This window comes from Streptomyces sp. NPDC050145 (assembly GCF_044460245.1).
Lineage (GTDB): Bacteria > Actinomycetota > Actinomycetes > Streptomycetales > Streptomycetaceae > Streptomyces.
Window position 1 is genome coordinate 1 of sequence record NZ_JBITJS010000018.1, and the last position, 113,892, is coordinate 113,892.

General features: G+C 72.4%; 98 protein-coding genes, 1 tRNA gene and 1 pseudogene. 51 read left to right on the forward strand and 49 right to left on the reverse strand.

Annotated features, from left to right (window positions below):
• Positions 1-1,988, reverse strand: a 1,988-nt coding sequence (locus tag ACIBTU_RS30620) for a homocysteine S-methyltransferase family protein (RefSeq protein ID WP_399129826.1), incomplete at its 3' end; no start/stop codon positions are given.
• Between the two features lie 265 nt (positions 1,989-2,253).
• Here ACIBTU_RS30620 and ACIBTU_RS30625 point away from each other — a divergent pair.
• The 5 genes from ACIBTU_RS30625 to ACIBTU_RS30645 all read left to right on the forward strand — a co-directional run bounded on the left by ACIBTU_RS30625 (position 2,254) and on the right by ACIBTU_RS30645 (position 8,698).
• The gene (locus tag ACIBTU_RS30625; RefSeq protein WP_399129827.1) at positions 2,254-3,027 is read left to right on the forward strand and encodes an IclR family transcriptional regulator; all 774 of its coding nucleotides are present in this window, start codon (positions 2,254-2,256) and stop codon (positions 3,025-3,027) included.
• Between the two features lie 477 nt (positions 3,028-3,504).
• Complete coding sequence (locus ACIBTU_RS30630; protein WP_399129829.1) at positions 3,505-4,296, forward strand: MIP/aquaporin family protein; 792 nt, start codon at positions 3,505-3,507, stop codon at positions 4,294-4,296.
• Between the two features lie 76 nt (positions 4,297-4,372).
• Entirely contained in the window at positions 4,373-5,920 is a 1,548-nt protein-coding gene (gene glpK, locus ACIBTU_RS30635) for a glycerol kinase GlpK (protein ID WP_399129831.1), read from the forward strand.
• 9 nt (positions 5,921-5,929) lie between these two features.
• Positions 5,930-7,546, forward strand: coding sequence for an FAD-dependent oxidoreductase (locus ACIBTU_RS30640; RefSeq protein ID WP_399129832.1), 1,617 nt, complete (start codon positions 5,930-5,932; stop codon positions 7,544-7,546).
• Between the two features lie 75 nt (positions 7,547-7,621).
• Complete coding sequence (locus ACIBTU_RS30645) at positions 7,622-8,698, forward strand: LLM class flavin-dependent oxidoreductase (protein ID WP_399129833.1); 1,077 nt, start codon at positions 7,622-7,624, stop codon at positions 8,696-8,698.
• Here ACIBTU_RS30645 and ACIBTU_RS30650 read toward each other — a convergent pair.
• The gene (locus ACIBTU_RS30650) at positions 8,695-9,222 is read right to left on the reverse strand and encodes a MarR family winged helix-turn-helix transcriptional regulator (protein WP_399129835.1); all 528 of its coding nucleotides are present in this window, start codon (positions 9,220-9,222) and stop codon (positions 8,695-8,697) included. The two genes, ACIBTU_RS30645 and ACIBTU_RS30650, sit on opposite strands and share 4 nt — an antisense overlap.
• Positions 9,223-9,401: 179 nt before the next feature.
• Positions 9,402-10,766: an MFS transporter gene (locus ACIBTU_RS30655; RefSeq protein ID WP_399129836.1), complete on the reverse strand. Its 1,365-nt coding sequence runs from the start codon at positions 10,764-10,766 to the stop codon at positions 9,402-9,404.
• 287 nt (positions 10,767-11,053) lie between these two features.
• Between ACIBTU_RS30655 and ACIBTU_RS30660 the strand changes: the two genes are divergently transcribed.
• From ACIBTU_RS30660 to ACIBTU_RS30725, 14 genes are all read left to right on the forward strand, one after another.
• Complete coding sequence (locus ACIBTU_RS30660; RefSeq protein WP_399129838.1) at positions 11,054-12,538, forward strand: aldehyde dehydrogenase; 1,485 nt, start codon at positions 11,054-11,056, stop codon at positions 12,536-12,538.
• A 23-nt stretch (positions 12,539-12,561) separates the two neighbouring features.
• Positions 12,562-13,467, forward strand: a complete 906-nt coding sequence (locus tag ACIBTU_RS30665) for a VOC family protein (protein ID WP_399129839.1) — start codon at positions 12,562-12,564, stop codon at positions 13,465-13,467.
• On the forward strand, positions 13,464-14,297 hold the full coding sequence (locus tag ACIBTU_RS30670; RefSeq protein WP_399129841.1) for an aspartate dehydrogenase domain-containing protein: 834 nt from the start codon (positions 13,464-13,466) through the stop codon (positions 14,295-14,297). Before ACIBTU_RS30665 ends, ACIBTU_RS30670 begins: the two co-directional genes overlap by 4 nt.
• Positions 14,294-15,064 carry an alpha/beta fold hydrolase gene (locus ACIBTU_RS30675; protein WP_399129842.1) on the forward strand — a complete coding sequence of 257 codons (771 nt, stop codon included), beginning with the start codon at positions 14,294-14,296 and terminating at the stop codon, positions 15,062-15,064. The genes ACIBTU_RS30670 and ACIBTU_RS30675 overlap by 4 nt, the downstream gene beginning before the upstream one ends.
• A gap of 13 nt (positions 15,065-15,077) precedes the next feature.
• Positions 15,078-15,599: a cupin domain-containing protein gene (locus tag ACIBTU_RS30680; protein ID WP_399129844.1), complete on the forward strand. Its 522-nt coding sequence runs from the start codon at positions 15,078-15,080 to the stop codon at positions 15,597-15,599.
• Positions 15,592-16,350: an SDR family oxidoreductase gene (locus tag ACIBTU_RS30685; protein ID WP_399129846.1), complete on the forward strand. Its 759-nt coding sequence runs from the start codon at positions 15,592-15,594 to the stop codon at positions 16,348-16,350. The genes ACIBTU_RS30680 and ACIBTU_RS30685 overlap by 8 nt, the downstream gene beginning before the upstream one ends.
• A 24-nt stretch (positions 16,351-16,374) precedes the next feature.
• A complete protein-coding gene (locus tag ACIBTU_RS30690; protein ID WP_399129847.1) occupies positions 16,375-17,151 on the forward strand; it encodes an SDR family oxidoreductase in 777 nt (258 codons plus the stop codon).
• A 9-nt stretch (positions 17,152-17,160) separates the two neighbouring features.
• The gene (locus tag ACIBTU_RS30695; protein ID WP_399129848.1) at positions 17,161-18,792 is read left to right on the forward strand and encodes a thiamine pyrophosphate-binding protein; all 1,632 of its coding nucleotides are present in this window, start codon (positions 17,161-17,163) and stop codon (positions 18,790-18,792) included.
• Between the two features lie 10 nt (positions 18,793-18,802).
• Positions 18,803-19,756, forward strand: a complete 954-nt coding sequence (locus tag ACIBTU_RS30700) for a PDR/VanB family oxidoreductase (RefSeq protein ID WP_399129850.1) — start codon at positions 18,803-18,805, stop codon at positions 19,754-19,756.
• A 20-nt stretch (positions 19,757-19,776) separates the two neighbouring features.
• Complete coding sequence (locus ACIBTU_RS30705; RefSeq protein WP_399129851.1) at positions 19,777-20,025, forward strand: recombinase-like helix-turn-helix domain-containing protein; 249 nt, start codon at positions 19,777-19,779, stop codon at positions 20,023-20,025.
• Positions 20,026-20,030: 5 nt separating this feature from the next.
• Positions 20,031-21,029 carry a Rieske 2Fe-2S domain-containing protein gene (locus tag ACIBTU_RS30710; RefSeq protein WP_399129853.1) on the forward strand — a complete coding sequence of 333 codons (999 nt, stop codon included), beginning with the start codon at positions 20,031-20,033 and terminating at the stop codon, positions 21,027-21,029.
• Positions 21,026-22,294, forward strand: coding sequence for an MFS transporter (locus ACIBTU_RS30715; protein WP_399129854.1), 1,269 nt, complete (start codon positions 21,026-21,028; stop codon positions 22,292-22,294). The genes ACIBTU_RS30710 and ACIBTU_RS30715 overlap by 4 nt, the downstream gene beginning before the upstream one ends.
• A gap of 94 nt (positions 22,295-22,388) precedes the next feature.
• Complete coding sequence (locus ACIBTU_RS30720) at positions 22,389-23,060, forward strand: FadR/GntR family transcriptional regulator (protein ID WP_399129856.1); 672 nt, start codon at positions 22,389-22,391, stop codon at positions 23,058-23,060.
• Positions 23,061-23,205: 145 nt separating this feature from the next.
• Positions 23,206-24,117, forward strand: coding sequence for a PAC2 family protein (locus ACIBTU_RS30725; RefSeq protein WP_399129859.1), 912 nt, complete (start codon positions 23,206-23,208; stop codon positions 24,115-24,117).
• Positions 24,118-24,346: 229 nt separating this feature from the next.
• On the opposite strand, the gene ACIBTU_RS30730 is transcribed toward ACIBTU_RS30725, so the two are convergent.
• The 6 genes from ACIBTU_RS30730 to ACIBTU_RS30755 all read right to left on the reverse strand — a co-directional run bounded on the left by ACIBTU_RS30730 (position 24,347) and on the right by ACIBTU_RS30755 (position 31,775).
• Positions 24,347-27,424, reverse strand: a complete 3,078-nt coding sequence (locus ACIBTU_RS30730) for an NPCBM/NEW2 domain-containing protein (protein WP_399129860.1) — start codon at positions 27,422-27,424, stop codon at positions 24,347-24,349.
• Positions 27,425-27,548: 124 nt separating this feature from the next.
• Positions 27,549-28,778 carry a cysteine--1-D-myo-inosityl 2-amino-2-deoxy-alpha-D-glucopyranoside ligase gene (mshC, locus tag ACIBTU_RS30735; protein ID WP_399129862.1) on the reverse strand — a complete coding sequence of 410 codons (1,230 nt, stop codon included), beginning with the start codon at positions 28,776-28,778 and terminating at the stop codon, positions 27,549-27,551.
• A gap of 99 nt (positions 28,779-28,877) precedes the next feature.
• Positions 28,878-29,309 carry an SRPBCC domain-containing protein gene (locus ACIBTU_RS30740; RefSeq protein ID WP_399129863.1) on the reverse strand — a complete coding sequence of 144 codons (432 nt, stop codon included), beginning with the start codon at positions 29,307-29,309 and terminating at the stop codon, positions 28,878-28,880.
• A gap of 298 nt (positions 29,310-29,607) precedes the next feature.
• Positions 29,608-30,456, reverse strand: a complete 849-nt coding sequence (locus ACIBTU_RS30745; protein ID WP_399129864.1) for an SCO1664 family protein — start codon at positions 30,454-30,456, stop codon at positions 29,608-29,610.
• Positions 30,420-31,010 carry a DUF3090 domain-containing protein gene (locus ACIBTU_RS30750; protein ID WP_399129866.1) on the reverse strand — a complete coding sequence of 197 codons (591 nt, stop codon included), beginning with the start codon at positions 31,008-31,010 and terminating at the stop codon, positions 30,420-30,422. The genes ACIBTU_RS30745 and ACIBTU_RS30750 overlap by 37 nt, the downstream gene beginning before the upstream one ends.
• Before the next feature lie 78 nt (positions 31,011-31,088).
• On the reverse strand, positions 31,089-31,775 hold the full coding sequence (locus ACIBTU_RS30755) for a histidine phosphatase family protein (RefSeq protein WP_399129867.1): 687 nt from the start codon (positions 31,773-31,775) through the stop codon (positions 31,089-31,091).
• Between the two features lie 61 nt (positions 31,776-31,836).
• Here ACIBTU_RS30755 and corA point away from each other — a divergent pair, with 61 nt between their 5' ends.
• On the forward strand, positions 31,837-32,838 hold the full coding sequence (gene corA / locus ACIBTU_RS30760; RefSeq protein ID WP_399129869.1) for a magnesium/cobalt transporter CorA: 1,002 nt from the start codon (positions 31,837-31,839) through the stop codon (positions 32,836-32,838).
• 21 nt (positions 32,839-32,859) lie between these two features.
• Here corA and ACIBTU_RS30765 read toward each other — a convergent pair whose 3' ends face one another.
• Together ACIBTU_RS30765 and ACIBTU_RS30770 are read right to left on the reverse strand one after the other, a co-directional pair.
• The gene (locus ACIBTU_RS30765; protein ID WP_399129871.1) at positions 32,860-33,648 is read right to left on the reverse strand and encodes a ferritin-like domain-containing protein; all 789 of its coding nucleotides are present in this window, start codon (positions 33,646-33,648) and stop codon (positions 32,860-32,862) included.
• A 195-nt stretch (positions 33,649-33,843) separates the two neighbouring features.
• Positions 33,844-34,899, reverse strand: coding sequence for an LLM class F420-dependent oxidoreductase (locus tag ACIBTU_RS30770; protein WP_399129872.1), 1,056 nt, complete (start codon positions 34,897-34,899; stop codon positions 33,844-33,846).
• A 166-nt stretch (positions 34,900-35,065) separates the two neighbouring features.
• Here ACIBTU_RS30770 and ACIBTU_RS30775 point away from each other — a divergent pair, with 166 nt between their 5' ends.
• Complete coding sequence (locus ACIBTU_RS30775; protein WP_399129873.1) at positions 35,066-36,049, forward strand: aldo/keto reductase; 984 nt, start codon at positions 35,066-35,068, stop codon at positions 36,047-36,049.
• A gap of 392 nt (positions 36,050-36,441) precedes the next feature.
• A complete protein-coding gene (locus tag ACIBTU_RS30780; RefSeq protein WP_399130047.1) occupies positions 36,442-38,790 on the forward strand; it encodes a helix-hairpin-helix domain-containing protein in 2,349 nt (782 codons plus the stop codon).
• A 94-nt stretch (positions 38,791-38,884) separates the two neighbouring features.
• Here ACIBTU_RS30780 and ACIBTU_RS30785 read toward each other — a convergent pair whose 3' ends face one another.
• Complete coding sequence (locus tag ACIBTU_RS30785) at positions 38,885-39,586, reverse strand: hypothetical protein (RefSeq protein ID WP_399129875.1); 702 nt, start codon at positions 39,584-39,586, stop codon at positions 38,885-38,887.
• A 47-nt stretch (positions 39,587-39,633) separates the two neighbouring features.
• Between ACIBTU_RS30785 and ACIBTU_RS30790 the strand changes: the two genes are divergently transcribed.
• A complete protein-coding gene (locus ACIBTU_RS30790; protein WP_399129877.1) occupies positions 39,634-39,822 on the forward strand; it encodes a DUF5703 family protein in 189 nt (62 codons plus the stop codon).
• A gap of 104 nt (positions 39,823-39,926) precedes the next feature.
• On the opposite strand, the gene ACIBTU_RS30795 is transcribed toward ACIBTU_RS30790, so the two are convergent.
• The 3 genes from ACIBTU_RS30795 to ACIBTU_RS30805 form a co-directional block, all read right to left on the reverse strand.
• Positions 39,927-40,655, reverse strand: coding sequence for a chaplin (locus tag ACIBTU_RS30795; protein WP_399129878.1), 729 nt, complete (start codon positions 40,653-40,655; stop codon positions 39,927-39,929).
• Between the two features lie 164 nt (positions 40,656-40,819).
• The gene (gene chpH / locus ACIBTU_RS30800) at positions 40,820-41,053 is read right to left on the reverse strand and encodes a chaplin ChpH (RefSeq protein ID WP_188339845.1); all 234 of its coding nucleotides are present in this window, start codon (positions 41,051-41,053) and stop codon (positions 40,820-40,822) included.
• A 130-nt stretch (positions 41,054-41,183) separates the two neighbouring features.
• Positions 41,184-42,509, reverse strand: a complete 1,326-nt coding sequence (locus ACIBTU_RS30805) for a M20/M25/M40 family metallo-hydrolase (protein ID WP_399129879.1) — start codon at positions 42,507-42,509, stop codon at positions 41,184-41,186.
• A 194-nt stretch (positions 42,510-42,703) separates the two neighbouring features.
• On the opposite strand from ACIBTU_RS30805, the gene ACIBTU_RS30810 reads away from it, so the two are divergent.
• A tRNA-Leu gene (locus ACIBTU_RS30810) sits at positions 42,704-42,791 on the forward strand.
• A gap of 214 nt (positions 42,792-43,005) precedes the next feature.
• Here the strand turns inward: ACIBTU_RS30810 and ACIBTU_RS30815 are convergent.
• The 7 genes and pseudogenes from ACIBTU_RS30815 to tkt form a co-directional block, all read right to left on the reverse strand.
• Positions 43,006-44,019 (reverse strand): annotated as a pseudogene (locus tag ACIBTU_RS30815) (cytosine permease); the annotation flags it as partial.
• Between the two features lie 311 nt (positions 44,020-44,330).
• Positions 44,331-45,206 (reverse strand): phosphogluconate dehydrogenase (NAD(+)-dependent, decarboxylating), encoded by an 876-nt coding sequence (gnd, locus tag ACIBTU_RS30820; protein ID WP_399129881.1) that lies wholly within the window; start codon positions 45,204-45,206, stop codon positions 44,331-44,333.
• Positions 45,207-45,212: 6 nt separating this feature from the next.
• Positions 45,213-46,874 (reverse strand): glucose-6-phosphate isomerase, encoded by a 1,662-nt coding sequence (gene pgi, locus ACIBTU_RS30825; RefSeq protein WP_399129883.1) that lies wholly within the window; start codon positions 46,872-46,874, stop codon positions 45,213-45,215.
• Complete coding sequence (gene opcA / locus ACIBTU_RS30830; protein WP_399129884.1) at positions 46,867-47,814, reverse strand: glucose-6-phosphate dehydrogenase assembly protein OpcA; 948 nt, start codon at positions 47,812-47,814, stop codon at positions 46,867-46,869. The genes pgi and opcA overlap by 8 nt, the downstream gene beginning before the upstream one ends.
• On the reverse strand, positions 47,811-49,343 hold the full coding sequence (zwf, locus tag ACIBTU_RS30835; protein ID WP_399129885.1) for a glucose-6-phosphate dehydrogenase: 1,533 nt from the start codon (positions 49,341-49,343) through the stop codon (positions 47,811-47,813). Before zwf ends, opcA begins: the two co-directional genes overlap by 4 nt.
• Positions 49,340-50,467: a transaldolase gene (tal, locus tag ACIBTU_RS30840; protein ID WP_399129887.1), complete on the reverse strand. Its 1,128-nt coding sequence runs from the start codon at positions 50,465-50,467 to the stop codon at positions 49,340-49,342. Before tal ends, zwf begins: the two co-directional genes overlap by 4 nt.
• A gap of 41 nt (positions 50,468-50,508) precedes the next feature.
• On the reverse strand, positions 50,509-52,605 hold the full coding sequence (tkt, locus tag ACIBTU_RS30845; RefSeq protein ID WP_399129889.1) for a transketolase: 2,097 nt from the start codon (positions 52,603-52,605) through the stop codon (positions 50,509-50,511).
• Between the two features lie 184 nt (positions 52,606-52,789).
• Here tkt and ACIBTU_RS30850 point away from each other — a divergent pair, with 184 nt between their 5' ends.
• A complete protein-coding gene (locus tag ACIBTU_RS30850) occupies positions 52,790-53,716 on the forward strand; it encodes an AraC family transcriptional regulator (protein ID WP_399129890.1) in 927 nt (308 codons plus the stop codon).
• A 38-nt stretch (positions 53,717-53,754) separates the two neighbouring features.
• The gene (locus ACIBTU_RS30855) at positions 53,755-54,150 is read left to right on the forward strand and encodes a YchJ family protein (RefSeq protein ID WP_399129892.1); all 396 of its coding nucleotides are present in this window, start codon (positions 53,755-53,757) and stop codon (positions 54,148-54,150) included.
• Between the two features lie 71 nt (positions 54,151-54,221).
• Here ACIBTU_RS30855 and ACIBTU_RS30860 read toward each other — a convergent pair whose 3' ends face one another.
• A complete protein-coding gene (locus ACIBTU_RS30860; protein ID WP_399129894.1) occupies positions 54,222-54,923 on the reverse strand; it encodes a FadR/GntR family transcriptional regulator in 702 nt (233 codons plus the stop codon).
• Positions 54,924-55,091: 168 nt separating this feature from the next.
• On the opposite strand from ACIBTU_RS30860, the gene ACIBTU_RS30865 reads away from it, so the two are divergent.
• Together ACIBTU_RS30865 and ACIBTU_RS30870 are read left to right on the forward strand one after the other, a co-directional pair.
• Complete coding sequence (locus ACIBTU_RS30865) at positions 55,092-55,610, forward strand: gluconokinase (protein ID WP_399129895.1); 519 nt, start codon at positions 55,092-55,094, stop codon at positions 55,608-55,610.
• A 64-nt stretch (positions 55,611-55,674) separates the two neighbouring features.
• The gene (locus ACIBTU_RS30870) at positions 55,675-57,081 is read left to right on the forward strand and encodes a gluconate:H+ symporter (protein ID WP_399129896.1); all 1,407 of its coding nucleotides are present in this window, start codon (positions 55,675-55,677) and stop codon (positions 57,079-57,081) included.
• 81 nt (positions 57,082-57,162) lie between these two features.
• Here ACIBTU_RS30870 and ACIBTU_RS30875 read toward each other — a convergent pair whose 3' ends face one another.
• Entirely contained in the window at positions 57,163-58,695 is a 1,533-nt protein-coding gene (locus ACIBTU_RS30875; protein ID WP_399129897.1) for an APC family permease, read from the reverse strand.
• Positions 58,696-58,732: 37 nt separating this feature from the next.
• Entirely contained in the window at positions 58,733-59,695 is a 963-nt protein-coding gene (locus ACIBTU_RS30880; protein WP_399129899.1) for a hypothetical protein, read from the reverse strand.
• 283 nt (positions 59,696-59,978) lie between these two features.
• Here ACIBTU_RS30880 and ACIBTU_RS30885 point away from each other — a divergent pair, with 283 nt between their 5' ends.
• The 6 genes from ACIBTU_RS30885 (at position 59,979) to ACIBTU_RS30910 (ending at position 64,695) form a co-directional block, all read left to right on the forward strand.
• Positions 59,979-60,869, forward strand: coding sequence for a DMT family transporter (locus ACIBTU_RS30885; RefSeq protein ID WP_399129901.1), 891 nt, complete (start codon positions 59,979-59,981; stop codon positions 60,867-60,869).
• A gap of 34 nt (positions 60,870-60,903) precedes the next feature.
• A complete protein-coding gene (locus ACIBTU_RS30890; RefSeq protein ID WP_399129902.1) occupies positions 60,904-61,503 on the forward strand; it encodes an NUDIX hydrolase in 600 nt (199 codons plus the stop codon).
• Between the two features lie 24 nt (positions 61,504-61,527).
• Positions 61,528-61,920, forward strand: coding sequence for a YidH family protein (locus ACIBTU_RS30895; protein ID WP_399129904.1), 393 nt, complete (start codon positions 61,528-61,530; stop codon positions 61,918-61,920).
• A gap of 6 nt (positions 61,921-61,926) precedes the next feature.
• Positions 61,927-62,244 carry a DUF202 domain-containing protein gene (locus tag ACIBTU_RS30900; protein WP_399129906.1) on the forward strand — a complete coding sequence of 106 codons (318 nt, stop codon included), beginning with the start codon at positions 61,927-61,929 and terminating at the stop codon, positions 62,242-62,244.
• Between the two features lie 191 nt (positions 62,245-62,435).
• The gene (locus ACIBTU_RS30905) at positions 62,436-63,473 is read left to right on the forward strand and encodes a phosphotransferase family protein (RefSeq protein ID WP_399129908.1); all 1,038 of its coding nucleotides are present in this window, start codon (positions 62,436-62,438) and stop codon (positions 63,471-63,473) included.
• A 7-nt stretch (positions 63,474-63,480) separates the two neighbouring features.
• Positions 63,481-64,695: an acyl-CoA dehydrogenase family protein gene (locus ACIBTU_RS30910; RefSeq protein ID WP_399129909.1), complete on the forward strand. Its 1,215-nt coding sequence runs from the start codon at positions 63,481-63,483 to the stop codon at positions 64,693-64,695.
• A gap of 279 nt (positions 64,696-64,974) precedes the next feature.
• On the opposite strand, the gene ACIBTU_RS30915 is transcribed toward ACIBTU_RS30910, so the two are convergent.
• Genes ACIBTU_RS30915 through ACIBTU_RS30925 form a run of 3 tightly spaced genes read right to left on the reverse strand, consistent with a single transcriptional unit; the run spans position 64,975 to position 68,053 of the window.
• Positions 64,975-65,580, reverse strand: coding sequence for a TetR/AcrR family transcriptional regulator (locus ACIBTU_RS30915; protein ID WP_399129911.1), 606 nt, complete (start codon positions 65,578-65,580; stop codon positions 64,975-64,977).
• A 50-nt stretch (positions 65,581-65,630) separates the two neighbouring features.
• Positions 65,631-67,292, reverse strand: coding sequence for a class I adenylate-forming enzyme family protein (locus tag ACIBTU_RS30920; protein ID WP_399129912.1), 1,662 nt, complete (start codon positions 67,290-67,292; stop codon positions 65,631-65,633).
• Positions 67,289-68,053: an SDR family NAD(P)-dependent oxidoreductase gene (locus ACIBTU_RS30925; RefSeq protein ID WP_399129913.1), complete on the reverse strand. Its 765-nt coding sequence runs from the start codon at positions 68,051-68,053 to the stop codon at positions 67,289-67,291. The genes ACIBTU_RS30920 and ACIBTU_RS30925 overlap by 4 nt, the downstream gene beginning before the upstream one ends.
• Positions 68,054-68,230: 177 nt before the next feature.
• Here ACIBTU_RS30925 and ACIBTU_RS30930 point away from each other — a divergent pair, with 177 nt between their 5' ends.
• From ACIBTU_RS30930 to ACIBTU_RS30940, 3 genes are all read left to right on the forward strand, one after another.
• A complete protein-coding gene (locus ACIBTU_RS30930; RefSeq protein WP_399129914.1) occupies positions 68,231-69,490 on the forward strand; it encodes an exo-beta-N-acetylmuramidase NamZ domain-containing protein in 1,260 nt (419 codons plus the stop codon).
• A 190-nt stretch (positions 69,491-69,680) separates the two neighbouring features.
• Complete coding sequence (locus tag ACIBTU_RS30935) at positions 69,681-70,925, forward strand: MFS transporter (RefSeq protein ID WP_399130048.1); 1,245 nt, start codon at positions 69,681-69,683, stop codon at positions 70,923-70,925.
• A 450-nt stretch (positions 70,926-71,375) separates the two neighbouring features.
• Entirely contained in the window at positions 71,376-71,981 is a 606-nt protein-coding gene (locus tag ACIBTU_RS30940; RefSeq protein WP_399129916.1) for a hypothetical protein, read from the forward strand.
• 76 nt (positions 71,982-72,057) lie between these two features.
• On the opposite strand, the gene ACIBTU_RS30945 is transcribed toward ACIBTU_RS30940, so the two are convergent.
• The 4 genes from ACIBTU_RS30945 to soxR form a co-directional block, all read right to left on the reverse strand.
• Positions 72,058-73,782, reverse strand: coding sequence for an immunity 49 family protein (locus ACIBTU_RS30945; protein WP_399129917.1), 1,725 nt, complete (start codon positions 73,780-73,782; stop codon positions 72,058-72,060).
• Entirely contained in the window at positions 73,760-74,056 is a 297-nt protein-coding gene (locus ACIBTU_RS30950; protein ID WP_399129918.1) for a DUF4180 domain-containing protein, read from the reverse strand. The genes ACIBTU_RS30945 and ACIBTU_RS30950 overlap by 23 nt, the downstream gene beginning before the upstream one ends.
• The gene (locus ACIBTU_RS30955; protein WP_399129919.1) at positions 74,040-74,543 is read right to left on the reverse strand and encodes a hypothetical protein; all 504 of its coding nucleotides are present in this window, start codon (positions 74,541-74,543) and stop codon (positions 74,040-74,042) included. Before ACIBTU_RS30955 ends, ACIBTU_RS30950 begins: the two co-directional genes overlap by 17 nt.
• 109 nt (positions 74,544-74,652) lie before the next feature.
• Entirely contained in the window at positions 74,653-75,117 is a 465-nt protein-coding gene (gene soxR, locus ACIBTU_RS30960) for a redox-sensitive transcriptional activator SoxR (protein WP_399129920.1), read from the reverse strand.
• Positions 75,118-75,209: 92 nt separating this feature from the next.
• Between soxR and ACIBTU_RS30965 the strand changes: the two genes are divergently transcribed.
• A complete protein-coding gene (locus ACIBTU_RS30965; protein ID WP_399129922.1) occupies positions 75,210-75,671 on the forward strand; it encodes a MaoC family dehydratase in 462 nt (153 codons plus the stop codon).
• Positions 75,672-75,725: 54 nt separating this feature from the next.
• On the opposite strand, the gene ACIBTU_RS30970 is transcribed toward ACIBTU_RS30965, so the two are convergent.
• The 3 genes from ACIBTU_RS30970 to ACIBTU_RS30980 all read right to left on the reverse strand — a co-directional run bounded on the left by ACIBTU_RS30970 (position 75,726) and on the right by ACIBTU_RS30980 (position 77,959).
• A complete protein-coding gene (locus tag ACIBTU_RS30970; RefSeq protein WP_399129924.1) occupies positions 75,726-76,361 on the reverse strand; it encodes a TetR/AcrR family transcriptional regulator in 636 nt (211 codons plus the stop codon).
• An 84-nt stretch (positions 76,362-76,445) separates the two neighbouring features.
• Complete coding sequence (locus ACIBTU_RS30975) at positions 76,446-76,736, reverse strand: YiaA/YiaB family inner membrane protein (RefSeq protein ID WP_399129925.1); 291 nt, start codon at positions 76,734-76,736, stop codon at positions 76,446-76,448.
• 71 nt (positions 76,737-76,807) lie between these two features.
• Entirely contained in the window at positions 76,808-77,959 is a 1,152-nt protein-coding gene (locus ACIBTU_RS30980; protein ID WP_399129927.1) for an acyl-CoA dehydrogenase family protein, read from the reverse strand.
• Between the two features lie 78 nt (positions 77,960-78,037).
• Between ACIBTU_RS30980 and ACIBTU_RS30985 the strand changes: the two genes are divergently transcribed.
• The 4 genes from ACIBTU_RS30985 (at position 78,038) to ACIBTU_RS31000 (ending at position 81,672) form a co-directional block, all read left to right on the forward strand.
• Positions 78,038-78,688, forward strand: coding sequence for a TetR/AcrR family transcriptional regulator (locus tag ACIBTU_RS30985; protein WP_399129928.1), 651 nt, complete (start codon positions 78,038-78,040; stop codon positions 78,686-78,688).
• Positions 78,689-78,731: 43 nt separating this feature from the next.
• Entirely contained in the window at positions 78,732-79,445 is a 714-nt protein-coding gene (locus ACIBTU_RS30990; RefSeq protein ID WP_399129930.1) for an ArsR/SmtB family transcription factor, read from the forward strand.
• A gap of 236 nt (positions 79,446-79,681) precedes the next feature.
• A complete protein-coding gene (locus ACIBTU_RS30995) occupies positions 79,682-80,590 on the forward strand; it encodes a DMT family transporter (protein WP_399129932.1) in 909 nt (302 codons plus the stop codon).
• 119 nt (positions 80,591-80,709) lie between these two features.
• Positions 80,710-81,672, forward strand: a complete 963-nt coding sequence (locus tag ACIBTU_RS31000) for an urea transporter (RefSeq protein WP_399129934.1) — start codon at positions 80,710-80,712, stop codon at positions 81,670-81,672.
• Positions 81,673-81,684: 12 nt separating this feature from the next.
• Here ACIBTU_RS31000 and ACIBTU_RS31005 read toward each other — a convergent pair whose 3' ends face one another.
• The 3 genes from ACIBTU_RS31005 to ACIBTU_RS31015 all read right to left on the reverse strand — a co-directional run bounded on the left by ACIBTU_RS31005 (position 81,685) and on the right by ACIBTU_RS31015 (position 85,670).
• Positions 81,685-83,031, reverse strand: a complete 1,347-nt coding sequence (locus ACIBTU_RS31005; protein WP_399129935.1) for an MFS transporter — start codon at positions 83,029-83,031, stop codon at positions 81,685-81,687.
• 147 nt (positions 83,032-83,178) lie between these two features.
• Positions 83,179-84,261 (reverse strand): Zn-dependent alcohol dehydrogenase, encoded by a 1,083-nt coding sequence (locus ACIBTU_RS31010; protein WP_399129936.1) that lies wholly within the window; start codon positions 84,259-84,261, stop codon positions 83,179-83,181.
• Between the two features lie 20 nt (positions 84,262-84,281).
• Positions 84,282-85,670 carry an aldehyde dehydrogenase family protein gene (locus tag ACIBTU_RS31015; protein ID WP_399129938.1) on the reverse strand — a complete coding sequence of 463 codons (1,389 nt, stop codon included), beginning with the start codon at positions 85,668-85,670 and terminating at the stop codon, positions 84,282-84,284.
• Between the two features lie 200 nt (positions 85,671-85,870).
• On the opposite strand from ACIBTU_RS31015, the gene ACIBTU_RS31020 reads away from it, so the two are divergent.
• The 3 genes from ACIBTU_RS31020 to ACIBTU_RS31030 all read left to right on the forward strand — a co-directional run bounded on the left by ACIBTU_RS31020 (position 85,871) and on the right by ACIBTU_RS31030 (position 94,696).
• Positions 85,871-88,432 (forward strand): S8 family serine peptidase, encoded by a 2,562-nt coding sequence (locus tag ACIBTU_RS31020; protein WP_399129939.1) that lies wholly within the window; start codon positions 85,871-85,873, stop codon positions 88,430-88,432.
• Positions 88,433-88,434: 2 nt separating this feature from the next.
• Complete coding sequence (locus tag ACIBTU_RS31025; RefSeq protein ID WP_399129941.1) at positions 88,435-91,335, forward strand: FG-GAP repeat domain-containing protein; 2,901 nt, start codon at positions 88,435-88,437, stop codon at positions 91,333-91,335.
• 82 nt (positions 91,336-91,417) lie between these two features.
• Complete coding sequence (locus tag ACIBTU_RS31030) at positions 91,418-94,696, forward strand: ATP-binding protein (RefSeq protein ID WP_399129942.1); 3,279 nt, start codon at positions 91,418-91,420, stop codon at positions 94,694-94,696.
• A gap of 52 nt (positions 94,697-94,748) precedes the next feature.
• On the opposite strand, the gene ACIBTU_RS31035 is transcribed toward ACIBTU_RS31030, so the two are convergent.
• From ACIBTU_RS31035 to ACIBTU_RS31070, 8 genes are all read right to left on the reverse strand, one after another.
• Positions 94,749-95,432, reverse strand: coding sequence for a class F sortase (locus ACIBTU_RS31035; protein ID WP_399129943.1), 684 nt, complete (start codon positions 95,430-95,432; stop codon positions 94,749-94,751).
• Positions 95,433-95,550: 118 nt separating this feature from the next.
• On the reverse strand, positions 95,551-96,225 hold the full coding sequence (locus ACIBTU_RS31040) for a hypothetical protein (RefSeq protein WP_399129944.1): 675 nt from the start codon (positions 96,223-96,225) through the stop codon (positions 95,551-95,553).
• 273 nt (positions 96,226-96,498) lie between these two features.
• Positions 96,499-97,785, reverse strand: coding sequence for an MFS transporter (locus ACIBTU_RS31045; protein WP_399129945.1), 1,287 nt, complete (start codon positions 97,783-97,785; stop codon positions 96,499-96,501).
• Between the two features lie 4 nt (positions 97,786-97,789).
• Positions 97,790-99,196: a CitMHS family transporter gene (locus ACIBTU_RS31050; RefSeq protein ID WP_399129947.1), complete on the reverse strand. Its 1,407-nt coding sequence runs from the start codon at positions 99,194-99,196 to the stop codon at positions 97,790-97,792.
• A gap of 148 nt (positions 99,197-99,344) precedes the next feature.
• Positions 99,345-100,028, reverse strand: a complete 684-nt coding sequence (locus ACIBTU_RS31055) for a TetR family transcriptional regulator (protein WP_399130049.1) — start codon at positions 100,026-100,028, stop codon at positions 99,345-99,347.
• A 63-nt stretch (positions 100,029-100,091) separates the two neighbouring features.
• Entirely contained in the window at positions 100,092-101,360 is a 1,269-nt protein-coding gene (locus tag ACIBTU_RS31060; RefSeq protein WP_399129948.1) for a hypothetical protein, read from the reverse strand.
• A gap of 6 nt (positions 101,361-101,366) precedes the next feature.
• Positions 101,367-102,182, reverse strand: a complete 816-nt coding sequence (locus tag ACIBTU_RS31065; RefSeq protein WP_399129950.1) for a hypothetical protein — start codon at positions 102,180-102,182, stop codon at positions 101,367-101,369.
• 32 nt (positions 102,183-102,214) lie between these two features.
• Positions 102,215-104,254, reverse strand: a complete 2,040-nt coding sequence (locus tag ACIBTU_RS31070) for a hypothetical protein (RefSeq protein WP_399129952.1) — start codon at positions 104,252-104,254, stop codon at positions 102,215-102,217.
• Positions 104,255-104,402: 148 nt separating this feature from the next.
• On the opposite strand from ACIBTU_RS31070, the gene hmgA reads away from it, so the two are divergent.
• The 3 genes from hmgA to ACIBTU_RS31085 all read left to right on the forward strand — a co-directional run bounded on the left by hmgA (position 104,403) and on the right by ACIBTU_RS31085 (position 107,796).
• Positions 104,403-105,722: a homogentisate 1,2-dioxygenase gene (hmgA, locus tag ACIBTU_RS31075; RefSeq protein WP_399129953.1), complete on the forward strand. Its 1,320-nt coding sequence runs from the start codon at positions 104,403-104,405 to the stop codon at positions 105,720-105,722.
• Positions 105,723-105,806: 84 nt separating this feature from the next.
• Complete coding sequence (locus ACIBTU_RS31080; protein ID WP_399129955.1) at positions 105,807-106,559, forward strand: GntR family transcriptional regulator; 753 nt, start codon at positions 105,807-105,809, stop codon at positions 106,557-106,559.
• A 22-nt stretch (positions 106,560-106,581) separates the two neighbouring features.
• Positions 106,582-107,796, forward strand: coding sequence for a type ISP restriction/modification enzyme (locus tag ACIBTU_RS31085; RefSeq protein WP_399129957.1), 1,215 nt, complete (start codon positions 106,582-106,584; stop codon positions 107,794-107,796).
• A 7-nt stretch (positions 107,797-107,803) separates the two neighbouring features.
• Here the strand turns inward: ACIBTU_RS31085 and ACIBTU_RS31090 are convergent, their stop codons facing one another.
• Positions 107,804-108,520: a TetR/AcrR family transcriptional regulator gene (locus ACIBTU_RS31090; protein ID WP_399129958.1), complete on the reverse strand. Its 717-nt coding sequence runs from the start codon at positions 108,518-108,520 to the stop codon at positions 107,804-107,806.
• A gap of 73 nt (positions 108,521-108,593) precedes the next feature.
• Between ACIBTU_RS31090 and ACIBTU_RS31095 the strand changes: the two genes are divergently transcribed.
• Together ACIBTU_RS31095 and ACIBTU_RS31100 are read left to right on the forward strand one after the other, a co-directional pair.
• Positions 108,594-109,565 (forward strand): ATP-binding cassette domain-containing protein, encoded by a 972-nt coding sequence (locus ACIBTU_RS31095; protein WP_399129959.1) that lies wholly within the window; start codon positions 108,594-108,596, stop codon positions 109,563-109,565.
• Positions 109,562-110,338 (forward strand): ABC transporter permease, encoded by a 777-nt coding sequence (locus tag ACIBTU_RS31100; RefSeq protein ID WP_399129961.1) that lies wholly within the window; start codon positions 109,562-109,564, stop codon positions 110,336-110,338. The genes ACIBTU_RS31095 and ACIBTU_RS31100 overlap by 4 nt, the downstream gene beginning before the upstream one ends.
• A gap of 187 nt (positions 110,339-110,525) precedes the next feature.
• On the opposite strand, the gene ACIBTU_RS31105 is transcribed toward ACIBTU_RS31100, so the two are convergent.
• Positions 110,526-110,795 (reverse strand): hypothetical protein, encoded by a 270-nt coding sequence (locus tag ACIBTU_RS31105; protein ID WP_399129963.1) that lies wholly within the window; start codon positions 110,793-110,795, stop codon positions 110,526-110,528.
• 418 nt (positions 110,796-111,213) lie between these two features.
• On the opposite strand from ACIBTU_RS31105, the gene ACIBTU_RS31110 reads away from it, so the two are divergent.
• Positions 111,214-112,842 (forward strand): serine/threonine-protein kinase, encoded by a 1,629-nt coding sequence (locus ACIBTU_RS31110; protein ID WP_399129964.1) that lies wholly within the window; start codon positions 111,214-111,216, stop codon positions 112,840-112,842.
• Between the two features lie 36 nt (positions 112,843-112,878).
• Here ACIBTU_RS31110 and ACIBTU_RS31115 read toward each other — a convergent pair whose 3' ends face one another.
• Positions 112,879-113,676 carry an SGNH/GDSL hydrolase family protein gene (locus tag ACIBTU_RS31115; protein ID WP_399129966.1) on the reverse strand — a complete coding sequence of 266 codons (798 nt, stop codon included), beginning with the start codon at positions 113,674-113,676 and terminating at the stop codon, positions 112,879-112,881.
• Positions 113,677-113,892: the final 216 nt, after the last annotated feature.

Below are 113,892 nucleotides of genomic sequence, written 5' to 3' on the forward strand. Positions count from 1 at the left end.
TTCTCACCGTCGATGATGCGGGCCTTGAGCCGCTCCTCCAGCGGCAGCGCCGCCAGCTCCTCCGCCTTGCCCGCCTTCAGCGACTTCGCGGTGGCTCCCTCGAACAGCTCCATCAGGCGCTGCAGCGGGTCATAGCCCTCGCGGCGACGGTCATGGATCAGGTCACGGGCGACCTGCACCTGCTCCTCGTCGAAGCGGGCGATCGGCAGGATCTTCGAGGCGTGCACGATCGCCGAGTCCAGACCCGCCTTCACGCACTCGTCCAGGAACACCGAGTTCAGGACAATGCGCGCGGCCGGGTTCAGACCGAAGGAGATGTTCGACAGACCCAGCGTGGTCTGCACCTCCGGGTGACGCTTCTTCAGCTCCCGGATCGCCTCGATCGTCGCGACACCGTCACCCCGCGACTCCTCCTGACCCGTGCAGATCGTGAAGGTCAGCGTGTCGATGAGGATGTCCGACTCACGGATCCCCCAGTTCCCGGTCAGGTCGGCGATCAGCCGCTCGGCGATCTCCACCTTCTTCTCCGGGGTGCGGGCCTGGCCCTCCTCGTCGATGGTCAGCGCGATCAGCGCCGCACCGTGCTCCTTCGCGAGCTGGGTGACCTTCGCGAACCGCGATTCCGGCCCGTCACCGTCCTCGTAGTTCACCGAGTTGATGACCGCACGCCCGCCCAGCTTCTCCAGGCCCGCCTGGATGACATCGACCTCGGTCGAGTCGAGCACGATCGGGAGGGTGGAGGCGGTGGCGAAGCGCCCGGCCAGCTCCTCCATGTCGGCGACACCGTCACGACCCACGTAGTCCACACACAGGTCCAGCATGTGCGCGCCCTCACGGATCTGATCCCGCGCCATCTCGACACAGTCGTCCCAGCGGCCCTCCAGCATGGCCTCACGGAACTTCTTCGACCCGTTCGCGTTCGTCCGCTCACCGATCGCCATGTACGCCGTGTCCTGCCGGAACGGCACCGTCTGATACAGCGACGAAGCACCCGGCTCGGGCCGCGGAGCACGCTCGGCCGGAGCGAGATCACGGACCCGCTCGACGACCTGGCGCAGGTGCTCGGGCGTGGAGCCGCAGCAGCCGCCGATCAGGGAGAGGCCGAAGCTGTTGACGAAGTTCTCCTGCGCGTCCGCCATCTCCACCGGAGTCAGCGGGAAGTGCGCGCCGTCCTTCGTCAGGATCGGCAGACCCGCGTTCGGCATGCACATCAGCGGCGTCGTCGAGTGCTGCGCCAGATAACGCAGGTGCTCGCTCATCTCCGCCGGGCCCGTCGAACAGTTCAGGCCGATCAGGTCGATACCCAGCGGCTCCAGGGACGTCAGCGCCGCGCCGATCTCCGAGCCCAGCAGCATCACACCGGTCGTCTCGAAGGCCAGCGAGCAGATCAGCGGCACCGACACGCCCAGCGCGTCCATCGCGCGGCGGGCACCGATCAGGCTCGACTTCGTCTGGAGGAGGTCCTGCGTCGTCTCCACGATCAGCGCGTCCGCGCCGCCCGCGAGCAGCCCCTCCGCGTTCTGCTGATAACCGTCACGGATCGTCGCGTAGTCGATGTGACCCAGCGACGGCAGCTTCGTGCCCGGACCGATCGAGCCCAGCACCCACCGCTGACGCCCGTCCTTCGCCGCGAACTCGTCCGCCACCTCACGCGCGATCCGCGCGCCCGCCTCGGACAGCTCCACGATCCGGTCGGCGATCTCGTACTCGCCCGACGCCGTGTGATTCGAACCGAACGTGTTCGTCTCCACACAGTCCACACCGACCGCGAAATACTCCTCGTGCACCGAACGCACGATGTCGGGCCGCGTGACGTTCAGGATCTCGTTGCAGCCCTCGAGGTTCTGGAAGTCCTCCAGGGTGGGATCCTGCGCCTGCAGCATGGTGCCCATGGCGCCGTCCGCCACCACGACACGGGTGGCGAGGGCGTCCCTGAGGGCGGCCACGCGGGCTCGGGGATCGGATGCGGGCGTCGGCAACGAGGCCATGAAAGTGCTCCCTGGGGTGCGACGGCTGTCGGCTTTGCGCGTCCACTGCTGGATGCGCACCCGGTCAGGGTAGCCGGGACCCCCCGGGTGGCGCCCAGGCGTCCACGTGCCGAAACGGCACGCCACACTGGCCGGATGACGACCCCGGTCGGTCGTGGGGTGAAATATCGGCGCACGCCGTAATGGCATGAGGTCGGCAACGGCCGATACTGTTCAGCATTGTCGAACGATGGTCCCGTGCGAGGATCCAGGAGGAAGGACTGAGATGGCACGCAACATCCAGTCGCTCGAACGGGCCGCGGCGATGCTCCGGCTCCTCGCGGGCGGCGAGCGGCGGCTCGGTCTCTCCGACATCGCCTCCGCGACGGGCCTGGCCAAGGGCACGGCCCACGGGATCCTGCGCACCCTGCAGGCCGAGGGGTTCGTCGAGCAGGACGCGGCGTCGGGGCGCTACCAGCTGGGTGCCGAGCTGCTGCGCCTGGGCAACAGCTACCTGGACGTGCACGAGCTGCGGGCCCGCGCCCTCGTCTGGACGGACGACCTGGCCCGCTCCAGCGGCGAGGCCGTGTACCTGGGCGTGCTGCACCAGCAGGGCGTGCTGATCGTGCACCACGTCTTCCGGCCCGACGACAGCCGGCAGGTCCTGGAGGTCGGGGCGATGCAGCCGCTGCACTCGACGGCCCTCGGCAAGGTCCTCTCGGCGTACGACCCGGTCGCGCACAGCGAGGTCGTGGAGGCCGAGCGCAAGGAGTTCACGGCCCGCACGGTGGCCGGCCTGGGCGCGTTCGAGACAGTCCTCGACCTGACGCGGGCGCGCGGGTACGCGGCGGACGTGGAGGAGACCTGGGAGGGCGTGGCCTCGGTCGCGGCGCCGATCCACGACCGGCACCGGATGCCCGTGGGCGCGGTCGGCATCACCGGGGCGGTGGAGCGCGTGTGCCGGACCGACGCCAAGGACGAGCTGCGGCCCGAGCTGATCGCGGCCGTGCGGGACTGCGCCCGCGCCGTCTCCCGGGACCTGGGCGCCAGCCGCTTCTGAGCCCGCCCCGCCCCGCGAGCCCCGCCTTCCGGCGGGGCTTTCGTCGTTTCAGGGTGCAGCGTGCACGCATCCGCGCGACCATCGATGGACGCCCGGACCGCACCTCGACCGACCACCGAGACCGCCACCGAGACCGACCGAGACCGACTGATACCCCACAGCGACCGCAATCAGCGACCGTCGCAGCCGCCCGTCGGCGACCCACCGTGACCGCCGGAGACCGGCGGGCGACTGATCAGTCCGGACGATCAATAACGATCGCGCTTTCGATAACAGAACCCTTGACGAGCGAGTAACCCCGGAGCAAGACTCGCGTCCATCGGTCGGCATTGTCGAACACCTACCGGCAATAGACGTTAGAGTGTGGACAGGCCAGGCCGGACCCGCCCCCCGCAATCGGGGGCTCGGACCACCGGAAACGGACCCGGGGGTTCGTCACTCGGGTATTCCCCTGGACGAAGGACAAAGGAGTCGCGGGTGTCCAGCCACGACATCTTCCTCGGCGAGACCATCGGTACCGCCGTACTCATCCTGCTCGGCGGTGGCGTGTGCGCCGCCGTCACGCTCAAGCGCTCCAAGGCGCTGAACGCCGGCTGGGTCGCCATCACCTTCGGGTGGGGCTTCGCGGTCCTGACCGGCGCCTACCTGGCGGGCGGCGTCTCCGGCGCCCACCTGAACCCGGCCGTCACCATCGGCCTCGCCATCGAGGGCGGGACCAAGTGGAGCGACGTGCCGCTGTACCTGGCCTCGGAGCTGCTGGGCGCCATGATCGGCGCGGTGCTGGTCTGGCTGGTCTACTACGGCCAGTTCCAGGCGCACCTGACCGACCCGGAGGTCCTCGCCGCGCACCGCACCGACGGTGACGAGGGCATGGTCGACCCGAAGGCGGCGCCCAAGGCCGGCCCGGTGCTCGGCATCTTCTCCACGGGCCCGGAGATCCGGAACCCGATCCAGAACCTGATGACGGAGATCATCGCCACGGTCGTGCTCGTCCTGGCGATCCTGACCCAGGGCCTGAACGACGGGGGCAACGGTCTGGGCGTCCTCGGCGCGCTGATCACCTCTCTGGTCGTCGTCGGCATCGGTCTCTCGCTCGGTGGTCCCACCGGCTACGCGATCAACCCGGTCCGCGACCTGGGCCCGCGCATCGTCCACTCCCTGCTGCCGCTCCCCAACAAGGGTGGTTCGGACTGGTCGTACGCGTGGATCCCGGTGGTGGGTCCGCTGATCGGCGGCGCGCTCGCCGCATTCATCTACAAGCTGTTCTGACAGCCACGAGCTGATCCGGCAGCCGCACGGGCGACGCCACCGACACCGACCACCGACGCACCACCAGGAGCACACCGTGACCGACGCACACACCGCAGGTCCGTTCATCGCGGCCATCGACCAGGGCACCACCTCCAGCCGCTGCATCGTCTTCGACAAGGACGGCCGGATCGTCTCGGTCGACCAGAAGGAGCACGAGCAGATCTTCCCGAAGCCGGGCTGGGTCGAGCACGACGCGACCGAGATCTGGACCAACGTCCAGGAAGTGGTCGCCGGGGCCGTCACGAAGGCCGGCATCACGCGCGACGACATCAAGGCCATCGGCATCACCAACCAGCGCGAGACCACGCTGCTCTGGGACAAGAACACCGGTGAGCCCGTCCACAACGCGCTCGTCTGGCAGGACACCCGCACCGACGCCCTGTGCAAGGAGCTCGGCCGCAACGTCGGGCAGGACCGGTTCCGCCGCGAGACCGGTCTGCCGCTCGCGTCCTACTTCGCCGGCCCGAAGGCCCGCTGGCTGCTCGACAACGTCGAGGGGCTGCGCGAGCGCGCCGAGCGCGGCGACATCCTCTTCGGCACGATGGACACCTGGGTCATCTGGAACCTGACGGGCGGGGTGAACGGCGGCCGGCACGTCACGGACGTCACCAACGCCTCCCGCACCCTGCTGATGAACCTGCACGAGATGCAGTGGGACGAGCGCATCTGCGCCTCCATCGGCGTGCCGATGGAGATGCTCCCGGAGATCCGCTCCTCCGCCGAGGTCTACGGCGAGGTCACGGGCGGCCCGCTGGGCGAGCTGCTCGGCGGCATCCCGGTCGCCTCGGCGCTCGGCGACCAGCAGGCGGCCCTGTTCGGCCAGACCTGTTTCGCCGAGGGCGAGGCCAAGTCCACGTACGGCACCGGCACCTTCATGCTGATGAACACCGGCGACAAGATCATCAACTCGTACTCGGGGCTGCTGACCACGGTCGGCTACCAGATCGGCGACCAGAAGCCGGTCTTCGCCCTGGAGGGCTCGATCGCCGTCACCGGTTCGCTGGTGCAGTGGATGCGCGACCAGATGGGTCTGATCAAGTCGGCCGCCGAGATCGAGACGCTCGCGTCCTCGGTCGAGGACAACGGCGGCGCGTACTTCGTGCCGGCCTTCTCCGGCCTGTTCGCCCCGTACTGGCGCTCGGACGCGCGCGGTGTCATCGCGGGTCTGACCCGCTACGTCACCAAGGCGCACATCGCCCGCGCCGTGCTCGAGGCCACCGCCTGGCAGACCCGCGAGATCACCGACGCCATGACGAAGGACTCCGGCGTCGAGCTGACCGCGCTCAAGGTCGACGGCGGCATGACCTCCAACAACCTGCTGATGCAGACCCTCTCGGACTTCCTGGACGTGCCCGTGGTGCGTCCGATGGTCGCCGAGACGACCTGCCTCGGCGCCGCCTACGCCGCCGGTCTCGCCGTCGGCTTCTGGTCCAACACCGACGACCTGCGTGCCAACTGGCGCCGGGCCGCCGAGTGGACGCCCCACATGGACGCGGAGATCCGTGACCGTGAGTACAAGAGCTGGCTCAAGGCCGTCGAACGGTCCATGGGCTGGCTCGAAGACAGCTCTGTCGAGGAGTAAGACCCCACCATGAGTACCCAGTCCACCCTGCAGACCGTGCCTGCCCTCGGAACGCACCCGGCAGCCGGCTCCACCCCGAGCCGCGCCGAGACCCGCGAGCAGCTTTCCAAGGCGACGTACGACCTCCTGGTCATCGGCGGCGGCATCCTCGGCATCTCCGCGGCCTGGCACGCGGCGCAGTCCGGTCTCAGGGTGGCTCTGGTCGACGCCGGCGACTTCGCCGGCGCCACCTCCTCCGCGTCCTCGAAGCTGCTCCACGGCGGTCTGCGCTACCTGCAGACCGGCGCCGTGAAGCTCGTCGCGGAGAACCACTTCGAGCGGCGTGCGGTGTCCCGGAACGTGGCCCCGCACCTCGCCAACCCCCTCACCTTCTACCTGCCCGTCTACAAGGGCGGCCCGCACGGCGCCGCCAAGCTGGGCGCCGGTGTCTTCGCGTACAGCGCGCTGTCCGGCTTCGGCGACGGGGTCGGCCACCTGCTGTCCCCCGCGAAGGCGCAGCAGGACGTGCCCGAGCTGCGCACCGAGAACCTGAAGGCCGTCGCGGTGTACGGCGACGACCAGATGAACGACGCGCGCATGGCCCTGATGACCGTGCGGGCGGCTGTCGACGCCGGGGCCGTGGTGCTGAACCACGCCGAGGTCACGGGGCTGCGCTTCACCCGGGGCCGGGTCACCGGTGCCGAGCTGCGCGACCGGCTCGACGGCGAGGAGTTCGGCGTCGGCGCCCGGCTCGTGCTCAACGCGACCGGTCCCTGGGTCGACCACCTGCGCAAGATGGAGGACCCGAACGCGGCGCCCTCCATACGCCTGTCCAAGGGCGCGCACCTCGTCATGAAGCGCACCTCCCCGTGGAAGGCCGCGCTCGCCACCCCGATCGACAAGTACCGCATCACCTTCGCCCTCCCCTGGGAGGACATGCTGCTGCTCGGCACGACCGACGAGGAGTACGAGGGCGATCCCGCGGACGTCTCCGTCACCGAGAAGGACATCGAGCAGATCCTCGACGAGGCCGCGTTCTCCGTGCGGGACCAGCAGCTCAAGCGGGAGCTGATGACGTACGCCTTCGCCGGTCTTCGGGTGCTGCCGGGCGGGCCCGGTGACACGTCGAAGGCCAAGCGGGAGACCGTCGTCACCGAGGGCCGCGGCGGGATGCTGTCCGTCGCCGGCGGCAAGTGGACGACGTTCCGGCACATCGGCCGCACCGTCATGCAGAAGCTGGAGGCGCTGCCCGGGCATCCGCTCGGTGAGGACTTCGAGCCGATCAAGGAGCTGCCGAAGCGGCTGCCGCTGCCCGGTGTCGCCAATCCGCGCGCCGTCGCGCACCGTCTCCTTGTCGACAATCCGGCGCCCGGTCCGCGCATGGGCGCCGACACGGCCAAGCACCTCGCCACGCACTACGGTTCGCTCGCGTTCGACATCGCGCGCCTCGCGAACGAGAACCCGGAGCTCGGCGAGCGGGTCCACCCGGACGCGCCGGAGATCATGGCGCAGGTCGTGTACGCGCGCGATCACGAGTGGGCCGAGACGCCCGACGACGTGCTGCGCCGTCGTACGACGCTGACCATTCGCGGGCTCGACTCGGACGAGGTTCGCGGCAAGGTCCAGAAGGTCCTCGACGACAAGTAGGACTAGCGAGGCTGGGCCGGGCTGTTGCCATGCTGCGTACACAGGTGCGCAACAGCCCGGCGCAACAGTGGACGCATGAAGTTTCAGGTTCTGTCCATCGTCGGGCACGCGCCGCATCCGCTGTCCGGTGAACTTCCCTCCGCCGCCGACCGGTTGGCGCAGGTCGTCGACGTCGGGGTCGCCGCCGAGCGGCTCGGGTACGACGGGTACGCGGTCGGTGAGCGGCACGCCGGGGCCTTCCTGTCGTCGAGCCCGACCGTCGTGCTCGGCGCCCTCGCGGCCCGCACCAGCCGGATCCGGCTGCTCACCGGCGTCACCGTCGTGGCGATCCTCGACCCGGTCCGGGTCGCCGAGGACTACGCCACCCTCGACCAGCTCTCGCGCGGCCGCGTCGAGCTGGTGATCGGCAAGGGCGCCGAGGCCGGGCACTTCGATCTGTTCGGGCTCGACGAGGCGCGGCAGTGGGATCTGCAGCGGGAGAAGTACGAGCTGCTGCGCCGGCTGTGGACGGAGGAGGGCGTCGACTGGGAGGGCGAGTTCCGGCCCGCGCTGAAGGGTGTGACCACTGTGCCGCGCCCGTACGCGGGACTCCCCCGGATCTGGCACGGCTCGGCGACCTCCCTCAACTCCCCCGAGCTGGCGGCCCGGCACGGCGATCCGCTGTTCACGGCGAACGCGATCCAGCCGCGGGTCGCGTACGCGCGGCTCATCGAGCACTACCGGGAACGGTTCGCGGCGTACGGGCACGATCCGGCGCGGGCGCATGTGGCGGCCGGCTCGGGCGGGCTGCTGATCGCGGACACGCACGAGCAGGCGGTGGCCCGGTACAAGAAGCTGTACGAGGCGAAGGTGGCGCAGACCTTCAAGCCGCATCTGGCGGGGAAGGCGGGCTACAACACACCGTTCCGCACGATCGAGGACGCGATCGCGGACGGGCCGCAGTTGATCGGTTCGCCGCAGCAGATCATCGACAAGATCCTCGGCTATCACGCGGTGTACCGCCACGATCTGCAGTCCGTGACCGTGGACACGTTCGGCCAGGGCACGGGCGAGCAGATCGAGACGCTCCAGCGGTTCGCCGAGGAGATCGCGCCGGTGGTCCGCCGGGAGGCACCGAGCACGCTGTGGGAGCCGGCGGACCGGCCCTCCTAGTCCTCGATGCCGTCCGAGTCGACGATGGAGCGTTCCAGTTTGCCGAGGAGGCGGGCGAGCTGGCGGCGCTCGGACGGGGAGAGGCCGGCGAGCATCCGGCGTTCGTTGTCGAGGTGGTCGGCGAAGACCGTGTCGACCTTGGCGAGGCCCTCGTCGGTGAGCCGGGAGTAGACGACGCGCCGGTCGTCGGCGTCGCGCTCGCGCACGATGAGGCCGTCCTTCTCCAGGCGGTCCATGCGCAGGGTGACCCCGGCGGAGGAGACGAGCCCGGAGTCGGCGAGCTGGCCGGCGGTGAGGCGGTAGGGCTTTCCGGCCCGGCGCAGCGCGGTCAGCACGTCGAATCCGGCGACGGACAGTCCGTGCCGCTCGATGGAGGAGCTGAGCCGGGTGTTGTAGTGCAGAAACGAGCGGTGCAGCCGGGCCAGCACCTCCAGGGGCGCGGTGTCCAGCTCGGGGCGCTCCCGCGCCCAGTCCGCCACGATCTGCGTCACGGCGTCCTGCCGCGTCACCTTCCGCTCGGCCATCCCCGCACCCCGTCCCCTCGTCCGTCTCTCCGGCACCTGTCCGGAGGGGCGTGAGATCGTACGCCCCTGAAAATTCTACCCCTGAAGCAATGCCCCTCGCAGGGGTTCTCCCGGGGAAAACGGCCGGCGCCGGGCCCCTCGCACAGGGGCCCGGCGCCGTGGCAGGCGTACCGAGGAGACTAGGCGTTCAGCTCCTCCAGGGTGCGGCCCTTGGTCTCGACGGCGAAGAGGGCGATCACCGCGCCGACGACCGCGACGCAGGCCAGCTGGGCGAAGACCAGGCCGAGGCCGCCGCCCGCCCCGAGGATCGCGCCGACGGTGACGGGGCCGAGGATGACGCCGAGACGGTTCCACACACCGCCGAAGGCGGCGCCCCGGGCACGGTTCGCGGTCGGGTACAGCTCGGGCGAGTAGAGGTACAGGCCCGCGTTGACCGCGTACACGAAGAGGGTCGTGAAGGAGGCGAAGAGTGCGACCTTCAGTCCGGAGGTGGCGCCGGTCAGGGCCAGGACGCCCAGGGCGAGCGCGGTGCCGGACAGGGCGGCGACCAGGGCGGGGCGGCGGCCGATCCGGTCGATGACCAGGGCGACGGCGAAGGTGCCGACCAGGCCGGTGATGTTGCTCAGCAGGGTGTACTGGAGCGCGGTGGTCAGGTCGAGGCCGAACTCCTTGGTGTAGAGCGAGGGCAGCCAGGCCGAGACGCCGTGGTTGACGTAGTACGCGACGAACCACAGGCCGGACAGGACCACGGTGCGGCGCAGGTAGCGCCCGGTGAACAGGTCGCGCAGGCGGCCGCGCCCGGTCTCCGCCCCGGGATCGGCGCCGGGCTCGGGCAGCGGAGCGCCGACGGAGCGCTCGACCTCGGCCTCGATCCGGGCGATGACCCGCTCGGCCTCGTCGACGCGGCCCTGCGAGAGCAGCCAGCGCGGGGACTCGGCGACCTTGCGGGGCAGCAGGGCGCCGATGATCACGGGGAGGGCGCCGAGCACGAACATGGCACGCCAGCCGAGGTTCGGCACGACCCAGACCGCGACCAGGCTGGCGGCGGCGAGACCCGCAGGGAAGACCATCTCGTACAGGAGGACGAAGCGGCCGCGCTTGTCGCAGCGGGCGATCTCGTTGATGTACGTGGCGGCGACGGGTACGACGCCGCCGATGCCGAGACCCTGGACGAAGCGGAAGAGCGAGAAGAGCTCGATGCCGGGCGCGAAGGCGACGGCGAGGCTGGCGGCGCCGGTGACGATGACGCCCAGGGCGACGGTGCGCACCCGGCCGATCCGGTCTCCCAGCCAGCCGGCCACGAGGGCGCCGAGCAGCATGCCGATGGAGGCCGAGGTCACCGCGAAGGTCGCCTGGCCGGTGCTGAGGTGCCAGTCCCGGATCAGCACGGGCAGGGCGGAGGCGGAGAGCAGCTGGTCGAAGGCCTCGAAGAACGTCACGGCGCCGATGAGACACCGGACCTTGACGTGCCAGCGGGATTGGGGCAGCCGTTCCAGTCTGGCTGCGATCGAGCCGAGACCCTGCTTGCCGGCCAAAGTCGTCATGAGGGGGGGGTCCTTCCGCGAACACGGAACAGGGGAGTTCCGCCGACAGTAGGAGCCGATTTCTAAGCGGTCAATGGTTAGGGGCTAAGAGGTTTTATTGGTCGCGCCATCCGCACTTGCCGGCAAGTTCACCTACTCAATGGTAGGTCCGCCGGGTCGAAACAGACCCGCCAGAGGGTCTTGCGCGGAGATATTTAAGGACTTAGATTTCTAGCACTTCGGCGATTCGGGCCCTTGCCCAAGGCCGCCGGATCCCCCTCTGCCCCCGCTCCCCCGGAGGTCCGGCCGTGTCCGACCACTCCACCGAGATCCTCGTCGCGGGCCAGTGGCGTCGCGGTGCCGGCGCCCCCGTCGACACCGTCGACCCGGCCACCGGCAAGGTCATCGCGACCGTCCACTCGGCCTCCGCCGAGGAGGTCGACGAGGCGGCCCGCGCGGCGGCCGAGGCCGTCGCCGACCCCGCCTGGCGCGATCTGCTCCCCCACCAGCGGGCCCGACTCCTGCACCGCATCGCGGAGTTGACGGAGGAGGCGGCCGACGAGCTCGCCGCCACCCAGACCGCCGACACCGGCAAGACCCTCACGGAGACGAAGGCGCTCGCGCTCAGCGCGGCCGGCACGTTCCGCTACATGGCGGCCGCGCTGGAGACCGCCGAGGACGCGCTCACCCCGGCGCGCGGCCCGTACGTGACGATGAGCGTGCACGAGCCGATCGGCGTCGTCGGCGCGATCAACCCGTGGAACTCGCCGGTCGCGAGCGACGCGCAGAAGATCGCCCCGGCGCTCGCCGCGGGCAACGCGATCCTCCTCAAGCCCGCCGCGTGGACCCCGCTGGTCTCCCTGAAGCTGGGCCGCCTCATCACCCGCGCACTGGACGAACTCGGCCTGCCCACCGCCCTGTTGTCCGTCCTGCCCGGCAGCGGCCGGATCGTCGGCGACGCGGTCGTGCGGCACCCGCTAGTGGGCCGGATCGGCTTCACCGGCGGCACCGAGACCGGCCGGGGCATCGCGGCGATCGCCGCACAGAAGCTCATCCCGGCCTCGCTGGAGCTCGGCGGCAAGTCGCCGACGATCGTGCGCGCCGACGCCGATGTCGAACAGGCCCTGGCGGGCGTGATGTTCGGAATCTTCTCGTCCAGCGGGCAGTCCTGCATCGCCGGCTCGCGCCTGTTCGTGGCCCGCGAGATCCACGACACCTTCGTGGCCGAACTCGTCGAGCGCGTACGCAAGCTGCGCGTCGGCCCCGGCACCGACCCGGACACCCAGGTCGGCCCGCTCGTGCACCACAGCCACCGGGACTCCGTCGCCGCGTACGTGGACCTGGCCCGCTCCGAGGGCGCCGAGGTGCTGTGCGGCGGCGCCGCCCCCGAGGGCCCCGAGTACGCGGACGGGGCGTACTACCTGCCCACCGTCCTCGCCGGACTCGACAACTCCTCGCGTACCTGCCAGGAGGAGATCTTCGGCCCGGTCCTGGTGGTGCTCCCCTACGACGACGAGGACGACCTCGTGCGCCGGGCGAACGACTCCGTGTACGGCCTGGCCTGCGGGATCTGGACCCGCGACCACCGCGCCGCCTGGCGCCTGGCCCGCCGGATCGACGCGGGCACCGTCTGGATCAACACGTACAAGCAGTTCAGCGCCTCCACCCCGTTCAGCGGGATGAAGGACAGCGGGCTCGGCACGGAGAAGGGCCGCGACGCCATCCGTGCCTACCAGCGCCAGAAGTCCCTGTACTGGGGCACCTCCGAGGCGCCGCTGCCCTGGGCCAACTGACCGTTCCTGCCATGGAGTTCCGTATGACCCACCCCCCGATCGCCCGGTTGCGCGCGCTGCGCTCGGTCGAGCTGCTCACCCCCTCCTTCGCGGAGGCCACCGACTTCTACGAGGACGCGTGGGGCCTGGAGGTCGTCGAGTCCGAGCACAGCGCCAGCTGGCTGCGCGGCACCGGCGAGGAGCACCACGCGCTGCAGCTGACCCGCTCGGACCGCACCGGCCTCGGCCGGCTCGTGTTCGCCGTCGCCACGCCCGCCGAGATCGACGAGGCGGCCCGCCGCCTGGAGGCCCGCGGCATCGTCCCGGTCGCCGGGCCGGGCCCGCTCGACCAGGTGGGCGGCGGCTACGGGCTGCGCTTCCACGACCACGAGGGCCGGCTCGTCGAGCTGTCCGCCGACACCTGGGCGGTCGCCCCGCGCGGCCGCGACGGAGCGGTCCCGGTCGGCGTCACCCACGCCGTCCTCAACACCCCCGACATCGACGCCGCCGTCGCCTTCTACCGCGATGTCCTCGGCCTGCGCGTGTCCGACTGGTCCGAGCACCAGATGGCGTTCCTGCGCTGCAACGCCGACCACCACTGCATCGCGTTCAACCAGGCCGAGTGGGTCTCCCTCAACCACGTGGCCTACGAGATGAGCTCGGTCGACCACTTCATGCGCGGGCTCGGCCGGCTGCGCCACCACGGGATCGTCCCGAAGTGGGGCCCGGGGCGGCACGGCCCCGGCAACAACACCTTCTCGTACTTCACCGACCCGACCGGGCTGGTGTGCGAGTACACGTCCGAGGTCGCGCAGGTCGTCGAGGACCGCTGGATCGCCAAGGTCTGGCGCCGGGTCCCCGAGCTGTCGGACCTGTGGGGGACGGCGGGACCGCCGTCGAAGGAGATCCGCTGCCACATGGCCGGCGCGCCGGAAGGAGAGCACAAGTGAGCACGAGCCCGAAGCACGCGAAGACCCCGACCACTCCGAAGAACCTGAAGGTGGGACTCGTCGGCTGGGGCGCCATCGGCCGCGTCGTCGGCACCGCCCTCGCCCGTGGCGAGGTGCAGGGCGCCGAGCTGACCTGCATCGTCGACAACCGCCCGCTCGGCGAGGCCGCCCCCGCCGCGCAGGTCCCCTTCGAGGACGCGATCGAGCGCTGCGACCTGATCGTGGAGGCGGCGGGCCAGGGCGTCGTACGGGAGTGGGGCGAGCGCGTCCTCACCTCCGGCACCGACCTGCTGATCGCCTCGACCGGGGCTCTCACCGACGAGGAGCTGTCCAAGCGGCTGCTCTCCGCCGGGCCCGGCCGGGTGTCCTTCACGGGCGGCGCCGTCGGCGGCCTCGACCTGCTGCAGGCCGTGCGCTCCTTCGCCCCGCTGGACGAGGTGCGCCTCACCACGACGAAGCTGCCGTCCACCCTCGAACAGCCCTGGATGGACGAGGAGCTGCTGGAGCGGCTGCGCACGGCGACCGGCCCCGTCGAGGTCATGTCGGGCACGGCGCGCGACGTGCCGGTGAAGTTCCCCAAGTCGACGAACGTCGCGGCCTCGGTCGCCCTCGCCGTCGGCGACCTGGACGCTGTGCGGGTCCGGGTCGTCGCCGATCCGGGGGCCGAGCTGACCCGGCACGTCGTCGAGGCGTCGGGCCCGCACGGCGAGTACCGCTTCGAGGTCGCGCACCGCCCCGACCCGGGCAACCCGGCCACCAGCCAGGTCGTGCCCTACGCGGTGCTGCGCTCGCTGGCCGCCCTCGCCGGGCGCTCGGGGCAGATCCTGTGACCGCGCTGCACGTGGAGGAGGCCGGTGCGAGCGGCCCCCTGCTGCTGTGCCTGCACGGGATCGGCTCCTCCTCGGCGGCCTTCGCCCCGCAGCTCGAAGGGCTCGCGGAGCACGCCCGGGTCATCGCCTGGGACGCCCCCGGCTACGGCAAGTCCCCCGACCCGGAGGTCCCGCTGGACCTGGACGGGTTCGCGGACGCCGCGGCCGAGGTGATCCGGGCGTACGGCTCCCCGGCGCACGTGCTGGGCGTCTCGTGGGGCGGCGTCATCGCCCTGCGGCTCGCCACGCGTCACCCGGAGCTCGTGGCCTCGCTGATCGTCGCCGACTCCAGCGCCGGTTCCGGCACGGACCCGGCGAAGGCGGCGGGCATGCGGGCCCGCGCCACGGAGCTGGCCGAGGTCGGGCCGCGGGTCTTCGCCGCGCAGCGCGGGCCCCGGCTGGTCTCGGACCTGGCCGACGCCGCGCTCGTCGAGCGGGTCGTCGAGACCATGGCCGGCTCGATCCGGCTGCCCGGCTACGGGTACGCCGCCGAGTCCATGGCGGGCGCCGACCTGCGCGAGGAGCTCGCCGCGGTGACCGCGCCGGCGCTCGTCGTGTGCGGCGACCGCGACACGGTCACCGGGATCGAGGCCTCCCAGGTCCTCGCCGGTGCCCTGCACAAGACCGCCTACGTGATCGTCAAGGACGCCGGTCACCTGGCCAACCAGGAACAGCCCGAGCGGTTCAACGCCTGGGTCCTGTCCCATCTGCACATCGTCACTGCCTGAAAGGACGGCCACCATGCCTCTGACCACCACCGAGTACGACAACGGCGGCGACCTCGGCAAGTACACCGACTCGCTGATCGCCTCGAAGGAATCCCGCGTCGCAGACTTCGACACCCTCTCCTTCCAGGAGAAGGCCGGCGCGCAGTTCCGCCGCGGCCAGATCCGCTACGTGGGCTCCGGCGCGACCGGCAACCACGAGGGCGACAGCCGCATCATCCCCTCGGGCGGCTTCACCTTCTCCAACATGCTGCTGCCGCCCGGCGCCGAGGGCCCGGCCCACACCCACCACGACGTGGAAGAGGCCTTCTTCGTCCTGGAGGGCAACGTCAAGGTCGGCATCCACCGCGGCCCCGACGAGGTCGAGTACCGCACCCTCGGCTACCGCGACATGATCGTGGTGCCGGCCGGCGTGACCCGCTCGCTGAAGAACGAGGGCGACACCGACGCGCTGTTCTGCGTCGTCATCGGCACGCAGAAGCCGCAGGTGCCCTCGTACCCCGAGTACTCGCCGATGCACGGCGTCACCCGTGACTGAGCAGTCGCCCGCAGACGCCCGTACGGTCGTCGTGACCGGCGCGGGCCGTGGCCTCGGACTGGCCATGGCCCGCCGGGCCGGCGAGGACGGCTTCCGGGTCGTCGTCGCCGAGCTCGACGCCGAGCGCGGCGAGCAGGCCGCCGCGGAGCTGCGGGCGGAGGGGCTCGACGCCCGCTTCGTGCGCTGCGACGTGGCGGACCCCGCCTCCGTCGAGGCACTCGCCTGCGCGGTGCGGGAGCTGCCCGGCGAGCTGTACGGCGTGGTGAACAACGCGGCGCTCGCCAACGGCGTGGGCGGCAAGGAGTTCCAGGACATCGACATCGAGGTGTGGGACCGCCTGATGACGGTGAACGCCCGTGGTCCCTGGCTGGTCGCGAAGGCGCTGCACCCGCTGTTCGGCCCGACCGGACGCATCGTGAACATCGCCTCGGACGCCGCGCTCTACGGCTCCCCGCGGCTCGCCCACTACATCGCATCGAAGGGCGCCGTCATCGCGCTGACCCGGGCCATGGCGCGGGAACTGGGCGAGCGGGGCATCACGGTGAACGCGCTCGCGCCCGGCCTGACCGAGGGCGAGGCCACGCAGGCCGTCCCCGCCGAGCGGCACGACCTGTACCGGGCGAACCGGGCCATCGAGCGCCCGCAGCAGCCCGGCGACCTGACCGGTGTCGCCTCCTTCCTCCTCTCCGAGGAGTCCCGCTACCTGACCGGACAGGTGATCGCCGTCAACGGCGGCTTCACCATGAACTGACCTGACACACCGAGGAGTTCTGCCATGGATCTGGGCCTCGCCGACCGGACCTACGTGGTCACCGGAGGCAGCTCGGGCGTCGGCCTGGCCACGGTCCGCGCCCTGCTCGAAGAAGGCGCGAACGTCGCCACGTGCGGCCGCGACGCCGAACGGCTGAAGCGGATCGCCGACCACGACCGCCTGTTCACCGCCACCTGCGACGTGCGCGACGCCGACGCCGTGCGCGACTTCGTGCGGACCGCCGCCGACGCGTTCGGCGGCCGGCTCGACGGCCTCGTCAACAACGCCGGACAGTCCCGCATGAAGCGGCTCGACGACACGACGTGGGACGACTGGCGCGACGAGCTGGACCTGAAGTTCCAGGGCGTCCTCAACCCGCTGCAGGCCGCCCGCGACCTGCTGCGCTCCTCGGACGCGGCGTCGGTCGTGAACGTGAACGCGGTCCTGGCCAAGCAGCCGGAGACGCGTCTCATCACGACCAGCGCCGCCCGCGCCGGCATCCTCAACCTCTCCAAGTCCCTCGCCACGGAGCTCGCGGCGGACGGCATCCGGGTCAACTCCGTGTGCCTGGGCCTGATCGACACGGGCCAGTGGACCCGCCGGCACGCCGCCGCGGACTCCGGCCTCTCCTACGAGGACTGGCAGGCGGAGCTCGCCGCCGACCGCGGCGTCGCCCTCGGCCGGCTCGGCCGCGCCGAGGAGGTCGCCTACGCGATCCTCGCGCTGCTCGCGCCGCGCGCCTCGTACATCACCGGAACCAGTATCGACGTCTGCGGCGGAGTCGGCCGCGGCATCCTCTGAGGAGTACGCATGCGTTACGACAACGGAGGCGCCCTCCTCGTCGCCGTCCTGAAGGAACTGGGCATCGACACGGTCTTCGGCATCGTGTCCGTGCACAACCTGCCGCTGGTCGAGGCCGTCGACCGCGAGCTGCGGTTCGTGCCGGTGCGCCACGAGGCGAGCGCCGTGAACGCGGCGGACGCCTACGGGCGGGCCCGCGGCGGCCTCGGCTGCGCGCTCACCTCGACCGGCACCGGCGCGGGCAACGCGGCGGGCTCGCTGATCGAGGCGCTCGCCTCCGGCACGTCCGTGCTGCACGTCACCGGTCAGGTCGAGAGTGAGTTCCTGGGCAGCGGGCGCGGGTTCATCCACGAGACCAAGGACCAGCTCGGCATGCTGACCGCGGTCTCCAAGCACGCCGTCTCGGTGAGCTCCACCGACGAGGCCGGCCGGCTCCTGCGCGAGGCCGCCCGCGCCGCGCTCACCGCCCCCGGCGGCCCGGCCAGCGTCGAATGGCCCATCGACCTCCAGTACGCGGCCCAGACCGACGACGGTGACACGCCGCGGGAGCCGGTGCGCCCCGCGCTCGACCCGGTGGCCCTGGCCGCCGCGGGCACGCTCCTGTCGACCGCCCGCCGCCCGCTGATCTGGGCCGGCGGCGGGGCGAACGCAGCCCGCGCCGAGCTGGCCGCGCTCGTCGAGGCGACCGGCGCGGGCCTGCTGACGTCCAACTCGGGGCGCGGCGCGGTCCCCGAGGACCACCCGCAGGTGATCGGCAACTTCGCGACGACCCCGGACGGCCGGGCTCTGCTCGCCGACGCGGACGTCCTGCTCACGATCGGCACGCACTTCCGGTCCAACGAGACCGCCGACTACGGGCTCGCGCTGCCCGGCGCCGACCGGCACATCCACATCGACGTCGACGCGGCCGCTCTCGGCCGGGTCTACCCGGCGGCGCACGCCCTGCACGCCGACGCCGCCGACGCGCTCGCCGCCCTGCTCCCCCACGCCCGGACCGCCGAGCCGGACTGGACGCTGCGCGTGGCTCGGGTCAGGGAGGACGTGCGGGCCACCCTGCACGACAACATCGGCCCGCAGGCCGCGATCTGCGACGCGCTGCGCGCGGTCCTGCCGCGCGACGCGGTGATCGCCCGGGACGTCACCATCCCGTCCAGCAGCTGGGGCAACCGACTCCTGGAGATGTACGCCCCGGAGTCGAACGTGTTCCCGCGCGGCGGCGGCATCGGCCAGGGTCTCGGCATGGGCATCGGCGCCGCGCTCGCCGCCCCCGAGCGGCCCACCGTGGTCATCGTCGGCGACGGCGGCCTCGCCGTGCACCTCGGCGAACTGCTCACCGTCGCCCAGGAGCGGCCCCGGCTGACGGTGCTGGTCTTCAACGACGGCGGCTACGGCGTCCTGCGCAACATGCAGGACCGCTACAGCCAGGGCCGCAGCGGCGTCGACCTGGCCACCCCCGACTTCGACCTCCTGGCCCGCGCCTGCGGCCTGCCGTACCTGCGGATCGGCGACGCCGAGCACGCGCGGCCCGTCCTCGAGGAGGCCGTCGGCTCGGCCGGACCCGTCCTCGTCGAGGTCGACCTGGCCGCGCTCGGCCCCATGAAGAACCCCTTCACCCCGCCCGTCAAGATCCCCACCGCGTAGGGAGGCCCCCATGTCCACCACCACGACTCCCGCCGAAGGCCGGCTGTCCCTGCTGGTCCGGCGGATGACCTGGGAGGCCGACGGCGTGCTGTCCGTCGAGCTGACCCACCCCGACGGCAAGCCGCTGCCCTCCTGGACGCCCGGCGCGCACATCGACGTGCACGTGGGCGGTCAGGTCCGCCAGTACAGCCTGTGCGGCGACCCCGCCGACACCGGCGGCTACCGGATCGGCGTCCTCAACGAGCCGTCCTCGCGCGGCGGTTCGCGCCACGTCCACACGAAGCTGCGCCCCGGCCAGCCGGTCACGGTGTCCGAGCCGCGCAACCACTTCGTCCTGGAGGACGCGCCCGCGTACGTGTTCGTGGCCGGCGGCATCGGTGTCACTCCGATCCTCGCGATGGCCCGCGAGGCCGCCCGGCGCGGCGCCGCGTGGCGCATGGTCTACGGCGGGCGCAGCCGGGCCTCGATGGCCTTCACCGACGAGCTGTCCGCGCTCGGCGGCGACCTGACGCTCGTGCCGCAGGACGAGCTGGGCCACATCGACCTGGCGTCGGAGCTGGCGGAGCTGCCCGAGGGCGCGCTCGTGTACTGCTGCGGGCCCGAGCCGCTGCTCGCCGCGATCGAGGAGCGCTGCTCCGCCGAGCGGCTGCGTCTTGAGCGGTTCGCGGCGCCGGTGGTGGAGCGGTCCGGGGACGACGCGACGTTCGAGGTCGAGTGCCGCACCTCGGGCCTGACCCTGTCGGTGGACGCCGGCACCTCGATCCTGGAGGCCGCGGAGCAGGCGGGCCTGAGCGTCAACAGCTCCTGCCGCGACGGCATCTGCGGCTCCTGCGAGACCCGGGTGCTCGACGGCACCCCCGACCACCGCGACTTCCTGCTCTCGGACGCCGAGCACGCCGCGAGCGCCTCGATGATGATCTGCGTCTCGCGCTGCGCGTCGGGCCGCCTCGTCCTCGACCTGTGACCCCCGACGGGAGACTTTCCATGAGCGACAACCCGAGCAAGAACACCGGGCAGGACTGGCCCTACCTGGAGATCCACCAGTCCCGCACGCACGAGCCGACGCCGTACGAGTACAAGCTGGCCGCCACCCTGGAGGACGTCTTCTCCAAGGACGGCCACGAGATCGAGGACGTCGTGCGCGGGCTGAACGCCCGCAGGGTCCACGCCCCCGACGGGGCCGCCTGGACCGAGGAGTCCTTCGCCGCCGAGATGCACCGACTGGGAGCGTGAACGCCGTGAACCTGACCGCAGAGCACATCTTCGCGACCGGTCTGCGCGACCAGTGGCACCCGGTCGTCCCGTCCTCCTTCGTCGCGCCGGGCGCGATGCGCAAGGTCACCGTCCTGGGCGAGCAGTGGCTGCTGTTCCGCCGCTCCGACGGCACCCTGAGCATGCTCGCGGACCGCTGCCCGCACCGCGGCGCCCCGCTGTCCCTGGGCAAGCACCTGGGTGACCGGGTGGCCTGCTGGTACCACGGGGTGGAGGTCGAGTCCGACGGCACGGTCGCCTCCGTGCCCGGTCTGCCCGGCTGCAACCTGGAGGGCAAGAAGCTCGTCCGTTCGCTGCCCGTGCGCGAGGTGGCCGGCGCCGTCCTCGCCTATTTCGGCACCGAACAGCAGCCGCAGCCCGCCGAGTTGACGCTGCCCGACCCGCTCGTCGACCCCGACGTCGACGCGTTCCTGTGCTACGCGGAGTGGGAGGTGCCCTGGCGTTACGCGGTCGAGAACCTGCTCGACCCGATGCACGGAGCGTTCCTGCACCACGACTCGCACACGATGTTCGACGGTGACACCACCGCGAAGTTCCGCATCCGGGAGACCGGGCGCGGCTACTTCTTCGAGAAGACCGACCAGCGGGGCGTGAACTTCGACTGGGTCGAGCTGTGCCGCACGGGCGTCGACTGGGTGGACCTGTCCATCCCGTACCCGCCCTCGGCCGGCCCCGGCGGCGCGTTCGGCATCGTCGGCATGGTCCGGCCGGTCGACGAGGAGCGCTGCGCGGTCTTCTTCTGGCGCTATCGCAAGGTGCAGGGCTGGCAGCGCGACACCTGGCGCTTCCTCTACAAGACGCTCATCGAGCAGCGCCACTGGGACGTCCTGGAGCAGGACCGCGTGATGCTGGAGGCCATGCCGTCCGACGCGGACCAGCAGGAGAACCTCTACCAGCACGACCTGGGCGTGGTCCGGCTGCGCCGCATGTACAAGTCCGCGGCGGAGGAGCAGGCGACCGCATGAGCGACCGGCTGAGCGGCAGAGCACGCTGGGCGGGGGTCCTGACGCTCCTGGTCGTCGTCCTGATCAGCTATGTGGACCGCGTGAACATCTCCGTCCTGGTCACCGACCGGGCGTTCACCGACCACTTCGGGATCACCGGCGACCGGGTGGCGCAGGGCGCGCTGAGCACCGCCTTCCTCGTGGGGTACGGCATCGCGGCGTTCGTCCTCACCCCGCTGTACGAGACGCTGCTCGGCGTACGGCGGGGGCTGTTCCTGAGCGTGGCCCTGTGGTCGGTGATGACGCTGCTGTCGCCGTACGCGCTCGGCGCGCTGACGCTGACCGCCCTGCGGACGCTGCTCGGCGCGGCCGAGGGGCCGCTGTTCTCGCTCAAGACGATGTACGTGCGCGAGCACTTCGCGCCGCACGAGGCGGGCAAGCCGAACGCGGTCAGCTCGATGGGCGTGTCCCTGGGCACGGCCGTGGGGCTGCCGCTGATCACGTACCTCGTGTACCGGTTCGACTGGCACACGTCGTTCCTCGCGCTGGCCGCGTTGAACGCGGTGGTGGGGCTGCCGCTGATCGCGCTGTTCGTGCGCGGCCGGGGCCTGCGGGCCGCGGCGGGCCGTGACAGTGCCGTGGGGACACTGCGGGAGGCGCTGCGGATGCCGCGTCTCGTGCCGATCCTGCTCGTGGAGATCGCCACGCTCGGCTATCTGTGGGGCTCGACGGCGTGGCTGCCCTCGTACCTCCTCCAGGAGCGGCACTTCTCGCTCGCGGCGATGGGCGCGGTGTCGGCGCTGCCGTTCCTGATGCCGCTGGCCTCGGGCTTCCTCGGCGGGTTCCTGCTCGACCGGCTGCCGGCGCGGCTGCTTCCGGTGCTGTTCGTGGTCGGCTCGGCGGGCACCGCGGCGAGCGTGCTCGTGGTGATGGGCGCGGACAGCGACGGCCTGGCCGCGGCCGGGCTGATCGCGGCCGGCGGCTTCTGGGGGCTCCAGGGCCCGGCCATCCCGACGCTGGTGCAGCGCTGCGCCCCGGCGCACGCGGTGGGCAGCGCCTACGGCGTGGTGAACGGGGTGGGCAATCTCGTCTCGGCGTTCATGCCGACGGCGATGGGCGTGGCGATCGCCGCGAGCGGCGGGCACGGCTTCGGCGCGGGTTTCGCGCTGCTGGCCGGGGCGCAGGCGGTGACGCTGGTGTGCGGCGGCTGGCTGCTGCTGCGTCCGGCGCCGCAGGCCCCGGTGGAGTCTCCGGCGGGGACGGCGCAGGCGCCCGCCCGTACCTGATCGCGGACACCCCCTGGCCCTGCGGGCCTCTGCGCACATAATGGTGCGAGACATCGGAGGTATTCGCCCTCCGGCCTGAGCAGAGGGGGGTGTCGTGGCCGTCACCGACGAGGCCATCGAGAAGATCAAGGGGATGATCGTCTCGGGTGCGCTGCGCCCGGGCGACCGCCTCCCCAAGGAGAGCGAACTCGCCGCGGAGCTGGGCCTGTCGCGCAATTCGCTGCGCGAGGCCGTACGCGCCCTGTCGCTGATCCGGATCCTGGACGTGCGGCAGGGCGACGGCACGTACGTGACGAGTCTGGATCCTCAACTCCTCCTCGAGGCGCTGAGTTTCGTCGTCGACTTCCACCGGGACGACACGGTCCTGGAGTTCCTCGCGGTGCGCCGCATCCTGGAGCCCGCCGCGACGGCCCTCGCGGCGGGCTCGATCACGTCCGGGGAGCTGGACCGGCTGTCGGCGCAGCTCGACGCGCTCGGCCCGCAGCCCTCGGTCGAGGAACTGGTGGCCGCGGACCTCGACTTCCACCGCGGCATCGTGAAGGCGTCCGGCAACTCGGTCCTGTGCTCACTGCTCGACGGTCTGTCCGGGCCGACCACCCGGGCCCGCGTCTGGCGCGGTCTGACCCAGGAGGACGCGGTGAGCCGCACCCTGCACGAGCACCGGGCGATCCTGGCGGCGCTGCGCGACGGGGACGGGGAGGCGGCCCGGTCCTGGGCGACGGTGCACATCGCGTCCGTGGAGCAGTGGCTGCGCTCGACCCTGTGACGCCCCGGCCCCTTCCGGTGGAGTGCGGGCCCGCGACTCGGGGCATGGTTCCCGGCAGCCGCCGGGTTCCAGGGGGCTGCGGAGGTCCCCCGCGGACGCCGTAAGGTGGGCGGGTACGCGAGGGCACGTCGGAAGGAGGCGCTGAGTGATCGAGCTCGAGGGGGTTCCCGAGCTGGTCGACCCGGTCATGGTGGCCGCGTTCGAGGGCTGGAACGACGCCGGCGACGCCGCCTCCGCCGCGGTCGCGCATCTCGACAAGGAGTTCAAGGGAGAGGTGTTCGCGGCGCTCGACGCCGAGGACTACTACGACTTCCAGGTGAACCGGCCGACGGTCTTCATGGAAGACGGCGTGCGCAAGATCACCTGGCCGACGACCCGGCTCTCGGTGGTGCGGATCGGCGGCGACAAGCCGCGTGACCTCGTCCTCGTGCGGGGCATCGAGCCGTCCATGCGCTGGCGCTCGTTCTGCAACGAACTGCTGGGCTTCGCCCACGAGTTGGGCGTGGAGATGGTGGTCGTCCTGGGCGCGCTCCTGGGCGACACCCCGCACACCCGGCCGGTCCCGGTCAGCGGGGTCACGTCGGATCCCGACCTGGCGACGCGGATGGACCTGGAGGAGACGAAGTACGAGGGTCCGACGGGCATCGTCGGCATCCTCCAGGAGGCCTGCACGCACGCCGGTGTCCCGGCGGTCTCGCTGTGGGCGGCGGTCCCGCACTACGTGTCGCAGCCGCCGAACCCGAAGGCGACGCTGGCGCTCCTGAACCGGCTCGAGGACCTGATCGACCTGCGTATCCCGCTGGGCGAGCTGCCCGAGGACTCGCGGGCGTGGCAGCTGGGCGTGGACCAGCTGGCGGCCGAGGACAGCGAGGTCGCGGAGTACGTGCAGTCGCTGGAGGAGGCCCGCGACACGGCGGAGCTGCCGGAGGCCTCGGGCGATGCGATCGCCCGCGAGTTCGAGCGGTATCTGCGGCGCCGCGACCCGGGCACGCCCCCGGGCGACCGGACCCGTCCGCCGAAGCCGCCGCGCCCGGACGGCGAGGACCCGGAGGCGTAGGACAGGTGCGGTGGGGGGGGGGGGGGGGGGGGGGGGGGGGGGGGGCCGCCCGGCGCGGGGGGGGGGGGCGGGGCGCCCGGGCCCCCCCCCCCCCCCGGCCCCCCCCCCCGGGCCCCCCCCCCCCGCCCCCCCCCGGCCCGCCCGGGGGGGGGGGGGGGGGGGGGGGGGGGGGTGGGGGGGGGGGGGGGGGGGGGGGGGCCCCCCCCCCCCCCCACTGCCGTTTCCTGGGTCAACTCCCGGAGCCGCAGGAGAACTTGGCGGCGGCCCAGTCCCCGTGGTCCCCGGTCTTGGAGCCGTTGGTGTCCGTCACCTTCAGGTGCAGGTGCCGGGCTCCGCTCACGTCGACGTCCACCGGTACGGTCGCCGAGGCGCCGGTCACCTTCGGCGAGGTCCACAGCACCTTGCCGTCGGCCTCGACGGAGAAGGCGACCTCCCCGTAGCCGTTGATCTCGTCGTCGATGCCGACGTCGGCGGTCAGCTTCGCGCACTGTCCGCCGAGGTAGACCTCGATGTCGGAGTTGGCGTGCACGCCGATCCCCTTGGGGTACGTCTTGCCCGCGAGGGTGAGGGTGTGGCCGTCGGTGGCGCCCGACTCGCCGTTGCTGCGGTCGCGTTCGGCGGGGCCGTAGCCGTTGGTCGACGTCAGCCACTCCATGTCGCTCGCCCAGGTGTCACCGGCGGGCGGCTTCGGCATCACGGACACCGCGAAGTGCCCCTGCCCGGTGCGTCCTTGGCCGGCGGCGTCGTAGCGGGCCGTCGCGGTGAGGGCCTGCTCCCCCGCCTTGGCGCCGGCGGCCGGGGTGAGCGGGACCTCGACGCGTCGGGTGGTGCCCGCCGCGATCCGGTCGACGGTGACGGGGTCCCCGGCGCTCCAGCCGTCGGGGGCGGTCAGTGCGACGGAGACGCCGGTGGCGTCGCGGGTGCCGGCGGTGACGTCGACGGCGACCTCGCCCTCGGCGCCCGCGCCCAGCTCCTGCCCTGCGGGGGCGGTGACGACGGCGTCGGCGCCGGGCACGGCCCCGCCGACGGCCGCGGTGTCCTTGAGGTCGAGCGTGAAGGCGCGGGAGGTGGACAGCGTGCCGGTCTTCACGCGGACGACGCCGCCGCGGTCGTCACGGTCGTAGAACCAGCCGCTCGCGGCCTTCCCGTAGGCCTCCGCGTCGGTGTACTGGCGCAGCGGCTGTCCGTCGAGCGCGACCTGGCGCGGGGCGTCCCCGGTGTGCACGGTGAACGCGTAGGGGCGGGCGCTCTGCTTGCCCTCGAAGGAGCCCTTGCTCGCCCCGATCCGCACCCGTACGTCACCGGCGCCGGACTTCGGGGCGTCGACCTCGGCGCGCTGGGTGGCGAAGGCGCCGCCGCGGTGGGCCCGGGTCACGCCGTCGTCCTCGTACAGGTCGAAGGACGAGGAGCCCTGCGGGTAGACGTCCCAGGCGAGCGGCGAGTCGGCGGTGCGGTCGGCGTAGGAGCGGATGCCGGGCCACATCGGGACGGCGGCGCCGCCCTTGACGAACATCGGGAGCGTGTCGAGGGGCGCGCTGTAGCCGTCGATGGTGGTCGGGCCCTGGTACACGCGCCCGGTCCAGTAGTCGGTCCAGGTGCCCTCGGGCAGGTAGATCCCGTCGCGGACCGTGCTGTCCTTGTAGACCGGTGCGACGAGGAGGTCCTCGCCGGTCAGGAACTCGTACTTGGCGGCGTCGGTCGCGGCCTTCGGGTCGCCGGGGTACTCGAGCGCGAGCGGCCGCACGGCGCCGACGCCGGTCTTCGTCGCCTCGTGCGCGTACGAGTACAGGTAGGGCAGCAGCGACTCGTGGAGCTTCAGGTACTTCCGGTTGATCGCGGTGTACGGCGCGCCCTGCCGGAAGGGCTGCTTGTCGGCGGCGGCCCAGCCGTCCATCGTCATGGTGACGGGCAGCAGGGACTTCCACTGCAGGTCGCGTACGTACGTCTTGGGGCTGCCGCCGAAGATGCCGTCGACGTCACCGGTCGTGTAGGCGAGTCCGGACAGGGTGGCGCCCGCGTAGGTGGGGATCTGCCAGCGGATGTAGTCCCAGGATCCCGACTGGTCGCCGGACCACTGGACGCCGCAGCGCTGGGCGCCGGACCAGCTCTCGGGGGCCCAGGTGAAGCCGCGGGCGTCGGAGTTGTCCTCGATGCCCTTGTAGGCGGCCTTGCAGCCGTCGAGGGCGAACTTGTAGCCGGCGCCGACCCAGGCGACGTCGAGCTTGGCGACGCGCTGGCCGGCCTTCACCTGGTCGGCGATCTTGTCGATGCCGTCCTCGGTCCACAGGCCGAGCTGCGTCTTGTTCTTCTGCAGGCCCTGGGCGGTCTCGGCGAGGTTCTCGTAGCCGCAGCCGTAGCCGTCGTTGACCAGCATCCAGCCGAGCGGCATGTCGTTCGCGACGTACTGGTCGGAGATCTTCAGGGCGTCGAGGGTGCGGCGCTCGCCGCGGTTGGCGTTGTGCAGGTAGCAGTCGGCGTCGCCGATCTCCAGGCCGTAGACCGGCGGCATGAAGGGCTTTCCGGTGAGCTGCGTGTACTGGCCGATGACGTCCTTGGCGCTGTCCTTGCCGCTGCCCGCGAAGTAGTAGGCGTCGAAGCGGTGTTCCTTGGCTGCGGCGGTGACGGGGGCGTCGAAGGTGTACGTGTTCGGCGCGAAGGTGTTCCGGAAGACGCCGTAGCCGGCGGAGGAGAGGTAGAACGGGACGGAGTTGGGGTGGCCGCCGTCGTTCCAGTTGTAGTTCACCTCGGCCTTGGCGGTCTGGCCGCGCAGCGAGGTGTTGCCCCGGCCGTTCTGCATGCCGACGCCGTAGAACTGCTCGTCGGCGCCGCGCTCCAGGGTCTGCGTCGTGGTGTCGGCGGTCCACTTCAACGGGGCGCTCTCGGACCAGAGTTCGGTGCCGTCGTTGCGGAACAGGGCGAAGCGCAGCGGGGACTTGTAGGCGCGCAGGGTGACCTTGGCGCTGCTGAGCTCGTAGCGGTCGCCCTGGTCCTTCCAGCGGGTCGCCGGCGGCGCGCCCTGCGGTACGACGATGTCGTCGCCGGCCGGGTCGGTGAAGGTCCCGTCCGGGGCGAGCTCGATCCGGAAGGTCTCCTCGGACACGAAGCTGACCCGGGCCTTCGCCTCGCCGGCATCGAGCGTGTACCGGGGGCCGTCGGTGTGGAACCCGGTGACGGCGCCGACCGCGCCGGCGGTGTCCTCGGCCTGGGCGAGGCCCGGCCCGGCGAAGGTGGCGGCTACGCCGAGGGTGGCGACGGCCACGACGGATCTGAGCCGTCTGCCGAGATGCGTGCTCAATAGTGTTCGCATGGCGGTTGTTTAGCGCAGAAACGCGCATGCGCCTAGAGGGTGGGCCGGAGATCAGCCACAAAAAACAGCCCCTCCGGCGCTGCCGGAGGGGCTGTTCATGGAGTGCTGTTCGTGGAGTGCGTGACTACAGGGCGACCCCGAGCAGGGCGTCGACGGCGCGCGAGACGACGCCGGGCGCCCCCTCGTCCGTACCGCCGTCGGCGACCTGCCGCTCGACCCAGCGGTCGACCGCGGCGAGCGCCGCGGGCGCGTCCAGGTCGTTCGACAGCGCCTCGCGGATCTCGTCGACCAGCGCCTCGGCGGCGGGACCGTCGGGACGGGACACGGCGGCGCGCCACCGGTCGAGCCGCTCCAGCGCGTCGGTCAGGACCTTGTCGGTCCACTCCCAGTCGGCCCGGTAGTGGTGGGCCAGGAGCGCCAGCCGGATCGCGGCCGGGTCGACGCCCTCGCGCCGCAGCGTGGAGACGAAGACCAGATTGCCCCGGGACTTGGACATCTTCTCGCCGTCGAGCGCGACCATGCCGGCGTGCACGTACGCCTTGGCCATCGGGAACTCGCCGGTGAGCACCTGGGCGTGCGAGGCGCCCATCTCGTGGTGCGGGAAGGCCAGGTCGGATCCGCCGCCCTGGACATCGAAGCCCATGCCGAGGTGGTCGAGGGCGATGGCCACGCACTCGATGTGCCAGCCGGGGCGCCCGGCGCCGAGCGAGCCGCCGTCCCAGCTGGGCTCGCCCTCACGGGCGGCCATCCACAGCATCGGGTCGAGCGGGTTCTTCTTGCCCGGACGGTCCGGGTCGCCGCCCCGCTCGGCGGACAGCAGTCGCATGGCGGCCGCGTCCAGGTTCGAGACCGATCCGAAGTGCGGGTCGGCCTCGACGGAGAAGTAGATGTCGCCGTCGAGCTCGTAGGCGGCGCCCGCGTCACGGAGCCGCTCGACGAGCGGCACGATGCCGGGTATCGCCTCGACGGCGCCTATGTAGTGCTGCGGGGGGAGCATCCGCAGGGCGGTCATGTCCTCGCGGAACAGGGCGGTCTCGCGCTCGGCGAGGCCCTCCCAGTCGATGCCGTCGCGCACGGCCCGCTCCAGCAGGGGGTCGTCCACGTCCGTGACGTTCTGGACGTAGTGGACCTGCCGCTTGGTGTCGAGCCACACGCGCTGAACAAGGTCGAACGCGTTGTAGGTCGCCGCGTGACCCATGTGGGTCGCGTCGTACGGCGTGATGCCGCAGACGTAGATACGGGCGACGGGACCGGGGTCAAGGGTGACGAGCCCACCGGTCGCGGTGTCGTGGATCCTCAGGTCGCGGCCCTTGCCAGGCAGGGCGGGGACCTCAGAAGCGGGCCAGGCATGCATGTCTTGAAGCCTAACCGGACGGTGCTTCCGCATACGAACCGGATCGGTGTGATGGCCGACAAGGCCCTCTTGCGCGTATCCCGTCCCTCGGCTATCGGTTCAGACGAGAGCGGCGCGGATCGCGTCGCTCAGCCCGAAATGACGGATCCCGTGAACCAGCCAGGCCCGCAGGGCGCACACGAAGTACGTCCAGCCCTGGGTCTGCCCGACGGCGCGCGCGGCGCCCTCGGAGCCGTCGCCCATCTGGTCCTCGGTGATGGTGATTCTTGTCGCTCCGTCCTCCTGCGCGAGCCGGATCGTCACCTCGGCCGGCCAGCGCCAGGTGATGAGGCGGTCCGCCTCGATCTCGCCGATCTCGACGTCGAACGTCGCGTCGACATGGCCGAAACGCCAGGTCACGGTGGTGCCGGGCACCATCGCGGCGGACGCCTCGGCGGTGAAGAAGCTCGACAGGCTCTCCGGGCTGACGATCGCCTCGAAGACGTCCTTCGCCGGACGGTCGATCCGGTCCTCGACAATCAGCTTGGTCATGCCCCGAACGTAGCCCGCACCGCCGCCGCCCGCCCCCGGACGACCGCCGCTACAGCTCAGGCGGGCGGCCAGGGGATCGCGGGCAGGGGGCCCCGCCAGGTCCCTTGTGCCACCCCACCCGGCTTTGGGGTGCCACCCGCTCGACCCCACGACGTCCTCGGCCCCACCGAGCCGAACGCACGGCCCTCGGGCCGGAACTGTGGCGAGGGAGGCCCCGGCACCAGCCGGCTCCGCGCCGCACGGCGGCGAGCCCGGCGGACGGAGGGGGCCCGCCCACCGGAACAACACGCCCCGCACCTCAGACGGGCGGCCAGGGGATCGCGGGCCAGTCGCCGCCCGGCTCACGGTGCCGGCCGGTCCTGAGCAGCTCCGCCACCCGTTCCCGTACGGCGTCGAGCTCGGTGGCCGTGATCAGGGCGCCGAGCCGGGCAGCCAGCGGCTCTGTCGCGCCCAGGCGGTCCCGGAGGGTCTCCAGGGCGGCCGTCGCCTCCTCGGTGAGCGGCTCGCCCGCCCAGCCCCACAGCAGGGTGCGCAGCTTGTCCTCGGCGTTGAAGGTGACGCCGTGGTCGATGCCGTAGAGCCGGCCCGTGGTGTCGAGCAGCAGGTGGCCGCCCTTGCGGTCGCCGTTGTTGATCACCGCGTCGAGCACGGAGAGGCGGCGCAGGCGCGGGTCGTCGGCGTGCACGAGCAGCGCGGTGCGGCCCTCGCCTACCTCGGCGAAGCCGATGGCCTTCCAGCCCTCGCCCGGCTCCTCTCCGTCGACGAGCGCGAGCAGCCGGTCGCCCTCCGCGGGCTCCTCGGGGCCGTCGATCCACAGCTGGCACATGCCCTCGCCGTACGGTCCGTCGCGCAGCACGGTCGGCGGCACGAGGCCCCAGCCGAGCGCCTCGGAGACCTCGTAGGCGGCGACCTCGCGCTGGGCGAGCGTGCCGTCGGGGAAGTCCCACAGGGGGCGCTCGCCGCGCACCGGCTTGTAGACGCAGGTGGCCTCGCGGCCCTCGTGCGTGACGGTGCACAGCAGCACCGCGTTCGACGCCTCGCGGATCTGGCCGCGGACCTCCAGCTCGCCGCGGGTCAGGAGGTCGAGGGCGGCGAGATCGGTGGGGGCGCTCACGCTCCGCGCCGGTATCCGTTCTGGCGCGGACATACGTGTCCCTCCGGGTCGAGCGGCAGGCTGCACAGGGGGCAGGGCGGCCGGCCCGCGTTCACGACGTCCAGGGCGCGCTTGGCGAACGCGCGGGCCTGTGCGCCGGTCAGCCGGACGCGGAGCATCGGCGGGCCGTTCTCCTCGTCCTGGAGAAGCCTTTCCTCGGCCTCGGCGAGGTCCTCCTCGGACTCGGCGTCCAGCTCCACGAGCGCCTGCGCCTCGACGATCATGCGCTGCTCGTCACCGTCCCAGGCGAGCGCCATCGTGCCGACGCGGAACTCCTCCTCCACCGGGGCGTCGAGCGGCGCGGTGTCCGCGATCTCGGTGGGCACGGCGGCGGGCACCGGCGCGTTGCCCCCGGTGCGCCGCACGACCTCGTCGAGGAGCTCGTCCATGCGCTCGGCGAGCGCGGCCACCTGGGTCTTCTCCAGCGCCACGCTCGTGACGCGCGTTCCTGCCGAGGCCTGCAAGAAGAAGGTGCGGCGCCCGGGGAGTCCGACCGTGCCGGCCACGAAACGCTCCGGAGGGTCGTAGAGGAACACCTGACGGGACACGTCCTGCTCTCCATGGGGATCGGGGGATCTGGGAACCGACTTGTGCCGGTGGCTGCTTCACCCTACTGCGGGCGACGATCACGGTGCGCCCGCGCCACCGCCCACGGTCGCATCCGGCCCCTGCGGCTGCTCGCGCGGGGCCAGCGACGCGAAGTCCCCGGTGTCTCCGAGGCGTACGAGGAAGGGGCGCAGCCGGGTGTAGCGGATCGCCGTGACGGAGCAGGGCTCCACGGAGATGCGCTGGAAGAGGTCGAGGTGCAGCCCGAGGGCGTCGGCGACGAGGGACTTGATGATGTCGCCGTGCGAGCACATCAGGTACACGGCGTCGGGGCCGTGCTCCGCCTCCACGCGCGCGTTCCACTCGCGCACGGCCTCGGCGGCGCGGTGCTGCATCTGGCGCATGGACTCGCCGCCGGGGAACGCGGCGGCGGTCGGGTGCTGCTGCACGACCTTCATGAGGGGCTCGTCGGCGAGTTCGGCGAGCTTGCGGCCCGACCAGTCGCCGTAGTCGCACTCGCCGATCCGGTCGTCGGTGTGCAGGCTCAGCCCGGGACGGGCGGCGAGCAGCGGCGCGACGGTCTCCCGGCAGCGCTGCAGCGGACTGCTGACGACCTCCGCGAGGGGCAGCTCGGAGAGGCGCGCGGGCAGCGCGGCGGCCTGCGCGGCGCCGCGCTCGTCGAGGGCCACACCGGGGGTCCACCCGGCGAGCAGACCCGCGGTGTTGGCGGTCGAGCGTCCGTGCCGGACGAGAATCAGCGTGGGCATACGCGCCAGCCTAGGGCGTGTGGAAGTGCGGGCCCGCGTGGGTCTGGGAAGAATTCTCGGCATGATCGTCGACTGCGCCATCTACCGGGACGGGCGCCGTATCGAGCGGCCCGCGGACTTCGCCGTCGCGCTGGACGAGGCGCGGGCCTCGGGCCACGCGTTCGTCTGGATCGGACTGCACGAGGCCTCCCCGGCGGAGTTCGACCGGGTCAGCCAGGAGTTCGGGCTGCATCCGCTGGCGGTCGAGGACGCCCTCAAGGCGCATCAGCGGCCGAAGCTGGAGGTGTACGACGACTCGCTGTTCGTCGTCCTCAAGCCGGTCGTCTACGAGGCGCGCAGCGACAAGGTGTCCACGGGCGAGCTGATGATCTTCCTCGGGGACTCGTTCGTGGTGACGGTGCGGCACGGCGAGGGCGCGCCCCTGAAGGCCGTGCGCAAGCGTCTGGAGGACGATCCGGAGTTCCTGGCGCACGGTCCGACGGCGGTCCTGTACTCGATCGCGGACGCGACGGTGGACCACTACCTGGAGGTCGCGGCCGAGCTGCAGACGGACCTGGAGGAGCTGGAGGCGGAGGTCTTCTCGCCGGACGGCGGCGGCTCCCGGGACACGGCGGCGCGGATCTACACCTTCAAGCGGCAGATCCTGGAGTTCCGGCGCGCGACCGGGCCGCTCGCGATGCCGATGGCCCGGCTGTCCGGCGTGGGGCCGTGGGGCACCGCCGGCGTCCCGTTCGTGAGCGCGGACGCGCAGCCCTTCTTCCGGGACGTGAACGACCACCTGACCCGGGTCAACGAGTCGGTGGACGGCCTGGACCGGCTGGTGTCCGACATCCTGTCGGCCCACCTGGCGCAGATGAGCGTCCGGCAGAACGACGACATGCGCAAGATCTCGGCGTGGGCGGCGATGGCCGCCGTGCCCACGATGATCGCCGGGATCTACGGCATGAACTTCGACCACATGCCCGAGCTGCACTGGGTGTGGACGTACCCGGCGGTCATCCTGGTGATGGCGGTCCTGGAAGTGCTCCTGTACCGGCAGTTCAAGCGGCGCGGCTGGCTGTGAGGCGCCGCCCCGGGCCCGGGATCAGGCGAACTCGACGGAGGTGGTCGCGGGACCGCCCAGCGCGTCCCGCCGCTCGGGCATCTCCAGGGAGACCATCCGCCGCCAGCCGCCGAGGCGTTCGTACGCGTACACGGCGTGGATGCCGGCGGCGAGCACGGCCGACTTGGCCCTCGACCAGCCCAGGATGCGGCCCATGTGGTCCATGACGGCGAGGCTGACGTCCCGGTAGACGGCGATCTCCGCGAGGGCGCACTCGCGGAGGATGCGCTGGATGGTGTGGCCGTGCCCCGCGTAGGCGAAGCGCAGCAGTTCCTCGTGGCAGTAGGCGAGGTGGTTGTCCTCGTCGTGGGAGATCATCTTCACCGCGCGGCCGATGTCCGGGTGGTCGGAGAAGTGCTTGCGCAGCAGCTCCATCTGTTCGGAGGCGCGCTGTTCGGTGACGCGGCTGTGCGCCAGGTACGTGACGATGTCCTGCACGGACAGCGGCTCGTCGCGCTGGAGCTGCTCATGGGCGAGCCCGATGCCGTGCCGCTCCAGGAGCATCGTGTAGTCGGCCTCCTCCGGTACGGGGACCGGTTGCAGGCCGCGCTTCTTCATGAGGGCGTTGAAGATGCGCCCGTGCTTGTCCTCGTCCGCGCCGTGCCGGGCGACCTTGGGGGCGAGGGCGCGCTCGCTCGCCGGGACGAGGGCGGCGATCCGGCCGTTCTCCCAGCCGCCCTGGGACTCCCCGCTGGCCGCGATGGAACAGAACAACCGGAACGACTCGTCGTCGTCGAGGATCTCCTGGAACAGACTCTTGGCCGACAGCATCCTGGTACCTCCCTGCCGCTCCCTGCCTGTGCACAGGATTTCGCGCCTCGGCGCGTCCCGCGACTCGGAGTCCGCCCGGCGCGTGACCGAACCGGCTCCGGCGCGTTGTTCCCCGTGACGGCCGTGGCGGGGAAGACACCCCGAGCCCCCACCACGGCCGCAGACCTCTCCCCCTCCAGACCGCTCCCCCGGCGGCTACGCCAGACCGGCGCGCTCCAGCGCCTCCGTGCCCGCGCGCAGCGAGGCCAGGCGCTCGTCCAGCGAGAAGCCGGCCGGGGACAGCGTGAGCGTGGTGACCCCGGCGGCCGCGTAGGCGCGCATCCGGTCGGCGATCCGGTCCACGGAGCCGAGCAGGGTCGTGGAGTCGATGAGCTGCTGCGGGATCGCCGCGGCCGCGCCCTCCTTGTCGCCGGACAGGTACTTGTCCTGGACCTCCGCGGCCTCCTTCTCGTAGCCCATGCGGCCCGCGAGCTGGTTGTAGAAGTTCTGCTTGCGGCTGCCCATGCCGCCCACGTAGAGCGCGGTGTAGGGGCGCAGCAGGTCGGCGAGCGCGGGGACGCCCTTGTCGTCGCCGACGGCGATCGGCACGGTCGGGCAGACGTCGAAGCCCTCCATGGTCTTGCCGGCCTTCTCGCGGCCCGCGCGCAGGTGGCGGATCGCGGTGTCCTCGATGTGCTCGGCGGCCGGGAAGATCAGCAGGGCGCCGTCGGCGATCTCGCCGGTCTGCTCCAGGTTCTTCGGGCCGATCGCGGCGATGTAGAGCGGGATGTGCTCGCGCTGCGGGTGCACGGTCAGCTTGAGGGACTTGCCCGGGCCCTCGGGCAGCGGCAGGGTCCAGTGCTCGCCCTCGTAGGAGACGCGCTCGCGGCTCATCGCCTTGCGGACGATGTCGACGTACTCGCGCGTGCGGGCCAGCGGCTTGTCGAACTTGACGCCGTACCAGCCCTCGGAGACCTGCGGGCCGGAGACGCCGAGGCCGAGGCGGAAGCGGCCGCCGGACAGCGAGTCGAGGGTGGCGGCCGTCATCGCGGTCATCGTGGGCTGGCGGGCCGGGATCTGCATGATCGCGGAGCCGACGTCGATCCGCTCGGTCTGCGCGGCCACGTACGACAGCACGGTCACGGTGTCGGAGCCGTACGCCTCGGCCGCCCAGCAGACCGCGTAGCCGAGCTTGTCGGCCTCCTTCGCGACGGTGAGATTGTCGGAGTCCATGCCCAGGCCCCAGTAGCCGAGGTTGATGCCGAGCTTCATTGACCACATCTCCTTAACGCCGTGCCAACAGTCGTGCCAACGCCCTACGGTCCAGGGGGCTTACCCATCGGTAACGCCCCTGGTCGGGCACCCTAGCGCGCCCGGCCGCTCCGCAGTCGTCCACAGGGTCCCCGATCCTGAGCCGGGGCCAGTAATCTCAGCGCCCATGGAGCAGAGGCATCTCGGCCGCACCGGCCTGCGCGTGTCCCGGATCGGTCTCGGCACGCTCACCTGGGGGAGGGACACCGACGAGCACGACGCCGCCGACCTGTTGAAGACCTTCTGGGAGGCGGGCGGCAGCCTGGTCGACACGGCCGACGTGTACGGGGACGGGGAGGCGGAGTACCTGCTCGGGCGGCTCGTCGAGGGTCTCGTGCCGCGCCAGGACCTGGTGATCTCCACGAAGGCGGGCAGCGTGCCCGATCCCGATCGCCGCTTCGACGGCTCGCGCGGCCATCTGCTCGCCGCGCTCGACGCCTCGCTGGCCCGGCTCGGCACGGGCTACGTGGACCTGTGGCAGGTCCACGCCTACGACCCGGGCACGCCGCTCGACGAGACGCTCCAGGCGCTCGACATCGCCGTCGCCAGCGGGCGGGCCCGGTACGCGGGGGTCTCCAACTTCTGCGGCTGGCAGCTCGCCAAGGCCGCCACCTGGCAGCTCGCGGCGCCGGGGACGCGTACCCGGATCGCCAGTACGCAGATGGAGTACTCGCTGCTGCAGCGCGGCGTGGAGCGCGAGGTGCTGCCGGCCGCGCTCGACCTCGGCATCGGGCTGCTGCCGTCCTCGCCGCTGGGGCGCGGGGTCCTCACCGGCAAGTACCGCACGGGCACGCCCGTGGACTCGCGCGGCGGCTCGGACCACATGGCGCCGTTCGTCGCACCGTATCTCGACGAGACGGCCCGGCACATCGTGGACGCGGTGTCCATAGCCGCCGACGGACTCGCCACGACGCCGCTGCAGGTGGCGCTCGCCTGGATCAGGGACCGCCCCGGCGTGACCGCCCCGATCGTCGGCGCGCGCAACGCGCAGCAGCTCACGGCCGCGTTGTCAGTGGAGGCGCTTAGTCTTCCTGACGAGATCTGCCAGGCGCTCGACGACGTGTCGGCGCCCGTGCACCGCTATCCCGATCAGGACTGGAGCACGTTGTGAGTACGGAGTCCGCCGCCGAGGAGACCGGCCCGGCGCCGACCCCCGACACCGCGCGGGAGAGCGCGGCGGGAGAGGCCCCCGCCCCCGACGAAGCCGCGCAGACGCCCGAGGGCCAGGTCGGCGGCGAGGACACCCACTTCCCGGAGCCCGACAACCGGGCCGGTGAGGTCACGGATGCGGACCCGCAGGCGCCGCAGGACACGACCGCGGACGAGGACGCCGAGAGCGACCCCGCTGCGAGCGGTGCGGCCGACGACCGGGCCGACGAGGGCGCTCGGACGACCGGGGAGCAGGCGGCGGAGCCGGGGGACGGTGCGCAGGAGCAGCGGGGCGGCGCCGAATCCGAGAACACGGACGACGAGCAGACCGACCCGCGCGCCGAGACGGCCGAGATGCAGGCGGCGGAGCGCCAGGACGATGCGCAGGAGCAGCAGGGCGACGCCGAATCCGAGAACACGGACGACGAGCAGACCGACCCGCGCGCCGAGACGGCCGAGGCGCAGGCGGCGGAGCGCCAGGACGATGCGCAGGAGCAGCAGGGCGACGCCGAATCCGAGAACACGGACGACGAGCAGGGCGACGCGCGCGCCGAGGCGGCCGAGGTGCAGGCGGCGGAGCCGGGCGGTGTCTCTGCCGGGGGCGCGGACGGTGGGCCCGGGGCCGAGGGCGTCGGGCAGGCTCAGGGTGAGGCGGCGGCTCAGGTCTCCGAGGCCGAGGCCGAGCTGGCCGCTCAGCGGGAGTTCCGGGAGCGGATCGCTCAGCGGAAGGCCTCCAAGGAGGGGCCCATCGACGCGGGGGCCAAGCTGAGCGGCACCGCGGCCGATCTGCTCGCCGCGGTGCGGGCCGTGGAGGGCGGCGGCAAGCCGGCCTCCTCCGTGTTCACCGCGCCGGACCCGGCACCGGTGCCCGAGCCCGCGCGTACGCCCCGAGCGCGCCCAGCGGCCACCCCCGCGCCGGAGCGCGGGCCGCAGCCCGGCGTGCCCGGCCCGGTCCACGCGGAGGCCGTCGCCGCCGTACGGGCCGTGCTCGGCGAGGGCGGCGCGCCCGAGTCGCTCGCCGCGGCCGCCGCCGCAGCGCTGGGCGAGGGCGCCGAGGAGCGGCTGCGCGAGGACCCCTGGCAGCTGCTGCGGGTCCCCGGCGTGCGGCCCGAGCAGGCCGACGGATTCGCGCGGGCGCTGCTCGGCGCGGAATGCGGCCCGGACGACGAGCGGCGCGGCTGCGCGGTCGCGGTCTGGCTGCTGGAGCAGGCGGCCGTCGCCGGACACACCGCCCTGGACCTGCCCGTGCTCGCCGAGGCGCTCGGCAAGTACGCGGTGCCCGATCCCGAGGCGGCGGTGCAGAGCGCGGTCGCGGAGGGCGACGCGCTCGTCCTCCAGGACCCGCTGGACGAGCCGGCGGCACAGGCGGCCGCGCCCGAGCCGGCCGAGGAGGAGAGCGAGGAGCCCGAGCGCCCGGTCCGGGTCCTGGTCGGCCTGGAGCGCTACGCGATGGCGGAGGAGAGCCTCGCGGACGGCCTGGCCCGCCTGGTCAACGCGGGCGCGAAGGACACCGCTCCCCCGGCCGGCTGGGAGGAGGCCGCGGCACGGGCCAAGGGCTCGACGGCAGAGCTGCTCCGCGCGGTCGGCACCCACCGCCTGGTGCTGCACACGGGCGGCGAGGCGGCCCGCGCCGAGCCGGTCGCCGTGGCGCAGGCCGCGGCCGGGCTCGGTCTGCGGGTCTGCGTCGCGGCGCACAGTTCGGACGGCCGCCGCAGGGCCGCGGAGCTGCTCGGCCCGGACGTCCCGCGCGAGGTGACCGCGACGGTCGCCGGGCTCGTCGCGCACGCGGAGGGCCCCGGCCGGGACGCGGACGGCGCGCTGGCCCTGGACCTGCTGGTGGTGCTCGACGCCCCTCAGCTGGACGTGGACGGCGCGGCGCTGCTCGTGGAGCAGCTGCCCGACGGGGCGGGGCTGCTGCTCAGCGGCGACCCCGGCACGCTGTGGTCGGCGGGCCCGGGCCGGGTCTTCGCGGACCTGCTCGCCGCCGACGTCTGCCCGCGCATCGCCTCCCGCACCCCGGACTTCGGCCCGGTCGGCGAACTGGTCTCGGGCATCGGCATCGGCGAGCTGAACGCGGTGGAGGCGCCCGGCAAGGAGGTCGTGATCGTCCCGGTGCGGGACGCGGCGGAGGCGATCCACCGCACCGTACAGCTCGTCGCGGACTCGGTGCCGCGCGCGATCGGGGTGCCTCCCGAGCAGACGCAGGTGATCACGGTCGGCCACGGCGGCGCGGCGGGGACGCGCGTGTTGAACGCGGCGCTGAAGGAGCGGCTGAACCCGGGCCCCGGCCGCTTCGGCGGCTTCGACCCCGGGGACCGCGTGGTGCACGTGCCCGCGCCGGGCCGGATCCGTCCGGGCCGCGTGCTCGGGGCGGACGCACAGGGCCTGCGTCTGGACTGCGACGGCGAGCCCGTGCTCGTACCGAAGGACCGCGTGGAGCAGGCCGTGCGGCACGGCTGGGCGGTCACCGGGCACCAGGCCGTGGGCCTGCGCTGGCCGGCGGCCGTGGTGGTGCTGCCCGGGGACGCGACGCAGGGCCTGACCCGCCCGTGGGTCTACACGGCGTTCGGCCGCGGTGAGCGGCACCTGTCCGTGGTGCACGGGGCGGACGCGGCGCTGCCGCGCGCCGTCGCGGAGCTCCCGGCGAAGCCCCGCACCACTCGCCTGCAGACCCTGGTCCGGGGCCAGATCCCCGCGTCCTGAGCCCGGCCGCGGCCGGACAGGACTCCGCCCCCGCACCCGGTCGTCCGGGGCGGGGGCGGCGTGCTGTGCGGGTCCGTCAGCGCTGTCGGGTCCGTCAGCGGCCGGCGTCCTCCAGAGGGCCGTCCGCGGCCGGGCGGGGGCGCGGGGGCCGCTCCCCGGCGATCTCGTCGTCGTCGAGCTCGTCGTCGAACACCGAGCTCACGTCGAAGCGGCAGACGACCCGCTGCGGATCGGCGGCCTCGAACGGCGCCTCCAGCCACTCCCCCGGCTCGGCCGGCTCGTCCGCGGCCGTGACCCAGAGCGTGGCGTCGCCCTCGTCGAGCCCGAACTCCTTGTGCCGGGAGGCGATCTCGTCGGGTTCGAACTCGCCGAAGAGCACGCCGAGCGCGGCGTGCACACTGCTGCCCGCCCCGTCCGCGGCCCCCTCGTCCGCGTCGGGTCCGGCGTCGAGGTCGGCGATCCGGCCCGCCTGGGCGAGCAGCCGCTGCGGCTCCACCACGGCGTAGTCGCGGCGGATCAGCACGCTCAGCGCGTTCGGTTCCTCGGGTCCGGAGTACGGCGGGAGCGAGTCGTCGCCGCCGGGGATCTCGAAGGGGGTGACCTCGTCGTAGCGGTCGTAGAGGAGTTCGTCGTACTCCTCGGCCGCGGCGGCGAGTTCGTTGAACGCTTCGTAGACGGCCGGGTCGTCCTCGCCCGACCGGCGCTCGACAGCCGCCAGGTGGCGGTCGAGCGCAGCCTTGACCGCCTCGGCGGCGGCGCGTACCTCGGCAGCGGTGGGCTGCGCAGCATCAGACATAGTGCAGACGCTATCCGTACCGGGCCGCTGCCCGCACAATAGATGCGATGCCGGAATACGAATTTGTCGACGTGTACGTGCCGCGCGGGGTGACCCGTAAGGAGGCGACGCGTCTGCTGACGGACCATGCAGAGTACGGACACTGGGAGTTGGACCGACTGATCCTGCGCCACGACGGGAGCCGCCGCGTGCGGCTGCGCCGTCGGATCATCCGCCAGGTGCGGGCCACGTGGTGACCTTCGCGACGCCTTCGTGATGACCTGAACCTGACCAGTGCGGAGACAAAAACGGAGCGGGCCCGTTCTGCGGAGCCCGCTCCGTGGTCACCCGGTGGGCGGCGTCACACGCCGGCCTTGGCCCTCCGGTAGAGCACCGCGCCCGCGAGCAGCGCACCCGCGCTCGCCGCGCCCGCCGCGCCGATCGGCAGCGAGCTGCCCGTCTCGGCGAGCTGGGACGGACCCTTGGGCGGGGTGACGGTCTGCGTCCCCGGCTTGTTGGGCTTGTCCGGGGTGCGCGGGGTGACCGGCGGCTTCTCCGGCGTGCCGGGGTGGTGCGGCGTGACCGGCGGCTCGGTCGGCGGCGTGACCGGCGGCGGGGTGGACTCCCCGTTCGCGCAGTCGTTGCCCCCGGCCGGGTTGCCGATGCCGATCACGTCGACGGTGTTGCCGCACGCGTTGACCGGGAGGTCGATCGGCAGCTGCACGTTGTTGCCCGAGCCGACACCCGGCGAGTCACTGGTGTGCCCGCCCGCGTGGGAACCACCGCCGGACGACGAGGAGCCGCCGCCGTACGAGTCGTCGCCGCTCCCGTCGTCGTCGGAGGTGTCGGAGGTGTTGGCGCAGCTGTTGCCGGCCGCCGGATTGAGCAGCCCGATGACGTCGATGGTGTTCCCGCACACGTTCACCGGGACGTGCACCGGAGCCTGGACGGAGTTGCCGGACGCCACACCGGGCGAGTCGGACGCGGTGCCGGTGGCACCGGCGTCGGCGTACGCGATCCCGCCCGTCATTGCGAGCGCGCCGGACGCGGCCGCCACGGTGATCAGGCCTTTGCGCATGACCTGTCGCATAGCTTTCCCTGCCTTAGAACTCTGCTGAACGCCTCATGGAAGGCGCTGGAGAGGCACGGGGGCGGTCGTGCGTCCCGTGCCGAATGCCCAATCGGCCCCGGAGCGCATGGCGCGCACTCCGGGGCCGACGGACTCAGACCCTCAAGGGGTGGGGCACAACAACGTCAGTTGTTGACGCAGGTGTTGCCGAAGGCGGGGTTGAGCAGCCCGATCACGTTCACGGTGTTGCCACAGAGGTTCACCGGGACGTGGACCGGCACCTGGATGACGTTGCCCGAGAGCACACCGGGGGACTTCACGGCGGCACCCTGAGCACCGGCGTCGGCAGCGGCGATGCCCGCGCCCGCGAGCACGAGGCCACCAGTGGCAGCCGCAGCAGCGACGACCTTCTTGATCATTGTTCCTCCTTGTTGGCAAAGACAGTCCCAGCCGCGGACTGCACTCCCTGTAACGAGGAGGGGCCATTGGGGCTACGAGCCACCGGTGCCATTCACTCGTTCCGGTCAGGCACGCACACCTGGACGAATGTCAGGAGGCGTCGATGAACCGGTCGAGGACCCGGACGCCGAACTTCAGCCCGTCGACCGGAACGCGCTCGTCCACGCCGTGGAACATGCCGGCGAAGTCCAGCTCGGGAGGCAGCTGCAGCGGTGCGAAACCGAAGTTGCGGATGCCGAGCTCGACGAAGGACTTGGCGTCGGTGCCGCCGGAGAGCGTGTACGGGATCGCCTTGCCGATCGGGTCCTCGGCGGCGATCGAGGACTTCATGGCCTCGACGAGCGCCCCGTCGAAGTCGGTCTCGACGGCCTTGTCCGCGTGCACGTCCTCGCGCCTGACGTTCGGGCCGAGGATGCGGTCGAGGTCGGCGAGGAACTCGTCCTCGTAGCCGGGCAGGAAGCGTCCGTCGACGTGGGCGGTGGCCTCGCCGGGGATCACGTTCACCTTGTAACCGGCGCCCAGCTGCGTGGGGTTGGCGGTGTTGCTGAAGGTGGCGCCGATCAGCTTGGCGATGCCGCCGAGCTTGGCGACGGTCGTCTCCATGTCCTCGGGGTCGAGCTCCACCCCGTACGCGTCGCCGAGCTCGTCGAGGAAGTGGCGCAGGGTCTTGGTGACCCGGATCGGGAACTGGTGGCGGCCGAGCCGGGCGACCGCCTCGGACAGCTCGGTGATCGCGTTGTCCCGGTGGATCATGGAGCCGTGCCCGGCGGTGCCGGCCACGGTCAGCTTCATCCAGTGCATGCCCTTCTCGGCGGTCTGCACCAGGTAGAGGCGCCGCTGCTCGCTCACCGTGAACGAGAAGCCGCCGACCTCGCTGATCGCCTCGGTGACCCCGTCGAAGAGGTCCCGGTGGTTGTCGACGAGGTGCCGGGCGCCCCAGGTGCCGCCGGCCTCCTCGTCGGCGAGGAAGGCGAGGACGATGTCGCGCGGGGGCTTGCGGCCGGTGCGCAGCCGGTCGCGGACGACCGCGAGGGTCATCGCGTCCATGTCCTTCATGTCGACGGCGCCGCGGCCCCAGACGCAGCCGTCGGCGACCTCGCCGGAGAACGGGTGGTGCGTCCAGTCCGCCGCGTTGGCGGGGACGACGTCGGTGTGGCCGTGGATGAGGAGCGCGGGCCGCGACGGGTCCTCGCCCTCGATCCGGGCCACGGTGGAGGCACGGCCGGGGTGGGACTCGAAGATCTTCGGTTCGAGGCCGACCTCGGCGAGCTTCTCGGCGACGTACTCGGCGGCCTTGCGTTCACCCGGGCCCGAGTGGTCGCCGTAGTTGCTGGTGTCGATCTGGATCAGTTCGCGGCAGAGGTCCACGACCTCGTCCTGTCCGGAGACGGCCCTGCCCGCGCTCGACTCGCTCACGCTTGTTCCTCTCTCCCTGTGGTCCCCCTCATCCTCTCTCCCCCGCTCCCCGGACCCAAGGGCGGGCGGCCGTCGTCACGTGCCGTTCACACGGCCCACCTGCGGAAAGGGGGTGTGATCGAAGCACTCGGAAACCCTGGTAATGTTCTCTGTGTCGCCGCGGGAAACACCCCGCAGAAAGCGGCAGACACCTTGTCCGGGTGGCGGAATGGCAGACGCGCTAGCTTGAGGTGCTAGTGCCCTTTATCGGGCGTGGGGGTTCAAGTCCCCCCTCGGACACCACGGAAGGACCAGACTCAGTCTGGTCCTTCTTGCGTTGTGCCTTCTCCCGCCGGGCCGCGCGCAGTTGGGGCAGCGAGAGCAGCACGTAGAGCAGGGCGCCGGTGAGCGGCAGGGCGTGCCACAGGTCGTCGTCGAGGGCGAGGCCGAGGATCAGGTTGACGCCGAGTCCGCCCGCGAAGGCGCCGAGCGCGCGGCGGTTGACGGCGGCGACGGCGGCCTCGGAGAGGTCGTAACGGCCGCGCCGCAGCAGGAAGTAGTCGGCGACCAGGATGCCCGGGATGAGGGGAATCGCGTAGCCGAGGTAGCCGAGGTACGTGAGGAAGGCGTCGAGGATGCCGGCGGTCAGGCCGTAGTAGGCGAGGCCGCAGGCCAGGACGCCGCAGATCACGTTGACGGTGATGCGCGGGAGGTCGACTGCGGTGCGTCCGGCGAGGCTGGCGGCGTACATGTTGTTGACCTCGTGCGGGAAGCCCTGCACGAAGATCGCGAAGGTGGCGAGGGCGCCGACGCCGACCGCGCCGAAGGCGGCGCCCATGTCGGCCTGTCCGACGCCGAGTCCGAGCATGATGCCGAGCAGGTTGAAGCCGAAGTTGCCGACCATGAACTCGGCGACGGTGGTGGTGAGGACGGTGGCGCGGGACCTGCCGAAGCGGGTGATGTCGGGGGTGACGGTCGCGCCGGTCATCCACTTGTTGACCCCGAGGGCGAACATGGCGAGCGCGGTGGCCTCTCCGGCGCGGGCCGGTTCGGCGTTCACGATGGCGTCGAGGCCGCCCGCGTGCCGGACGGCGGCGACGACGGCGACGATCACGGTGGCCAGCATGAGGGGCACGCTGATGCGGCCGACCCAGGTCAGGCCCTTGCCGAAGCCGACGATGGACAGGGCGGTGTAGACGGCGCTGAGCACGACGCAGTAGAGGAGGCCGAGCCAGGGGTCCTTGCCGCCGGGCAGGACGCCGGCGGTGATGCCGGTGCTGTAGCCGACGAAGCCGGCCGACAGGAGGGCGATCACCAGGGAGGGCAGCCGGCTGCCGCCGCGACCGAACGCGGCCTTCAGGCCGAGGGCGGTGGTGATGCGTTCGCGCTGGCCGATCAGGCCGCACAGGATCGAGACGGCGCTGACCACGACGGAGGAGCCGACGGCGATCGCGAGGCCGGTCCAGAACGGGAAGAAGAGGCCGAGCGACATGCCGTACAGGAGGTCGGTCGCCGACACGGTGAAGCCCATGCGGACGAGGGTGATCGACAGGGTGGACCGGGTCTGGTCCGCGGGCAGCCGGTCGGCGGCGAAGTCCTCGGTGGCCTCGGCGGCGCGGCGGGCGCGGGCCCGCGCGTCGGGGGCGGGGTCGTCGGTGTGCGTCACGGACACCTCTCGGGGGATCGGCGTACGGGTGTCCCGTGATGCTCGCCGTCCGGCCCCGGCCGGACACTGGCAGCGGCTGCCAGCGCTGGGGCGCCGCACTGGCACCCCGCACCAACCCGACAGCCGTGCGCCCCGCCGGCCTGGGGCCGACGGGGCGCACGGAGCGGGCGGGAGAGTTACTTCTTCTCGACCGCGTGGCCGCCGAACTGGTTGCGCAGGGCGGCGATCATCTTCATCTGCGGGGAGTCCTCCTGGCGGGAGGAGAAGCGGGCGAAGAGGGAGGCCGTGATCGCGGGCAGCGGCACCGCGTGGTCGATGGCCGCCTCGACGGTCCAGCGGCCCTCGCCGGAGTCGGCCGCGAAGCCGCGCAGCTTGTCCAGGTGCTCGTCGTCCTCCAGGGCGTTGACCGCGAGGTCGAGCAGCCAGGAGCGGATGACGGTGCCTTCCTGCCAGGAGCGGAAGACCTCGCGCACGTCGGTCACCGAGTCGGCGGCCTCGAGCAGCTCCCAGCCCTCGGCGTAGGCCTGCATCATGGCGTACTCGATGCCGTTGTGGACCATCTTGGAGAAGTGGCCCGCGCCGACCTTGCCGGCGTGGACGTAGCCGAAGTCGCCTTCGGGCTTGAGGGCGTCGAAGACCGGCTTGACCTTGGCGACGTTCTCGTCGGAGCCGCCGACCATGAGGGCGTAGCCGTTCTCCAGGCCCCAGACGCCGCCGGAGACACCGGCGTCGACGAAGCCGATGCCGCGCTCGGCGAGCTCGGACGCGTGCTTCTCGTCGTCGGTCCAGCGGGAGTTGCCGCCGTCGACGACGAGGTCGCCCTCGGACAGGAGGTCCTTCAGCTCGTCGACGGTGGACTGGGTGGCGGCGCCCGCGGGGACCATCACCCAGACGACGCGCGGGGCTTCGAGCTTGTCGACGAGTTCGGCGAGGGAGGCGACGTCGGAGATCTCCGGGTTGCGGTCGTAGCCGACGACGTCGTGGCCGGCGCGGCGGATGCGCTCGCGCATGTTGCCGCCCATCTTGCCGAGACCGATGAGACCGAGCTGCATATCAGTTCACTTACCTTCAGAACGGCCGCGCAGGGCGCGGTAGGTGTCGACGAGGGACTGGGTGGAGGCGTCGAGGCCGGGGACCTGCGCGCCTTCGGTGAGGGCGGGTTCGACGCGCTTGGCGAGGACCTTGCCGAGTTCGACGCCCCACTGGTCGAAGGAGTCGATGTTCCAGACCGCGCCCTGGACGAACACCTTCTGCTCGTAGAGGGCGATGAGCTGGCCGAGGACCGACGGGGTCAGCTCGGTCGCGAGGATCGTGGTCGTCGGGTGGTCGCCCTGGAACGTCTTGTGCGGGACCAGCTCCTCGGGCACGCCCTCGGCGCGCACCTCTTCGGGCGTCTTGCCGAAGGCCAGCGCCTGCGTCTGCGCGAAGAAGTTGGCCATGAGCAGGTCGTGCTGGGCCGCCAGGCCGGACTCCAGCTCCTCGACCGGCTTCGCGAAGCCGATGAAGTCCGCCGGGATCAGCTTCGTGCCCTGGTGGATCAGCTGGTAGTAGGCGTGCTGGCCGTTGGTGCCGGGCGTGCCCCAGACCACCGGGCCGGTCTCCCAGTTCACGGCCTCGCCGTCGCGCTGCACCGACTTGCCGTTCGACTCCATGTCGAGCTGCTGGAGGTACGCGGTGAACTTGGAGAGGTAGTGGCTGTACGGGAGGACGGCGTGCGACTGGGCGCCGTGGAAGTTGCCGTACCAGATGCCGAGGAGGCCCAGGATCAGCGGGGCGTTGGCCTCGGCGGGGGCGGTGCGGAAGTGCTCGTCGACGAGGTGGAAGCCGTCGAGCATCTCGCGGAAGCGCTCCGGACCGATCGCGATCATCAGGGAGAGGCCGATGGCGGAGTCGTACGAGTAGCGGCCGCCGACCCAGTCCCAGAACTCGAACATGTGGGACGTGTCGATGCCGAACTCGGCGACCTTCTCCGCGTTCGTCGACAAGGCGACGAAGTGCTTCGCGACGGCTTCCTGGCCGGCGCCGAGGCCCTTCAGGAGCCAGTCGCGGGCCGAGGTGGCGTTCGTGATCGTCTCGATGGTGGTGAAGGTCTTCGAGGCGACGACGAAGAGGGTCTCGGCCGGGTCGAGGTCGCGGACGGCCTCGTGGAGGTCGGCGCCGTCCACGTTCGAGACGAAACGGAACGTCAGGTCGCGGGCGGTGTAGGGGCGCAGCGCCTCGTAGGCCATGGCGGGGCCGAGGTCGGAGCCGCCGATACCGATGTTGACGACGTTCCTGATGCGCCGGCCGGTGTGGCCGGTCCAGGCGCCGGAGCGGACCTGGTCGGCGAAGGCGGCCATCTTGTCGAGGACGGCGTGCACCTGCGGCACGACGTTCTCGCCGTCGACCTCGATCACGGCGCCCGCGGGGGCGCGCAGGGCCGTGTGCAGGACGGCGCGGTCCTCGGTGGTGTTGATCTTCTCGCCGCGGAACATGGCGTCGCGCTGTCCGAAGACGTCGGTGGCGGCGGCCAGGTCGCGCAGGAGGGCGAGGGTCTCGTCCGTGATCAGGTGCTTGGAGTAGTCGATGTGCAGGTCGCCGACGCGCAGCGTGTAGCGGTCGGCGCGCTCGGGGTCGGCGGCGAACAGCTCGCGCAGATGGGTGCCGTCGGTCTTGGCGCGGTGGTCCTCCAGGGCGGTCCACTGCGGGCGGCGCGTCAACGGGGTGCTCGGGTCAGGCATGTTGAACGGACTCCTTGGAGCCGGAGGTGCCGGTGCCGGCCTGGAGCGCGACGGCGTACATCTCGTCGGCGTCGAGGCGGCGGAGCTCTTCGGCGATCAGCTCGGCGGTGGTGCGGACCTTCAGGGCGAGGGTGCGCTCGGGCTGGCCGGGCAGGGTGAGGGTGGCGAGTGGGCCGTCGGGGCGGTCGATGCGGATGTCGCCGCCGGCGGTGCCGAGGCGGACCGCGGTGACGACGGGTCCGGCGGTGACGACGCGCTCGACCGGGACGCCGAGCCGGGCGCCGAGCCAGCGGGCGAGGAGCTCGGCGCTGGGGTTGCCGGCCTCCGACTCGACGGCGGCCGAGATCACCTCGACGCGGGCCTGGTCGAGGGCGGCGGCCAGCATGGAGCGCCACGGGGTGAGCCGGGTCCAGGCCAGGTCGGTGTCGCCGGGCGTGTAGGACACGGCGCGGCGGTCGAGGGCGTCGAGGGCGTCCTCGTCGGCGTACAGGTCGGTGATGCGGCGGGCGGCGAGGGCGCCGAGCGGGTCCTTGGCGGGCTCGTCGGGGGCGTCGACCGGCCACCAGACGACCACCGGGGCGTCGGGCAGCAGGAGCGGCAGGACGACGGAGGCGGCGTGGTGGCTCACCTCGCCGTACAGGCGCAGGACCACGGTCTCGCCGGTGCCTGCGTCGGAGCCGACCCGCACCTCGGCGTCGAGCCGGGTGCCCTGCCGGTCCCGCGGGGTGCGGGCCGTGCGCTTGATGACGACGAGGGTCCGCGAGGGGTGCTCGCGGGAGGCCTCCTCGGCGGCCTTGACCGCGTCGTAGGCGTTCTCCTCGTCGGTGACGATGACCATCGTGAGCACCATGCCCACGGCGGGGGTGCCGATGGCGCGGCGCCCCTCTACGAGCGCCTTGTTGATCTTGCTTGCCGTGGTGTCGGTCAGGTCGATCTTCATGGCCTGCGCCAGCTCCGTCCGTCTCGTGCGAGCATCTCGTCGGCTTCCACCGGGCCCCAGCTGCCGGAGGCGTACCGGGCCGGGCGGCCGTGGGTGTCCCAGTGCTCCTCGACGGGGTCGAGGATCCGCCAGGACTCCTCCACCTCCTCCGTGCGCGGGAAGAGGTTGGCGTCGCCCAGCAGTACGTCCAGGATCAGCCGCTCGTACGCTTCCGGGCTGGACTCGGTGAACGACTCGCCGTAGGCGAAGTCCATCGAGACGTCGCGGATCTCCATGGAGGTGCCCGGGACCTTGGATCCGAAGCGTACGGTCATGCCCTCGTCGGGCTGGACGCGGATGACGATCGCGTTCTGGCCGAGCTCCTCGGTGGCGGTGGAGTCGAACGGGGAGTGCGGGGCGCGCTGGAAGACGACGGCGATCTCGGTGACGCGGCGGCCCAGGCGCTTGCCGGTGCGCAGGTAGAACGGGACGCCCGCCCAGCGGCGGTTGTCGATCTCCAGCTTCACGGCGGCGTAGGTGTCGGTCTTCGACTTCGGGTCGATGCCGTCTTCCTGGAGGTAGCCCCTGACCTGCTCGCCGCCCTGCCAGCCGCCGGCGTACTGGGCGCGCACGGTGGAGCGCTCCAGGTCGGCGGGGACGCGGACGGACTTGAGGACCTTGAGCTTCTCGTTGACGAGCGACTCGGCGTCGAAGGACGCGGGCTCCTCCATGGCGGTGAGGGCCATGAGCTGGAGGAGGTGGTTCTGGATGACGTCGCGGGCGGCGCCGATGCCGTCGTAGTAGCCGGCGCGGCCGCCGATGCCGATGTCCTCGGCCATCGTGATCTGCACGTGGTCGACGTAACTCCGGTTCCAGACGGGCTCGTACATCTGGTTGGCGAAGCGGAGCGCCAGGATGTTCTGGACGGTCTCCTTGCCGAGGTAGTGGTCGATGCGGAAGACCTGCTCGGGCGCGAAGACGTCGTGGACGATCGCGTTCAGCTCGCGGGCCGAGGCGGTGTCGTGGCCGAACGGCTTCTCGATGACGGCGCGGCGCCAGGATCCCTCGGGGGCGTCGGCGAGGCCGTGCTTCTTGAGCTGCTGGACGACCTTGGGGAAGAACTTCGGCGGGACCGACAGGTAGAAGGCGTAGTTGCCGCTGGTGCCGCGCTTCTCGTCGAGCTCGTCGACGGCCTCGCGCAGCTGCTTGAACGCGGTGTCGTCGTCGAAGTCGCCGGGGATGAAGCGCATGCCCTCGGCGAGCTGGGCCCAGACCTCCTCGCGGAAGGGGGTGCGGGCGTGCTCGCGCACGGAGTCGTGGACGACCTGGGCGAAGTCCTGGTCCTCCCACTCGCGGCGGGCGAAGCCGAGGAGCGAGAAGCCCGGGGGCAGCAGACCTCGGTTGGCGAGGTCGTAGACGGCCGGCATCAGCTTCTTGCGGGAGAGGTCGCCGGTGACGCCGAAGATGACGAGCCCGGAGGGGCCCGCGACGCGCGGCAGACGGCGGTCGCGGGGGTCCCTCAGGGGGTTCTGCCAGGCGGAGGCGCTCACTTGGCCTGCGCCTCCTCGCCGGCGAGGCGGGCGGAGACGGTGCCGAGCAGGTCGGTCCAGGCGATCTCGAACTTGGCGACGCCCTCGTCCTCGAGCTGCTGGACGACCTCGTCGTAGGAGATGCCGAGCGCCTCGACGGCGGCGAGGTCGGCGCGGGCCTGCTCGTAGCCGCCGGTGACGGTGTCGCCGGTGATCTCGCCGTGGTCGGCGGTGGCGTTGAGCGTGCCCTCGGGCATGGTGTTGACGGTGCCGGGGGCGACGAGCTCGTCGACGTACAGGGTGTCCTTGTACGCGGGGTCCTTGACGCCGGTGGAGGCCCACAGGGGGCGCTGCTTGTTGGCGCCGGCGGCCTCGAGCTCGGTGGCGCGACCGGAGGCGAAGACCTGCTCGTAGGCCTCGTAGGCGAGACGGGCGTTGGCCAGGGCGGCCTTGCCCTTCAGGGACGTGGCCTCGTCGGTGCCGACCTTGTCGAGGCGCTTGTCGATCTCGGCGTCGACGCGCGAGACGAAGAAGGAGGCGACGGAGTGGATCGTGGAGAGGTCGACGCCGCGGGCGCGGGCCTTCTCCAGACCGGCCAGGTAGGCGTCCATGACGGCCTTGTAGCGGTCCAGGGAGAAGATCAGCGTGACGTTGACGCTGATGCCGAGGCCGATGACCTCGGTGATGGCCGGCAGGCCCGCCTCGGTGGCCGGGATCTTGATCATGACGTTCGGGCGGTCGACGAGCCAGGAGAGCTGCTTGGCCTCGGCGATCGTGGCCTCGGTCTCGTGGGCCAGGCGCGGGTCGACCTCGATGGAGACGCGGCCGTCGCGGCCCTGGGTCGTCTCGTAGACGGGGCGCAGGATGTCGGCGGCGGCGCGGACGTCGGCCGTGGTCATCATGCGGACGGCCTCGTCGACGGTGACCTTGCGGACGGCGAGGTCGGCGAGCTGCTCCTCGTAGCCCTCGCCGGAGCCGATGGCGCCCTGGAAGATCGAGGGGTTCGTGGTGACGCCGACGACGTGGCTGTTCTCGACGAGCTCGGCGAGGTTGCCGGACTCGATGCGCTTGCGGGAGAGGTCGTCCAGCCAGATGGAGACGCCCGCGTCGGAGAGGGACTTGAGGGGGGCCACGGTGCTGCTCATGTTCTTCTTCATCTTCTTTCGAGTGCTATGACGCGTACGGGTCAACGACGGGCGGCGGCGAGAGATTCCCGGGCCTGAGCTGCGACGTTCTCGGCGGTGAAGCCGAACTCGCGGAACAGGATCCCGGCGTCGGCGGAGGCGCCGAAGTGCTCCAGGGAGACGATCCGTCCGGCGTCCCCGACATAGCGGTACCAGGTCAGGCCGATGCCCGCCTCGACAGCCACGCGGGCCTTCACGGACGGCGGAAGGACGGCGTCCTTGTAGGCCTGGTCCTGCTCCTCGAACCACTCGACGGACGGCATCGACACGACGCGGGTCGCGACGCCCTCGGCCTCCAGCGTCTCGCGGGCGGCGACGGCGAGCTGCACCTCGGAGCCGGTGGCGATCAGGACGACGTCCGGGGTCTCCTCGGAGGCCTCGGCGAGGACGTAACCGCCCTTCGCCGCATCCTCGTTGAGCGCGTACGTGGGCACGCCCTGCCGGGTGAGCGCCAGGCCGTGCGGGGCCGGCTTCGCGGAGCCGCGGCGCAGGATCTCGCGCCAGGCGACGGTCGTCTCGTTGGCGTCGGCCGGGCGGACGATGTTCAGGCCCGGGATGGCACGCAGCGAGGCGAGGTGCTCGACGGGCTGGTGGGTGGGGCCGTCCTCGCCGAGTCCGATGGAGTCGTGCGTCCACACGTACGTGACGGGGAGCTGCATCAGCGCGGACATGCGGACCGCGTTGCGCATGTAGTCGGAGAAGACCAGGAACGTGCCCCCGTAGATGCGGGTGTTGCCGTGCAGCGCGATGCCGTTCATCTCGGCGGCCATCGAGAACTCGCGGATGCCGAAGTGGACGGTGCGGCCGTACGGGTCGGCCTCGGGCAGCGGGTTGCCCTTCGGGAGGAAGGAACTGGTCTTGTCGATCGTGGTGTTGTTGGAGCCGGCGAGGTCGGCGGAGCCGCCCCACAGCTCGGGCAGGACCGGGCCGAGGGCCTGGAGGACCTTGCCGGAGGCGGCGCGGGTGGCGACCTTGGTGCCGGCCTCGAAGGCGGGGAGCGCGTCCTCCCAGCCCTCGGGCAGGCGGCCCGCGACGATCCGGTCGAGCAGCTTCGCGCGCTCGGGGTTGTCGGTGCGCCAGGCGCCGAGCTGCTTGTCCCAGGCGGCGTGCGCCTCGGCGCCGCGGTCCAGGGCGGTGCGGGCGTGGGCGAGGACCTCGTCCTCGACGATGAAGCTCTGCTCGGGGTCGAAGCCGAGGACGCGCTTGGTGGCGGCGATCTCGTCGGCGCCGAGCGCGGAGCCGTGGGAGGCCTCGGTGTTCTGCGCGGTCGGGGCGGGCCAGGCGATGATCGTGCGCATCGCGATGATGGACGGGCGCCCGGTCTCGGCCTTGGCGGCGGCGAGGGCCTCGTACAGGGCCTTGACGTCGGTGTTGCCGTCGACGAGCGGCTCGATGCGCTGGACGTGCCAGCCGTAGGCCTCGTAGCGCTTCAGGACGTCCTCGGAGAACGCGGTCTCGGTGTCGCCCTCGATGGAGATGTGGTTGTCGTCGTAGACGAAGACGAGGTTGCCGAGCTTCTGGTGGCCGGCGAGGGAGCTGGCCTCGGCGGAGACGCCCTCCTCCAGGTCGCCGTCGGAGACGATCGCCCAGATGGTGTGGTCGAAGGGGCTGGCGCCCTCGGGGGCCTCGGGGTCGAAGAGGCCGCGCTCGTAACGGGCGGCCATCGCCATGCCGACCGCGTTGGCGACGCCCTGGCCGAGCGGGCCGGTGGTGGTCTCGACGCCGGCGGTGTGGCCGTACTCGGGGTGGCCGGGGGTCTTGGAGCCCTGGGTGCGGAAGGCCTTCAGGTCGTCGAGCTCCAGCTCGTAGCCGGACAGGAAGAGCTGGGTGTACAGGGTGAGGCTGGTGTGGCCGGGCGAGAGGACGAAGCGGTCGCGGCCGGTCCACTCCGGGTCGGCGGGGTCGTGCCGCATGACCTTCTGGAAGAGGGTGTAGGCGGCGGGGGCCAGGCTCATGGCCGTGCCGGGGTGTCCGTTGCCGACCTTCTGGACGGCGTCGGCCGCCAGCAGACGGGCGGTGTCGACGGCCCGCTGGTCGAGCGCGGTCCACTCGAAGGGACGCTCGAAGGGGTCGAGACCGTGCGGTGTCTGCGTGCTCATCTGTGGGACTTCCTTCGCATCCGTTGTCCTGTCCTTGTGCCCGAAGGCACCGCCCGGCTGGGACCAAAGTCCCAGGTCGAACCGGTACCCAACTTAAAGGTCATACTTTTGAAACGGCAGGTGCCCCCGTGCCGTTGTTCGGTGAAAATGGGACACCCACAGGCCCCGAAGCCGAGGAAGGTCGATGACGGAGCAGGACCCCGCGCAGACGAGCGCACATCTGGGAGCGAGCCCGGAAGAACGAGCGCGCATCCGCACGTATCCCTTCGACCCGAGCACCAGCGTGTCCGGGGTCGGGATCCAGGTCGGCCCGATGGGGACCGAGGGTCCGTGGGCCGGCCGGGCCGACCTGTCGCGGCGCGTGCACCGCATCGACTTCCACGTCCTGCTGCTCTTCCGCGCGGGCCCGGTGCACCACATGATCGACTTCGCCGAGTACGAGGTCGGCGCGGGCGACCTGCTGTGGATCCGGCCGGGCCAGGTGCACGGCTTCTCCGCGACCGAGCCGTACGAAGGCACGGTGCTGACGATGCAGCCGGGCTTCCTGCCCCGCTCGATCGTCGAGGCGACCGGCCTGTACCGCTACGACCGGCCGCCGCTGCTGCACCCCGGGCCGGACCAACTCGCCGCCCTGGAAGCCTCGCTGGCGCAGTTGCAGCGCGAGTACCTGGACACGGAGACGCTGCCGCTGAGCCTGCACACGAACGTGCTGCGGCACGCGCTGACGGCGTTCATGCTGCGGGTCGCGCACGTGTCGGCGCAGGCCGCGGCGGACGAGTGCCGGCCGCAGCCGGACACCACGTTCACCCGGTTCCGCACGGCGGTCGAGCGCAGCTTCACCACGAACCACAGCGTGAGCGCGTACGCCGACGAACTGGGCTACTCACGGCGGACGTTGGTGCGCGCCGTGCGGGCGGCGACCGGGCAGACGCCGAAGGCGTTCATCGACCGGCGGGTGGTCCTGGAGGCGAAGCGGCTGCTCGCCCACACGGATCTGCCGGTGGGCCGGATCGGGGTCGCGGTCGGCTTCCCCGACTCGGCGAACTTCTCGAAGTACTTCCAGCAGCACGCGGGAACGACCCCGGCGGCGTTCCGCGCGGAGCAGGTCTGAGGGGACGGCGTCGAGAGGCGCTCGGTAGAGTCGGCGGCATGGCACGCCCCACTCCGACCACCTGCCCCTGCGGTCTTTCCGCCGCGTACGAGGACTGCTGCGGCCGCTACCACTCGGGCCGGGCCGCCGCGCCCACGGCCGAGGCGCTGATGCGGTCCCGGTACGCGGCGTTCACCCGTAAGGACGCGGCGTATCTGCTGCGCACCTGGCACCCGGACACCCGGCCGCCCGCGGTGGAGTTCGACCCGGGGCTCACCTGGGTGGGCCTGGAGGTCCTGGAGACGGCCGACGGCTCGGCGTTCCACCAGCGCGGCACCGTCACCTACCGGGCCCGCTACAAGGACGACGGGCGGGCGGGGTCGCTGCACGAGCGCAGCCGGTTCGTCCGGGTGGACGGCGCGTGGGTGTACGTGGACGGCGACTTCATCGAATAGTCCCGGCCCCGCGACCGGCCCCACGAACGGTCCCGCGCCCGGCCCCGCGACCGGGCGCGTTCAGGGCACCTTCAGGGCGCGAGGATGTCCAGCTCCTGGAGCGCGCCCACCGCGATCTCCCGCGTGAGCGCCTCGGCGCGCTCCGCGTCCTTCTCCCGGACCGCCTCCGCGACGCGCACGTGCAGCGTGACGGCGGCCGGGTCGGGGTCCTCGAACATGACCTGGTGGTGGGTACGGCCCGCCAGGACCTCGGCGACCAGGTCGCCCAGGTGCGCGAACATCTCGTTGCCCGACGCGTTGAGCACGATCCGGTGGAAGTCGATGTCGTGCACGAGGTACTTCTCCAGCTGCTGGCCGCGCGAGGTGGCGACCATGCCGAGGGCGCACTCGGTGAGCGCGGCGCACTGCTCGGGTGTGGCATGGCGGGCGGCGAGGCCCGCGGCGACCGGCTCGACCGCCGAACGCAGCACCGTGAGCGAGCGCAGCTGGCGCGCCCGGTCGGCGCCGGCCAGGCGCCAGCGGATGACCTGCGGGTCGTAGACGTTCCACTCCGCCGCGGGCCGCACGGTGACGCCGACCCGGCGCCGTGACGCCACGAGATGCATCGACTCCAGGACGCGCACGGCCTCCCGCATCACCGAGCGCGAGACCTCGAACTGCTGCGCGAGCTCGTCGGTGCGCAGCACGCTGCCCGGGGGGTACTCCCCCGCGGCGATGGCGGGACCGAGGCTTTCGAGTACGCGGGCGTGCAGGCCCCGGCCCTGTGTGGTCATGTCGAAAGAGTACGAGGCAGGACGTGACGCGCACGACGCGGCACCGGAACCCGGAATAAATAGTCTGACTTTTATGTCACAGCCTCTTGAATTAGTCAGACCTATTGGGTTTCAGTGACGTGACACAGCGATGTCGACGAAGACAGCGATGAAGACAGCGAGGCAGCGATGAGCACCCCCCACGTCGTCGTGGTCATGGGCGTGGCAGGAACCGGCAAGACGACGATCGGTCCCCTGCTCGCCGAGCGCCTCGGCGTTCCGTACGCCGAAGGCGACGACTTCCACCCGCAGGCCAACATCGACAAGATGTCGGCCGGGACGCCCCTGGACGACGAGGACCGCCGCCCCTGGCTCGAGGCCATCGGCCGGTGGGCGCACAGCCGCGCCGGACTCGGCGGCGTCGTCTCCAGCTCCGCCCTCAAGCGGAGCTACCGGGACCTGCTGCGCTCCGAGGCCCCGGACGCCGTCTTCCTGCACCTCACCGGCAGCCGTGAGCTCATCCTCGACCGGATGAGCCACCGCGAGGGCCACTTCATGCCGACGAGCCTGCTGGACTCGCAGTTCGCCACGCTCCAGCCGCTCCAGGCGGACGAGTCGGGCGTCGACGTCGACGTGTCGGGCTCCCCGGAGGAGATCACGGACCGGGCCGTCAAGGCTCTGGCCGCGCTCGACTCCGAGCAGCCCTAGCTCTCCCCCGCACTCCCCCAGTAGTCCTTCCGTCCCCTCCCCTCCTCGTACAAGGGATCAGACCGTGACCAGTCTCAGTGTCGAGACCCTGGCAGCGGACGCCGTCGAGCCGATCACGTCCGCGGGCCATGCCCAGCTCGGGATCGCCGTGCTCGTCGGTATCGCCGTCATCGTCCTGCTCATCACGAAGTTCAAGCTCCACGCCTTCCTGGCGCTGACGATCGGTTCGCTCACCCTGGGCGCGGTCGCCGGAGCCCCGCTCGACAAGGTGATCACCAGCTTCAGCGCCGGTCTCGGTTCGACCGTCGCCGGTGTCGGTGTGCTGATCGCGCTCGGCGCGATCCTCGGCAAGCTGCTCGCCGACTCCGGCGGCGCCGACCAGATCGTGGACACGATCCTCGCCAAGGCCGGCAAGTCCGGTGGCAAGGCGATGCCGTGGGCGATGGTCCTCATCGCCTCGATCATCGGCCTGCCGCTGTTCTTCGAGGTCGGCATCGTGCTGCTGATCCCGGTCGTCCTGATGGTCGCCAAGCGCGGCAACTACTCGCTGATGCGGATCGGCATCCCGGCCCTCGCCGGTCTGTCCGTGATGCACGGCCTGATCCCGCCGCACCCCGGCCCGCTCGTCGCGATCGACGCGGTCGGCGCCAACCTCGGCATCACCCTGGCGCTCGGCGTCCTCGTCGCGATCCCGACCGTGATCATCGCCGGTCCGGTGTTCTCGAAGTTCGCCGCGAAGTGGGTCGACGTGCCCGCCCCGGAGAAGATGATCCCGGCGCGCGCCTCGGACGAGCTGAAGGGCCGTCCCAGCTTCGGCGCCTCGGTCGCCACGATCCTGCTGCCCGTCGCGATGATGCTGTCGAAGGCGCTCGTCGACATCATCGTGGACAACCCCGAGCACACCGTGCAGCGCGTGTTCGACGTCGTCGGCTCGCCGCTGATCGCCCTGCTCGCGGCCGTCATCGTGGCCATGTTCACCCTGGGCCGCCCGGCGGGCTTCACCAAGGGCAAGCTGGCGTCCACGACCGAGAAGTCGCTCGCCCCGATCGCGGGCGTGCTGCTCATCGTCGGCGCGGGCGGCGGCTTCAAGCAGACCCTGATCGACTCCGGCGTCGGCCAGATGGTCCTGGACATCTCCAAGGACTGGTCGATCCCGACGCTGCTGCTCGCCTGGCTGATCGCGGTCGTGATCCGGCTCGCGACGGGTTCGGCGACGGTCGCGACCGTCTCGGCGGCCGGTCTGGTCGCCCCGCTGGCGGCCGGCATGACCGACACGCACACGGCGCTGCTGGTGCTGGCGATCGGCGCGGGCTCGCTGTTCTTCAGCCACGTCAACGACGCGGGCTTCTGGCTGGTCAAGGAGTACTTCGGACTCAGCGTCGGCCAGACGGTGAAGACCTGGTCGGTGATGGAGACGATCATCTCGGTCGTCGCCGGTGGCCTGGTCCTGCTGTTGTCCGTACTGATCTAGCGGCGCGGACACCGAAGAACGGCGGCGGCCCCCACTCGACCTCTGAGGTCGGGTGGGGGCCGCCGCCGTTTCCGCTGCGGGCTAGCCCGCGCGCTTCTCCAGCTGGAACGCCTCGTTGCCGAGGCCGATCCGGGCGTGCGCCTGCGGGTTGCGGGCGCGCAGCACCAGGCTGTACGCCACCCCGGCGAGGGCCGCGAGCACGATGACGCCGGGCAGGATCCAGGTCAGCGCGGAACCCGGCGAGGAGGCCAGGAGGACGTCGAAGTCCTTGACCGTGTAGCCGGCGATGACGAGCAGTGCGAGGCCGGCGAGGCCGGAGGCGATCAGCCGCCAGATCTGCGCGCCTGCCGCGCCGCGCCGCACGAAGAAGACGATCACGGCGAGGGAGGCGGTGGCCATCAGCAGGATGACACCGAGCGCGCCCACGTTGCCGCCCCAGGTGAACAGGCGCAGGACCGGCGCGGTCGGGTCGCCGGCGGGGGCCGAGTCGGTGACGGCGAAGACGAGGACGACGACGAGGGAGATGACGGACTGCAGCACGGAGCCGGTGCCGGGCGCGCCGCTCGCGCTGTTGGTGCGGCCGAAGCGGGCGGGCAGCAGGCCCTCGCGGCCCATCGCGAACGCGTACCGGGCGACCACGTTGTGGAAGCTGAGCAGCGCCGCGAACATGCCGGTCACGAACAGCACGTGCACGATGTCGGTGAAGGTGCCGCCGAGCCGGTCCTCGGTGAGGCCGAACAGCAGGCCCGCGGACTGCTTGCGGGCCTCGCCGACGATCGCCGCCGGGCCGGTGGCCACGGTCAGGGCCCAGGCGCTGAAGGCGAAGAACAGGGCGACGCCGCCGACGGCCAGGAACATGACGCGGGGCACGAGGATGTGCGGGCGGCTGGTCTCCTCGGCGTAGACGGGCGCCTGCTCGAAGCCGGTGAACGCGGCGATGCAGAAGCACAGGGCGGTGCCGAGGCCGACGCCGGTGAGGGTCCCGGGGTCGAAGGCGTCCAGGGAGAGGCCCTGGCTGCCCGGGTCACCGATGGCGGCGATGTCGAAGACGACCACGACGGCCACCTCGACGAGCAGCAGCACGCCGAGCACCTTGGCGTTCACGTCGATCTTCAGCAGACCGAGCACGGCGACCGCGACGACCGCGAGGACCGCCGGGATCCACCAGGCGATCTCCAGGTCGAGGAACTGCTGGGCGAGCCCGGAGACCTCGAAGCCGAACATGCCGTAGATGCCGACCTGGAGCGCGCTGTAGGCGACGAGCGCGACCAGGGCCGCGGCGGCGCCGGCCGTCGGGCCGAGCCCGCGCGCGATGTACGCGTAGAAGGCGCCCGCGTTGTGCACGTGCCGGCTCATCTCCGCGTAGCCGACGCTGAACAGGGTCAGGACGACGCCGAGGATCAGGAAGAGCAGCGGCATGCCGACGACGCCCATCACCGCGAACGTCGTGGGCATGACACCTGCGACGACCATCAGGGGGCCGGTCGCGGCGAGCACGGAGAGCAGCAGCCCCGCCGTGCCGAGCCGCCCGGCCCGCAGGGCGCTCTCCTCGCCTTTGAACGTGCTGATGCCCGGCTCCGCCGTGCTCTCGGCCGTTCTGTCGCTCGTGGTCATCGGGGGGTGTCCCTTCACGGTGGGTCGTGGTCGACGGCTATGCCGTGCCGAGCGCGGCACTGCGCGCGGCACGGAACGCTTCGTACGGATTCCGGTCGGGGTAGGACCAGGGCTCCGGTGTGACGTGCGGTCCGATGCGGTGGAACAGGGCGGCCGCCTCGGCGGGGCGGCCCTCGCAGTACTTGGCGTGGGCGAGGAAGTTGAGGTCGACGCGGTCGCGCGGACGGCCGGCGCCGGTGCGGGTCTCGCCCCACTCCAGCCACCAGTCGAAGGCGGTCTTCATGACGACGCGGGCCCGGCGGCCGGTCCAGTGGCCCGAGGCCTTGGGGTCGGCGGGCTCGGTGCCCGCCTTCGCCAGGACCCGGTAGCGCTCCGCGTGGGCGACGACGGGCAGGACGGCGAGCGCGGAGGAGGGCGGGGCCTGCTCGGCGGCCCAGGCGGCGAAGTCGTAGACCTCGTGCAGCGGGTCCTGGCCCGCGGCGGCGCGGCGCTCGGCGAGCCGGGCGACCATGAGGTGGTGCGCGTGATGGTGGTCGGGGTGCCGGTGGCGGACCTCGTCGAAGAGCCGGACGACGTCCTCCTCGCGGCCCAACTCGCGCTCCAGGAGAAGCAGTCCGAGCCAGGGCGTGGGATCGGTCGGGACCAGGGCCGCGGCGTCGAGGCAGCCGTCGCGGATCTTGTCCGGGCGGGCCTTGCCGGCGAGCGCCCGGTGGACACCGGCGCAGGCGAGCAGGACGGCGGCGTCCGTCGACTCCGGTTCGACCAGGAGCCAGTCGCGGACCCAGGCGGTGGCGGTGGACTCCTGGGCGAGGACCATGATCCGGTGGCCGCGCCGGTCCCAGTCGTCGCCGGTGCCCTCGAGCAGCGCCCTGGCCTCGGTCCACCGGCCCTGGGCGAGCGCGGTGCGGGCGGCGACGAGGTCCGGGTCGTCGAGCGCGGGGTCGAAGGTGTGCGTGGCCTTCTTGCGAGGGCGGCCGAGCGGGGGCGGGGGTGGAGACACCGCGACGGTTCCTCTACGACTCTTCAGTAACGCCGACGGCGGCGCGCGCGAGGCTGCGCGGTCGGGGCGGCCAAGGGGCGGATGATCACGCACAGCAAACCGGTACGGAGGGCTCCACGTCAAGGGTGATCGGGAGACGGGCTTCACCAACTCGTCGCGCGTTCCGACGAGTTCACTTGCATGACATTTCAACCACCCCGCGGCCCCGGGCGAGGGCGGCCCCGGAGCGCTATCGTCAGCCGCATAGCGATGTGTTTTCCGAGCACAGTCCGAGGTGCACAGCGTGCCGGTACTCGTCCTCGTCCTCGCCGTGAGCGCGGCCTTCTGTCTGGGCATCGGCTTCGTGCTCCAGCAGAACGCGGCCCGGCGCGCCCCGCTCGGCGACTTCCTGCGGCCCCGGCTCCTGCTCGACCTGATGCGGATGCCGCGCTGGCTGGCGGGCATCGGCTTCATGGTGTGCGGCATGGCGCTCGGCGCGGTGGCGCTGGGCAACGGCGAGGTGTCGCTGGTCGAGCCCCTCCTCGCGACGAACCTCCTCTTCGCCCTGCTGCTCTCCCGGCTCCAGACGTACGTGCCGCTGGGCCGGCAGGGCTGGCTCGGGCTGCTGCTGCTCGCGGGCGGGGTGACGGCGTTCATCGTCGCGGGGCAGCCCAGCGGGGGCGGCGAGAAGGCGGGGCCGCTGCGGCACTGGCTGATCATCGGGCTGATGGTGGGCGGGGCCCTGCTCCTCGCGGCGCTCGCCAAGCGGTCCCGGCTGAGCAAGGCGCCGGTGCTCCTGGCGGTGGCGGCCGGGATGCTCTACGGGGTGCAGGACGCGCTGACCCGGGTCAGCGGTCAGCGGTTCCAGTCGGGCGGTCTGGCGCATCTGTTCCTGGGCTGGCAGCCGTACGCGGTGCTGCTGCTCGGGGTGACGGGGCTCGTGCTGGTGCAGAGCGCGTTCGAGACGGCGCCGCTGCGGATGTCGCTGCCCGCGCTGACGGCCGCGCAGCCGCTGGCCGGGATCGCGTGCGGGGTGGGGTTCCTCGGGGACCAGCTGCGCACCGACGCGGGGGCGCTCGCCTGGGAGGTGGTGGGGCTGGCCGGGGTCGTGGTGGGGGTCGTGCTGCTGGGACTGCATCCGGCGATGCCGGGGGCGGCGGCGCCGGACCGGAACGCGGAGTCGAGCCCGGTGTAGGGGCGGGCCCGGGGGCACGGCTTAGCCTCGGGGCATGAGTGCTGCGAGTTCTGCGAGTCCCTCCGAGGGTTCCGAGACGTCTGAGGCATCTGGAGCTTCTGAGGCATCTGGGGCTTCTGAGGCCGCGGCGCGGTCGGCCGGGGAGATCCTGGATATCGTCGACGCGGACGACCGGGTCGTGGCGCAGGTGGCGCGCGGCGAGGCGTACGCGCGCGGGCTGCGGCACCGCTGCGCGTTCGTCCTGGTCCGCGACCCGGAGGGCCGGGTGTTCGTGCACCGGCGCACCGACACCAAGCTCGTCTTCCCCGGGATGTACGACATGTTCGTGGGCGGGGTGGTCGGCGCGGGCGAGACGTACGACGAGGCCGCGCTGCGGGAGGCGGAGGAGGAGCTCGGCGTCTCGGGGCTGCCGCGGCCGACGCCGCTGTTCCGCTTCCTGTACGAGGACGGGGCGGGGCGCTCCTGGTGGTCCGCGGTGTACGAGGTGGTCTGCGACCGACCGGTGGACCCGCAGGCCGAGGAGGTCGCCTGGCACACGTTCCTGCCCCAGGAGGAGCTGGACCGGCGCATCGGCGACTGGCCCTTCACCCCGGACTCGCTCGCGGCCTACGCCCGCCTGCGGGCCGGTGACTGACGGACAGGCCCTAAGGTCCACATCGTGATCGAATTCGCACGCAACGTACGGCTCTGGTTCGCCCCGGAGCGGGTCAGGGACGAGGGTGAGACGCCCGACTACCGGTTCTCGCTGGCCAACGAGCGGACCTTCCTGGCCTGGCTGCGCACCGCGCTCGCGCTGATCGGCGGCGGTTTCGCGGTCGACCAGTTCCTGCCGGACCTGCCCTGGGGCTGGCGGGTCGGGCTCGCGCTCGCGCTGCTCGCCTCGGGCGCGCTGTGCTCACTGCGGGCGGTCAGTCACTGGGTGCGGTGCGAGCGGGCGATGCGCCGGGGCGAGGACCTGCCGGTGTCGCGGTTCCCCGCGCTGCTGAGCGTGGTGATCGCCCTGGTCGCCGTCGCCATGGTGGTCGTGGTGTTCGCCGGCTGGGCGGGGTGAGCGGGCGTGGAGGAACCCGTACGCGATCCCGGGCTGCAGCCGGCCCGGACCCGTCTCGCGTGGCGGCGCACGACGCTGTCCTGCACGGTGGCCGCGATCCTGGCCGGCCGGACGGCACTGAGCGGTTCCGGCGGGGCGCTCGGCTGGGTGGCGGCCGCGCTGTGCCTGCTGGTGTGGCTGGGTTTCCTGGCGGTCGCGCACCGGCGCATCACGGGCCTTGCGCTGCACGAGGTCGCGCCGCCGGTGATGACGCGGCGCGGGGCCGTCGCGGCGGCGCTGTGCACGGTGGCGCTGGCGGTGTTCGCGTCGCTGCTCGTGACGTGAGCGGCACGGGTGCGGTTGGAGCGGGCCTGACCTGGGCGGTCCCGGGTGCGGTCGGTGAGGCCCTCTTCCGTGGAGGCGCGGGACGGGGCAGCGTAAGAACGATCACGTTCGTGTGCATCACTGGACGACATACCGACCAGTCAGCATGATGGTTGCCGACGACGCTGCCGCCCGTTCCCCGGAGGACCCCGATGAGCCACCCCCCAGGTCTCGACCTCGACCAGCTGCGTGCCCACCTCGACCGGGAGCGGCCCGGACTGGTCGGCGGACCGCTGACCGCGCGGCTCATCGAGGGCGGGCGCTCGAACCTGACGTACCTGGTCGGGGACGGGACGACCCAGTGGGTGGTGCGGCGGCCTCCGCTCGGCCACGTCCTGGCCACCGCGCACGACATGAAGCGCGAGCACCGGGTCATCGCCGCCCTGCACACCACCGACGTGCCGGTGCCCGAGCCGATCCTGCTGTGCGAGGACGACGCCGTGCTCGGCGCGCCCTTCTACGTCATGGAGTTCGTCGACGGCACCCCGTACCGGACGGCCGAGCAGCTCGCGCCGCTGGGCCCGGAGCGGACCCGCGCGGCCGTGCTCGGACTCGTCGACACCCTCGTCGACCTGCACGCCGTGGACCCGGCGAAGGTCGGCCTCGGCGACTTCGGGCGGCCCGAGGGCTTCCTGGAGCGCCAGCTGCGCCGCTGGGGCAAGCAGCTCGACGCGTCCCGCAACCGCGACCTGCCCGGCATCGACGAGCTGCAGGCCGCGCTCGGCCGCGCCCTGCCGGACTCCCCCGCGCCGACGATCGTGCACGGCGACTACCGCCTCGACAACGTCCTGGTGCGCCAGGATCCGGACGGCGTGGACCGGATCAAGGCGATCCTCGACTGGGAGATGTCGACGCTCGGCGATCCCATGACCGACCTGGGCCTGCTGGTCATGTACAGCACGGACCTCGGCCTGACCGAGTCCCCCGTCTCCACGACCGCGACGGCTGCCGGGCACCCGGACCCGGCCGAGCTGATCGAGCGGTACGCCGCGCGCTCGGGGCGCGACGTCTCCGCGATCGCCTGGTACACGGCCTTCGCCTGGTTCAAGCTCGCCGTGATCCTCGAGGGCATCCACTACCGGTACACGCTCGGCCAGACGGTCGGCGCCGGCTTCGACCGGATCGGCGAGCTCGTCCCGGTCTTCATCGAGCACGGCCTGACCACGCTCAAGGCTCCCCAGGAAGGCTGACCGCGCCATGGACTTCGCATTCGACGCCCGTACCGAGGAACTGCGGGAGCGGCTCCTCGCCTTCATGGACGAGCACGTGTACCCGGCCGAGGCCGTCGCCGCCGAGCAGCGCGCCGCGCTCGACTCGCCGTGGCAGACGCCCGCCGTGGTCGGGGAGCTCAAGGCCGAGGCCCGGCGCCAGGGCCTGTGGAATCTGTTCCTGCCCGACGCCGAGCACGGCGCGGGTCTGACCAACCTCCAGTACGCGCCGCTGGCCGAGATCACCGGCCGCTCCCCGCAGCTCGCGCCGACCGCGCTCAACTGCGGCGCCCCGGACACCGGGAACATGGAGGTGCTGGCCCAGTTCGGCACGGAGGCCCAGCGGAAGCAGTGGCTGGAGCCGCTGCTCGCCGGGGAGATCCGCTCGGCGTTCGCGATGACCGAGCCGGAGGTCGCCTCCTCCGATGCCACGAACATCACGACGCACATCGAGCGCGACGGCGACGACTACGTCATCACGGGCCGCAAGTTCTACATCTCCGGCGCCATGAATCCGGACTGCAAGATCTTCATCGTCATGGGCAAGACGGACCCGGACGGGCCCGACATCCGGCGCCAGCAGTCCATGGTCCTCGTCCCCCGCGACACCCCGGGTGTCGAGGTGCGCCGGGCCATGACGGTCTACGGCTTCGAGGACCACTGGCACGGGGGCCATGCCGAGGTGGCCTTCGACCACGCGCGCGTGCCCGTCTCGAACCTGATCGGCGAGGAGGGCGGCGGCTTCGGCATCGCCCAGGCGCGGCTCGGCCCGGGCCGCATCCACCACTGCATGCGGCTGATCGGCATGGCCGAGCGGGCCATCGAGCTGATGTGCCGCAGGGCCGTGGGCCGCACCGCGTTCGGCAAGCCGCTGGCTCAGCAGGGCGTCGTGCAGGAGTGGATCGCGGACGCGCGGGTCACCGTGGAGCAGCTGCGGCTCCTCGTCCTGAAGACGGCCTGGCTGATGGACACGGTGGGCAACAAGGGGGCCCACACCGAGATCCAGTCCATCAAGATCGCGACGCCGCGGGCGGTGGTCGACATCATCGACAAGGCGGTGCAGCTGCACGGGGCGGGCGGGGTCTCCCAGGACTATCCGCTGGCCGAGCTGTGGGCCGGCGCCCGTACGCTCCGCTTGGCCGACGGACCCGACGAGGTGCACCAGCGCTCGCTGGCCCGGCGGGAACTGAAGCGGTACGTCTAGGCTCGCCGCCGGGTGCGGGTCTCGTCGTGGCTGGTCGCGCCCCGCGGCGGAGCCGCTGATGTCACAGCCCCGCGCCCCTAGAGATGCGCCCTGCGTGCGCTGTCTCCATCAGGCGCTCACACGTCGGGGAAATGCTGCGCGCAGCGCATGCTTTTCAGGGGCGCGGGGAACTGCGCGACCAGCCCCCACCGCCCCGCAGCCGGAGCCGGGCCGCACGGTGGTGCTCGCGGGGCGGGCGTCGGCCGCACGATCCGGCGGCCGAGGCGCTGCTCGGCCGTTCTACGGGCGCAGCGCCCGCAGGAGCAGGTCGGCCAGTTGGTCGGCGAGTTCCTGCGGGGTGAGCGGGCCGTCGGGGCGGTACCAGGTCGACAGGTGGTGGACCGAGCCGAAGTGGTAGTCGACGACGAGGTCGGCCGGGGTCTCGGTGGAGAAGACGCCGGCGTTCTGGCCCTCTTCGATCAGCGCCCGGAACCGCTCGTGGTAGCGGCGCCGCTCGGCCCGTACCTGCTTGTTCTTCTCGGGGCTGAGGTGGTGCATGGAGCGGAAGAAGATCGCCGCGTCGTCGAGGTTCTCGATGGTGGTGACGACCACGTCGGCGGCCGCGGCGCGCAGCCGCTCCTCGACGGGCTGGTCCAGGTCGGCGAACGCGTCGAGCCGCTCCTGCTGGAGGCGCAGCACGCGCGCGTACACCTCGTGCAGCAGGTCGTCCTTGGAGCCGAAGTAGTGGTAGAGGGCGCCCTTGGTGACGCCCGCCGCCTCGACGATCTCCTGCACGGAGGTCCGGTCGTAGCCGCGCTCGGCGAACAGCCGGGTGGCGGCCGCCAGGAGTCGCTGCGGAACCGGCGTCCCGTCGCCGTCCGTCGTCGTCCTGGCCACTACCGCCACCTGCCTTCACTGTCTGTCTCGGTCTGTCCGGGTCACGCTGTCCGTGCGGGTCACACGTCCGCTGAACGCAGCTCCCGCCGGAGGATCTTCCCACTTGCCGTCTTGGGAAGCTCGCGCAGGACCTCCACCTCGCGCGGGTACTTGTAGGCGGCGAGGCGTTCCTTGCAGTACGCGGACAGCTCGTCCGGGGTCGCGTCGGCGCCGGGGCGCAGGCTCACGTACGCCTTCACGGTCTCGCCGCGGTAGGCGTCGGGGACGCCGACGACGGCGGCCTCGCGGACGGCGGGGTGGGTGTAGAGGACGTCCTCGACCTCGCGCGGCCAGACCTTGAAGCCGGACGCGTTGATCATGTCCTTCTTGCGGTCGACGACGTAGAGCCAGCCGTTCGCGTCCATGAAGCCGATGTCGCCGGTGCGCAGTTCGCCGTCGGGGAAGGCCTCGGCGGTGGCGTCGGGGCGGCGCCAGTAGCCGGGCACGACCTGGGGGCCGCGCACCGCGATCTCGCCCTGTTCGCCGAAGGGCACGTCGGCGCCCCGGTCGTCGACGATGCGGACGACCGCGTCGGGCCCGGGCACGCCGACCGCGAGGGTGCCGGAGACGGGGTCGACGGGGGCCTCGACGCCGGGCGGCACGGTGGCGCAGGGTGCGGTGCACTCGGTGAGGCCGTAGCCGTTGTGGATGTACGGGCCGAACGCGGCGCGGAACTTCTCGACGAGCGCGGGCGGCACGGGCGCGCCGCCCGAGGAGATCGAGTCGAAGGACGCGAAGTGCTCGCGGGTGGCCTGCGGCTGGGCGCCGAGCGCCATGAAGGCGGTGGACGGGCCGACGGTGTAGGCGGGCTTGTGCTCGGCGAACGCGTCGAGGACGACGCCGGGTTCGAAGCGGTAGGCGAGGGCGAGGGTGCCCGCGTTGGCGACGCAGGCGACGAGCTCGCAGACCATGCCGGTGATGTGGAAGAGGGGCGCGAGCGCGAAGTAGGTGGCGCCTTCGGCGACGCCGAGGCCGGTGCGCTGGCGTTCGGCGTTGTGCGTGATGTTGCCGTGCAGGTTGGTGGCGCCCTTGGGGGTGCCGCTGGTGCCGGAGGTGTAGCTGATCAGCGCGATGTCGTCGGCGGTCAGCTCGCGGTCCGCGGGCGCGGCGTGGCCGGCCCGGGCGACGGTCAACAGGTCGTCGGCGTCCGCGGGGGCGGGCGTGACGCGCTCGAAGGACAGCACGCGGGTGTCGTTCCGGCTCTGCAGGTCGAGTTCGCAGGCGGTCAGGGCGATGCGTACGGGCGAGTCGGCGGCGGTGTCGCGCAGGTACGCCTCCCAGGCGCGGTCCGCGCAGATCAGGGCGGTGACCTCGGAGTCGTGGAGGACGTGGGCGACCTCGCCCGCCTTGTACATCGGGTTGACCGGGACGACGACGGCGCCGGCCTTGAAGGCGCCGAGCAGGGCGAGCACGAAGTGCGGCGAGTTCTGCAGCATGATCGCGACGCGGTCGCCGCGCTCCAGGCCCCGGGCGGCGAGGTGTCCGGCGACGGAGTCGGAGAGGGCGTCGACCTCGGCGTAGCTGAGGCGGCCGTCGAAGTAGGCGAGGGCCGGGTGGTCGGGGGCGCGGCGCACGGCGTCGGCGAAGGCGTGGACGACGGTGGCGGGCGGGGTGACGGGGGCCTTCTGGGCCTCGCTGAGGACGGCGAGCCAGGGGCGCGCGGCGTAGATCGACTCGGTCACCGGTCGGCCTCCCACTTCTGCTGGATGTGGTTCATGGTGGCGAGCCAGCGGTCCGGGGCGGCGGCGCGGCCCGCGTAGTACCCGGCGACCTCGGGGTGCGGCAGGATCAGGAAGCGGTCCTCGGCCATGCCCGCGAACAGGGCGTCGGCGACGTCCTCCGGCTCGATGGCGGTGGGCGCGAGGACGAGGTCCCCGGCGGATCCGGCCTCGGTGAGCATGTCGGTGCGCACGCCCTGCGGGCAGATGGCGTGCACCTTGACGCCGCGGTGCCGGTAGGTGAGCGAGAGCCATTCGGCGAAGGCGTACGCGCCGTGCTTGGTGACGCTGTACGGGGCGGCGCCGATCATGGTGAGCAGTCCGGCGGCGGAGACGGTGGAGACGAAGCGGCCGCTGCCGCGCTCCAGCCAGTCGGGGAGCAGGGCCTGCGCGGCGCGCACGTGCGCCATCACGTTGACGTCCCAGGCGGCGGCCCACACCGCGGGGTCCGCGGCCTCGGTGCCGCCGGAGGAGAGGCCCGCGTTGGCGCACCAGACGTCGACGGTGCCGCCGAGGGCGTCCCGGGCGTCGTCGACGATCGCGGAGGCGTCGCCGGGGACGGCGGTCGCGCCGATCTCGTCGGCGACCGCGGCGGCCTTGGCGGCGTCGAGGTCGTTGACGACGACGCGGGCGCCCGCGGCGGCGAAGCGGCGGGCGAGGGCGGCGCCGATACCGCCGCCCGCGCCCGTGACGACGACTGACTGGCCCTGCGGACTCTCCACCATCGGTCTCCTTCGGCACGCCGTGACTCAGGTTGCCTCAGCACACTAACCAGTCGGTATGTCGTGAGGAAAGGGGGCGCGGGACACGGATGCGCGCAAGATCCGTTCCCCGGACGGGGTCCGGGGACTAGCGTGCGGCGAGAGGACCAGACCAGTTCCGGCGATCACGGAGGTGCACGGATGAACGTGTCGAGACGGGTGCTGCTCGCGGCGGGCGCGGGGGTGGCCGGCGCGCTGGGTGCGGGGAGCGGCACGGCGGGCGCCGCGACGGTGGACGGGCAGGGGCGCGGGCCGGGCCTGCGGACCGGTTTCGAGCGGCTCGCGGCCGACGGCTACGGGCTGCTGTCCGGGCAGAAGGTCGGCGTCGTCACCAACCCCACGGGCGTGACCCGGGACGTGCGGCACATCGTGGACGTCATGCACGCGGACGACCGCGTCGACCTGAAGGCCGTGTTCGGCCCCGAGCACGGTTTCCGCGGGACGGCGCAGGCGGGCGGCTCGGAGGGGCGCTACGACGACCCGGCGACCGGACTGCCGGTCTACGACACGTACTTGAAGAGCGGTCAGGCGCTCGCGGACATCTTCACGGCGTCCGGCGTCGACACGGTCGTCTTCGACATCCAGGACGTGGGCGCCCGCTTCTACACGTACATCTGGACGCTGTACGACTGCATGGAGGCGGCGCGGCTCGCCGGGAAGAGGTTCGTCGTCCTGGACCGGCCGAACCCGGCGACCGGGCGCGACGCGTACGGGCCGGTCCTGCACAAGGAGTTCGCGACGTTCGTGGGCCGGCGGGAGATCGCGCAGGCGCACGGCATGACGGTCACGGAGCTGGCGCGGCTGTTCAACGCCGAGTACCTGGACCAGCCGGTCGAGCTGGCCACGGTGACGATGACGGGCTGGAAGCGCCGCGACTTCTACGACGCCTCGGGCCTTCCGTGGGTGCCGCCGAGCCCGAACATGCCGACCGCGGACACGGCCCTGGTCTACTCGGGCACCTGCCTGTTCGAGGGCACGAACCTCTCCGAGGGGCGCGGCACGACCCGCCCGTTCGAGCTCCTCGGCGCCGAGGGGATCGACGCGCGCTGGGCCGCCGCCGCGAACGAACTCGCGCTGCCCGGCGTGCACTTCAGGGAGGCGTACTTCGCGCCGACGTTCTCCAAGTTCCAGGGCAAGACAGTGGGCGGCGTGCAGATCCACGTCGACGACCGCGAGGCCTTCGATCCGGTCCGCACCGGGGTCGCGCTCCTCGTCACCGCCAAGTCCGCCTGGAGCGGCTTCGCCTGGCGCTCCGACAACTGGATCGACAAGCTCACGGGCTCGACCCAGGTCCGCACGATGATCGACAAGGGCGCGACCGCGGACGAGGTGGTCCAGGGCTGGCACGGCGAACTGGAGAAGTTCCGCGCGGTGCGCCGCCCGTACCTGACCTACAAGTAGGCGCCCTCGCCCCCTCGCGCCCTCGAAAGGGGGCAGGAGCCATCTCAATCCCCGGGACACCCTGTCTCGGGGATTGACTGCATACTGCACCGACCGCGACAGTGCAGCCGTGCTCAAAGACGACCCCACCAGGGAAGAACCAGCCCAGGACGACACCACCCCGGCCCCCGAACCGGAGCGCCTACGACGCGTGGCGGTCGCCAGCTTCATCGGTACGGCCATCGAGTTCTACGACTTCTACGTCTACGGAACGGCCGCCGCCCTCGTCCTGAACGAGGCGTTCTTCCCCAACCTGTCCTCCCTCAACGCCACTTTGGCCTCGTTCTCGACGTACGCCGTCGCGTTCGCCGCCCGCCCGATCGGTTCGCTGGTCTTCGGTCACTTCGGCGACCGGATCGGCCGCAAGTCGGTCCTCGTGGCCTCGCTGCTCCTGATGGGCCTGTCGACGGCCTGCGTCGGCCTGCTGCCCGGCTACTCCACGCTCGGCGTCTGGGCCCCGCTGCTGCTCGTGCTCCTGCGCTTCCTCCAGGGCGTCGGGCTCGGCGGCGAGTGGGGCGGTGCGGCGCTGCTCGCGGTGGAGCACGCGCCGCGCGGGCGGCGCGGCCTGTTCGCCGCGTTCCCCCAACTCGGCCCGTCCGTCGGATTCTTCGCGGCGACCGGCATCTTCTGGCTGCTCTCCGCGTCCCTCTCCGACGACGCGTTCCAGGCCTGGGGCTGGCGGATCCCGTTCCTGCTGTCCTTCCTCCTGGTCGCCGTCGGCCTGTTCGTCCGGCTGAGGATCAGCGAGACGCCCGTGTTCGCCAAGGTGATGGCGGACCAGGAGGCCAGCAGGGCGCCGGCCCTTGAGGTGTTCAAGCAGCACCCGAAGGAGATCCTGCTCGGCGCGGGCGGCATGGTCGTCGCGTACGGCCTCTTCTACACCGCCACCACCTACTGCCTGGCCTACGGCACGAAGACGCTGGGCGTGCCGCGCGGCACGATGCTCGCGGTGTCACTCGTGGCCTGCCTCTTCCTGGCGGCCGGCACCTGGCTCGCGGCGACGCGCTCGGACGCGCGCGGGCGGCGCCGCACGGTGCTCTTCGGCTCGGGCCTCGCGATCGTGTGGGGGCCGGTCCTGTTCCTGCTGATGGACACCGAACAGCCGGTCCTGATCGCGCTGGCGCTCGGCGGCGCCCTGTTCTGCATGGGTGTGGTGTACGGCCCGATGGGCGCGTACCTGCCGGAGCTCTTCTCGGTCCGGGTGCGCTACTCGGGCGCCTCGTTCGCGTACAACCTGGGCGGTGTGCTGGGCGGCGCCGTCGCGCCGCTGGTGGCGACGCGGCTGCAGGGCTCGTTCGGCTCGTCGTCGGTGGGCTGGTACGTGAGCGCGATGGCCGTGGTCTCGCTCCTGTGTGTGCTCGCGCTGCCGGAGACCCGCGAGCGCGAACTCGGCTGAGGACGCCACGCGAGCGGTGGAGCGGCCGGGCGGATGCCCGGCCGCTTCGTCGTTCCCGTGCGCCGGCCGGCTGGGCAGGTCTGCGCCAGAGGCGGTCCTGACCTGCGGCGCAGCCGGCGCCGCACTCGGTTCCGCAGCGCCAGGAACCTTTGATGCGGGGTGGGCCGTTCTCCTTGTCACGGGTGTTGACCGATGGAGGAGTCGTTGAAGAACGGGGAGAGCCCGTCGTAGGGACCGTAGAGATGAACATGCGTCACGTTTTCAGGATCGCCACAGGGATCACAGAGAGACTCCCCGGACCCACGAGGTGCCGCTGATGGCATCCATCCGGAATCGGATGGATACCGGCGCCCCGCGGAGGGATCCGAATCGCGTGTCGATACGTCTACTCGGCAACGTCGCTTCATGGCTGCGGCGACGCCGACGTACGTGTGACGGAGGTGCAGGGCGATGGCCGGATTCCGGAGTCTGGCAAGACAGGTGCGCGACACGCGCAACGATCTGGCACTGCGGCGGTACTCACTGCGCAAGTGCCTGGAGAGGTTCGCTCCTTACGGGCACCGGGCCACCTGGGACCATCTGTGCTCCCGGGCCGGCTTCGGCCCCGAGGACCGCTCCCCCGACCCGGCCCGCCTGGTCGCGGCCCTGGAGGAGCTGGAGGAGGCGCGGGCCGTGTGGCTCGCGTACGAGGACGACTTCGCCGAGCGGCGGCGCAAGGAGAAGCACGACGGGCTGCGCCGGCCGGGCAGCACGGACGACTGGCACCGGCTGACCTGGGGCGGTTTCGGGGTCGCCTGGTGCGACGACCCCACCGTGCACCCGGACGAGCCGCTGGCCGACGTGCTGCGCCGGCTGATCTCCGCGCTCGAGCGGGAGCCGGGCCGCGCCTGCCCGGTCTGCGCGGGCGACGACGGCCTGGCCTGGAAGCACGATCTGGCGCACGAGCCGTCCTCGGGACCGGTGTGCACGCACTGCGGCATCGTCGTCCCGCGCCCGGTGCTCACCCCGACGGCCCTCGCGCAGGCCCGGCGCTCCCGGATGCTGGTCTCGGCGTAGGCCCGGTCCGTACGGCGCGGCGGGGGTGCGGACCGGTCGAGGCGCACCCCCGGATTCGACGGCTGCGGGCGGGAGTTCAGCCCGGGATGTGTTCGAGTCGCTGCCGGTCGAGCAGGTACTTCGGCAGGTACGGCCGGTCCATGTCCAGCGGGAAGTCCATGTCGTGGGCGAGGCAGGCGAGGGCGAGCGGGCCGAGGGCCACGCGGGCGCCCGGCGCGGCCGAGTCGCCCCAGTACCGGGCGTGATGGCCGAGCGCCGCGGTGAGCGTCTCGCCGAAGGCCTCGTGGTCCTGGGTGAGCAGCCGGTGGAACAGGGCGACGGGCTGGTAGTCGACGAGGTCCAGGAAGTCCTTCGGCGTGCGCGTCGACGCCTCGGGGTGCGAACGCTCCATCGTGGTGACGAGCTTGGTGACGACGTCGTCCGTGGGGCGGCGCAGCCAGTGGCTCTGCAGGGTGTCGATCCAGTGCAGGACGTAGTCGTCGACGGGCCCCGCGGCGCGCAGCGTGTCGAGCGGCACCTCGCACAGTCGCGTGGTGCGGTCGCGTTCGCGGGTGACGAGGGTCAGGTAGAAGGCGTCGAGCCAGGCGCGGGCGTCGCCGCGGACCTCGGTGCCGGTGGCGGGGACGGTGTGCTCGGTGTCACCGAGCATCAGGGTCACGGCCTTGGTCTCGGTGAACAGGGCGGTGCCCAGCTGGAGCGCGGCGACCCACGCGTCCCAGGTCTCGACGCGGTCGGCGTCGGGATCGGCCTCGGCGCTCGCCTGCGCGAGGAGCACCGCGTCGGTGAACGCGTCGGGCAGTCCGTCCGGTGCCGCGTCGAGCGCGTCGATCGAGGCGGCGAGCGACGCGGTGAGGGCGGGCACCTCGACGGGCCGGGCGGAGCCGACGAGCCGTCCGGCGCGGTCCAGGCCGCGCAGCAGCCGCAGCACGTCGACGAGTTCGGCCGGGGGCTGCTGGCTGATGGTCTGCCGCTCCTCGTCGATGACGGTGAGCGAGGTGAGCCGGCCCTCGTGCCACCAGTACACGCGCGGCGACAGCGATCCGGGCCCCTCGTCGTGGGCGCGGACGGCGTACGTGGCGAGGTCGTTGACGGCGTCGACGGCGCTGCCGTCGGTGATCGGGTGGAAGGCGAGCAGGTGCCGGGTGGGGACGACGACGAGCGCGCCCGCGCCGGGCAGCCGCCGTCCGGTGACCTCGGCGGCGAGCTCGGGCAGCAGCAGCGCCTTGCTCGCGACGAACACGGAGTCCCCGTACACGGAGTGCAGGACGGGGTGCCCGTCGAGCCGCACCTCCTCGTGGCGGAACGGCTCGCGCGACAGGTTGCGGCCCGCGGCCTCCCACAGCGCGTCGGGGTCACCGGCCCGCGCCACGTCCTGGTCGTTCAGCAGCCGCACGGTGGTCGGGGCGTCGAGGGCCAGCGCGAGGTTCAGGCCGGGCGCGACGGCGCGCATGTAGCTGAACCGATCGGCGCCGTCGGCCGGTACGGCGCCGGGCGCCACGAGTCGCATGCGCGTGCCGGCGAGCAGTTCCTCGGCGCTCTCGCCGCCCTGCGAGGCCTCGGCGAGGTGCGCGAACTGCTGCTCGACCAGCTCGGGCCAGGCCACCTCGGGCGTGACCCGGCAGCGCTGCGCCAGGTTCGTCAGCGGGTGGCGGTGTCCGGCGACCGCCACGGTGTCCCCTTCGAAGGCGGGCGGCGTCCCGTGCCGCCGCTCCAGGGCGGCGGCGACGAGGCCGCGCAGGCGGTCGGCCTGCGCGGTGGTGAGCACGGGCAGATGAGCGTCAGGCGTGTCGTGTGGTGTCACGGGTCGACTCTACGAGGCGCGCCTCGAGCGCGTCGGAGGCGGCGAGGAACCAGAGTTGACTCCCCCGGTTCGACTCGCGCACGAAGTCGCGCAGCGCGGTGCGCGCGGCGGTCCGCTCCTCGATGTCGCCGAGAACGGCCGGCCCCACACGGTAGTTGGCGAACTTCTGGACGACGTCGCCCTCGATCCGGGTGCGCAGCGTGAAGAAGGCGTCGCCGCAGCGCTCGGCCGGGACGGCGACCCACTGGGCGCCGGTGTCAGGGCACCATGACATCCGTCTGTATCGCCATCTTGAACTCGGCGAGGGCCAACGGTACGGCGATCCCGGTGTCGGAGGCGCGGGCGCTGATCTTGAGGCCGACCGGGGTGCCCGGGTGGACGAACATCTGCCAGGTGTACGAGCGGTACTGCCCGCCGCCGGTGGCGGAGATGTCCGTGGTGCCGGTCGAGTCGTAGCCGGTGGACTCGCCCAGCGGGTCGCGCACGAAGCGGGCCCGGTACTCGGTGGCGCGGTCGTCGGCCTCCCAGAAGACCAGCGCGGACAGCGTGGCCCAGCCGTCGTGGCTCGGCCGGATCAGGCCGGAGTGCGGGTCGGGGTAGTCGGGGCCGCCGGCCGGGTCGTGCATCTTCCAGGGGTCGTAGGACTCCTCGGCCGCCGCGTAGGGGAAGCGCACGAGGTGGTAGCCGTCCTTGTCGTACGTGATCTTCTGGGCGCCGGACCGGGCCGCGTCGTACTTGAGCGAGCAGATCGCGAGGGACATGGCCAACAACTCCCTTGTCGTCGGACCGGCGACCGTAACAGGGGCGGATCACCCGCTTCCAGCGGCTTTTCGGCCGTACACGCGGCCGGGTGCGGCTACCGGGTGCGGCTCAGGACACGCGGCGTTCGCCGAGCAGCCGGGAGCCGGTGAGGCGGTCGCCGAAGACGTCGTCGGGGTTGGACAGGACGCAGGTGTCCAGGGAGAGACAGCCGCAGCCGATGCAGTCGGTCAGATGGTCGCGCAGGCGGCTGAGCTGCTTGAGCCGCTCGTCGAGCTCGGCCCGCCAGGTCTCCGAGAGGCGCGCCCAGTCCTCCTTGGTCGGGGTGCGCTCCTCGGGGAGCTCGGCGAGGGCGTCGCGGATCGTGGCGAGCGGGATGCCGACGCGCTGGGCGGCCCGGATGAAGGCGACGCGGCGCAGGGTGTCGCGGCAGTAGCGGCGCTGGTTGCCGGAGGTGCGGCGGCTACTGATCAGGCCCTTGGACTCGTAGAAGTGCAGGGCGGACACGGCGGCGCCGCTGCGGGCCGAGAGCTGGCCGACGGTGAGCTCGTGGATCTTCTCCGGAATCTGAGGCACCCGCCCGAGCCTAGTCCTCGGCCGTGGACGTTGTTAGCATGCCGAGAAGACTGAGCAAGCGCTTAGACATACGGACACGGAGGCCACTGAACATGGCGGAGCCGCGGGTTTTCAAGAGTGTCGACGAGCTGAAGGGCGCCGTGGGCGAGCAGCTCGGGTACAGCGACTGGGCCGAGATCACGCAGGAGCGGATCAACCTGTTCGCGGAGGCCACGGGTGACCACCAGTGGATCCACGTCGACCCGGAGCGCGCCAAGGACGGCCCGTTCGGCACGACCATCGCCCACGGGTATCTGACCCTGTCGCTGCTGCCGCTGTTCGGCCCGCAGCTGATCACCGTCGAGGGCATGAAGATGGGCGTCAACTACGGGACGAACAAGGTGCGCTTCCCCGCCCCGGTCCCGGTCGGCTCGCGGCTGCGCGCGAGCGCGACGATCACGAACGTGGAGGACGTGGCGGGCGGCGTCCAGGTCTCGGTGGCCTTCAGCGTGGAGCGCGAGGGCGGCGACAAGCCGGTGTGCGTCGCCGAGTCGGTGTCGCGCTACTACCTCTGAGCGGTCCTGACGCGGGGCGGCCCTGACACGGGGCGGTCCTGACACGGGGCGGCCCTAGCGCGGGGCGGCCCCCACCATCCTGAGCACGAGGTCGGCGTAGAGCGCGCCGACCTCGTCGGGGGTGCGCCGCCCCTGCTCGTTGAACCAGCGGGCCACGTCGATGCACAGCGAGAGGATCGCGACGGTCGTGCCGGACACGTCCGGGACGTCGAACTCGCCGGAGGCCACGCCGTCCGCGATGATCTCGCGCACCGTGGCGTCGCTGCGCCGGCGCAGGTCCACGATCTCCGGCCGGTGCTCCTCGCCGAGCGAGTCCAGCTCGTACTGGACGACGCGGGCCGTCATGTGGTGCGCGGCGTGCCAGCGCACGAAGGAGCGCACGGCCTCGGCGAGCCGGTCGGCGGCGGTGCCGTCCGCGTCGGCGGCGGAGCGCAGCACCTCGAGCGCCTTCTCGTGGCCGATCCGGCTGATGCGGAGGAGGAGCTCCTCCTTGGTCTTGTAGTGGATGTAGAGCGCGGCCGGGCTCATGCCGGCGCGGCTCGCGATGTCGCGGGTCGTCGTGGCGTGGTAGCCGCGCTCCGCGAAGGCCTCGACGGCGGCGACCAGGAGTCGCCGCGCCGCGTCCGGGGTGACCTCGCCCCACGGCATCCCGTCCGCGGCCTGGGTGTCGGCCCGCTCGTCGTGCGTCATCGCTGCGCTCGCTCCTCCCGTGGGGTGTGGGGGCTCACCATACCTGGCATGGTGAGCGAGCGCTTAGGCCGCGCGGGGTCCGGCTCAGACGACCGGCTTGAACGGGTCGTGCTCGGCGAGGATCTTGTCGAGGCGGGCCTGGTCGACCCGGCTGACCAGCTGGTCGGCCTCCTGCCGGTCCCGGACGACCTTGGCCAGGGTGAACGCCGAGGTCGTGAGGTACAGGACGGCGATGGCCAGGAAGGCCCGCACCCAGCCGCTCGCGTCGAGGCTGTAGATGCCGATGCCGGTCGCCCCGAGCGCGACGCCGAAGGACGCGACGGCCTGGCCGTAGTAGGCGGTGGTGTTGCGCTGCTTGACCGTTGTCTCACTCATGCGGGACAGCTTCGGGCGGATGTGGCTGCCGTCACATCCGCTCCGCTACCTAGGTACGTACTCAGGTGCGCTCAGAACGCGGAGACCCCCGTGAGTGCGCGGCCGATGATGAGCTTCTGGATCTGGCTGGTGCCCTCGTACAGGGTCATGACGCGGGCGTCGCGGAGCAGCTTGCCGACCGGGTACTCGTCGATGTAGCCGTAGCCGCCGAAGACCTGGAGGGCGTTGTTGGCGCAGCGCACGGCGGCCTCGGAGGCGTAGAGCTTCGCCTTCGAGGCGGCGGTCGCGAACTCCTCGCCGCGGTCGATGAGATCGGCCACGCGCCAGGTGAGCAGCCGGGCCGCGTCGACGTCGACCGCGATGTCGCTGATCAGCTCCTGCACCAGCTGGTACGAGGCGATGGACTTGCCGAACTGCTCGCGCTCGCCCGCGTATCCGACGGCGGCGTCGAGGGCCGCCTGGGCGATGCCGACGCAGCCTGCGGCCACCGACATGCGGCCCTTGGCGAGCGCGGACATGGCGATCGAGAAGCCCTTGCCCTCCTGGCCGAGCAGCGCGGTGGCGGGGACGCGGACGTCCTCCAGGACCAGTTCGGCGGTGGCCTGGCCGCGCAGGCCGAGCTTGCCGTGGATGGTGCGGCGGGTCAGGCCGGGGGTGTCGGTGGGGACCAGGAAGGCGCTGACGCCCTTGTGTCCGGGGGCGTCGGTGGAGCGGGCGAAGAGCAGGACGACATCGGCCCAGGTGCCGTTCGTGATGAACATCTTGGAGCCGTTGATCACGTAGTCGTCGCCGTCGCGCACGGCCCGCGTCGTCAGGTTCCCCGCGTCGGAGCCGGTGCCGGGCTCGGTGAGGCCGAAGCAGCCGAGGGCCTCGCCCGCGGTGAGCCGGGGCAGCCAGGCCCGCTTCTGCTCCTCGGTGCCGTAGGACTGGAGCGTCTTGGAGACCAGGCCCAGGGAGACCGAGACGATGCCGCGCACCGAGGAGTCACCGCGCCCGAGCTCCTCCGTGACCAGGCAGTACGCGAGGTGGTCGCCGCCCGAGCCGCCGTACTCCTCGTCGATGGTCAGGCCCAGGAAGCCGACCTCGCCGAGCTTCTTGACGATGCCGCGGTCGACCTCCTCGGCGCGGTCCCAGGCCACGACGTTCGGCGCGATCTCGCGGTCGACGAAATCCTTGGCGAGCCGGCGTACGGCCGCCTGCTCCTCGCTCAGCTCCAGATCCACGGCCCGACTCCCAGGTGTGCGCGAGCACCAATAAATTAGCACTGCTAGTTTTTCGCTGTCAGCCCTACTATGTGCCGCATGGCCCGACCGCGCAAGCCCCTGCTGAGCACCGACCGCATCGTCGACGCGGCCCGCGCCCTCGTCGACGCCGAGGGCCTCGCCGCCGTCTCGACCCGCCGGCTCGCCGCCGAGCTCGGGGTGAGCGGCCCGTCGCTCTACAACCACTTCCGCACGAAGGACCAGATCCTCGGGGCCGTCGCCGACTCGGTGAGCGTGCAGGTCGACCTGTCGATGTTCGACCCCGAGGACGAGCGGGACTGGCGGACGGCGCTGCACGACTGGGCCGTCTCCTACCGGGCCGCGCTGCGCGAGCATCCGAACATCGTCCCGGTGATGGCGCAGGGCCCCGGCCGCCGTCCGGCCGGACTCCGGCTCGCCGACGCGGTGTTCGGCGCGATGGTCGACGCCGGGTGGCCGCCCGCGCAGGCCACCTCCATCGGCGCCCTGATGCGGTACTTCGTGATGGGCTCGGCGCTCGGCTCGTTCGCGGGCGGCTTCGTCGACGACGAGGCGGCGTACGACCCGGCCGACTACCCGCACCTCGGCCAGGCCCATCTGCTCGCGGAGCGGCAGGAACAGGTCGACGAGCGGGCCTTCGAGACGGGGCTCGCGGCGCTGCTCGACGGTCTCGCCGTGCAGTACGCGCAGCTGACGGCGGCCACTCCCTGATATTGCGGCGACGGCCGAACCGTCGCGGGCCCATCCTGGGGTCATGGCTGCTTCCCAGGAACCCGGCGCCCCTCGACTCGCGGCGCTCGCCGCGCTGTTCGCCGACGAGACGCGGGCCTCGTGTCTGCTCGCGCTGCTCGACGGGCGGGCCTGGACGGCGGGCGAGCTCGCGCGGCACGCGGGCGTCGCCCCGTCCACCGCGAGCGAGCACCTCGGCCGGCTCGTCGCGGGCGGGCTGCTCGCCGAGGAGCGTCAGGGCCGGCACCGGTACGTGCGGCTCGCCGACGCGCGGGTCGCCGAGCTGGTCGAGAGCCTCGCCGGGTACGCGGCGCCGGGCGGGGGCTCCTCGCGGGACCGGACGCTGCGGGCCGCCTCCCTGCGGGACGCGCTGGCGCGCGGGCGGACCTGTTACGACCATCTCGCGGGGCGGCTCGGGGTCGCGGTGACCGAGGCGATGGCCGGGCGCGGGCTGCTGCGGGTCGACTCCGGGTTCTCGCTGACGGAGGCGGGGTTCGCGTGGTTCCGGTCGCTGGGCATCGCACTCGGGGAAGGGGGCGGGCGGCGGCCTCTCGTACGGGGGTGTCTGGACTGGACCGAGCGGCGGCCTCATCTCGCGGGGGCGGCGGGTGCGGCGCTCTGCTCGCACGTGCTTGCCTCCGGCTGGGCCGAGCGAATTGGTTCGGGGCGGGCCGTTCGGCTCACCGGGGCCGGGATCCGTACGCTCCGCACCGAACTCGGCCTTCCCGCGCCGGACTGACGCTCGTCCTTCGTCTGCGGGCCGGTGGGGGCTGGTCGCGCAGTTCCCCGCGCCCCTGAAATGCAGACCCTTCGGGTCGCATTTCCCCGATGAGCAAGCGCCCGATGAGCAAGCGCCCGATGAGATCGCGCACGAAGTGCGCACCTCAGGGGCGCGGGGAACTGCGCGACCAGGCACACACGGCCCGCGCTCGCCCACCCTCACCAACCACCCACGAACAAAGGAGCCACCCCACCATGAGAACCCTGCGATCCGGGCCGGCGGCAGCCGCGGTCACTGTCACCCTGTGGGCCTCCGCCTTTGTCGCCATCCGGAGCGCCGGTGCCCACTACTCCCCCGGCGCCCTCGCCCTGGGGCGGCTGCTGGCGGGCGCCCTCGTGCTCGGGGTGATCTGCGCGGCCCGGCGCGAGGGCCTGCCCCCGCGGAGCGCCTGGCCGGGGATCGCCGTGTCGGGCGTGCTCTGGTTCGGGGTGTACATGGTCGTCCTCAACTGGGGCGAGCAGCAGGTGGACGCGGGCACGGCGGCGCTCGTCGTGAACATCGGCCCGATCCTCGTGGCGCTGCTCTCCGCCCGGTTCCTCGGCGACCCGCTGCCGCCCCGGCTGCTCGCGGGCATGGCGGTGTCGTTCGCGGGCGCCGTGGACGTCGGCCTCTCCCTGTCCGGCGAGGGCCGCGCCTCCGTGCTCGGGGTCGGCCTGTGCCTGATCGCGGCCGTCGGTTACGCCTGCGGCGTCGTCGCGCAGAAGCCCGCTCTCGCCCACGCGAGCGCGTTGCAGGTGACGACGTTCGGCTGTCTGATCGGGGCGGTGGCCTGCCTGCCGTTCACCGGGCAGCTGGTGCACGACGCGGCCCGCGCGCCCGCCGAGGCCACGCTCGGGATGCTGTACCTGGGCGTGTTCCCGACCGCGCTGGCCTTCACGACCTGGGCGTACGCGCTGGCCCGCACGACCGCGAGCCGGATGGGCGCGACGACGTACGCGGTGCCCGCTCTCGTGGTGCTGATGTCGTGGGCCGCGCTCGACGAGGTGCCGGGCCCGGTGACGCTCGGCGGCGGGGTGCTGTGCCTGGCCGGGGTGGCGGTGGCGCGATCGCGGCCCCGGAACGCGGTGAAATCGGCCCCCGCGCCCGCCACGTCCCAGAAGTAGCTGTACAGTCCCTCCGCCCGGACTTGGGCAACATGGTCGTCACGCGGGAGCGGCACATGGCAGGCGTGGTGGACGCCGCAATTCACCCCGAATCGGGGCGTAGTTGGACTTCGGATTGCATGCAGTTCGCACTGCGGGTGCTGCGGGGACTGGGTCAGGTGACCTTCGTACCGCGCGCGCTGACCGGCGCCCTGTTCGTCGTCGCGCTGTTCGCCGCCGGGTGGGAGTACGGGCTGTACGGGCTCGGCGGCGCGGTCGTCGGGACGGGGATCGCCGCCCTGCTCGGGGTGGAGCGGGAGCGGGTCACCCAGGGGCTCGAGGGCTTCAACTCCTGCCTGGTGGGCGTGAGCTGTGCCGTGTTCCTGCGCCCGGAGCGTCCGGCGACCGTGCTGGTCGCGCTGCTCGGGTGCGCCGTCGTGACCGTGGTGACCGCCGCGGCGGGGCGGGCCCTCGACACGTTCGGGCTGCCCGCGCTGACCCTGCCGTTCTGCGCGGTGGCGAGCGCGGTGGCGCTGGCCGCGCCCGCGTTCCCCCGGGTGTGGACGGGGGGCGGGCTCGCCGCGCTGCCGGGCCCGGTGGAGCTCGGCGCGCAGGGTCCGGGCCCCGCCGAGCTGGCGCAGGGGTTCCTTGCGGGTTTCGGCCAGATCTTCCTGATGCCGCAGTGGTACGTGGGGGCGTTCGTGTTCGCGGGGCTGCTCGCCGCGGGGCCGCGGGTGGCCGGGGTCGCCGCGCTCGGCAATCTCGTGGGCATGGTGACGGCGGGGCTGCTGGGCACGCCCGCCGAGCGGCTCGCCGAGGGCACGTCCGGGTACAACGCGATCCTGGTGGCGCTCGCGCTCGGCGGGGTGTTCCTGGAGTTCGGGCCGCGGACCCTGGTCTACGCGCTGGCGGGTGCCGCCGCCTCGACCGCGTTCGCCCCGGCGCTCGGGGCGCTCACCGCTCCGGCCGGCGGGCACGCGCTGACCTGGCCGTTCGTGCTGGTGACGCTGGCGTTCCTGGCCGCGGCACGCTCCTTCCCGAAGCTGACGGAGCGCGGATCCGGGCCCGCCCCGGCGCAGGCGGACCCGGATCCACAGCCGTGAGGTGAGGGCGGGTCAGGAGCGGTCCGCCGCCCGGCCCGCGAGGACCTTGATGGACGCCAGGGCGATCACGGCGAGCCCGATGATGTAGGCGGACACCGCGAGCGAGGTCCCGCTCGCCTCCAGGAGCAGCACCATCACGAACGGTGCCAGGCCGCCGCCGAGCACCGCCGCGATCTGGTAGCCCAGCGAGGCGCCGGTGTAGCGCATCTCGGGGGTGAACAGCTCGGCGAACAGGGCGGCCTGGGGCCCGTACATGATGCTGAGGAAGCAGCTCGTGACGAAGGTGCCGACCGCGAGCCAGAGCAGTGAGCCGGTGTCGATCAGCAGGAACATGGGCACCGCCCACACCGCGAGTCCGGCCGCGCCGAGGGCGTAGATGCGGATGCGGCCGATCCGGTCGGACAGGGCCGCCGCGGCGGGGATCAGGACGAGCTGGGTGAGGCTGACGCAGAGCGAGACCGTGAGGACGGCCTCGCGCTTCATGCCCAGCTCGCGGGTCGTGTAGTCGAGCACCCCGGTGATCAGGATGTAGAACGTCGCCGTGTTCACGGCGAACGAACCGCCCGCGAGGAACACGGTGCCGAGGTGCCGGCGCAGCACCGTACGCAGCGGGGACTGCGCCGATGCCTTCGCCTTCTCGCCCTCGGCGAGCTTGCGCTCCGCCTCCTTGAACTCGGGGGTCTCCTCGACCCGGGTGTGGATGTAGAAGGCGAGCGCGAGGACCAGCAGGCCCACCAGGAACGGCACGCGCCAGCCCCACGCGGCGAACGCGGCGTCGGAGGTGACGGCGCCCGCGACGAGGAACACGGTGTTGGCGGTGATCACGCCGATGGGCACGCCGAGCTGGACGAGGCTGCCGTACAGCCCGCGCTTGTTCTCGGGGGCGTACTCGGTGGCCATGAGCATGGCGCCGCCCCACTGCGCGCCGACCGCGATGCCCTGCACGACGCGCAGCAGGACCAGCAGGATCGGTGCGGCGACGCCGACGGTGTCGTACGTGGGGAGCAGGCCGATGCAGGTCGTGGAGAGGCCCATCAGCGTCAGGGCGAGGACCAGCATGGGCTTGCGGCCGCGCTTGTCGCCGAAGTGGCCGGCGATGATGCCGCCGACGGGGCGGGCGAGGAAGCCGACCGCGAACGTCGCGAAGGAGGCCAGTACGCCGGCGGTGGGGCTGCCGGAGGGGAAGTACAGGTCGCCGAGGACGAGGGCGGCGGCGATGCCGAAGACGAAGTAGTCGTACCACTCGACGGCGGAGGCGAGGGCGGCCGCGGTGGCGACCCTGCGCCGCTGGCGGTTGCGGCTCTCCTCGTCCGTCGTGGGGTGGGTGGTGCCGGGGCGGGCGGAGGGGGCTGAGGCCATGCGGGCACACTCCGGGGATGTTCGGGGGACGGGTTCGCGGCGCCGCGTTCCGGGGACCGTACCGACCGGCTGGTATGGCGTCAACGGGTTGGGCGGCGCCGAATTTCCCGACGCCGCCCAGGGGTGCTTCCGCCGTACTCGTCCGGGTCAGAACACCACCAGGGCCCGGCCTCCCTTGCCGGCCAGCATGTTGTCGAACGCCGCCGGGATCCCGTCCAGCGCGATCCGCTCCGTGACCAGCGCGCTCAGGTCGAGGCGGCCCGCGCGCACGTGCGCGGCGAGGACGGGCAGGTCCACGGCCGGGTCGGAGTTGCCGTAGACGCAGCCGGACAGGGTGCGGCCCCAGTGGAAGAGCTCCAGGGCGTTGAAGGTGACCTGCTGGTCCTTGCCGCCGATGCCGACGACGACGGTGCGGCCGCCGCGCCGCGTCGACTCCCAGGCCGTACGGATGGTCACGGCGCGGCCCACGCACTCCACGGCCACGTCGACGCCCTGCTTGCCGGTGAGGGCGCGGATCTCGCGGGCCGTGTTCTCGGAGGCGACCACGTAGTCCGTGGCACCGGCGCGGCGGGCCAGCTCCTCCTTCTCCGGGGAGACGTCGACCGCGACGATCTTCGCGGCGCCCGCGATGCGCGCCGCCTGGAGCGTGGCGAGGCCGACGCCGCCGACGCCGTACACCGCGACGGTCTCGCCCTCGCGGACGCGGGCGGCGTGGTGGACGGCGCCGTAGCCGGTGAGGACGGCGCAGCCGAGCAGGGCGGCGTCGGTGAGCGGGACGCCGTCGGGGACGGGCAGGACGCAGCGGGCGGCGACGACGGTCTCCTCGGCGAACGCGGCGACGTTCAGGCCGGGGTGCAGGTCGCTGCCGTCGGACGACCGCTTCGCGTACACGTCGCCCGCGCCGGTCAGCGCGTCGGCGCAGAGCCACACCTCGCCGAGGGAACAGGCGTGGCAGCGGCCGCACGAGGGCGCCCAGTTGAGGACGACGCCGTCGCCGGGGGCGACGTGGGTGACGCCCTCGCCGACGGAGACGACGGTGCCGGCGCCCTCGTGGCCGAGGACGGCGGGGACCGGCACGCGCATCGTGCCGTTGGTCAGGGACAGGTCGGAGTGGCAGACCCCGGCGGCGGCCAGCCGGACGCGGACCTGTCCCGGTCCGGGTGCGGGCAGGTCGATGTCGGTGATCTCCAGCGGGGAGCCGACGGCGGGCAGTACAGCGGCGCGGACCATGATGCGTGCGGCTCCTGGGGCTAGAACTGGAGGGACTTGGTCTGGAGGTACTCGCCGAGGCCGTGCGGGCCGAGCTCGCGGCCGACGCCGGACTGCTTGTAACCGCCGAACGGGGCGAGCGGGTTGAAGCGGCCGCCGTTGATGTCGACCTGGCCGGTGTCCATCCGGCGGGCGAACGCCACGGCCTCCGCCTCGTCGCCGGCCCAGACGGCGCCGGCGAGGCCGTAGACGGTGCCGTTGGCGATGCGCAGGGCGTCGTCCTCGTCCTCGTAGCGGACGATCGAGACGACGGGGCCGAAGATCTCCTCCTGGGCGATCGTCATCTCGGGGGTGACGTCCGCGAAGACGGTCGGCTCGACGAAGAAGCCGCGTTCGCGCTCGGTGTCCGGGCCGCCCGCGACGAGGCGCGCGCCCTCGGCGACGCCCTTCTCGATGTAGCCGCGCACGCGGGCCTGCTGCTTGGCGTTGACGAGCGGGCCGATGCGGTCGCCGTACTTGGCGGCGGCGGCCGCGGCGAGCTCGACGGCCTCCTCGTACCGGTCGGTGTGGACGAGCATCCGGGTCCAGGCGCTGCAGGTCTGGCCGGAGTTGCCCATGACGTTGGCGACGCCGACGCCCACGGCCTTGGCGAGGTCGGCGGAGGGCAGGATCACGTTCGCGGACTTGCCACCGAGTTCGAGGGCGACGCGCTTGACGGCGGCGCCCGCGGTCGCGCCGATCTGCCGGCCGACGGCGGTGGAGCCGGTGAAGGAGACCAGGTCCACGTCCGGGTGCTCGGCGAGCGCCTGGCCCGCGACCGGGCCGAGGCCGGTGACCAGGTTGAACACGCCCGCCGGTACGCCCGCCTCGTGCACCGCCTCCGCGAACAGCTGGGCGGTCAGCGGGGTGTCCTCGGCCGGCTTGAGCACGACCGTGCAGCCGGCGGCGAGCGCCGGGGCGACCTTCGCGACGATCTGGTGGAGCGGGTAGTTCCAGGGCGTGATCGCGCCGACGACACCGATCGGCTCGGCGTACACCGTGGAGTTGCCGATCTTCTCCTCGAAGGCGTACGTGGCGGCGAGCTCGGCGTACGAACCCGCGACCAGGATCGGGACGCCCGCGTGCACCGCCTGCGAGAACGCCAGGGGTGCGCCGAGCTCGGCGGTGACCGTCTCGGCGATCTCGTCCTTGCGGGCCACGAGCACGTCGCGCAGGGCGGCGATGCGGGCCGCGCGCTCGGCGGGCGGGGTCGCGGCCCAGCCCGGGAGCGCGGCGCGGGCCGCGCGGACCGCCGTGTCGACGTCCTGCGCGGTGCCGGCCGGGACCTGGCCGATGACCTGCTCGTCGGCCGGGTTGACGACCGCGATCGTCTCGCCGCTCGCCGCCTCCCGCCACGCGCCGTCGATGTACATCCCCTCGTGGGCCTTCATGGCTCTCCTCCCGGTACCGCGTGTGTCGTTCTGGTCGTTCCGGTCGTCCTGCGCCCCAAACTAGCGGTGTTAGTTTTCGGGCGCCAGGGACGGCCCGGAGACTGGCCGGAGACCCCGGTCACGCGGCCGGTAATTCCCCAGTAACGGCCGCTTCCTAGCGTGCGCACTCCCCCGCTTCCGTTCCTGGAGGAGTGCCCCCGATGCACCTGCCCAGACCGCCCCGGCGCAGATCCGCCCCATGGGCGGCGGCCGCGCTGACCGCGACCGCACTCGTCACCGGCACCCTGCCGGCCGTCGCCGCCGGCACCCCGTCCGCGGCGCACACCGCCGAGATCGACTCGGCGCTGACCAGCGCTGTGGCCAAGGGCGGCGAAGCGAAGTTCTTCGTCGTCCTCGAGGACCAGGCCGATCTGGCGACCGCCAAGAAGCAGTCCACGCACGCGAAGGCCGCCGCGGCCGCGTACAAGGCGCTCAGGACGACCGCCGAGGACAGTCAGAAGTCGCTCGCCTCCTTCCTCGACCGGGAGAAGGTCGGGCACAAGGACTACTGGATCGCCAACGCCGTCCAGGTCACCGGCGACCAGAAGCTCGTCGACGAGCTCGCACGGCGCTCCGACGTGAAGAGGCTCGTCAAGGCGCGCACCTACAAGCTCGACGACATCGAGACGTCCGACGCCGAGGTCACCGGCGCGCGCACCGCCGCCGACGGCGGCACGGTCAGCGACGCCTCGCCGACCTGGGGCGTCTCCGACATCAAGGCCGACCAGGTCTGGGACCGGTACCAGGACCGCGGCGAGGGCATCGTCGTCGCCAGCGTCGACTCCGGTGTGCAGTACGACCACCCGGACCTCGTGGACAACTATCGCGGCAACGACGGCGACGGCACGTTCACGAACGACTACAACTTCTACGACCCGTCGGGCGAGTGCGCCACCAGCACCACCCCGTGCGACAACGCGGGCCACGGCACCCACACCATGGGCACGATGGTCGGCAAGAACGGCATCGGTGTCGCGCCGAACGCCAAGTGGATCGCCGCCAAGGGCTGCGAGACGGACTCCTGCTCGGACGAGAACCTGCTCGCGGCCGGCCAGTGGATCCTCGCCCCGACCGACCACAACGGGCTGAACCCGCGCCCGGACCTCGCCCCGAACATCGTCAACAACTCGTGGGGCGGCGGCGTGACGACGTTCTACAAGGACGTCGTCGAGGCGTGGAACTCCGCGGGCATCTTCGAGGCGTTCGCCGCGGGCAACGACGGTGACGGCAAGACCTGCTCCACCACGCGCGCCCCGGGTGCCCAGGACACGTCGTACGGCGTCGGCGCCTACGACTCGACGGGCACGATCGCCAAGTTCTCCGGCTTCGGCCCCTCCCCGGTGGACGGCTCGGCCAAGCCCGACATCTCGGCGCCCGGCGTGAACGTCACCTCGGCGTGGCCGGGTTCCTCGTACAACACCATCAACGGCACGTCGATGGCGACCCCGCACGTCGCGGGCGCGGTGGCCCTGCTCTGGGCGGCCGACCCGTCGCTGATCGGCAGGATCGACGAGACCCGCGCGCTGCTCGACCAGGGCGCCCGTGACGTCGACGACACGCACTGCGGCGGCACCGCCGGCATGAACAACGTCTGGGGCGAGGGCAAGCTCGACATCCTCGCCTCCGTCGACGCCGCCTCGCACAGCGCCGTCACCGTGTCCGGCAAGGTCACCGACCAGGACACCGGCAAGGCGCTGAACAACATCACCGTCAGGACCTCGAGCGCCGCCTCCGGCACCCGTACGGTCACCACCGGCTCCGACGGCTCCTACCGGCTGACGCTCGCCCCGGGCACGTACGACTTCACGCTCTCCGGCTACGGCTTCCGGCCGAGGACTCTCTCCGGCGTGGAGCTGAGCACCGGCTCGCCCCTCGCCCAGGACGTCGCGCTGACCGCCGCCCCGTCGCACGCGGTCACCGGCACCGTCCTCGACACCACCGGCAAGCCCCTCAAGGGCGCGACCGTCGAGGTCAACGGCTCGCCGCTCGCCCCGGTCACCTCCGGCGCCGACGGCACGTTCACCCTGCCGAAGGTCGCCGAGGGCACGTACGCGCTGTACGTGAAGCCGGCCCAGCCGGTGCTGTGCAACGGCGTCTTCACCGACACGCTGACCGTCGACGGCGACGAGACCCGCACCGCCCGGCTCCCGGCCCGCCCCGACGCCGCCGGCCACACCTGCGCCCCGGTCTCCTACTCCTGGATCCCCGGTGCCGACAAGGTCTCCCTGAGCGGCGACGAGGACGCCAAGACGGTCCCGCTGCCCTTCCCGGTCTCCTTCTACGGGGTGAAGTACTCCAGCGCCGCGGTCACCACGAACGGACTGATCAACTTCCTGTCGCCGCGCATCGGTGACTACGAGAACGAGGCGCTGCCCTCGGAGGCCCAGCCGAACGGCATCGTCGCCCCGCTCTGGGACGACCTGGCCCTCGACAAGAAGTCCAGCGTGCAGACGGCGACCACCGGCACCACCGGCAGCCGCAGGTTCGCCGTGGTCTGGAACAACGTCCTGTTCGCGGGCTCCACCGACCGCGCCACCTTCGAGGCCGTCTTCGACGAGGCCACCGGCGCGATCACCTTCCAGTACAAGTCCGTCCCGGGCAGCGGTTCCTCGGCCACCGTCGGCATCGAGAACCAGGCCGGCGACGACGCCCTCCAGTACTCGTACGACCAGGCCGTTCTGACGAACGGTTCGGCGATCCGCATCACGCAGGGAGCCAAGTGATCATGAGAGCCACCCACTCCCGGCGGGCCCTCACGCTCGCCTCCGCCCTGGTCGCGGCGGGCCTGACGCTGACGGCGGCGCCGCACGCGCTGGCCGCAGACTCCTCGACCGAGGCGACGACACTGAGCGCGAGCCAGGCCAAGACCCTCGCCGACCACGTCAACGTCGATGTGTACGGGGACGACAACGCGTACTCGGCGAAGGAGGACGACTCCGCGGAGAACTCCACCGCCCAGGCCGCCACGGACACCTCCGCCCCGGTCACCTTCACCAACAAGTCCACGCTGGAAGGCGCGCGCGGCACCGCCGCCACCGTCCCGGCCGGGTCCGACGGCAGCTACTTCACGGTGCACAGCCTGGGCAGCGTCCAGCTGCACAAGGCCGACGGCTCCACCGCCTGGGCGCGCACCAACGCCTCGTTCTACACGGACTGGCAGGCCAAGCCGGCGCAGGTCTGGCGCGTCGAGCCGTACCCGGCGCGCATCGTGATGGGCTACAACGCGGTCTCCCCGTCCTCGCCGTACTCGGACCAGGGCTTCGACACCGCCGACCTGACCGGTGACGGCACGAAGGACATCGTGTTCTCCGCGTCCGTCGGCCTCGGCGACCCCCGGGCGATCACCACGCCCGACTCGTCGTTGAAGGGCGGCACCTTCGTGTCGGTCCTCGACGGCAGGACCGGCAAAATGGTGTGGTCGAAGCTGTACGCGTTCGCCACCAACGTCAAGGTCGTCGACGGCACGCTGCTCATCGCCGACTCGCCGCGTCTGAACGGGTACGCGCCCGCGACGGAGACGGCCACCCTCACCGGCATCCGGTTCTCCTCCGCCGACGGCAAGCTCACCCCGTCGTCGACGTGGACGTACGACACCAAGTCGACGGCGGGCGCCAACTGGGGCGCTCTGGAGGCCGTCGGTGACGGCAAGGTCGCGGCGGTCTGGGACCTGCGCAAGACCGGCTCGAACGCCGCGCGCGGCCGCACCCTCGTCCTCGACACGGCCAACGGCTCGGTGAAGTGGGAGACGGACAGCGCCCTGTACGGCCGTCAACTGCGCCTGGACGCCTCCCGCAACCGGGTCGTCGCCCTGGAGCAGGCGGACCCCTCCGACGCCATCGAGTACCAGGTCGCCGCGTACGACCTGGCCGACGGCAGGCGGACCACGCTCGACACCCGCGTCAACGTCCTGCCCACCGCCCTCACGGTCGGTGACGCGGCGTCGGGTGGCGGCGACGAGATCGCGGTCGGCGAGTCGGCGTACAACGCCTCGTACTTCGTCACCTCCAGCACGATCCGGGTCCTCGACGGCTCGGACGGCTCGACGGTCAAGTGGGCGTACACCACCAAGCGTTCCACCGACAACGGCCACAACGCTGCCAGCACCTGGACCCTCGCCACCAAGGGCGGCGTCCTGTACGCCACCGGCAACGACGACCAGGCCCAGGACACCGCACTCAATGTGGGCGGCCTGCGCTACGGCTCGCTGACGGCGTTCACCGGCGGCGGCAAGGTCAAGTGGCGCCAGAACGGCTACAACTCCTCGCCGTTCTACCAGCAGATCTACTCCTCCGGCGGCGGCGACTACGTACGCACCGTCGACCAGCAGCAGAACATCCGCGAGTTCAGCCTCGGCAACGGCGACCAGAAGAGGCTCACCCCGCTTCAGGGCGACCTGTACACGGGCAAGGCCGCCGACTTCGACGGCGACGGCAAGAAGGACGTCGTCGTCGGTGGCTCGTCGCACGGCGTGTGGGCGTACTCGGGCACGTCGCTGGTGAACGGCTCCCCGAAGAAGCTGTGGCAGGCGACCGTCCCCGGCGAGGTGCACAACATCGCGACCGGTGACGTGAACGGTGACGGCACGCCCGACGTCGCCGTGGCCGCCGACAACGCCACCGCGGTGCTCGACGGCAGGACCGGCAAGGTCCTGTCGACGATCGACGGCAAGGGCGCGTACGTGCGGTCGGTGACCGTCGCCGACGTCGACGACGACGGCAAGGCCGAGGTCCTCGTGCCGACCGACGCCCTGCGCGTGTACGACGCGAGCGGCACCCAGCTGTGGTCGTACTCCGCGCCGTCGAGCGCCGGTGACGTGGTCTTCTCCGACACCGTCGTCGACGGCGGGCAGGTCTACACGCAGTACAGCAGCCTCGGCGCGATGAACAAGTCCGACGCCGTCACCAACGGTGTCGCGCTCGACGCGGCCAAGGGCACCGTGCGGTGGACCGCCGACCCGAAGGCCCCGAGCCAGGCCGTCGACGGCAAGCTGCACGGCGCGGTCCTCGACAACGGCGTCTTCGCCTCGTCGAAGATCCCGTACGCGGACGGCCACGCGGTCGTCTACACCTGGATCGTCAAGGCCGACCCGACGGTCGCCGGTGACGCCTCCACCGCCTCGCCGCGCATCGTGATCGAGATCCGCGACGGGCGCACCGGCGAGGTGGTCCACACGGACCTCGTCGGCAGCCCGTGGTCGCACGGCAACTACTTCACCGACGACCGGAACAACGTGCTCTACCACATGAGCTTCGGCACGATGACGGGTTACGCGGGCAACGGCACGGAGGACACCTACGCCTCGGTGATCGCGCCGCTGCGCACGGCCGGGTTCATCAACGGGCCGGGCGGGCGCAAGCTGTTCGCCGGTGGCGTCGAGGGCGGCCTGGCCGCGTACGACCCCTCGATCCTGACCACGGGCTGGTCCTTCCAGTCCAGCGTCGGCAGCGCCTCCCTGATGGGCGGCCGCAACTACATCGCCGCCGACCTCGACGGCGACGGCACCGACGAGATGGTCTCGCTCAACTTCGACAACTTCGGTGTCAACCGGGCGGCGGAGCAGCTGGGCGGCGGCGTGCTCTCCCTGGACGGCGCCATCCACCAGATGTCGACGTTCAAGCTCTCCTGACCCCGCCTCGGCGGTAGGTCACCTGAACCCCCTGGGCCTCGCCCAGGGGGTTCTCAGCGTGCTCGGTTACAGTGGCGCCCTCATGGAAGAGCAGCAGACCGGCCGCACAGAATCAGCCACTCCGCTGCTCCGGTTGCACCTTTTCGGCGGTTTCGCAGCCACGCGTGACGGCGGGCCCGCGCCGGCCGAACGCTGGACCCGGCCGAGCGCCCGGACCCTGGTGAAGCTGCTCGCCGTCACCCCCGGTCACCGGCTCCACCGCGAGCAGGCCATGGACCTCTGCTGGCCGGAGGCCGACCGGCAGTCCGCGACCGGCTCGCTGCGCGTCGCCCTGCACGCCGCACGCCACGCCCTGGAGCCCGAACTCGCGCCGCGCGCCTCCTCCTCGTACCTGATATCCGACGGGGCGCTGCTGCGCCTGGATCCGGCGACGGTCCGGGTCGACGCCGACGAGGCCGAGGCGACGGCGCGGGGCGCGCTCGCCTCCCGGGACCCGGAGCGGCTGGCGGCGGCCCTGGAGCTGTTCACCGGCGAGCTGCTGCCCGAGGACCGGTACGCGCACTGGGCCCAGGCCCGCCGGGATCAGCTGATCACCCTGCGCGAGGAGGTACTGCTCGCGCTCGCCGCCGCGCACCTCGCCCAGGGCTCCCCGGCCGCGGCCGTCGGCGCGGCCGAGCAGGTGCTCGCCCTCAGCCCCGCCGAGGAGTCCGCCCACCGCCTGCTGATGGAGGCGTACCTGGGCCAGGATCTGCGGCGGCTCGCGGTACGCCAGTACCACCTGTGCCGGGAGGCGCTCGACGCCGAACTGGGCGTGCGCCCCGGGCCCGAGACGGACCGCCTGCACCGGCTCGCGCTCGCCGGCTCCCCCGCCCCCGTCCTCACCGCGCCCTCGCTGCCCGGTCCGCTGCGCTCCCCCGGGCAGGCTCCGCTGCGCGGGCGTGACAACGTTCTCCAGCGGCTGCTCGCCCCGGGCGGGCCGCCGGTCACCCTGCTCACCGGCGAGGCCGGCGTCGGCAAGACCGCGCTGGCCGGGGAGACCGCCCGGCGGGCCGCCGCGGCCGGGGCCGCCGTGCTGTGCGGCGGCGGGCACGACGCCGAGGGGCACACCCCGTACGGGGCGTTCGCGGAGGCGCTGGACGGCTGGCTCGCCGAATGGGGCGCCGGGGAGCGGGCCCGCGTGGGCGCCGAGTATCCCGAACTGGCCGCGTTCCTGCCGTCGTTGGGGCGTGTACGGGCCGAGGGGGAACGCTCGCCGGAGGAGGAGCGGGACCGGCTGTTCCGGGCGGCGTCCGGGCTGCTCGGCGAACTCGCCTCGGCGCGGCCCGTGCTCGTCGTCCTCGACGATCTGCACGCCGCCGACGAGGGCTCCTTCCAGCTGCTGAGCCATCTGGCCCGCCGCGCCGCGGGCCACGGGACGCCGCTGCGCTTCCTCGTCACGTACCGGGACGAGGAGGTCCCCGACGGCGATCCGCGGCGTTCCGCGCTCGTCGCGCTGCGCCGCGCGGGCCTGTCCGTGCGCGAAGAGGTGGCCCGGCTCGACCGGGACGCCTGCCGGGCCGTGGCGCGTGACGGCGGCGCCCCGGACCGACGGCTCGACCGGGTCTGGGAGCTCTCCCTGGGCAACCCGCTGTTCGCGCTCGAACTCGCCCGGAGCCCGTTCGGCGACGAAGCCCCCGACGGGGTACGGCAGTTGGTGGCGGACCGGCTCGGACGGATCGGCCGGGACACCCGCCGGGTCGTGGAGGCGCTCGCGGTCGGGGGCGGCGAGGTCGCGCTCGGCGAGCTGCTCGACGTCGCCGAGCACGGGCTGCGGCCGACGGTGGACGCGGTCGCGGCCCTGGAGGACGCCATCGGGGCAGCCCTCGTCGAGGAACGGCAGGTGGTGGTCGCGGGCCGGGCCGAGGCGGGCCTGGCGTTCCGGCACCCGCTCGTCCGGCTCACCTGCTACGAGCAGCTGACAGCCGTGCGACGCCGGCAGCTGCACGCCGCCTTCGCGGGGACCGTGCTGCGCCGCCGCCCGGACGCCGTCGACACCCTCGCCTCACACTTCGCCCGCGCCGACGACCCGCGCGCGGCCGAGTATCTGCACCGGGCCGCCGAGCGGGCCGCCGCCGTCTACGCCAACGACACCGCCGACCACTACTACCGCGACCTCGTCGCCCGGCTCGACGTGGACGCGGCCCGGGCCCGGCTCGCCCACGCGCAAGTGCTGCGCCGCATGGGTCACTTCGGGCAGGCGGCCGACGTCCTGCGGCTCGCGCTCGCCGAGTTCGCGCGGCGCGGCGACCACGACGACACGGTGCTCGCGGCGGCCCGGCTCGCCGAGACCCTCGTCAAGGCCGAGAGCCCGGCGGCGGCCCTCACGCTGCTGCGCCGGCACCGCCCGGCCGAGCGGACCGGCGCCGAACCGACGGCCTCCCACTTCCTCGCCCGCGCCGTCGCCCTCGGCGTGCAGGGCGCCTACCAGGACGGATACACGGCCGCCCGGCACGCGCTCGCCGCCGCGCTGCGCGTGCCCGGGGTCACCGGCCAGGGGCTGATCGCCCGCTGCCACGCGGGACAGGCCACCAACCTCGCGCTCGCCGGACGGTTCCGCGAGGCCCGGGAGGCCGCCGCCCTGGCGCTCGCCCCCGCCGAGGCGTACGGGGACTCGGCGCTGCTCGGCTCGGTGCTCTCCGTACTGCGGGAGAACGCGCGCCGCGAGGGGCGGCTGCGGGAGGCCGTCGCCACGGGGCGGCGCGCCCTCGGTCTGGCGGAGGAGTCCGGCGATCCGACCGCCGCCGCGTTCGAGCGGGCCAATCTGGCCGAACTGCGGTTGCTGCTGTGCGAGTTCGACGCGGCGCGGGAGCTGGCGGAGGCGGCTGTCGCCGGGGTCGAGGAGGGCGACGCGTGGTCGTCGCCGTACGCGCTGGCCGCGCTGGCGAGGGTCCGGATGCGCGACGGTGCGCCCGGCCGGGCCGGATCTCTGCTCGACCGCGCCGAGCGGTCGGCCGGTGCGGACCGGCAGGCCCTCTTCGAGGTGCGCACCGCCCGCGCCGAGCTGACCCTCCTCCAGGGGCGGCCGGAGCAGGTCGCCGCGCTGCTCCCCGAGGGCGAGGCACCCGTCCTCACCGCGTGGGCCGAACTCCTCGCCGGGCGGCCGGAGTCGGCCCTGCGGATCGCCGCCGCGGAGGCCGAGCGGGCGGTCGGGGCCGGGGAGCGGCTCGCGGAGGTGGAGGCGCGGGTCGTCGTGGGTGCGGCCGGGCGGGACGACGGGGTACTGGAGGAGGCGGAGGCGCTGGCCGCCGCGCTGCCGTACCCGGCCGGGCTGGAGCGGGTGCGGCGGACACGGGAGCGGTTCGGGGCGACGCGTTCCCCGTGATCTTCCCCGTGATCTTCCCCGTGATCCCCTCCCGACACAGGGAGGGGACAGGTCAGAGCCGCCGCTCGACACCCGTGAGATGGGCGAAGACCACGATGTTGGACGCGTATCCGGTCTTCCGGTCGAAGGCTCCACCGCAGGTGATCAGGCGCAGTTCGGGGCGTCCGGCGGCGGCGTAGACCTCCTGGTCCGGGAAGGCCGCCTTGGCGTACGTACGGACCCGGTCGACCGTGAAGACGGCGACGCGGCCGTCGGCGCGGGCGATCCGGACGGTGTTGCCCGTGTCGAGCGAGTCGAGGTCGAGGAAGATCGCCGGACCCGTGCGGGTGTCGCGGTGACCGACGACGACGGCGGTGCCGCGCTCACCCGGGGTGACGCCGCCCGTGTACCAGCCGACGAGCCGGGGGTTGTCGACGGGCGGGGCGGCGAGGCTCCCGCCCGGCTTCAGACCGAGGCCGACGACGGGCGCCTCGATGGTGATCGCGGGGACGGCGAGGACGGTGGGGCGGGACCGGGCCAGGGGCGCCGGGGGCCGCGCGGGCTTCTCCGGGGCCTTGGCCACCCTCTTGTGCCCGGCCGAACCGGACGCGTGCCGCGCCCCGCTCGCCCCGTGTGCGCCGTTCGCCCCGTCGGTGCCGGGCCCGGAAGCCGCGCGGGTCGCCAGGGCCGGAGCCGCCGGCTCCTCACCCCCGGACCACCAGACGGCACCGCCGACGAGAGCCAGGGTGACGGCCACCGTGCGGGCGAGCCTCAGGAGCCGGCGCTGCCGACGAGTGGTGCGCCCGCGCCGGACGGCCCCGCGCGGACGGGCCGGGGCTCGTCCGCGCGGGGCTGCGGCACGCGGGGGGACGGAACTACGCTGCGCCATCGGCGCGGCGGCGGGAACGGCGGACGAGGATCAGGCCCGCGGCGCCGGCAAGGCCTGCGGCGGCAGCGCCCATGGCGACCCCGGAGCCCGAGTCACCGGCCGGAGCGGCCGTGTCCGCCACGCCGCCGCCACCGGCGCCGACCGGCCCGTGCGGTGGCTTGTGACCGTGGCCGTGGCCGCCGCCACCGTTGCCACCGCCGGTGCCGCCACCGTTGCCACCGCCCGTGCCACCGCCGTTGCCACCGTCCGGTCCGCCGCCCGGACAGTCGACCTGGAAGACCTTGTGCTTGCCCGCGCCCTGCTCGCCCTCGAAGGTCCAGTCGAGTTTGTACATCCCCTCGGGCAGCGTGAGGTTCGCGGTCCGCTTGTGCCCGTTGGCGTCCATGGTGAGGGCGCCCTGGAGGTTCGGTGAGTCGGCCTTGGCCGGCTGCGGGGCGATCGTCCAGGTCACCTTCTGCCCGGCGTCGAAGTTGAAGGCGTCGAGATAGAAGCGGCAGACCTTGGGGTCGTTGCGCTGGTCGAACTCGCCGGTGTTCGAGTCGTGGACCTTCACGTCACCGTTGTCGCCGGGGGCGGCGTACGCGGCGGATGCGCCGCCCCCGGCGAGGGCGATGGCGATGACGGAAGCGGACAGCAGGGGGCGGATCACCGAAGCGCTCATGCGTGGTTCCTTTAGTCGTGGATCCCGGATCTGACGGGCCGATAATCCGACTATTGGTACGCAACGGACGCGAAGGGTGGCACCGTGCCGCGCCACCCGCCGACTTCCACCCGTCCGGCTCCATCCGGTGCGGGTGCCGGTGCCGATGCCGATGCCGATGCCGATGCCGCCAAGGTGGCTGCCGCGCGTGGCCGTCCGTCGCCTGCTGCGCCATCGTGGCTGGTCGCGCAGTTCCCCGCGCCCGATGGAGATGCGACCCGAAGGGTCTGCATTTCAGGGGCGCGGGCCTGTGTCGATGTGCGGATCCTCCGCGGGGCGCGGCCGGCGACGACGGACCCGCACCCGCCCCGCGACCGGACCGGGCAGCCGCGGACGCGGACACGCACCCCGGACCCCCAGGCCGGAGGCGATGAGCAGCAGCCCGCCCAGCATCACGAAGGGCGCCGCCGTACCGGCGACACCCGCGATGAGGCCCGCGGAGGCCGGCGCCGCGACCTGCCCGAGCCGATTCCCGGTCAGGCGGAGCGCGAGCGCCGTGGAGCGGGCCTCGGGCGGGGCCGCCTGGACGACGGTGGTCATCGACAGGGGCTGGCCGACGCCGAGGCAGAAGCCCAGCAGGACCAGCATCACGGCGAGCGCCCAGACGGGCACGGGAAGCGCGATCCCCGCACACAGCAGCGCGGCCAGGCCGCACGTGGAGGCGATGAGCACGGCGCGGCCGAGCCAGTCGATGAGCGGGGTCATGACCAGGCGGCACGCGATGGTGGCGCCCGCGCGCAGGCTCAGCAGGACGCCGACGACGGACGGGGCGATGCCGCGGTGCTCGCCGACGACGGGCAGGTAGGCGGTGAGGATGTCGGTGGCCGACAGGACGGCGAGGCTGATGAAGATGCCGCCGGGGACGCCGCGGGTGCGCAGGATGCGGTGCACGGGGACGCGCGGCGCGGCCTGCTCCCCCTGGCCCGCACGCGCGGCGGCCGTGCGGAACTCGATGCGCCACAGGGAGGTGAGGGAGACGGCGCAGACACCGGCCGAGACCAGCAGGGCGAGCGCGCTGGTGCCGGCCATGTCGGGCCCGCCGATCAGCGCGCCGGCCGCCATGGGGCCGATGAGCTGGCCGAGGGAGGCGCCAATGGTGAAGTGGCCGAAGTTGCGGTCCTGCTCGTCGGGCGCGGACTGCCGGGCCACGATCGACTGGGCGCCGATCACGAAGCAGAGATGACCGAGGCCCATGACGCCGCTCCAGGCGGCCATGGACGCCAGCGATCCGGCGGTGCCGCTCAGGGCGCAGCCCCCGGCGATGAGGACGACGCCGAAGGGAAGGAGCGGGGCGCAGCGCCCGTGGTCGGTGCGCCGGCCGAGCGGGACGGCGGCGAACAGCGGGAGCAGGGCGTAGACACCGGCGATGACGCCGACGGCGCGTTCGTCGGCGCCGAGCGCGAGGGCCCGGTAGGAGACGGCGGGCCGCGCCATCGACACCGCCGCCTGCGCGAAGCTGAAGGCGATGACGAGGCGGAGCAGCCACGCGCGTCCCTGACCGGGCCCTGCGGAGTGGTTCATCGGGTCAGAGGATCCCGAAGAGGAGGCCGGCGGCGAGGACCACCAGGGCGGTCAGCGCGGCCCATTTCACGGTGAACTTGGTGTGGTCGCCGAACTCGACCTTCGCCATGCCGACGAGGACGTAGACGGCGGGCACCAGCGGGCTCGACATGTGCAGCGGCTGGCCGACGAGCGAGGCGCGGGCGATCTCCAGGGAGGAGACACCGTGCGCGGCGCCCGCCTCGGAGAGGACCGGCAGGATGCCGAAGTAGAAGCCGTCGTTCGACATGAAGTACGTGAACGGGATGGAGAGCACACCGGTGACGAGCGCCATGTGCGGGCCCATCCAGTCGGGGATGCCGCTGACGACCCACTTGGCCATGTGGTCGACCATGCCGGTGCCCTGGAGGACGCCGGTGAAGACGGCGGCGGCGAAGACCATGCCGGCGACGTTGAGGACGTTCTCGGCGTGGGCGCCGATGCGGGCCTTCTGGTCGGGCATGTGCGGGTAGTTCACGGTGAGCGCGAGCGCGGCGCCGAGCAGGAACAGCACCGGGATCGGCAGCCATTCCATGATCATGGCGGTGAGCAGGGTGACCGTGAGCAGCGCGTTGAACCAGTAGAGCTTGGGGCGCAGGGTGGCCCGGTTCGGGTCGAGCCCGGCGAAGGTCTCGCCCTCCTCGTTCTCGTACGAGGGGGCGCCGTGGTCACCGCCGCCGGTGGCCTTCTTGCCGGAGCCCGCACCGGAACCGGCGCCGACCAGGACCTTCTCGTCGGCGGTCTCGGTGACCGTCTCGGTGACCTCGTCCAGGGACAGGAAGCCGAGGCGCTTGCGCTCGCGGCGGCCGAGGACGTAGGAGAGGGCGAAGACGGCGAGGAGGCCGACCGCGAGGGCCGGGATCATCGGCACGAAGATGTCGCTGGCGTCCAGCTTGAGGGCCGTTGCGGCGCGGGCGGTGGGACCGCCCCAGGGCAGCGTGTTCATGACGCCGTTGGCGGTGGCGGCGACACCCGTCATCACGACGAGGCTCATCTTCAGGCGCTTGTACAGCGGGTACATCGCCGAGACGGTGATCATGAAGGTGGTGGAGCCGTCGCCGTCGAGGGAGACGATCGCGGCGAGCACGGCCGTACCGACGACGATCCGCACCGGGTCCGCCTTGGCGAACTTCAGGATGGCGCGCACGATCGGGTCGAAGAGGCCGACGTCGATCATGACGCCGAAGTAGACGATCGCGAACATGAGCATCGCGGCGGTGGGCGCCAGGTCGCCGATGCCGGCGATGACGTAGTCGCCGAGATGGGCGCCCTTTCCGACCAGCACACAGAACAGCGCGGGGATGAGCACGAGCGCCGCGATGGGCGACACCTTCTTCATCATGATCAGCACCAGGAAGGTGGCGATCATGACGAATCCGAGGATTGTCAGCATGGAGGAGGTCCCTAACGTTCGCCGTTGAACTGCCGTCTGCAGTGCCGTCCATCGGCCCGGACGGGGGAGGCGGTCAGCGAGACGTTAGGGGCCGTCATGTGGGGTTAACAAGATGTTGACGTGTGAGCAATAAGCGCAAAACTCCAGGTCACAGCTTTGCGGGTGGTGTACGGGGGGTGCGGGGGCGGCGCGGGTCGAGGGATTCGGCGAGGTAGGCGTGCAGGAGGAGGCGGACCTCGGCGATGATCCGCTCGTCGCCCGCGGGGTCGATCCGGAAGGCGAGCCGCACGAGGGAGTCGGCGGTCTCGACGGCGACGAGGAACACGCGGCGCAGATCGTCGTCGGGCTCGCGGTCGAGGTGCGGGGTGAGCAGGTCGGTGAAGGTGTCGGCGACCCGGTGGTTGGGGTCGGAGGCCGGGTCGCCGACCGGGATCTGGGTGCCGAAGTCGACGAGCGAGAAGCCGGGCGCGGTGCGCTTCATGGCCACGTACTCGTCGAGGAAGACGTCCATCCCGGCGCGCCAGTCGCCCTCCGTGATGCGGCCGAGCCGCTCGGTGACCCGCTCCGCGTAGTGCTCCAGGTTGCGCTGGGCGAGGGCGTCGACGAGGGCGCGCTTGTTGCTGAAGAAGCGGTAGACGGAGCCGATGGGGACCTCCGCGCGCAGGGCGACGGCCCGCGTGCTCAGCTCCTCGTAGCCGCATTCGTCGAGGAGCCCGGCGCAGGCGTCGAGGATCCTGGTGAGCCGCTCGGCGCTGCGCCGCTGGACGGGCGTGCGGCGCAGGGAACGTGCCGACTGATCGCTGAAGGAAGGCGTCGTGGTCACGGGGTCCATCATGGCCCTTCGGGTACGGGGACCGTCGACCGCCTCCGGATCGGTCCCGCGGCGCGGGCGGTCTCAGGCGATGAGCAGGCCGAGACCGCCGAGGGTGTACGCGATCATCAGCGCGAACAGCGGGAGCTGGCCGGTGACGGACCTCTCCGGGGGCAGCAGCCGTACGGCCCGGTCGTGCGCGGCGACGACGCCGAGGACGTGTCCGGTGACGATGGCGAGGACCTGGAGCGCGGCGAGGCCGCCGGGGCCGAGGGGCGGTTCGGGCGGGAGGGGGTGGTCGGCGCCGGAGGCCAGGGCGAGGGTGCGCGGGCCTTCGGTCACGTAGAGCGTGAAGTAGTGGGCGACGAGGTAGCCGAGGGCGATCGGCACGAGGGCGTGGGCGAACGCGGCGCGGGGCGCCCGGCCCGCGCACAGCGCGTACAGGGCGGCGACGAGGGTGACGGCGCCGAGCAGGCCGAGGGTGGCGGTCGCGGTGGGGCCGAGGGAGGAGGTCTGCAGGCGGGTGATCCAGGACGGGGCGTCCGCGTAGCCGTCGTAGGCGGTGGAGCCGAGCATCACGCACACGGTGGCGACGAGCCCGGGGGCGGGCGGGGTGGCGTCGAGGCCGTGGAAGGGGTTGCGCAGCACGAGGCGTCCGTCGTCGCGCCGGCCGAACGGGGAGAGCCGGGCGAAGAGCGTCGAGTACGCCTCGAAGGCGTCGCCCTCGTCGAACCAGCGGACGCCGAACCTCGCGGCGGCGGCGAGCTGGACGGTCGCGTAGGTGAGCAGGAAGGCGAGCAGGGCGGTGCGGGACGCCGGGTCGGGCGAGGCGAGTTCGAGCCAGGTGTAGGCGAAGAGGCCGAGGGCGGCGGGCCACATGCCGAGCCGGGACGGGAGCGGGCGCCCGGCGTCGGGGTCGCGTCCGAGGGCCCGGCAGCCGGCGGCGTGCAGGGTGCGCAGGGGGTTGAGCAGGCGCCAGAGCGGGCCGCACAGCAGCGAGGCGGGCACGAGCCCGACCCAGAACAGGACGTGCACCGCGCCCGGGGCCGGGTTGCGCTCGGGGTCGTCGGGGCCGAGAAGGAGGGCGGCGAGGACGAGGACGGCCGCGCCGAGGCCCAGCACGCGCAGGGCGGTGCGCGTGCTCCGGGCGTCGGCGAGGCGCTGGACCGGGCGCGGCAGCGCGAGCCCGGACCGGTTTCCGCGGAACCGGGAGGCGGACCAGAGCAGGCCGAGCGCGAGGAAGGAGACGAACAGCGCGGCGAAGGCTCCCGCGTACGCGTAGAAGGGGGACAGGGGCAGGTCGTGCCGGGAGCCGATGCCGTGCGCGAGCGGGGCGGGCGAGCGGAGGGTCAACGCGGGTCACCGGACCACGAGTTGGGTGAGGAGCAGGCCGGATTCATGCGTCTCGACCTCGAACAGGCCGGTGCGGTCGAGGGTGAGGGTCAGCGTGGCCGCGCGGCCGGCCGGGAGGCTGACCTCCTTGTCGTAGCCGTGGACGTGGAGGGTGTCGGCGCGATCGCTGGTGACCGAGAGACGGACGCGCTCGCCCCTCTTGAACTCCAGGCGGCCGGGCGGGGGTTGGACGTTCTTGCCGTCGACGGTTACGGTGACGGTGCGGTCCGCCTTGCCGCCCGCGGAGGCCCCGGCATCGCCGTGCGCGTGCCCGCCCGCGCGTCCGGAGGACGTCACGTCGGCGCTCGACTCGACCGGTTCACCGTCGACCGCCCAGACCGTGTGGTCGTCGGCGTAGAGGCGGGCGGTCAGCCGGTGGGTGCCCTTCGGGACGGCGGACTCGGGCAGGTGGAACCACTCGCCGTAGACGCGGGCGATCTTGCGGTCGTCGAGGTACAGATGCGCGTGGCCGCGCCCGGGCAGCGCTCCCCCGCCGACGCTGTCCGGGGTGAAGCGGAAGTCGCTCACGTCGAGCCGGACGTTCCAGCCGTCGGACGAGTCCGGCCGCACCTCCAGCTCGACCGACGGGGCGCCGTCCGCGTCGACCTGCCGGTAGCGGTGCCCGGACTCGTCCTCGCGGTCGAGCAGCCGCCCGGCCGAGCCGCTCGCCTCCTGGTGCCCGGTGCCGGGCTTGTGGTGCGTGGTGGGCCGCCCGCCGCACCCCGCCGCGACACCGACGGTCAGCAGCACCACCACGACCGCCCGCGCCAGCCGCCCGCTCACGCCCGCACCGCGCCTCACACCCGCACCGCCCCTCATGCCCGGACCTCGGTCAGGACCTCGGGGGTCTCCGGCCGGGTGGTGACGTCCTGACGGGAGGCCGCCACCACGGCCCACAGGACCCACACCACGCCGAGCAGTCCGCGGATCCAGGCGGGGCCGAGCGGGATCCACGGCAGCATCACCACGGCCTTGTCGAAGGCGTCGAGGAGGGTGAGCGCACCCAGCGCCACCGTGACCCACCCGAACCACGGGCGTTCGCGCCGCAGCACGAGTCCGATGCCGGTCCACCACGCGCCGGTCAGCAGCAGGGCCACCGCGGGCAGGTAGCCGGACTGGAGTCCCATGGTCGATCCCGCCACGTCGAGCGCGAGGCCGACGAGTCCCGCGGCGCACGCCACGGTCGCCCAGCGGTGCGTGCGCAGCCGGCGCCACCACAGCACCCCGCCGACCAGCGTCAGCACGACCGCGACGCCGAGCGCGAGCTGCACCTCGATGCGCTCGATGCCCCGCGCCCCGTACCAGTCGCACCCGGCGGGCAGTCGCCGCGCCTGGACGTTGTAGTCGGCGCAGACCAGCAGCGCGGCCAGCTTGGTCGGTTCGCCGGCGAGCCGGTCGGATCCGCCGGAGACGTCACCGCGCTTCGTCCCGCAGGTGGGCAGGGCGCGGGGGGTGGAGGCGCCCGCGGAGCCCTGCCAGCAGTTGCCCCCGCCCTGCCCGTCCCACCACACGTCGGTGGCGTTGGGCCGCGATCGGCCTTCCTTGTCGACGCCGAGCTTGTTGCCCGCGTACCGGTTGTGGTGCGAGGTGTCCGTCTGCTTCGACCAGGCGGACTCGCCGCGGATGAACGCGGGGACGGCGCTCAGGAAGAAGGCGGCGCGGTCGTGCCCGTACACCCAGTTGTTCTCGTACCGGTTCCAGTTGCCGCCCGCGGTGATGATGCCGGTGCCGGGCGGCATGGAGATCTGGGGGCAGACCACTCCGTCCTCGTAGCCGCGGTCGACGGGGTCCTTGGCGCAGGTGCCGTCGGCGACGTAGGGGTAGTAGTTCGCGTTGTTGTCGTGGATGTCGTTGCGTTCGAACCGGGCGTGGTTCTGCGGGAGTCCGGGGTGGCCGGGGAAGGCGGAGTCCATGGAGGCGCCGCCCATGTTGTGGTCGAACTCGTTGTCGTGCGCGTAGACGGAGTCTCCGGCGGTGCCGCTGTAGCCGACCATGTTGTGGTGGCTGCGGCAGCCGGTGATCTCTATGGAGTAGCGCGGGACGTCGTAGCCGCGGCCGTTGTTGATGTTCGAGGCGCTGCCCGGGTAGATGCCGGAGTCGCCGTTGCCGTAGGACTCGCAGTTCTTGTAGAGCCCGTGGTCGCTCGCGAACGTGAGGAAGCCGTACTCGTCGTTCCAGCGGGTCAGCACGTCGTCGATGACGAAGCCGTCACCGGCCAGGACGTACAGCGAGTTGAAGGTGGTGCGCTGGGCGGTGAAGTTCTTGAAGTAGATGCCGTCGCTGCCGTCGGAGCGGATCGCGTTGAGCTTGGAGTACTTGGCGTCGATCACGACGTCGAGGCGGGACCGGCCGGTGCCCTCGATCTGCAGGTTCTTCTTGCCGAGGATCGCGACGAGGTTCTGGTTGTGCGGGCAGCGCTTCTGCTGGGCGTAGGACAGGATCTGGTAACCCAGCTGGGATTTCCTGGCCTTGAGGCGGGTGCAGGCGCCGGTGGGCTTCGGCCGTGAGGGCTCCTCCTCGTAGAGGCCGGGCAGGATCGCGATGTTCATGCCGGGCCGGTCGACGGCGTCGACCGCCGCCTGCAGGTGCCGGAAGCCCTTGTCCTGGCAGCGCGCGAAGAGGTCGAGGTTCTTCTTGCGCAGGGCGGCCGGGAAGCCGGCGACGCGGCGCTCGAAGTCCGCCCGGTCGTTCTTGCAGACGAGCAGGTCGGGCGGCCCGTCGCGGTGGACGGGCACGCTGCCCGACCCGTCGGGCAGCTTCACCGGCCGTTCCTCGTGCGCCTGGGCGACGGGAGTGGCGGCGAGTGCCGCGCAGAGCGCGACCAGGACGACAAGGAGCCTTCGGATCCACGGCATGGGCGCGAGAGTAGAGCATTGCTCATGTTTTAGGACCCCCTGCGGCAGAGCTTTCTCCCACCCGCGCGGGACGGCACCGTTGACGCGCGCCGGGCCGGAATCCTACGGTGATGCATAGGATTCCTTCAGGCACCGGGAGCGCCCACCTATGAACGGCATCGAGCAGGCGAGGAAGACGGCCCAGGAGCTCACGTATCTCACCGGCTTCGGCAACGAGCACGGCTCGGAGGCGGTGCCGGGAGCCCTGCCCGTCGGGCGCAACGCACCGCAGCGTGCCCCGCTCGGCCTGTACGCGGAGCAGTTGAGCGGCACCGCTTTCACCGAGCCCCGCGCGCACAACCGCCGCTCGTGGCTGTACCGGATCCGCCCCTCGGCGGCCCACCCGGAGTTCACGCGGACGGACAACGGGGCGGTGCGCACGGCCCCCTTCACCGAGACGGTCCCCGACCCCAACCGCCGCCGCTGGAACCCGCTTCCGGAGCCCGCCCCCGGCACGGACTGGCTGGCCGGCCTGTGGACGCTCGGCGGAAACGGCGACGCGACGCAGCGCACCGGCATGGCCGTGCACCTGTACCACGCGAACGCGCCGATGGACCGGGTGTTCAGCGACGCGGACGGCGAGCTGCTGATCGTGCCGGAGCACGGCGGGCTGCTGCTGCGCACGGAGTTCGGGCTGCTCGCGGCAGGTCCCGGCGAGGTCGCGCTGATCCCGCGCGGGGTCCGCTTCCGCGTGGAGCTGCTCGACGAGAGCGCCCGCGGGTACGTGTGCGAGAACTACGGCGCGGCGTTCCAGCTGCCCGACCTGGGTCCGATCGGGGCCAACGGCCTCGCGAACGCACGGGACTTCAGGGCGCCGGTCGCCGCGTACGAGGAGGTCGCGGGCCCGGTCGAGGTGGTCAACAAGTTCTGCGGCAACCTCTGGACGGCCGCGTACGACCACTCCCCGCTCGACGTCGTCGCCTGGCACGGCAACCACGTCCCGTACGTGTACGACCTGCGGCGCTTCAACGTCATCGGGACGATCTCCTACGACCACCCGGACCCGTCGATCTTCACGGTGCTGACGTCCCCGTCGGACACGCCGGGGCTCGCCGGAGTCGACTTCGTGGTGTTCGCGCCGCGCTGGCTGGTGGGCGAGGACACGTTCCGTCCGCCGTACTTCCACCGGAACGTGATGAGCGAGTACATGGGGCTCATCGAGGGCGCCTACGACGCGAAGGCGGAGGGCTTCGTGCCCGGGGGCGGCTCGCTGCACAACATGATGTCGGCGCACGGCCCCGACCGGGAGACCTTCGACCGCGCCAGCGCCGCCGAGCTGAAGCCGCAGAAGATCGACGACGGCCTGGCCTTCATGTTCGAGACCCGCTGGCCGCTCACGGTCGCCGCGCAGGCCGCGGAGGCGGGGCATCTCCAGCGGGGCTACGACGACGTATGGAAGGGACTGGAGCCGCACTTCGGCCGCGGCTGAGGGGAGGCGGGCGGAGAGCCGAAACAGAAGGTCAGAGGGGCCCCGACATTGCAAGACGGGCCCGCGACAGATACGGATAACCCCGTGACGTCATTCGCCCCGGACTCGATCGTCCTGAACCGCAAGCTGCCGCTCTGGTATCAGGTGTCGCAGTCCTTGCGCGCCTCCATACTCGGCAGATCCCCCCAGGACCCGCTCCGCCTCCCCACCGAGGAACAGCTCGCGGCCCACTACGGAGTCTCCGTGCTCACGATGCGCCAGGCGCTGAAGGAGCTGGAGGACGAGGGGCTGATCACCCGGCACCGCCGCCGCGGCACGTTCATCGAACCGGCGGCGCGCCGCGGCGCCCCGGTCCGGCTGCTGGGCTCGGTGGACGCGATCGTGGCCCAGCAGTCGGGCATGACGACCCGCCTGCTCGACCACGACCGCTCCGCGCCCGTGCCCGCCGCCCTCGCCGAGCACTTCCCCGGCGCCGAGCACGTGGCCGCGTACCACCGGCTGCGCTGCGACGAGAAGACGGGCGAGCCGACCAACCACGCCCGCAACTACCTGCGCCCCGACCTCGGCCCCCTGGTCGACCCGGCCGATCTGGAGCGCTGGCCGATGACGAAGGTGCTGCGGGACGTCGTGGGCCTGCGCATCAGCCGGATCACGGACTCGGTGGAGGCCCGCCTCGCCGACCCGGAGACGGCCCGGCTGCTCGAGGTGCCGCTGCTGAGCCCGATCCTGCACTACACGGGCATCACCTACGACGAAGCGGGCAGGGTTCTGGACGTCGCGGTGATCCATTACCGCGGCGACCGCTTCTCGTTCACGGTGACGCTGGACGCCGACTGAACGGCCATCGGGGGGACGTACCATGCCGGGCGTGACGAACGACGGGCTCTCGCACGCGCTGCCGCTCCCGGACCTCATGCCGTGGTCCGTCGCGCCCCTGCGGCTGGGCCGCACCTGGCCGGTCGCGCCGGACACCGCGTCGCTGAAGGCCCGCTGGGAGCGGTTCGTCGGGGCGGGGGCGGAGGAACGCGCGGCCCTGCTCGAACCGTCCCGGGCCCGGACCCTGCACTCCCCCGCCGCCCAACTGCCCGGTCAGCGCACGGGCACCGAGCCGCTGGCCCGCACCGAGGGACCGTGCCCGGAGCCGGTGCGGCTGCTGCACGGCCCGTTCGACGAGCAGTGGCTCATCCCCGACCAACGGCTCCTGGACGCTGCGCGCCCCGAGCTGTGGCGCGTGGCCGGCGAGCGCCAGCTGTACCTGGTGGAGCAGGGCCATGTGCCGGACGCCGCCGGGCCCGCCGTGCTCGCCTCCGCCGTACTGCCGGAGGGCCGCTCCCCCGCGGGCCGTCCGGGCCGCATCCGCCCGCTGTACCGCAGACCCGACGGCACCGAGCCGAACGTGGCCCCGGGCCTGCTCACGCATCTGTCCGGCACCTACGACCAGGAGGTGGGCGCCGAGGACCTGCTGGCCTGGGTGCTCGCGGTCGCGGTGCGGGACGCGAGCGCGTGCCGGGTGCCGCTGACCACCGATCCGCAGGTGTGGCGGCGCGGGGTCGGTCTGGGCCGGCGGCTGTTGTGGCTGGCGCGGCGCGGCGGTGGCGCCGAGCGGCCCAAGCTGCCGGGCGGGCGTCGCCCCTACGTCCGTTCCGCGCTGCCCGCCCGCCCCGGGGAGCTGGTGTACGAGCGCGCGGAGGAGGCCCTCGTGGTCGGCGCGGGGCGGATCTCGCCGGTGCCCGCCGCGGCCTGGGACTTCACGGTGGGCGGGGTGCGGGTGATCGAGCAGTGGTTCGCCCGGCGCACGGCCCCGGCCGAGCCGGGCACGCTCGCGGCGCTGCGCCCCTCGGCGTGGCCGCAGTCGTGGACGTCCGAGCTGCTCGAACTGGTCACGGTGCTCACACTTCAGGCCGAACTGGAGCCGGACCGGGAGGAGTTGCGCGGGGCGCTCGGCGCCGATCCGCTCACCGCGGAGGAGCTGAAGCGGGCCCGTGTGCTGCCGGTGCCGGACGGCGCCCGCCGCCCCGCCTCGGTCCTGGACCATCAGGAAGAGGGCCCCGGCGGCCAGTTCGCCCTGCTGTGACCACCCGTCAGGACGGTGCGGCCACGAACCCCTCGACCGTGCGGCGCAGCGCCCGGTCGAACACGGCCTCCATGTCGATCGGCCCGGAGTCCTCGGTGAAGGCGGCGGCGAGCCGGGGATAGCGCCCGGAGGCCACCTGCGTGCCGAGGTAGCCGATCCGTACGGCCTGCTCCTGCTCGGCGCTCCAGGGCAGGGACCGGGTGCGTTCCGCGGTGGCGATCTCGTTGGCCACGTAGGTCGTGACGACGCCGTTGAGGGACGCGATCAGCTCCATCTTGGTGCCGTAGGGCAGCTCCAGCGGGTCGAGGCAGCGCAGGCTGTACTCCAGGTACGTCAGCGCGTTCGGACTGAAGCCGTAGACCGGTGACATCAGCCGGGGCAGCCAGGGGTGGCGGAGCATCATCGCGCGCATCTGGTGAGCGAGTCCGAGGACGTCGGCCCGCCAGTCCCCGCTGGGCTCGGGGTACTCGTACTCCGCGCTGACGGCGTCGACCATCAGCTCGTACAGGTCCTCCTTGCGGGGGACGTAGTTGTAGAGCGACATCGTGCCCATGCCGAGCGCGGCGGCGACGTGCCGCATGGACACCTGGTCGATGCCCTCGGAGTCGGCGACGCGCACGGCGGCTGCCGCGATGTCGGCCCTGCTGTGCGCGGGGCGCGGGCCGCGCCCGGCACGCTCGGGGCGCGCCCAGATCACTTCGGGTTCGGCCGCTCGGCCCGCCATCGATCATCACCTCTCGAACTTTCTCGCACCATCGTAGTTACGTACGGCGTACGTAGTGCGCTACGGTGGGGGCATGACTTCTACGTACGCTGTACTTAGTGAAGGTCTGGAGAAGCGCTTCGGCTCCGGCGCGAAGGCCGTGCACGCCGTTCGGGGCCTGGATCTGGCGGTGCGCGAAGGCTCCGTCTGCGGCCTGCTCGGTCCGAACGGGGCGGGCAAGACGACGGCGGTCCGGCTGCTCACGACGCTGCTGCGACCGGACGCGGGCACCGCGCGTGTCGCGGGGTACGACATCGCGACGCAGGCGCAGGCGGTGCGCCGGAGCATCGGCGTGACGGGCCAGTACGCCTCGGTGGACGGGGACCTGTCGGGCCGGGAGAACCTGCGCCTGTTCGCCCGGCTGCTGCGCGCGCCCCGCTCCCGCGCCGACGAGCTGATCGACCGCTTCGACCTGGCGGACGCCGCGGACCGGCCGGCGCGCACGTACTCGGGCGGCATGCGGCGCCGCCTCGACCTCGCGGCGAGCCTGATCACCCGGCCCGCCGTCCTGTTCCTCGACGAGCCGACGACAGGCCTCGACCCGCACAGCCGGAACGGGATCTGGGAAGCGGTGCGCGAGCTGGCCGCCGCGGGCACGACCGTCCTGCTGACCACCCAGTATCTGGAGGAGGCCGATCTGCTCGCCGACGAGATCGTGCTGATCGACGAGGGCCGCGCCGCCCACACCGGCACGCCCGCCGAGCTGAAGGCCCGGATCGGGTCCTACGCGGAGGTCGTCGTCGCGGAGGACGCCGGCGCGCAGGCGCTGCACGCGGCGGCGGTCGTCCTGGACCAACTGACCGGGTCACGGCCCGAGTTGGACGCGGAGCGGCGCACGGCCGGGGCGCTCGTCCTGGATCCGTCCGTGACCCTGCCCCGAGTGGTCCGCGAGCTGGACGCGGCCGGGGTCCCGCTGGTCGACGCGAGCCTGCGCCCGCCCACCCTCGACGAAGTGTTCCTGCGGCTGACGGCCGCCCGACCGACCCTGACGGAGGCCGCGGCATGAGCGCGATCCTGTACGACGGCACGGCGGTGCTCGGCCGCCATCTCCAGCGGATCCGGCGGGCGCCGGCCCTGCTGATCCTGACCCAGACGATGCCGATCACCCTGCTGCTGTTCTTCGGCTACGTGTTCGGCAGCGCCATGGCGATGCCGGGCGCGGACTACCGGGCCTTCCTGGTGCCGGGGATGCTGGTGGCGACGGCGGCCAACGGGATCATGACCGGCATGTTCGCGGCCGCCCAGGACGCGCACCGGGGTGTCATGGACCGCTTCCGCACCCTGCCGATGAGCCGGGCCGCCGTGCCGCTCGGGCAGGCCGTGGCGGATCTGCTGACGACGGCGGCGGGCCTGGTGCCGATGGTGCTCGTGGGGCTGGCCATGGGCTGGCGGATCGAGGGCGGACTGCCGTCCGCGCTCGGCGGGTTCGGGCTGCTCCTGCTGTTCCGGTTCGCCACGACGTGGCTGGGGATCCTGCTCGGTCTCGCTTCCAAGAGCGAGGAGGCGGCGGGGCAGCTGGGCAGTGCCACGTTCATGCTGCCGATGCTGTCGAACGCGTACCTGCCGACCGCCGGGATGCCCGGCTGGGTGCGCACGGTCGCGGAGTGGAACCCGGTCAGCGCGGTGTGCACGGCGCTGCGCGACCTGTTCGGGAACGCGCCGGTGCCGCACGGGGCGAGCTGGCCGGTGGCTCACCCGGTGGCCGGGACGCTGATGTGGTGCGGGGTGCTGCTCGTGGTGTGCGTGCCGCTCGCGGTCCGGCGCTACGCACGGGGCTGACGAGCCCGCGGGCCCAGTGGGAGGACCGGGAAAGATCCCGCAGGCCCAGAACAAAAGACAGGGCCCGCAACCGACTCCCCCGCCGGGGCGCCCGCCGCATGCCGTGGGGATGACGGTCGCGGAGATGCGCAGCGGTACGCCGTACGGCGCGGAGGTCGGATGCGGGCCCGAGCCCTGCGGCAGCCGGTCAGCGGCCGCCGAACAGCGAGCGGCTGAGCCGTCGCAGCGGTGCGAAGAGCGAGACCCGCCGCATCCGTGCGACCCTGCCACTGCGCTCGTGCGCGTGGTCACGCGCGGTCAGTTCACGCATCAGCATCGTCGCCTCGACCGTCTCGCGCTGCGGGACGGCGGGGCCGCCGAGCACCGAGAGATGGCGGTCGAGACGCGAACTGGTCGCGCTGCTCCCGCAGGTGATCGCAGGCACTCGAGGCCTGCTGCGCACTGTTATCTGTTCCATGTCACTCCCCACCCGTACGAGGGCACCCGGCCCGGGCAGGTTAACCCTATCGCCCCAGCGGGACACTCGTGTATCCCGCCGGAGGGATTCACCTCCCTCGTACGGAGGTTGACGCTCCGTCGGCGACTACGCTCCGAATCCGACGTATTCCAGGGCGAGTTGGACAAGCTGGGCACGCGACGATCGATTCCGGTCCGCTTTCGAACCCCTTCGTCACAGGGAGTGAAGGAGTGGTCGCGGTCAAGTCGGAGGGCCGACCGGCGTGTCGGGGTCCGTCGGCGGGCCGGCGCCGGAGGGCGGGAAGGGGGCCCGGGCGCAACGTGGGCGATCTCACTCCGGCCGCGTCCGAGGGTGCCGGGATCAGGTCAGGTTGAGCTACTTTTGTTCAGACTTGTCTCGCCGGGGATGGGGGGCGCCCGTGAGCTCGGAGCCGGGCAGGGACAGAACGCGGACGATCGCGGGCCGGTACCGGCTGCTCGACCCGATCGGCGAGGGCGGCATGGGTACCGTCTGGCGCGCCCGGGACAAGGTGCTCGGGCGCGAGGTCGCGGTGAAGGAGGTCCGGCCCCCGGCCGGGCTGCCGGACGCCGAGCTCGACCGGATGTACGCCCGGCTGGAGCGGGAGGCCTGGGCGGCCGCCCGCGTCTCGCACCGCAACGTGATCACGCTGTACGACGTGGCGACCGACGACGGCCGGCCGTGGATCGTGATGGAGCTGGTGCGCGGCGTCTCGCTCGCCGACCAGCTCGACGCGGAGGGCCCGATGCCGCCGCAGCGCGCGGCGCACATCGGCGCCGAGGTCCTGACGGCGCTGCGGGCCGCGCACGAGGCCGGGGTGCTGCACCGCGACGTCAAACCGGGGAACGTGCTGCTGGCCAACGACGGCCGGGTCGTGCTCAGCGACTTCGGCATCGCGCGGGTCGAGGGGACGCAGGCGCTGACGATGACCGGCGAGGTCGTCGGCTCGCCCGAGTTCCTCGCGCCGGAGCGGGCGCTGGGCCGCACGCCGGGCCCCGAGTCCGATCTGTGGTCGCTCGGCGTGCTGCTGTACGCGGCCGTCGAGGGGCACTCGCCGTTCCGTCAGGACACCCCGCTGAGCACGCTGCGGGCGGTCGTGGACGAGGAGCTGCCGCCGCCGCACCGGGCGGGCCCGCTCACCCCGGTCCTGGAGGGACTGCTGCGCAAGGAGCCGGCCGAGCGGACGGGCGCGGCACAGGCCGAGCACGACCTGCGGATCGTCGGGGCGGGCGGCGCACTGCGCTCGGGCCCGGTGCACGCGGCGCCCACGGCGACCGCCACGCGCCTCGGCACGCACCGGGATCCGCCCGGCCCGCCGACCCCACCGGTCGGCACCGCCCCGATGGCCTCGGCGACGACGCCGCCCACCGGCTCCTTCGGCCCCGCGCGTACCCGTCGCGTCTCGCTCGCCCTGACGGCGGGCCTCGTGGTCCTGCTGGTCGCGGTGGGCACCCTCACGTACGCGCTGATGAACCGCGGCGACGGCGGCGGCCCGGGAGGCGCTTCGGCCGGCGGGAGTTCGGCGTCCGGCGTCCGTGGCGGCGCCGCCACGGCAGGTGACAAGAGCCCCACGGGCAGCGGCGGTCGCAGCAGCGCCGCGGGAGGCGGAGGTTCGGCCGGCGGCGGGTACACGACGCGTCCGGCGCAGTCCGTGCGGGTCAGTGTGCACGCGGTGCGCGGGAGTTACTCGGGTCCGTGTCCGCCGCCCGCCGCCGAGGCGCCCGCGTTCTCGGCGACGATCACGGTGGGGCGGACACCGGCCGAGGTGCGCTTCCGCTGGGTCACACGGGACGGGGAGGCCTCGGAGCCCGGCTGGCAGACCCTGAGCTTTCCCGCGGGCGGCTCCCTGAGCCGCACGGTGGAGACGACGGAGACCGCCTACGAGGAGGGCGGGACGCTGCACAACGAGATCTCGGTGCAGGTCGACCGCCCGGTCGCGGCGAGCTCGAACTCGGTGGCGTACTCCGTGACGTGCGACGTGGTGACCCCCACGACGGGCGGGGCCACCACGGCTTCACCTACGTACTGACGCGCTGTCGTGCTCTCGGGGCCGGAGCCGCGGGACTCAGGCCTTGGACGCGAAGACGGGCAGGTAGCCGCTCGACTGCCCGGTGGCGGTCGGGTGGTAGGACTCGCCGATGTTGGTCCAGTTCACGCTGTGCAGCCAGGACGAGCCGGAGCAGATCTCGTGGCCGGTGAACGTGGTCCGTACGTCGCCGAAGGTGAGGCCCGCGGCGGAGACGCGGCCGGCGATCGTGGTGTCGAGCAGGTCGGCGGCGCCGTTGATGGCCGACCGCTCGGTCTCGGAGAGGCCCGCGATGCAGGAGCCGCCGAGCTGGTAGAAGCGGGGGTAGCCGAGGACCACGACGCGGGCCGACGGAGCCTTGGCCTTGATCGCCCGGTACACCGAGTCGAGCTTGGCGGGCAGGGTCGAGGTCACGTACGCACGCGCCTGGTTGACGCGGTCGACGCAGGTGGACTCGGAGTAGAGCACACAGGTCGTCATGACGTCGGCGAAGCCGGCGTCGTTGCCTCCGATGCTGATGGAGACGAGACCGGTGCTCGAGTTGAGCGGACCCAGCTGGTTGTTCAGCACGTCGCCCGTGACCGCGCCGGAGCAGGCCACGAAGTTGAAGCTGGCGGGTGCGTGCGACGCCGCCCACAGGGCCGGGTAGGCCTTGGTGGAGCGCTTGCACGAACCGCTGGCGCTGTCGTAACTCCCGGCGCCCACCCCCGAGGAGTAGGAGTCGCCGAGCGCCACGTAGCCGGTGCCGGCGGCCTGTGCGGTCGCCGCCCCGGTGAGGACGGCGGTCGCGGCGAAGAGGAGCGATGCAACGTAGGCCGCAATACGGGTACGTCTCATGAAAACCTCCCTTAGCAGGATCTCTGCGACAACTGTGGTACCACGCCACTTAGTTACCGGGAAGTACTGACGCGAACATTCACCCCGAGTTACGGCAGGTTCATGTCAGGTGCGCGCCCGTAACGTCATTACCCTCCACACCACCGCGCTACGCCCGTAGACCCTTGCGATTACTGGCCAACCGTCAGATCTGATTCAGCCTCAAACCTCTCTGTC

Excerpts from the sequence above, each read along its gene's own strand:
- ACIBTU_RS30625 (WP_399129827.1), top strand. The coding sequence starts at position 2,254 with ATGGCACGCAACATCCAGTCGCTCGAACGGGCCGCGGCGATGCTCCGG.
- ACIBTU_RS30640 (WP_399129832.1), top strand. The coding sequence starts at position 5,930 with ATGAGTACCCAGTCCACCCTGCAGACCGTGCCTGCCCTCGGAACGCAC.
- ACIBTU_RS30645 (WP_399129833.1), top strand. The coding sequence starts at position 7,622 with ATGAAGTTTCAGGTTCTGTCCATCGTCGGGCACGCGCCGCATCCGCTG.
- ACIBTU_RS30650 (WP_399129835.1), bottom strand. The coding sequence starts at position 9,222 with ATGGCCGAGCGGAAGGTGACGCGGCAGGACGCCGTGACGCAGATCGTG.
- ACIBTU_RS30655 (WP_399129836.1), bottom strand. The coding sequence starts at position 10,766 with ATGACGACTTTGGCCGGCAAGCAGGGTCTCGGCTCGATCGCAGCCAGA.
- ACIBTU_RS30665 (WP_399129839.1), top strand. The coding sequence starts at position 12,562 with ATGACCCACCCCCCGATCGCCCGGTTGCGCGCGCTGCGCTCGGTCGAG.
- ACIBTU_RS30680 (WP_399129844.1), top strand. The coding sequence starts at position 15,078 with ATGCCTCTGACCACCACCGAGTACGACAACGGCGGCGACCTCGGCAAG.
- ACIBTU_RS30690 (WP_399129847.1), top strand. The coding sequence starts at position 16,375 with ATGGATCTGGGCCTCGCCGACCGGACCTACGTGGTCACCGGAGGCAGC.
- ACIBTU_RS30695 (WP_399129848.1), top strand. The coding sequence starts at position 17,161 with ATGCGTTACGACAACGGAGGCGCCCTCCTCGTCGCCGTCCTGAAGGAA.
- ACIBTU_RS30700 (WP_399129850.1), top strand. The coding sequence starts at position 18,803 with ATGTCCACCACCACGACTCCCGCCGAAGGCCGGCTGTCCCTGCTGGTC.
- ACIBTU_RS30705 (WP_399129851.1), top strand. The coding sequence starts at position 19,777 with ATGAGCGACAACCCGAGCAAGAACACCGGGCAGGACTGGCCCTACCTG.
- ACIBTU_RS30715 (WP_399129854.1), top strand. The coding sequence starts at position 21,026 with ATGAGCGACCGGCTGAGCGGCAGAGCACGCTGGGCGGGGGTCCTGACG.
- ACIBTU_RS30730 (WP_399129860.1), bottom strand. The coding sequence starts at position 27,424 with ATGCGAACACTATTGAGCACGCATCTCGGCAGACGGCTCAGATCCGTC.
- mshC (WP_399129862.1), bottom strand. The coding sequence starts at position 28,778 with ATGCATGCCTGGCCCGCTTCTGAGGTCCCCGCCCTGCCTGGCAAGGGC.
- ACIBTU_RS30740 (WP_399129863.1), bottom strand. The coding sequence starts at position 29,309 with ATGACCAAGCTGATTGTCGAGGACCGGATCGACCGTCCGGCGAAGGAC.
- ACIBTU_RS30745 (WP_399129864.1), bottom strand. The coding sequence starts at position 30,456 with ATGTCCGCGCCAGAACGGATACCGGCGCGGAGCGTGAGCGCCCCCACC.
- ACIBTU_RS30755 (WP_399129867.1), bottom strand. The coding sequence starts at position 31,775 with ATGCCCACGCTGATTCTCGTCCGGCACGGACGCTCGACCGCCAACACC.
- corA (WP_399129869.1), top strand. The coding sequence starts at position 31,837 with ATGATCGTCGACTGCGCCATCTACCGGGACGGGCGCCGTATCGAGCGG.
- ACIBTU_RS30765 (WP_399129871.1), bottom strand. The coding sequence starts at position 33,648 with ATGCTGTCGGCCAAGAGTCTGTTCCAGGAGATCCTCGACGACGACGAG.
- ACIBTU_RS30770 (WP_399129872.1), bottom strand. The coding sequence starts at position 34,899 with ATGAAGCTCGGCATCAACCTCGGCTACTGGGGCCTGGGCATGGACTCC.
- ACIBTU_RS30775 (WP_399129873.1), top strand. The coding sequence starts at position 35,066 with ATGGAGCAGAGGCATCTCGGCCGCACCGGCCTGCGCGTGTCCCGGATC.
- ACIBTU_RS30780 (WP_399130047.1), top strand. The coding sequence starts at position 36,442 with ATGCAGGCGGCGGAGCGCCAGGACGATGCGCAGGAGCAGCAGGGCGAC.
- ACIBTU_RS30785 (WP_399129875.1), bottom strand. The coding sequence starts at position 39,586 with ATGTCTGATGCTGCGCAGCCCACCGCTGCCGAGGTACGCGCCGCCGCC.
- ACIBTU_RS30790 (WP_399129877.1), top strand. The coding sequence starts at position 39,634 with ATGCCGGAATACGAATTTGTCGACGTGTACGTGCCGCGCGGGGTGACC.
- ACIBTU_RS30795 (WP_399129878.1), bottom strand. The coding sequence starts at position 40,655 with ATGCGACAGGTCATGCGCAAAGGCCTGATCACCGTGGCGGCCGCGTCC.
- chpH (WP_188339845.1), bottom strand. The coding sequence starts at position 41,053 with ATGATCAAGAAGGTCGTCGCTGCTGCGGCTGCCACTGGTGGCCTCGTG.
- gnd (WP_399129881.1), bottom strand. The coding sequence starts at position 45,206 with ATGCAGCTCGGTCTCATCGGTCTCGGCAAGATGGGCGGCAACATGCGC.
- pgi (WP_399129883.1), bottom strand. The coding sequence starts at position 46,874 with ATGCCTGACCCGAGCACCCCGTTGACGCGCCGCCCGCAGTGGACCGCC.
- opcA (WP_399129884.1), bottom strand. The coding sequence starts at position 47,814 with ATGAAGATCGACCTGACCGACACCACGGCAAGCAAGATCAACAAGGCG.
- tal (WP_399129887.1), bottom strand. The coding sequence starts at position 50,467 with ATGAGCAGCACCGTGGCCCCCCTCAAGTCCCTCTCCGACGCGGGCGTC.
- tkt (WP_399129889.1), bottom strand. The coding sequence starts at position 52,605 with ATGAGCACGCAGACACCGCACGGTCTCGACCCCTTCGAGCGTCCCTTC.
- ACIBTU_RS30850 (WP_399129890.1), top strand. The coding sequence starts at position 52,790 with ATGACGGAGCAGGACCCCGCGCAGACGAGCGCACATCTGGGAGCGAGC.
- ACIBTU_RS30855 (WP_399129892.1), top strand. The coding sequence starts at position 53,755 with ATGGCACGCCCCACTCCGACCACCTGCCCCTGCGGTCTTTCCGCCGCG.
- ACIBTU_RS30860 (WP_399129894.1), bottom strand. The coding sequence starts at position 54,923 with ATGACCACACAGGGCCGGGGCCTGCACGCCCGCGTACTCGAAAGCCTC.
- ACIBTU_RS30865 (WP_399129895.1), top strand. The coding sequence starts at position 55,092 with ATGAGCACCCCCCACGTCGTCGTGGTCATGGGCGTGGCAGGAACCGGC.
- ACIBTU_RS30875 (WP_399129897.1), bottom strand. The coding sequence starts at position 58,695 with ATGACCACGAGCGACAGAACGGCCGAGAGCACGGCGGAGCCGGGCATC.
- ACIBTU_RS30890 (WP_399129902.1), top strand. The coding sequence starts at position 60,904 with ATGAGTGCTGCGAGTTCTGCGAGTCCCTCCGAGGGTTCCGAGACGTCT.
- ACIBTU_RS30905 (WP_399129908.1), top strand. The coding sequence starts at position 62,436 with ATGAGCCACCCCCCAGGTCTCGACCTCGACCAGCTGCGTGCCCACCTC.
- ACIBTU_RS30910 (WP_399129909.1), top strand. The coding sequence starts at position 63,481 with ATGGACTTCGCATTCGACGCCCGTACCGAGGAACTGCGGGAGCGGCTC.
- ACIBTU_RS30925 (WP_399129913.1), bottom strand. The coding sequence starts at position 68,053 with ATGGTGGAGAGTCCGCAGGGCCAGTCAGTCGTCGTCACGGGCGCGGGC.
- ACIBTU_RS30930 (WP_399129914.1), top strand. The coding sequence starts at position 68,231 with ATGAACGTGTCGAGACGGGTGCTGCTCGCGGCGGGCGCGGGGGTGGCC.
- ACIBTU_RS30940 (WP_399129916.1), top strand. The coding sequence starts at position 71,376 with ATGGCCGGATTCCGGAGTCTGGCAAGACAGGTGCGCGACACGCGCAAC.
- ACIBTU_RS30950 (WP_399129918.1), bottom strand. The coding sequence starts at position 74,056 with ATGTCATGGTGCCCTGACACCGGCGCCCAGTGGGTCGCCGTCCCGGCC.
- ACIBTU_RS30955 (WP_399129919.1), bottom strand. The coding sequence starts at position 74,543 with ATGTCCCTCGCGATCTGCTCGCTCAAGTACGACGCGGCCCGGTCCGGC.
- ACIBTU_RS30965 (WP_399129922.1), top strand. The coding sequence starts at position 75,210 with ATGGCGGAGCCGCGGGTTTTCAAGAGTGTCGACGAGCTGAAGGGCGCC.
- ACIBTU_RS30970 (WP_399129924.1), bottom strand. The coding sequence starts at position 76,361 with ATGACGCACGACGAGCGGGCCGACACCCAGGCCGCGGACGGGATGCCG.
- ACIBTU_RS30975 (WP_399129925.1), bottom strand. The coding sequence starts at position 76,736 with ATGAGTGAGACAACGGTCAAGCAGCGCAACACCACCGCCTACTACGGC.
- ACIBTU_RS30985 (WP_399129928.1), top strand. The coding sequence starts at position 78,038 with ATGGCCCGACCGCGCAAGCCCCTGCTGAGCACCGACCGCATCGTCGAC.
- ACIBTU_RS30990 (WP_399129930.1), top strand. The coding sequence starts at position 78,732 with ATGGCTGCTTCCCAGGAACCCGGCGCCCCTCGACTCGCGGCGCTCGCC.
- ACIBTU_RS30995 (WP_399129932.1), top strand. The coding sequence starts at position 79,682 with ATGAGAACCCTGCGATCCGGGCCGGCGGCAGCCGCGGTCACTGTCACC.
- ACIBTU_RS31000 (WP_399129934.1), top strand. The coding sequence starts at position 80,710 with ATGCAGTTCGCACTGCGGGTGCTGCGGGGACTGGGTCAGGTGACCTTC.
- ACIBTU_RS31005 (WP_399129935.1), bottom strand. The coding sequence starts at position 83,031 with ATGGCCTCAGCCCCCTCCGCCCGCCCCGGCACCACCCACCCCACGACG.
- ACIBTU_RS31010 (WP_399129936.1), bottom strand. The coding sequence starts at position 84,261 with ATGGTCCGCGCCGCTGTACTGCCCGCCGTCGGCTCCCCGCTGGAGATC.
- ACIBTU_RS31015 (WP_399129938.1), bottom strand. The coding sequence starts at position 85,670 with ATGAAGGCCCACGAGGGGATGTACATCGACGGCGCGTGGCGGGAGGCG.
- ACIBTU_RS31020 (WP_399129939.1), top strand. The coding sequence starts at position 85,871 with ATGCACCTGCCCAGACCGCCCCGGCGCAGATCCGCCCCATGGGCGGCG.
- ACIBTU_RS31025 (WP_399129941.1), top strand. The coding sequence starts at position 88,435 with ATGAGAGCCACCCACTCCCGGCGGGCCCTCACGCTCGCCTCCGCCCTG.
- ACIBTU_RS31030 (WP_399129942.1), top strand. The coding sequence starts at position 91,418 with ATGGAAGAGCAGCAGACCGGCCGCACAGAATCAGCCACTCCGCTGCTC.
- ACIBTU_RS31040 (WP_399129944.1), bottom strand. The coding sequence starts at position 96,225 with ATGAGCGCTTCGGTGATCCGCCCCCTGCTGTCCGCTTCCGTCATCGCC.
- ACIBTU_RS31045 (WP_399129945.1), bottom strand. The coding sequence starts at position 97,785 with ATGAACCACTCCGCAGGGCCCGGTCAGGGACGCGCGTGGCTGCTCCGC.
- ACIBTU_RS31050 (WP_399129947.1), bottom strand. The coding sequence starts at position 99,196 with ATGCTGACAATCCTCGGATTCGTCATGATCGCCACCTTCCTGGTGCTG.
- ACIBTU_RS31055 (WP_399130049.1), bottom strand. The coding sequence starts at position 100,028 with ATGGACCCCGTGACCACGACGCCTTCCTTCAGCGATCAGTCGGCACGT.
- ACIBTU_RS31070 (WP_399129952.1), bottom strand. The coding sequence starts at position 104,254 with ATGCCGTGGATCCGAAGGCTCCTTGTCGTCCTGGTCGCGCTCTGCGCG.
- hmgA (WP_399129953.1), top strand. The coding sequence starts at position 104,403 with ATGAACGGCATCGAGCAGGCGAGGAAGACGGCCCAGGAGCTCACGTAT.
- ACIBTU_RS31085 (WP_399129957.1), top strand. The coding sequence starts at position 106,582 with ATGCCGGGCGTGACGAACGACGGGCTCTCGCACGCGCTGCCGCTCCCG.
- ACIBTU_RS31090 (WP_399129958.1), bottom strand. The coding sequence starts at position 108,520 with ATGGCGGGCCGAGCGGCCGAACCCGAAGTGATCTGGGCGCGCCCCGAG.
- ACIBTU_RS31095 (WP_399129959.1), top strand. The coding sequence starts at position 108,594 with ATGACTTCTACGTACGCTGTACTTAGTGAAGGTCTGGAGAAGCGCTTC.
- ACIBTU_RS31100 (WP_399129961.1), top strand. The coding sequence starts at position 109,562 with ATGAGCGCGATCCTGTACGACGGCACGGCGGTGCTCGGCCGCCATCTC.
- ACIBTU_RS31105 (WP_399129963.1), bottom strand. The coding sequence starts at position 110,795 with ATGGAACAGATAACAGTGCGCAGCAGGCCTCGAGTGCCTGCGATCACC.
- ACIBTU_RS31115 (WP_399129966.1), bottom strand. The coding sequence starts at position 113,676 with ATGAGACGTACCCGTATTGCGGCCTACGTTGCATCGCTCCTCTTCGCC.